97 protein-coding genes and 11 pseudogenes are annotated in these 110671 nt (G+C 71.7%); 56 read left to right on the forward strand and 52 right to left on the reverse strand.

Features of this window, described 5'->3' with window-relative positions; genetic code table 11:
- Nucleotides 1-76: 76 nt before the first annotated feature.
- A complete protein-coding gene (locus tag ACFYNS_RS00005; protein WP_388599675.1) occupies nt 77-292 on the reverse strand; it encodes a hypothetical protein in 216 nt (71 codons plus the stop codon).
- A gap of 655 nt (nt 293-947) precedes the next feature.
- Here ACFYNS_RS00005 and ACFYNS_RS00010 point away from each other — a divergent pair.
- Nucleotides 948-1133, forward strand: a complete 186-nt coding sequence (locus ACFYNS_RS00010) for a TMEM175 family protein (RefSeq protein WP_388600266.1) — start codon at nt 948-950, stop codon at nt 1131-1133.
- A gap of 258 nt (nt 1134-1391) precedes the next feature.
- On the opposite strand, the pseudogene ACFYNS_RS00015 reads toward ACFYNS_RS00010, so the two are convergent.
- Together ACFYNS_RS00015 and ACFYNS_RS00020 are read right to left on the reverse strand one after the other, a co-directional pair.
- Nucleotides 1392-1979, reverse strand: a pseudogene (locus ACFYNS_RS00015) (IS110 family transposase); the annotation flags it as partial.
- Between the two features lie 122 nt (nt 1980-2101).
- Nucleotides 2102-2623: pseudogene (locus ACFYNS_RS00020) on the reverse strand (transposase); the annotation flags it as partial.
- Here ACFYNS_RS00020 and ACFYNS_RS00025 point away from each other — a divergent pair.
- The 3 genes from ACFYNS_RS00025 to ACFYNS_RS00035 all read left to right on the forward strand — a co-directional run bounded on the left by ACFYNS_RS00025 (nt 2558) and on the right by ACFYNS_RS00035 (nt 4124).
- Entirely contained in the window at nt 2558-3037 is a 480-nt protein-coding gene (locus tag ACFYNS_RS00025; protein ID WP_388600298.1) for a hypothetical protein, read from the forward strand. The pseudogene ACFYNS_RS00020 and the gene ACFYNS_RS00025 overlap by 66 nt on opposite strands.
- Nucleotides 3034-3378, forward strand: a complete 345-nt coding sequence (locus ACFYNS_RS00030; protein WP_388599678.1) for a hypothetical protein — start codon at nt 3034-3036, stop codon at nt 3376-3378. Before ACFYNS_RS00025 ends, ACFYNS_RS00030 begins: the two co-directional genes overlap by 4 nt.
- A gap of 224 nt (nt 3379-3602) precedes the next feature.
- On the forward strand, nt 3603-4124 hold the full coding sequence (locus tag ACFYNS_RS00035) for a hypothetical protein (RefSeq protein ID WP_388600269.1): 522 nt from the start codon (nt 3603-3605) through the stop codon (nt 4122-4124).
- 151 nt (nt 4125-4275) lie between these two features.
- Here ACFYNS_RS00035 and ACFYNS_RS00040 read toward each other — a convergent pair whose 3' ends face one another.
- Together ACFYNS_RS00040 and ACFYNS_RS00045 are read right to left on the reverse strand one after the other, a co-directional pair.
- The gene (locus tag ACFYNS_RS00040) at nt 4276-5454 is read right to left on the reverse strand and encodes a hypothetical protein (protein WP_388599680.1); all 1179 of its coding nucleotides are present in this window, start codon (nt 5452-5454) and stop codon (nt 4276-4278) included.
- Entirely contained in the window at nt 5451-6056 is a 606-nt protein-coding gene (locus ACFYNS_RS00045; RefSeq protein ID WP_388599681.1) for a hypothetical protein, read from the reverse strand. Before ACFYNS_RS00045 ends, ACFYNS_RS00040 begins: the two co-directional genes overlap by 4 nt.
- Before the next feature lie 706 nt (nt 6057-6762).
- On the opposite strand from ACFYNS_RS00045, the pseudogene ACFYNS_RS00050 reads away from it, so the two are divergent.
- Nucleotides 6763-7152: pseudogene (locus ACFYNS_RS00050) on the forward strand (transposase); the annotation flags it as partial.
- 101 nt (nt 7153-7253) lie between these two features.
- Here the strand turns inward: ACFYNS_RS00050 and ACFYNS_RS00055 are convergent.
- The 3 genes from ACFYNS_RS00055 to ACFYNS_RS00065 form a co-directional block, all read right to left on the reverse strand.
- Entirely contained in the window at nt 7254-7682 is a 429-nt protein-coding gene (locus tag ACFYNS_RS00055) for a hypothetical protein (RefSeq protein WP_388599682.1), read from the reverse strand.
- A gap of 984 nt (nt 7683-8666) precedes the next feature.
- On the reverse strand, nt 8667-10022 hold the full coding sequence (locus ACFYNS_RS00060) for a hypothetical protein (RefSeq protein ID WP_360293022.1): 1356 nt from the start codon (nt 10020-10022) through the stop codon (nt 8667-8669).
- A 799-nt stretch (nt 10023-10821) separates the two neighbouring features.
- On the reverse strand, nt 10822-11787 hold the full coding sequence (locus ACFYNS_RS00065) for a DMT family transporter (protein ID WP_388599685.1): 966 nt from the start codon (nt 11785-11787) through the stop codon (nt 10822-10824).
- A 40-nt stretch (nt 11788-11827) separates the two neighbouring features.
- Between ACFYNS_RS00065 and ACFYNS_RS00070 the strand changes: the two genes are divergently transcribed.
- From ACFYNS_RS00070 to ACFYNS_RS00085, 4 genes and pseudogenes are all read left to right on the forward strand, one after another.
- On the forward strand, nt 11828-12352 hold the full coding sequence (locus ACFYNS_RS00070) for a MarR family winged helix-turn-helix transcriptional regulator (RefSeq protein ID WP_388599687.1): 525 nt from the start codon (nt 11828-11830) through the stop codon (nt 12350-12352).
- A 169-nt stretch (nt 12353-12521) separates the two neighbouring features.
- Nucleotides 12522-13265 (forward strand): annotated as a pseudogene (locus ACFYNS_RS00075) (transposase family protein).
- Nucleotides 13266-13484: 219 nt separating this feature from the next.
- Entirely contained in the window at nt 13485-14078 is a 594-nt protein-coding gene (locus ACFYNS_RS00080; RefSeq protein ID WP_360293074.1) for a YdeI/OmpD-associated family protein, read from the forward strand.
- 232 nt (nt 14079-14310) lie between these two features.
- A pseudogene (locus tag ACFYNS_RS00085) lies at nt 14311-14698 on the forward strand (IS1380 family transposase); the annotation flags it as partial.
- Nucleotides 14699-14783: 85 nt separating this feature from the next.
- On the opposite strand, the gene ACFYNS_RS00090 reads toward ACFYNS_RS00085, so the two are convergent.
- A complete protein-coding gene (locus tag ACFYNS_RS00090; protein WP_388599689.1) occupies nt 14784-17447 on the reverse strand; it encodes a helix-turn-helix domain-containing protein in 2664 nt (887 codons plus the stop codon).
- A 124-nt stretch (nt 17448-17571) separates the two neighbouring features.
- On the opposite strand from ACFYNS_RS00090, the gene ACFYNS_RS00095 reads away from it, so the two are divergent.
- Complete coding sequence (locus tag ACFYNS_RS00095; protein ID WP_388599692.1) at nt 17572-17763, forward strand: hypothetical protein; 192 nt, start codon at nt 17572-17574, stop codon at nt 17761-17763.
- A 206-nt stretch (nt 17764-17969) separates the two neighbouring features.
- Here ACFYNS_RS00095 and ACFYNS_RS00100 read toward each other — a convergent pair whose 3' ends face one another.
- Nucleotides 17970-18269: a hypothetical protein gene (locus tag ACFYNS_RS00100; RefSeq protein ID WP_360293036.1), complete on the reverse strand. Its 300-nt coding sequence runs from the start codon at nt 18267-18269 to the stop codon at nt 17970-17972.
- Between the two features lie 251 nt (nt 18270-18520).
- On the opposite strand from ACFYNS_RS00100, the gene ACFYNS_RS00105 reads away from it, so the two are divergent.
- From ACFYNS_RS00105 to ACFYNS_RS00115, 3 genes and pseudogenes are all read left to right on the forward strand, one after another.
- Complete coding sequence (locus ACFYNS_RS00105; RefSeq protein ID WP_360293039.1) at nt 18521-18970, forward strand: PaaI family thioesterase; 450 nt, start codon at nt 18521-18523, stop codon at nt 18968-18970.
- A gap of 486 nt (nt 18971-19456) precedes the next feature.
- Nucleotides 19457-20162, forward strand: a pseudogene (locus ACFYNS_RS00110) (IS630 family transposase); the annotation flags it as partial.
- A gap of 240 nt (nt 20163-20402) precedes the next feature.
- Complete coding sequence (locus tag ACFYNS_RS00115; protein ID WP_360293041.1) at nt 20403-21755, forward strand: hypothetical protein; 1353 nt, start codon at nt 20403-20405, stop codon at nt 21753-21755.
- Between the two features lie 115 nt (nt 21756-21870).
- On the opposite strand, the gene ACFYNS_RS00120 is transcribed toward ACFYNS_RS00115, so the two are convergent.
- The 6 genes and pseudogenes from ACFYNS_RS00120 to ACFYNS_RS00145 form a co-directional block, all read right to left on the reverse strand.
- Nucleotides 21871-22419 carry a hypothetical protein gene (locus ACFYNS_RS00120; protein ID WP_388600301.1) on the reverse strand — a complete coding sequence of 183 codons (549 nt, stop codon included), beginning with the start codon at nt 22417-22419 and terminating at the stop codon, nt 21871-21873.
- 475 nt (nt 22420-22894) lie between these two features.
- Nucleotides 22895-23353 (reverse strand): annotated as a pseudogene (locus tag ACFYNS_RS00125) (serine/threonine-protein kinase); the annotation flags it as partial.
- 50 nt (nt 23354-23403) lie between these two features.
- Nucleotides 23404-23658 (reverse strand): annotated as a pseudogene (locus ACFYNS_RS00130) (protein kinase); the annotation flags it as partial.
- A gap of 326 nt (nt 23659-23984) precedes the next feature.
- On the reverse strand, nt 23985-24542 hold the full coding sequence (tpg, locus tag ACFYNS_RS00135; RefSeq protein ID WP_360293044.1) for a telomere-protecting terminal protein Tpg: 558 nt from the start codon (nt 24540-24542) through the stop codon (nt 23985-23987).
- Between the two features lie 4 nt (nt 24543-24546).
- A complete protein-coding gene (tap, locus tag ACFYNS_RS00140) occupies nt 24547-26676 on the reverse strand; it encodes a telomere-associated protein Tap (protein WP_360293047.1) in 2130 nt (709 codons plus the stop codon).
- Nucleotides 26677-27285: 609 nt separating this feature from the next.
- Nucleotides 27286-28023, reverse strand: coding sequence for an SDR family oxidoreductase (locus tag ACFYNS_RS00145; protein WP_360293050.1), 738 nt, complete (start codon nt 28021-28023; stop codon nt 27286-27288).
- A gap of 221 nt (nt 28024-28244) precedes the next feature.
- Between ACFYNS_RS00145 and ACFYNS_RS00150 the strand changes: the two genes are divergently transcribed.
- On the forward strand, nt 28245-29078 hold the full coding sequence (locus ACFYNS_RS00150; protein WP_388599695.1) for a helix-turn-helix transcriptional regulator: 834 nt from the start codon (nt 28245-28247) through the stop codon (nt 29076-29078).
- Nucleotides 29079-29776: 698 nt separating this feature from the next.
- Here ACFYNS_RS00150 and ACFYNS_RS00155 read toward each other — a convergent pair.
- Nucleotides 29777-30430, reverse strand: coding sequence for a TetR family transcriptional regulator C-terminal domain-containing protein (locus ACFYNS_RS00155; RefSeq protein ID WP_360293056.1), 654 nt, complete (start codon nt 30428-30430; stop codon nt 29777-29779).
- A gap of 80 nt (nt 30431-30510) precedes the next feature.
- Here ACFYNS_RS00155 and ACFYNS_RS00160 point away from each other — a divergent pair, with 80 nt between their 5' ends.
- The 5 genes from ACFYNS_RS00160 (at nt 30511) to ACFYNS_RS00180 (ending at nt 36153) form a co-directional block, all read left to right on the forward strand.
- Nucleotides 30511-32082, forward strand: a complete 1572-nt coding sequence (locus tag ACFYNS_RS00160) for a serine hydrolase domain-containing protein (protein ID WP_360293059.1) — start codon at nt 30511-30513, stop codon at nt 32080-32082.
- A gap of 201 nt (nt 32083-32283) precedes the next feature.
- Entirely contained in the window at nt 32284-32904 is a 621-nt protein-coding gene (locus ACFYNS_RS00165; RefSeq protein ID WP_388599699.1) for a hypothetical protein, read from the forward strand.
- Between the two features lie 201 nt (nt 32905-33105).
- A complete protein-coding gene (locus tag ACFYNS_RS00170; protein WP_360293065.1) occupies nt 33106-33333 on the forward strand; it encodes a hypothetical protein in 228 nt (75 codons plus the stop codon).
- Nucleotides 33333-35618, forward strand: coding sequence for a heavy metal translocating P-type ATPase (locus tag ACFYNS_RS00175; protein ID WP_388599701.1), 2286 nt, complete (start codon nt 33333-33335; stop codon nt 35616-35618). The genes ACFYNS_RS00170 and ACFYNS_RS00175 overlap by 1 nt, the downstream gene beginning before the upstream one ends.
- Before the next feature lie 28 nt (nt 35619-35646).
- Complete coding sequence (locus ACFYNS_RS00180) at nt 35647-36153, forward strand: copper chaperone PCu(A)C (RefSeq protein ID WP_360293071.1); 507 nt, start codon at nt 35647-35649, stop codon at nt 36151-36153.
- Between the two features lie 99 nt (nt 36154-36252).
- Here the strand turns inward: ACFYNS_RS00180 and ACFYNS_RS00185 are convergent, their stop codons facing one another.
- Nucleotides 36253-36429, reverse strand: coding sequence for a hypothetical protein (locus ACFYNS_RS00185; protein ID WP_388599705.1), 177 nt, complete (start codon nt 36427-36429; stop codon nt 36253-36255).
- A gap of 249 nt (nt 36430-36678) precedes the next feature.
- On the opposite strand from ACFYNS_RS00185, the gene ACFYNS_RS00190 reads away from it, so the two are divergent.
- Nucleotides 36679-37386 (forward strand): hypothetical protein, encoded by a 708-nt coding sequence (locus ACFYNS_RS00190; RefSeq protein ID WP_388599707.1) that lies wholly within the window; start codon nt 36679-36681, stop codon nt 37384-37386.
- A 178-nt stretch (nt 37387-37564) separates the two neighbouring features.
- Nucleotides 37565-38182, forward strand: coding sequence for a sigma-70 family RNA polymerase sigma factor (locus ACFYNS_RS00195; RefSeq protein WP_388599709.1), 618 nt, complete (start codon nt 37565-37567; stop codon nt 38180-38182).
- A 384-nt stretch (nt 38183-38566) separates the two neighbouring features.
- Here the strand turns inward: ACFYNS_RS00195 and ACFYNS_RS00200 are convergent, their stop codons facing one another.
- The gene (locus ACFYNS_RS00200; RefSeq protein WP_388599711.1) at nt 38567-39661 is read right to left on the reverse strand and encodes a hypothetical protein; all 1095 of its coding nucleotides are present in this window, start codon (nt 39659-39661) and stop codon (nt 38567-38569) included.
- A gap of 396 nt (nt 39662-40057) precedes the next feature.
- On the opposite strand from ACFYNS_RS00200, the gene ACFYNS_RS00205 reads away from it, so the two are divergent.
- Both ACFYNS_RS00205 and ACFYNS_RS00210 read left to right on the forward strand, forming a co-directional pair.
- The gene (locus ACFYNS_RS00205; RefSeq protein WP_360296276.1) at nt 40058-40267 is read left to right on the forward strand and encodes a hypothetical protein; all 210 of its coding nucleotides are present in this window, start codon (nt 40058-40060) and stop codon (nt 40265-40267) included.
- A gap of 477 nt (nt 40268-40744) precedes the next feature.
- On the forward strand, nt 40745-41737 hold the full coding sequence (locus ACFYNS_RS00210; protein WP_388599713.1) for a PP2C family protein-serine/threonine phosphatase: 993 nt from the start codon (nt 40745-40747) through the stop codon (nt 41735-41737).
- Nucleotides 41738-41909: 172 nt separating this feature from the next.
- Here the strand turns inward: ACFYNS_RS00210 and ACFYNS_RS00215 are convergent, their stop codons facing one another.
- Entirely contained in the window at nt 41910-42113 is a 204-nt protein-coding gene (locus tag ACFYNS_RS00215) for a hypothetical protein (RefSeq protein WP_388599716.1), read from the reverse strand.
- Between the two features lie 291 nt (nt 42114-42404).
- On the opposite strand from ACFYNS_RS00215, the gene ACFYNS_RS00220 reads away from it, so the two are divergent.
- Nucleotides 42405-43919: a hypothetical protein gene (locus ACFYNS_RS00220; protein WP_388599718.1), complete on the forward strand. Its 1515-nt coding sequence runs from the start codon at nt 42405-42407 to the stop codon at nt 43917-43919.
- Between the two features lie 6 nt (nt 43920-43925).
- Here the strand turns inward: ACFYNS_RS00220 and ACFYNS_RS00225 are convergent, their stop codons facing one another.
- A complete protein-coding gene (locus tag ACFYNS_RS00225; RefSeq protein WP_388599720.1) occupies nt 43926-44579 on the reverse strand; it encodes an NUDIX hydrolase in 654 nt (217 codons plus the stop codon).
- Between the two features lie 241 nt (nt 44580-44820).
- Nucleotides 44821-45792: an SDR family NAD(P)-dependent oxidoreductase gene (locus tag ACFYNS_RS00230; RefSeq protein ID WP_360296291.1), complete on the reverse strand. Its 972-nt coding sequence runs from the start codon at nt 45790-45792 to the stop codon at nt 44821-44823.
- Nucleotides 45793-45854: 62 nt separating this feature from the next.
- On the opposite strand from ACFYNS_RS00230, the gene ACFYNS_RS00235 reads away from it, so the two are divergent.
- Complete coding sequence (locus tag ACFYNS_RS00235; RefSeq protein WP_388599723.1) at nt 45855-46427, forward strand: TetR/AcrR family transcriptional regulator; 573 nt, start codon at nt 45855-45857, stop codon at nt 46425-46427.
- A 376-nt stretch (nt 46428-46803) separates the two neighbouring features.
- Nucleotides 46804-47331 (forward strand): HPP family protein, encoded by a 528-nt coding sequence (locus ACFYNS_RS00240; protein ID WP_360296297.1) that lies wholly within the window; start codon nt 46804-46806, stop codon nt 47329-47331.
- 71 nt (nt 47332-47402) lie between these two features.
- On the opposite strand, the pseudogene ACFYNS_RS00245 reads toward ACFYNS_RS00240, so the two are convergent.
- The 3 genes and pseudogenes from ACFYNS_RS00245 to ACFYNS_RS00255 all read right to left on the reverse strand — a co-directional run.
- Nucleotides 47403-47851, reverse strand: a pseudogene (locus tag ACFYNS_RS00245) (DNA alkylation repair protein); the annotation flags it as partial.
- A 238-nt stretch (nt 47852-48089) separates the two neighbouring features.
- Nucleotides 48090-48653 carry a hypothetical protein gene (locus ACFYNS_RS00250; RefSeq protein WP_360296300.1) on the reverse strand — a complete coding sequence of 188 codons (564 nt, stop codon included), beginning with the start codon at nt 48651-48653 and terminating at the stop codon, nt 48090-48092.
- A gap of 600 nt (nt 48654-49253) precedes the next feature.
- Nucleotides 49254-49649, reverse strand: coding sequence for a metalloregulator ArsR/SmtB family transcription factor (locus tag ACFYNS_RS00255; protein WP_360296303.1), 396 nt, complete (start codon nt 49647-49649; stop codon nt 49254-49256).
- A 95-nt stretch (nt 49650-49744) separates the two neighbouring features.
- Here ACFYNS_RS00255 and ACFYNS_RS00260 point away from each other — a divergent pair, with 95 nt between their 5' ends.
- Nucleotides 49745-51727 carry a heavy metal translocating P-type ATPase gene (locus ACFYNS_RS00260; protein WP_388599728.1) on the forward strand — a complete coding sequence of 661 codons (1983 nt, stop codon included), beginning with the start codon at nt 49745-49747 and terminating at the stop codon, nt 51725-51727.
- A 182-nt stretch (nt 51728-51909) separates the two neighbouring features.
- Here ACFYNS_RS00260 and ACFYNS_RS00265 read toward each other — a convergent pair.
- A pseudogene (locus ACFYNS_RS00265) lies at nt 51910-52578 on the reverse strand (NAD(P)-dependent oxidoreductase); the annotation flags it as partial.
- Between ACFYNS_RS00265 and ACFYNS_RS00270 the strand changes: the two are divergent.
- A pseudogene (locus ACFYNS_RS00270) lies at nt 52577-52816 on the forward strand (winged helix-turn-helix transcriptional regulator); the annotation flags it as partial. The pseudogenes ACFYNS_RS00265 and ACFYNS_RS00270 sit on opposite strands and share 2 nt — an antisense overlap.
- A gap of 58 nt (nt 52817-52874) precedes the next feature.
- On the opposite strand, the gene ACFYNS_RS00275 reads toward ACFYNS_RS00270, so the two are convergent.
- Nucleotides 52875-53480 carry a TetR/AcrR family transcriptional regulator gene (locus ACFYNS_RS00275; protein WP_388599729.1) on the reverse strand — a complete coding sequence of 202 codons (606 nt, stop codon included), beginning with the start codon at nt 53478-53480 and terminating at the stop codon, nt 52875-52877.
- Nucleotides 53481-53526: 46 nt separating this feature from the next.
- Here ACFYNS_RS00275 and ACFYNS_RS00280 point away from each other — a divergent pair, with 46 nt between their 5' ends.
- The 4 genes from ACFYNS_RS00280 to ACFYNS_RS00295 all read left to right on the forward strand — a co-directional run bounded on the left by ACFYNS_RS00280 (nt 53527) and on the right by ACFYNS_RS00295 (nt 56304).
- The gene (locus ACFYNS_RS00280; protein ID WP_360296312.1) at nt 53527-53991 is read left to right on the forward strand and encodes an SRPBCC family protein; all 465 of its coding nucleotides are present in this window, start codon (nt 53527-53529) and stop codon (nt 53989-53991) included.
- A 138-nt stretch (nt 53992-54129) separates the two neighbouring features.
- On the forward strand, nt 54130-54597 hold the full coding sequence (locus ACFYNS_RS00285; protein ID WP_360296315.1) for a DUF6314 family protein: 468 nt from the start codon (nt 54130-54132) through the stop codon (nt 54595-54597).
- Nucleotides 54598-54685: 88 nt separating this feature from the next.
- On the forward strand, nt 54686-55774 hold the full coding sequence (locus ACFYNS_RS00290) for a DUF5937 family protein (RefSeq protein ID WP_360296318.1): 1089 nt from the start codon (nt 54686-54688) through the stop codon (nt 55772-55774).
- A 272-nt stretch (nt 55775-56046) separates the two neighbouring features.
- Nucleotides 56047-56304, forward strand: a complete 258-nt coding sequence (locus tag ACFYNS_RS00295; protein WP_388599733.1) for a hypothetical protein — start codon at nt 56047-56049, stop codon at nt 56302-56304.
- Nucleotides 56305-56368: 64 nt separating this feature from the next.
- Here ACFYNS_RS00295 and ACFYNS_RS00300 read toward each other — a convergent pair whose 3' ends face one another.
- Nucleotides 56369-57238 carry an aldo/keto reductase gene (locus ACFYNS_RS00300; RefSeq protein ID WP_388599735.1) on the reverse strand — a complete coding sequence of 290 codons (870 nt, stop codon included), beginning with the start codon at nt 57236-57238 and terminating at the stop codon, nt 56369-56371.
- Between the two features lie 330 nt (nt 57239-57568).
- Here ACFYNS_RS00300 and ACFYNS_RS00305 point away from each other — a divergent pair, with 330 nt between their 5' ends.
- Nucleotides 57569-58048, forward strand: a complete 480-nt coding sequence (locus ACFYNS_RS00305) for an SRPBCC family protein (protein ID WP_388599738.1) — start codon at nt 57569-57571, stop codon at nt 58046-58048.
- Between the two features lie 13 nt (nt 58049-58061).
- On the opposite strand, the gene ACFYNS_RS00310 is transcribed toward ACFYNS_RS00305, so the two are convergent.
- The gene (locus tag ACFYNS_RS00310) at nt 58062-58235 is read right to left on the reverse strand and encodes a hypothetical protein (RefSeq protein ID WP_360296327.1); all 174 of its coding nucleotides are present in this window, start codon (nt 58233-58235) and stop codon (nt 58062-58064) included.
- A 190-nt stretch (nt 58236-58425) separates the two neighbouring features.
- On the opposite strand from ACFYNS_RS00310, the gene ACFYNS_RS00315 reads away from it, so the two are divergent.
- Nucleotides 58426-58818, forward strand: coding sequence for a DUF2267 domain-containing protein (locus ACFYNS_RS00315; protein ID WP_360296329.1), 393 nt, complete (start codon nt 58426-58428; stop codon nt 58816-58818).
- A gap of 87 nt (nt 58819-58905) precedes the next feature.
- On the opposite strand, the gene ACFYNS_RS00320 is transcribed toward ACFYNS_RS00315, so the two are convergent.
- Nucleotides 58906-59574, reverse strand: coding sequence for a CGNR zinc finger domain-containing protein (locus ACFYNS_RS00320; RefSeq protein WP_388599742.1), 669 nt, complete (start codon nt 59572-59574; stop codon nt 58906-58908).
- A gap of 77 nt (nt 59575-59651) precedes the next feature.
- On the opposite strand from ACFYNS_RS00320, the gene ACFYNS_RS00325 reads away from it, so the two are divergent.
- Nucleotides 59652-60239 (forward strand): hypothetical protein, encoded by a 588-nt coding sequence (locus ACFYNS_RS00325; RefSeq protein ID WP_360296335.1) that lies wholly within the window; start codon nt 59652-59654, stop codon nt 60237-60239.
- Nucleotides 60240-60353: 114 nt separating this feature from the next.
- A complete protein-coding gene (locus tag ACFYNS_RS00330; RefSeq protein ID WP_388599745.1) occupies nt 60354-61049 on the forward strand; it encodes a rhomboid family intramembrane serine protease in 696 nt (231 codons plus the stop codon).
- A 216-nt stretch (nt 61050-61265) separates the two neighbouring features.
- Here the strand turns inward: ACFYNS_RS00330 and ACFYNS_RS00335 are convergent, their stop codons facing one another.
- On the reverse strand, nt 61266-61715 hold the full coding sequence (locus ACFYNS_RS00335; protein WP_388599747.1) for a YrdB family protein: 450 nt from the start codon (nt 61713-61715) through the stop codon (nt 61266-61268).
- Between the two features lie 176 nt (nt 61716-61891).
- Entirely contained in the window at nt 61892-62137 is a 246-nt protein-coding gene (locus tag ACFYNS_RS00340; protein ID WP_388599749.1) for a hypothetical protein, read from the reverse strand.
- A gap of 207 nt (nt 62138-62344) precedes the next feature.
- On the opposite strand from ACFYNS_RS00340, the gene ACFYNS_RS00345 reads away from it, so the two are divergent.
- The gene (locus ACFYNS_RS00345) at nt 62345-63898 is read left to right on the forward strand and encodes a phytoene desaturase family protein (RefSeq protein WP_388599752.1); all 1554 of its coding nucleotides are present in this window, start codon (nt 62345-62347) and stop codon (nt 63896-63898) included.
- A gap of 111 nt (nt 63899-64009) precedes the next feature.
- Here ACFYNS_RS00345 and ACFYNS_RS00350 read toward each other — a convergent pair whose 3' ends face one another.
- The 5 genes from ACFYNS_RS00350 to ACFYNS_RS00370 all read right to left on the reverse strand — a co-directional run bounded on the left by ACFYNS_RS00350 (nt 64010) and on the right by ACFYNS_RS00370 (nt 70835).
- Entirely contained in the window at nt 64010-64567 is a 558-nt protein-coding gene (locus ACFYNS_RS00350) for a DinB family protein (RefSeq protein ID WP_360298242.1), read from the reverse strand.
- Nucleotides 64568-64845: 278 nt separating this feature from the next.
- Nucleotides 64846-65349 carry a nucleoside deaminase gene (locus tag ACFYNS_RS00355; protein ID WP_360298239.1) on the reverse strand — a complete coding sequence of 168 codons (504 nt, stop codon included), beginning with the start codon at nt 65347-65349 and terminating at the stop codon, nt 64846-64848.
- Between the two features lie 782 nt (nt 65350-66131).
- Nucleotides 66132-66941, reverse strand: a complete 810-nt coding sequence (gene xdhC / locus ACFYNS_RS00360) for a xanthine dehydrogenase accessory protein XdhC (protein ID WP_360298236.1) — start codon at nt 66939-66941, stop codon at nt 66132-66134.
- A 1-nt stretch (nt 66942) separates the two neighbouring features.
- Complete coding sequence (gene xdhB / locus ACFYNS_RS00365; RefSeq protein WP_360298233.1) at nt 66943-69354, reverse strand: xanthine dehydrogenase molybdopterin binding subunit; 2412 nt, start codon at nt 69352-69354, stop codon at nt 66943-66945.
- The gene (locus ACFYNS_RS00370) at nt 69351-70835 is read right to left on the reverse strand and encodes an FAD binding domain-containing protein (RefSeq protein ID WP_360298231.1); all 1485 of its coding nucleotides are present in this window, start codon (nt 70833-70835) and stop codon (nt 69351-69353) included. Before ACFYNS_RS00370 ends, xdhB begins: the two co-directional genes overlap by 4 nt.
- A 490-nt stretch (nt 70836-71325) precedes the next feature.
- Between ACFYNS_RS00370 and ACFYNS_RS00375 the strand changes: the two genes are divergently transcribed.
- From ACFYNS_RS00375 to ACFYNS_RS00385, 3 genes are all read left to right on the forward strand, one after another.
- Nucleotides 71326-73212, forward strand: a complete 1887-nt coding sequence (locus tag ACFYNS_RS00375) for an NAD-binding protein (RefSeq protein ID WP_360298250.1) — start codon at nt 71326-71328, stop codon at nt 73210-73212.
- Nucleotides 73213-73316: 104 nt separating this feature from the next.
- On the forward strand, nt 73317-73994 hold the full coding sequence (locus tag ACFYNS_RS00380) for a 1,4-alpha-glucan branching protein (RefSeq protein WP_388599758.1): 678 nt from the start codon (nt 73317-73319) through the stop codon (nt 73992-73994).
- Between the two features lie 416 nt (nt 73995-74410).
- Nucleotides 74411-75421, forward strand: a complete 1011-nt coding sequence (locus ACFYNS_RS00385; protein ID WP_388599761.1) for a serine hydrolase — start codon at nt 74411-74413, stop codon at nt 75419-75421.
- 354 nt (nt 75422-75775) lie between these two features.
- Here ACFYNS_RS00385 and ACFYNS_RS00390 read toward each other — a convergent pair whose 3' ends face one another.
- A complete protein-coding gene (locus ACFYNS_RS00390; protein WP_388599764.1) occupies nt 75776-78052 on the reverse strand; it encodes an ABC transporter permease in 2277 nt (758 codons plus the stop codon).
- An 80-nt stretch (nt 78053-78132) separates the two neighbouring features.
- On the reverse strand, nt 78133-78837 hold the full coding sequence (locus tag ACFYNS_RS00395) for an ABC transporter ATP-binding protein (protein WP_360298222.1): 705 nt from the start codon (nt 78835-78837) through the stop codon (nt 78133-78135).
- 212 nt (nt 78838-79049) lie between these two features.
- Here ACFYNS_RS00395 and ACFYNS_RS00400 point away from each other — a divergent pair, with 212 nt between their 5' ends.
- Both ACFYNS_RS00400 and ACFYNS_RS00405 read left to right on the forward strand, forming a co-directional pair.
- Entirely contained in the window at nt 79050-80354 is a 1305-nt protein-coding gene (locus ACFYNS_RS00400) for a sensor histidine kinase (protein WP_388599768.1), read from the forward strand.
- Nucleotides 80351-81031: a response regulator transcription factor gene (locus tag ACFYNS_RS00405; protein WP_360298216.1), complete on the forward strand. Its 681-nt coding sequence runs from the start codon at nt 80351-80353 to the stop codon at nt 81029-81031. The genes ACFYNS_RS00400 and ACFYNS_RS00405 overlap by 4 nt, the downstream gene beginning before the upstream one ends.
- A 208-nt stretch (nt 81032-81239) precedes the next feature.
- Here the strand turns inward: ACFYNS_RS00405 and ACFYNS_RS00410 are convergent, their stop codons facing one another.
- From ACFYNS_RS00410 to ACFYNS_RS00420, 3 genes are read right to left on the reverse strand one after another with little or no spacing between them, the layout of a single operon-like run.
- Nucleotides 81240-83672: an ABC transporter permease gene (locus tag ACFYNS_RS00410; RefSeq protein ID WP_388599772.1), complete on the reverse strand. Its 2433-nt coding sequence runs from the start codon at nt 83670-83672 to the stop codon at nt 81240-81242.
- A gap of 13 nt (nt 83673-83685) precedes the next feature.
- Nucleotides 83686-84495 (reverse strand): ABC transporter ATP-binding protein, encoded by an 810-nt coding sequence (locus tag ACFYNS_RS00415; protein ID WP_388599775.1) that lies wholly within the window; start codon nt 84493-84495, stop codon nt 83686-83688.
- Entirely contained in the window at nt 84492-85016 is a 525-nt protein-coding gene (locus tag ACFYNS_RS00420) for a PadR family transcriptional regulator (protein WP_360301390.1), read from the reverse strand. The genes ACFYNS_RS00415 and ACFYNS_RS00420 overlap by 4 nt, the downstream gene beginning before the upstream one ends.
- Nucleotides 85017-85189: 173 nt before the next feature.
- Here ACFYNS_RS00420 and ACFYNS_RS00425 point away from each other — a divergent pair, with 173 nt between their 5' ends.
- The 6 genes from ACFYNS_RS00425 (at nt 85190) to ACFYNS_RS00450 (ending at nt 92717) form a co-directional block, all read left to right on the forward strand.
- Nucleotides 85190-86485: an ABC transporter substrate-binding protein gene (locus tag ACFYNS_RS00425; RefSeq protein ID WP_360301387.1), complete on the forward strand. Its 1296-nt coding sequence runs from the start codon at nt 85190-85192 to the stop codon at nt 86483-86485.
- A 196-nt stretch (nt 86486-86681) separates the two neighbouring features.
- Nucleotides 86682-88352 (forward strand): alpha-amylase family glycosyl hydrolase, encoded by a 1671-nt coding sequence (locus tag ACFYNS_RS00430; RefSeq protein ID WP_360301384.1) that lies wholly within the window; start codon nt 86682-86684, stop codon nt 88350-88352.
- Nucleotides 88349-89683 (forward strand): ABC transporter substrate-binding protein, encoded by a 1335-nt coding sequence (locus ACFYNS_RS00435; protein ID WP_360301381.1) that lies wholly within the window; start codon nt 88349-88351, stop codon nt 89681-89683. Before ACFYNS_RS00430 ends, ACFYNS_RS00435 begins: the two co-directional genes overlap by 4 nt.
- 7 nt (nt 89684-89690) lie before the next feature.
- Entirely contained in the window at nt 89691-91085 is a 1395-nt protein-coding gene (locus tag ACFYNS_RS00440; RefSeq protein ID WP_360301378.1) for an ABC transporter permease subunit, read from the forward strand.
- Nucleotides 91082-91972: a carbohydrate ABC transporter permease gene (locus tag ACFYNS_RS00445; protein ID WP_360301376.1), complete on the forward strand. Its 891-nt coding sequence runs from the start codon at nt 91082-91084 to the stop codon at nt 91970-91972. The genes ACFYNS_RS00440 and ACFYNS_RS00445 overlap by 4 nt, the downstream gene beginning before the upstream one ends.
- Before the next feature lie 199 nt (nt 91973-92171).
- Complete coding sequence (locus ACFYNS_RS00450) at nt 92172-92717, forward strand: GNAT family protein (RefSeq protein WP_360302569.1); 546 nt, start codon at nt 92172-92174, stop codon at nt 92715-92717.
- A 100-nt stretch (nt 92718-92817) separates the two neighbouring features.
- Here ACFYNS_RS00450 and ACFYNS_RS00455 read toward each other — a convergent pair whose 3' ends face one another.
- On the reverse strand, nt 92818-93921 hold the full coding sequence (locus ACFYNS_RS00455) for a chitinase (protein WP_388599780.1): 1104 nt from the start codon (nt 93919-93921) through the stop codon (nt 92818-92820).
- 299 nt (nt 93922-94220) lie between these two features.
- Here ACFYNS_RS00455 and ACFYNS_RS00460 point away from each other — a divergent pair, with 299 nt between their 5' ends.
- Nucleotides 94221-95252 carry a hypothetical protein gene (locus tag ACFYNS_RS00460; RefSeq protein ID WP_388599783.1) on the forward strand — a complete coding sequence of 344 codons (1032 nt, stop codon included), beginning with the start codon at nt 94221-94223 and terminating at the stop codon, nt 95250-95252.
- 105 nt (nt 95253-95357) lie between these two features.
- Nucleotides 95358-96869: a DHA2 family efflux MFS transporter permease subunit gene (locus tag ACFYNS_RS00465; RefSeq protein WP_388599786.1), complete on the forward strand. Its 1512-nt coding sequence runs from the start codon at nt 95358-95360 to the stop codon at nt 96867-96869.
- 103 nt (nt 96870-96972) lie between these two features.
- On the opposite strand, the gene ACFYNS_RS00470 is transcribed toward ACFYNS_RS00465, so the two are convergent.
- Both ACFYNS_RS00470 and ACFYNS_RS00475 read right to left on the reverse strand, forming a co-directional pair.
- Nucleotides 96973-97842, reverse strand: a complete 870-nt coding sequence (locus tag ACFYNS_RS00470; RefSeq protein ID WP_388599789.1) for a class I SAM-dependent methyltransferase — start codon at nt 97840-97842, stop codon at nt 96973-96975.
- Nucleotides 97843-97962: 120 nt separating this feature from the next.
- Entirely contained in the window at nt 97963-98550 is a 588-nt protein-coding gene (locus ACFYNS_RS00475; RefSeq protein WP_360302554.1) for an XRE family transcriptional regulator, read from the reverse strand.
- Between the two features lie 87 nt (nt 98551-98637).
- Between ACFYNS_RS00475 and ACFYNS_RS00480 the strand changes: the two genes are divergently transcribed.
- Nucleotides 98638-99645 (forward strand): NAD(P)/FAD-dependent oxidoreductase, encoded by a 1008-nt coding sequence (locus tag ACFYNS_RS00480; RefSeq protein ID WP_388599792.1) that lies wholly within the window; start codon nt 98638-98640, stop codon nt 99643-99645.
- Nucleotides 99646-99760: 115 nt separating this feature from the next.
- On the opposite strand, the gene ACFYNS_RS00485 is transcribed toward ACFYNS_RS00480, so the two are convergent.
- The gene (locus tag ACFYNS_RS00485; RefSeq protein WP_360302865.1) at nt 99761-102556 is read right to left on the reverse strand and encodes a SpoIIE family protein phosphatase; all 2796 of its coding nucleotides are present in this window, start codon (nt 102554-102556) and stop codon (nt 99761-99763) included.
- 161 nt (nt 102557-102717) lie between these two features.
- Between ACFYNS_RS00485 and ACFYNS_RS00490 the strand changes: the two genes are divergently transcribed.
- Both ACFYNS_RS00490 and ACFYNS_RS00495 read left to right on the forward strand, forming a co-directional pair.
- Nucleotides 102718-104142 carry an MFS transporter gene (locus tag ACFYNS_RS00490; protein ID WP_360302868.1) on the forward strand — a complete coding sequence of 475 codons (1425 nt, stop codon included), beginning with the start codon at nt 102718-102720 and terminating at the stop codon, nt 104140-104142.
- Nucleotides 104132-105610 (forward strand): aminotransferase class V-fold PLP-dependent enzyme, encoded by a 1479-nt coding sequence (locus ACFYNS_RS00495; protein ID WP_360302871.1) that lies wholly within the window; start codon nt 104132-104134, stop codon nt 105608-105610. Before ACFYNS_RS00490 ends, ACFYNS_RS00495 begins: the two co-directional genes overlap by 11 nt.
- A gap of 91 nt (nt 105611-105701) precedes the next feature.
- Here the strand turns inward: ACFYNS_RS00495 and ACFYNS_RS00500 are convergent, their stop codons facing one another.
- The 5 genes from ACFYNS_RS00500 to rpmG form a co-directional block, all read right to left on the reverse strand.
- Nucleotides 105702-106058: a nuclear transport factor 2 family protein gene (locus ACFYNS_RS00500; protein ID WP_074999421.1), complete on the reverse strand. Its 357-nt coding sequence runs from the start codon at nt 106056-106058 to the stop codon at nt 105702-105704.
- 262 nt (nt 106059-106320) lie between these two features.
- Entirely contained in the window at nt 106321-106557 is a 237-nt protein-coding gene (gene rpsR, locus ACFYNS_RS00505; RefSeq protein ID WP_360301575.1) for a 30S ribosomal protein S18, read from the reverse strand.
- 39 nt (nt 106558-106596) lie between these two features.
- Complete coding sequence (locus ACFYNS_RS00510; RefSeq protein ID WP_360301572.1) at nt 106597-107757, reverse strand: GTP-binding protein; 1161 nt, start codon at nt 107755-107757, stop codon at nt 106597-106599.
- Nucleotides 107757-108011, reverse strand: coding sequence for a type B 50S ribosomal protein L31 (locus ACFYNS_RS00515; RefSeq protein WP_360301569.1), 255 nt, complete (start codon nt 108009-108011; stop codon nt 107757-107759). Before ACFYNS_RS00515 ends, ACFYNS_RS00510 begins: the two co-directional genes overlap by 1 nt.
- A 45-nt stretch (nt 108012-108056) precedes the next feature.
- Nucleotides 108057-108221 carry a 50S ribosomal protein L33 gene (rpmG, locus tag ACFYNS_RS00520; RefSeq protein WP_360301566.1) on the reverse strand — a complete coding sequence of 55 codons (165 nt, stop codon included), beginning with the start codon at nt 108219-108221 and terminating at the stop codon, nt 108057-108059.
- 62 nt (nt 108222-108283) lie between these two features.
- Here rpmG and rpmB point away from each other — a divergent pair, with 62 nt between their 5' ends.
- Together rpmB and rpsN are read left to right on the forward strand one after the other, a co-directional pair.
- Nucleotides 108284-108520, forward strand: a complete 237-nt coding sequence (rpmB, locus tag ACFYNS_RS00525; RefSeq protein ID WP_360301563.1) for a 50S ribosomal protein L28 — start codon at nt 108284-108286, stop codon at nt 108518-108520.
- Complete coding sequence (gene rpsN, locus ACFYNS_RS00530) at nt 108520-108825, forward strand: 30S ribosomal protein S14 (protein WP_360301560.1); 306 nt, start codon at nt 108520-108522, stop codon at nt 108823-108825. The genes rpmB and rpsN overlap by 1 nt, the downstream gene beginning before the upstream one ends.
- 206 nt (nt 108826-109031) lie before the next feature.
- Here rpsN and ACFYNS_RS00535 read toward each other — a convergent pair whose 3' ends face one another.
- Complete coding sequence (locus ACFYNS_RS00535; protein WP_388599799.1) at nt 109032-109430, reverse strand: VOC family protein; 399 nt, start codon at nt 109428-109430, stop codon at nt 109032-109034.
- Nucleotides 109431-109533: 103 nt separating this feature from the next.
- Here ACFYNS_RS00535 and ACFYNS_RS00540 point away from each other — a divergent pair, with 103 nt between their 5' ends.
- Entirely contained in the window at nt 109534-110523 is a 990-nt protein-coding gene (locus ACFYNS_RS00540) for a helix-turn-helix transcriptional regulator (protein ID WP_388599802.1), read from the forward strand.
- Nucleotides 110524-110671: the final 148 nt, after the last annotated feature.

The raw sequence follows: 110671 nt of genomic DNA on the forward strand, positions 1-110671 counted from the left end.
GCGCAGAGCACGCTGCTCGACCGGCCGCATCGGCCGTGCCGTCACCGCTGTCCACACTCTCCTGACCTGCAGCTATTCAGGATGAAAGAGGTTCACTCAGCGGGTAGGCCAGGACCAGCCAGGCCGCCGCAGCCATGCCCAACAGCGTCCGCCCGAGCTGCATCCGGGCGATGACCGCGTCGTGTGTGCGTTCGTCGAGCTCGGGGCGCACGCTCCCCAGGCCGACGCGGAGAGCCGCGTGCACCGCGGCGATGGGTCCTGCGCTGCCGCGGCGCAGTCCGGTCCTGCTCACCTGGTGCTCCCCCGAGTCCTACGCCGTACAACACCGCGGAACGCCGCACACCCCAACGGACCGCGCCTCGGGGTCGAACAACAGCGCATGCACGGGACGGATCAAGGTGATCCATCGGATCCCTGAGACTCGAACGTGAGCCCGATCGGGACTGTACCTGACGTCCCGTCGGCCGCTCGGCTCCGTCCGACGTGTTCTCGCCGTTGCCCAGCGCTTCAGCGACTCGGCGGCCCAAGGTCCTGTGAGAGTGCCCCCAGACCTCGGGAGGTTGTGTCGACGCCGACTGGACGGTCATCAAGGTCGTGAGGACGAAGTGACCTGACTCGCCTGCTCCGACGTGAAGGGGACGACCGCTGCCTTGAGTCGGCTCGGTCACGGCAGCGGGCCCGTACTCATCGGACCGGGTGAGTCCGGCTACGCCCCGCACTCCGGTCGGCACCTGTCGATGCGGGGGTTCCTCCTTCGGAGACGGCTGGCGGCCTCGGGTGGCGCGGCTTCGTCGGCGACGGATTCGTCACGCTGCCCGTGTGGTGTCAAAGCCCTGGACGGTTCAGCTCAGTAGGGTGCTCCGGGTGAATGAGGAGAACCCCGTTGCCGGGACCGGGAACGGCGCCCAGCGGCTGCTGAGGCTCTCCGATGGTGGTTCGCCATCGCGCTGACGCTGCTCGTCCTCGCCATCTCGGTCCCCGACGACCTGGATGCCCGGGCGTACGAGAAGGTGCTGCAGGAGACCATGACCCAGCTGTGGGCGTACTTCCTCAGCTTTGTGATCATCGCTGTGTTCTGGCGGAGCACCAGCGGATCTTCCGCACCACGCAGTGGGTGGGTCCGGTGGAAATGAATCTCACTCTGCTCGGACTGGCGCTGGTGGCGCTGTTGCCGTTTCCGACCTCTCTTCTGTCGGACTACAGCGGACACTCCTCGGCCGTCGCCTTGTATTCGGCGAACGTGGCAGCCACAGAGGCGGTGCTGATAGTGCTGTGGCACGTCGTGTGGAGCCGGGGGGTGCCCCTATTGGTTTCGTCAACCTGTTGGGGCGGGTTGGTGTTCGTAGAAAGTTCCGTCGCGGAGCATCGCGAAGAGCACGTCGGCTCGTCGGGAGCTTGAGCACGGCCGGATGCTGCACTCGCGGACCCAGGACGCGTTCCAGCGACGGATGGATCTGCGTCAGCAGGCCGCGCAGGCGGTTGCTGATGCGGGTGGCCTCCCCGGCGAGGTCGTCGTCGAAGCCGACGATCATCTCCAGCTCGGCGATCGTCTCGTCCTCGAGATCGATCGAGGGGAGGGTGTGAGGCATGACGCGGGCCGCGTCGGCGATGACGAGCGCGTCGCGGGCATCAGTCTTGGCCTCACCGGGATAGAGATCGGCGATGCGCCGCATCGTGAGTCCGGGCAGATAGGCGACCGGGCAGCCCATGTCCCTCGCGACCGCCAGCGGCAGGGCGCCGATCGAGGCCGGCTGGTCGACCACGACGAGCACGCTCCCGTGCTTGGCCTGCATTTTCCCGAAGACCTCGCGGAGCTTCGGTTCGCTGTTGGGCAGCCGTTTGTCGAAGGCTTTCTTCCCGGCCGGGGTGACGGCGGTGGCGTGGTGTTCGCCCTTGCCGACGTCCAGGCCGAGGAAGACGGCGATGTCGCTGACGTCGATCACGTGCGTCCTTCGGTCGTTCCGGCCCGGCCGTCCCATGGCACCGATCGCCACATCCACATTACGGAGAGCCTCCCGACCTGCGGAAAGGCCGGTGGTCATGCCCCTAATCAGCGGTCTGTCGATGCCTCCGGAGCCGGTGACACCTCCTCATGTTGTTGTCAAGCGGCAGCCGTGACGGAAGGCGGAGCGTGGTAGCACTGTCGGTCACGGATCATTGCGAAGAGAACGTTGACGCGACGGCGGGCGAGCGCGAGGACGGCGTGCTTGTGTGTCTTGTTCTCGGCTCTCTTGCGGTCGTAGAAGAGCCGGGACTCCGGGCAGATGCGGATGCTGATCATCGCGGAGCGGTAGAAGACTCGCTGCAGGCCCCGGTGATAGCGGAGGGGACGATGCAGATTGCCGTTCACGTTGCCGGAATCCCGGGGGACCGGGGCGACGCCGGCGAAGGTGGCGAGCCGGTCCGCACTGGCGAAACGGGTCAGGTCGCCGCCCGTCGCGGCGACGAACTCGGCGCCCAGCAGCGGGCCGATGCCCGGCATGCTGGAGATCACCGGGGCGAGTTCGTGCTCGTGAAACCGGGTCTCGATGAGCTTGTCCAGTTCGTGAATCTTCTCGTGGAGACTGATCACCTCCAACGCCAGATCACAGACCACACGGGCAATCGCGGCCTCGCCGGGCAACTGAAGGAATGGTTCGACACTCTGTTCCCCCAGACCTCGGTCCGCAGGACCAGGCGGCCGCAGCAGCCTTCGGCCGACAGCACCAGCTCCGCCGCCATCGACAGCGGTGGGGACACCGTGGAACTCGCCGAGGAGGTCCCCGAGTCCGCGCTCGCCCGTATGACCCGCCTGCGCGCGGAACTGGCCTCTCTGGTGGCCAGCAGCACGTTGAACGCCGTCGCCGTCGCCGGGGAGATCAACCAACTCCTGGAGACGGTCGAGGGCGCCGTGCGTGCCCGTGAGGCCTCCGGCGCGCCGGAGGAGCCCGCCGAGGTGCAGAAGCTGTACATGCGGGAATTCGCCGAGATCAAGGCGGATACCGGGAAGATCGGGCCGCTACTTGACAAGGCCGCCTTGGCGGTGATGTCGCTATGAACGGGGACTGCTGCGCGGAGCCGGTGGCCGGGCCGGTCGTCGACGCGCGGGTGCTGCGGCACGCGTGGACGGCGCTGGGCCCGCTGCGGTGCGGTGACTGGCCTGCCCCGTACAGCCTGCAGTCCCCGCACCGGGAGGAGACGCTCGCGGTGCTGGATGAGGTGCTGGCCGGGGTGTATCTGGCGGTCGACGCCGAGGGCCGGCTGCGGTGGCTGGGCAAGGCCCACCGCGACGGTGGCATCGGCGCTCGGCTGCGGGATCACCTCCGGCACCTGGAGCGGGCCCGCGTCTTCACCGGGGTGTTCGTCGTGGAGGCCGACCCGTTCAGCCCCGGCACCTGAACCGCACCGAACCCCGATGACCAGCACCCCTTACCCAACCTCAACCACGAAACGGACAACTACTCACGTTCCGCACTCTCAGGCGGCCAGCCGACTCTCGCCGCTGCGAGTCGAGTCGAACCCGGCCATCGCGCAGACAGGAGCAGCTGCAGCGACTGAACGATCCGGTGATGGAATGCGCTGGCCTGTCGGAGTGAAAGCCGGGAGACTCAAGTGCTGTGGACATGGGGATCTCAGGTTTCAGGCCGTCCTTCCTGACCGGGGTTGAGACGATTCAGCGGGCGCACGGATCACGCCTGGCGGCGCTCGCTGGCAGGCGCCTGACAGGGTTCGCCCTGGTGCGCTTTGCTGAGGACGGAGACTGGTTCGCTGAATGCCCGGTGGTGCTGGATTTCAACGGCATCCAGGCGGAGATTTGTCATACGAAGTTCGACGAACTCTCGATCGGCTGGGACACGATCGACATCCGCGCGACTGTCGCCGGGTGGGAGTGGTTCGAGTTCACGCCGCAGTGGTCTTACGGCGATGAACGCCTTGAGCCGCTCATCGGCCAGGAACTGTGCGAGGTCGCCCTCCTCGAGTGGCGGCCACCGGGCCGTGGCCCGGTGGCCGGGTCGGTGACGTTGGAGTTCGTCTTCGCTGAGGACTGTCTGCGGATCGCCAACGGCCTCGATGAGAACCGCATCGAGACCGGTGCGACCCAGCCGCCCCCGCCCGGATGCATCCGGCACAGGCCAGGCCACTGAGCACCCCCGCTCCTCCGTCGGTGTCCGGCTGATCTCCTTGACAGGCAGCTGACGCACATACTGGCCAGCCTGTTCCTCCGCCTGCCGATGAACAGGCAAGGAGCCAAGACGGCTCCATGCCTCTCCGCCGCTCGCGCAATCGTCGCGCGACTCAGCCCTTCGTCTCCTTCAGCGTGCAGCCGTGGTGCGCCGCGGAACGTTTCGCGAAAGCTTTGAGCGCGGTGCGTTGGTAGGCGGCCTCGGCGTGGGAGGGTTTGTCGGAAGGCTCCGACTCCGGGTCTCGGCGGACGACGGTGAAGAGGGCCGGTCCGTCGTCGCCCGGGCAGGAGGCAGTCCGCCAGTAACCGCTGCGGGACAGTTCGCCCGCCGGCCCCTCTCCGGGAAGCGGTCCGGTCCCGAGATGGGATCCCCGTTCGAATGCGAGCCGCTCTTTTGCGTACGCGCTGTAGTAAGCGTTGAGTCGGTAGCGGGTGAAGTGCAGGAGTTCCTCGCCGCCCTCTTTGGTGCGGTGGGTTCGCCCGTCCCCGAGCTCGCACGACTCCAGCGGCGCGTTGCTGCGGCGGCTCTCCCAGCCGTGGGTGACCGCGCCCCGACGGCCGGGGAGTCCGGCGCAAGTGCCGGTGGTGGCCTTGAGAGGAGTGCTTTCGACATCGTTCACGGGGAGCCCGACCGTGCTCAACGGCTTGCCCAGTTGGGCGCCGCAGCCCCACTGCTGGGACGCCTTGCCGGCGGTGGCGGTCGCGATGCGGGCGTGCCTGAGGCGGGTCTCGGGGTTGTCGTAGCTGACGTCCTCTTCCTTGGCCTCCACCGTCACCAGCAGGTCGGGGCGCCCGTTGGTGCACTTGAGCAGGATGGAGGTGGCGCCCTCGGCTCGACGGGCGGACTCGTAGTCGGCTTCCGTGGTGTTGAAGACCCCCTTCCAGCCCCGGCCCAGCGGCACCGGAGGATGACCGCCGTTCACCTTCCCGGCGTGCCCGTCGCTCCACACGGGTGAATCAGGGAAAGAGCCGCCGTGGATGCGCACTTCGATGGAAGCCTCGTGGGTCGGCTTGCCCTGGTTGTACTCGACATCGCGGGCTACCCCGCACCGTACGTCCAAAGACTGCTCCGAGCCGTTCAGACTCCCTTTGTCGACATCGATGTCCAACCGCGTGAGCGGGCCGACGCCCAGGAGGTCCCACGCCTGGTCGTGTACGAGCACACCGTCGCACGCCTCCGAGAGGACCGACTCCGCCTTCCAGCGCTCGTAGTGCACGGCCGAGTACACTCCGCCGACAGCCAGGGCCAGCAAGGTCAGGGCGGTGACCAGAGGCAGAATGCGTGGCTTCATCGGCTTCCATCCCCCAGGTCAGGACCCCCGCAGCCGCGGCGGCCGGAGACCCAGTCGGCCACGCGTACCGCCGTACGGGAGACAAGGCGGCGATCGGCATCCGAGGGGTCGGCCATGTAGGGCGGCTCGGACGAGTCCGTACGGAAGGGAAGACTCACCGAGACATACGTCTTGTGCGCAGTGCGCCCCCGGATCGCCGCCCCCTGCGGGCAGGGCACGGTCAAGGTGGCGACTACCTGACCACCGTTGTCGGCGTCCTGAGTGGTTGTCCCTTTGGTGCCTGACGGCAGCGGCACCCCGAAGTCCGGTGCGTCCTCGCCGGCATCGGCTTCGTTCAGCCAGAACGGCACGCCCTCGGCACGGACGTGGACCTGCGCGTTCGGATACCATTTCTCCGGACTGTCTCCCCATGTGAGGGTGCAGTCCAGCAGAGCCCGGCTCTCCCGTCGCGGCTTCAGCAGCGTGCCGTACACCTCCAACTCCCCCGCCGAGTCCCCGGGGAGGAACCGCTCCAGCTTCTTCTCGGGCAACAGGCCCGCGCAGGCCCGAGCCAACTGCTCCCGGTTCTCGACCCGCTGCCTCTCGCGACTGTTGTGAACCATCACCGCGACGACAGCGCACACGGCGACACCGACCACGAGTGCCACCCCCAGAGCGCCTCCACGCCGTCCCCAGCGCCAGCGCTGCCGTATCCAGTGCACAGCCAGCTCCCCCCGTTCTTGGCCGCCCCCGCCTGCAGCCCGGGACGCTACCAAACAGGCGTCCAGCACTGATCACATGCCCCGCCCATGAGGTGGCGACCGGCCCACTGCCCACCTCCCAGCTCCGCCCGCACCGGCTCATCGCGGTCATCAGAACCCAATCGACCCAGCCGCACTTCACCGACAGATGAGCCTGCGACAGGCAGGCGGCTACCCGGCACAGGACCCTTCGTTTCCTGCACCAGCAGCCGGACCCGCCAGCACACCTTGCGCAGCCCGGTGGGGCCCGTGTTGGCCCCCCGCTCCACATCGACGTCGATGTCCACGCGGCGCAGCCACTTCGAGAGGGAGGCCGCGCAACTCGTCGGTGCCCGAGGAAAGCGATCGTCTCGTCAAGCACAAACTCACCCGCTGTACTACGAAAAGGGCATAGCTGTGACGACGGGCTCTCTCAGAGGCCCTCTGGGCGCCGTCGCGTCCTCTGTATCCGGGTCGGTCGCCGAGGGGGGTCCAGCGCTGGTCGCTCCGAATTGCGCAGGAGCCGATGGGCGAACTGCTCAGCGCGCGAGCTGGGCGCGACCCGGGGCGGGCGCGGCCCTCTGGGCGCGGCACCCCGCTGGCTCTCACGCTCACTGGTGGCAACCGGCACGATGTGGCCCAGTTGCTGCCCCTGCTCGACGCGGTACCGCACGTCAGGGGGACCAGAGGCAGACCCCCTCACCGGCCGCGGCAGCTGTTCGCCGATCGTGGATACGACTACGACAAGTACCACAGGATCCTGTGGCGGCGAGGGATCAAGCCGGTCAGCGCCCGACGCGGAGTACAACACGGATCCGGGCTCGACACCGTCCGCTGGGTGATGGAGCGCACCGATGCCTGGATTCACGGCTTCCGCTGCCTGCGGATCCGCTGGGACATCCCCGACGACATCCACGAATCGTTCCTCAAGCTGGCCTGCTGTGTGATCACCTACCGACGCGTCCACGCATTGTGTTAGCTCCTCTACTGATCTTTTCGTAAGTTCGGTGGTTGTGCTGGGTGGATGGTCAGACTGGTGTGGGCGAGGAGTTGCCACCATCCAGGCGTCCGACATCGGCCTCAGCCCTCGCCGTGCCGTGACGTTTCGCCCCGGACCGGGAGGCGCCGCCGCCCTAGATATACATGCAGGCCGATGGCTACTCCCGCGACGACGGTCCCCGCTGTCAGCGCTGCGAGGGCCGAGTCCGTCCGATCGCTCCGGGCGGCGTCGCAGAGGCGTGTGTGCGAAGCGACCGACTCTTCAGCATCGGCGGGGCCACCCTGGGCATCGCGGTAGTCGTCCACGTGACGGGTAGTGGGGGACAGCAGGGAGCCGCACTCCTCATGCACACTGGCCGTCGGATCGGCGGGGTCTTCGTTTGCGTAGACATCGGTCAGGGCGAAGGCGAGCGAGACGAGGAGCAGCGCTGCCGAGAGGCTCCACAGCACGGCCCCTACGGCCAATCTCTCCCGCTGCTGGGGCGTCTTTCCTGCCCTGGTCCGCGTCATCGCCCCTCTTCTCCGTGCTTCGCGCGTTCTCACTGGCCTCGTCTGTGTAGGCGGTCCCCGTGGCTGCGTCCCGGCGTCGCATGGGTGAGGGTAGCCGGGGCCGGCTGTTGGTGATACCGGTGCTGTGCTCTCCGGCTGGCGGGGCCGAATGTCTCTCGCTGTACGCGTGCGTTGGCGGCTGAGGTGTTGCTTGCGATCGGCCCGTCGTCCGGGTGATCGGGGATACCACGCTCACGTCACAGAAAGTGAGATGGGGGCTACGTTCAACTCGTTCCGCAAAGGTGGCGGTCTGCGGGCGTGCTGCGGGCCTTCCGCCGCGCTCCCCCGTAGAGGGCGGCACGGGTCTCGGGAAACGTCAGCAGAGCTGTGTTCAGGTGCTCATACCTTGGGCCACGATCGCGGTGCTTTTCGAGCCCGCGGTCGAGGGAGACAGGGAAGCAGGGGTTCCTCACGCCAGTGGGCTGCGGCACTGCGGACACGAATGTCGCTTCGCCACGCTCCGTCGCGATGGCCTCCCGCAGCACCGAGGCCACGTCCCGGCGCAGGGACGCACCAAGGCGACCAAGACCGGCAGGCACTGGGGATCCCCCACCGCGGACGTCACCGAACCGGCGTCATCGTGACGGTGAAGATGACGCTGGAACACGAAAGCCCTCCATTGGATGAAGCAGACCTCGGGCCCTGGCTCCCCGCCGGGGCGTGCAGCACAGTGCCCTTCATCCTGCACCAGGGCTCGGACCCCGGCCTCGCAGCCTGATGTTCTGGCCAACTGGGCTCCATACAAGAGGCATTGGTCATCTCTCCCCGCGGTCCGGCACTCCCCTCGCACGCCGTGACTCTCGGTGCAGGGCAGTCCGTGCGGAGCATCGCGCGTGGATGTGTCCCGCCGCTCCCCGGTCCGTCCTCTGTCCCAGGGGTGAGGTCCCTATGGCGGGGCAAGGCCCTCCTGGTGCCGGGAGCGAGCTGGGCGGTTGCTGCCGGGAGTCAGCTGTGTAGAGCATCGACCACACTCAGGTAGTGCGCGTGCTGGGCACGGGTCAGACGCTGCCCGGACCATCCATGGCAGAAGGCACAACCGGGCCCGTTCCACTCCCAGAATCTGTCCAGTTCGACGAGCTGGGCCAGCGTCATCCGCTCCGTGTCCGGGGCGAGCGGACGGGAGTGCCGGCAGTCTCCGCCCACGGCGTGGGAGCGGCCCTGGTAGCGGCCGTTGAGGTTGGAGCCGTACACCCACACACCGGCCAGTGGCCCCAGTGCGGCAGGATCCTGACGGAACGGATGCACAGTGAAGCAGCGACCGGGAAAGGTGAGCGCGCCGACCCACGCGTCGCGCAGGCCGAAGTGGACGTCCGCGACCTGCGCGACCAGCTCACGCAGGTCGGTGTCGCTGGTGGCCCGTCCAGCCGCCTTCAGGGAGATCGCACGGTCACTGCGACTCCAACCGGATGACGCGCAGCGCTGCTCGAGTTCGGACAGACTTCTTCCTGCTGACAGCCCGTCGCCGCGCTCTGCCACCGTCTCCGGCCATGGGTCGGGCTGGTGGCGCGTCTCGGCCTGTTCGGGAGTCCGGGGGTTGGCAGGGAGAGCCGGGTCGGGCCGAGGCCTGGTGACGGGTCGGCCATCGAGGTGTGCCTGGTAGGCGGCAGAGAGGTCCTCCAGATCGCTTCTACGCTGCCGCAGCAGGTCGACGGGCTCCCGCAGGCTGGTATCCAGCAGTTGCACGCCGCGCTGGAAGGTGTGAAAGCCGATCGACTCCCACAGGGCCGCGATCTTCCTCTTCGCCTCAGAACGGTAGGCATCCGTCACCTCTTCCCTGTTCTCGGGCCACTCGGCCATCCCGGGCTCGGCCGCCACCGCGCAGCAGCCACCAGACAGTCGGCGGACAGCCTCGGCCGCGAAGGCCGGGCCCAGCCCGAAGCCACGCCAGGGCTTGGACAGGAACACCCGGTCCAGGATGAGCAGATCTCCCACCGGGCACTCGATGGCCTCCTCGAAGGCGGTCGAGTACTCGCCGTTGTCCAGGACGGCGGAGGCGATGCTCTCCAGGTCCCCCGACTCAGCATCCGTGACCGTCCAGCGGTCCGCCCCGGTGTAGTCGCGCAGCCGCCACAGTCGCAGATAGCCGACCTCACTGCCATCCTCGATGAGCCGCTCGCATGCCTCGGTGCAGCCACCGCCGCACTCCTCTTCCTCGTCGTGGAAGGCGCGGATGGAGACGTACCAGTGTTCGAGTGTGTCCTCGTCCTCGTAAGGGACGGCAGGGTGTCCATGGGTGTAGATCAGACGCAAGTCTGCCGGATCACTGAGCAGTTCGGATGCCGGGCGGGGTGCAGGGCTCATAGTCCAGGAGGCTAATCGCCAGCACTGACAACCAGCCCACGCCCGGTCGCGCCCTCCAACAAGCCCCGAGCCGACAGAGGTTCGACAAAGGCGACACGGGCCGGTACGGGCTCATGCCATCAGAGGATTCGGACCGCTGGCACCGTGATCGATATCCGAACAGCCATTCATCAGCCCCGACGTCGCACCTCTCCAGCGACGCGCAAAGCCGAACATCCCAGTGACAGCTTCCCGGATCTCACAGGCCCAGCGGAACCCAGACCAGCCGACTGTCGGCGCGCTGCAGGCAGCTTCGACCTCTTCGGGCGAGGGCAGGTCGGGCATTGCGGCGAGCGCTCTCACGCGCCGACTCCGGCGAATCCCTCTTCACCCGCCATCCGCTCGCTTCCCACCGCTGAGACCGTCCCCCTCCCCCAGAGCAACAGCAGCAGGCTCGCATGTACGAGGTGACAGTCTGCGCCTTCAGGTGCGGCACAGCGAGAACCCTCCACCCTCCGGCTTCTGCTCAGGCGCCGCCTGATCGCGCTCATGGGCACAGGCACAACCCGACCGCCGACGACCCGGGCGCCCCCGCGCGCATGCCGACACGCCCGGGAAGACCCGCGGTACAGGAAAGCCGGAGAACCTCCGGCAGTGCCCCCACTCCCCTGAGGCGGAGGCGACGGCTGGAGCAGCCGGCCTGCCCGCACCCGGCAGCAGTGAACGGTGAGCCCAACACCGCCGCCCGACGGGCCCCGGACGGGCACCCGGCGGAACGGAGGACACGACGATCCGTGACAGCGGCGCAGCCGCTGTCTGCTCACTCCTCCTGGCCGGCCCTCAGGGCCGCCGACGCATTCGGGATTGCGGGCGGAGGACTCGTGGCTGGGTGCTTGCCCGCCGCGGGAGGGAGACGAGCCCGGCCACCACCGCGTCGCCCGGCACGCGCGGGCCGCCCCAGGACGACTCCGGCCAGCACGAGTGCCAGTCCGCACCACTGCCGGACCGTCAGCACCTCCCCCGCCACCACTGTGCCGAGCAGCACGCCCGTGACGGGGTTGAGCAGACCGACCAGACCCACGGTCCCCGCGGGCAGGTGCCGTAGCCCGGTGAACCAGGCGGTGAAGGCCAGCGCGGTGGCGACCAGAGCGACATAGCCGAAGGCGAGGAGCGCCGGTGCCGAGAGTGCGGGCAACGGGCCCTCCACCACGGCGGCAGCCGGCAGCAGGAACAGTCCTCCGGCGATGAGCTGCCAGGCGGTCGAGGCGAGCACGTCAGTACCGGTGTTCCACCGTTTGGCCAGGATGTAGCCGGTGGAGGACACGAGCATGGCCGCGGCCGAGGCGAGGAGACCGGACGCGCTTGCTCCAGCCGTTCCCGTGAGCAGCATGAGGCAGACACCGCCGAGGCCGATCGCGGCACCGGCAAGGTGTGCGAGGCCGGGCCGCTCGGAGAGGAGGGGCCATGCGAGGAGCATCATCGCCAGCGGGGAGAGCGCCATGACAGTCGAGGCGATACTCGTCGGCAACAGCTGGGAGGCGGCGTAGACCAGTACGAAGAACACGCTCACGTTGAGCAGTCCGAGCACCGCCGACCGCCCCCAGCACGCACCGCGCGGCCGCTGCCTGCACAGGCCCAGCAGAACGAGACCGGCCGGCAGCGCACGCAAAGCCGCCCCGTAGAGGGGGGTGTCGGGCGGCAGGAATTCACGGGTGACCCAGTAGTTGGTGCCCCAGGCCACCGGAGCGACAGCGGTCAGCGCCACCCACCGTATATTGCCTTCCATGGAAGGCAATATAGCTTCTAGGGAAGGTATTGTGGTGGGCATGGACGAACCGCAAGCACCGGACCGCGTGGCCCGTATCCAGGAGGACTGGCGCCGCGAGCGGCCCGACCTCGACGTCTCTCCCCAGGGTGTGATCGGTCGGCTGCACCGCCTGGCCGGCCACCTCACCGAGGAACTGTGCCTGGTCTACGGACGCCACGGACTCAGCGAGGGAGAGTTCGACGTCCTGTGCGCACTGCGCCGCGCCGGTGAGCCCTACGAACGCGCACCCGGCGCACTCGCCGCCCACACCATGGTCACCACCGGTGCGATGACCAAGCGGATCGACCGCCTGGAACAGGCCGGACTCGTCACCCGCCGCCGCTGCGACGACGACCAGCGCGGCCGGATCGTGGCCCTCACCCCGCCCGGACGCGAACTGATCGACCAGGCCTTCAGCGACCACATCCGCAACGAGCACCGCCTGCTGGACCTGCTGACACCCACCGAGGCCTCGGCACTCCAAGGACTGCTCGCCACCTGGCTGACACGCCTGGAGGACCCGCCCCCACCCGACAACGGATGACCCACCCACCAGAAACCAGGAAGCCGAACCCGAGCAGGGAAGGCCTGCCCCCTCCAGCCAGAGCCCCCAACGCCCCTGGTCCGAACCGGTCCGAACCGGTCCGGTCCTCATACCGTCCTGTCCGCAACCCACAGCAGGACACCCCGATCACGGTCGGTTTGCGGTGGGACTGGACGTGTCCAGCCGGACCCTGCGTTTCCTCGCCACTCACCTGCGCGAACACCGCCGCCGGATCAGCAGCCGCCGGCGCCGGCTCTCGCCCGGCGATCAGGCCCTCCTGGCCCTGGCCTCGCATCTGCGGTACGGAACGACCTACGCCCAGCTCACGGCCGGTTTCCGGACCGGCACCCGTACCGCCTACCACTACATCCGCGAAGCCGTCGACGCGCCGGTCGCACTCGCACCATCCCTCCCCGGGGCCGTTCGCACCACTCGGGCAAGGCGATGTCCTCCCCCGACGGAACACTCGCCGACTGCGACCGGGTGGGTGACAGCGGGGCCGACTTCTCCCAGAAGCACCGCCGCCACGGCGTGAACGTGCAACTCGTTGCCGACCCCGCGGGCAAGCTGCTGTGGATCTCGCCCGCCCTGCCCGGCCGCACCCACGACCTGGCAGCGGCCCGCACCCACCGCATCATCCGGATCCGCGAACGCCAGGGCGTGCCCGTACTCGCCGACCGCGCCTGCATCGGGGCCGGCTCCTGGGTGACCACGCCGATCAGGCGCCTTCCGCACCAGGACCTCTCCGCGACCCAGCGGACGATCAACCAGGCCCTGTCAGCGGCACGAGCACCAGCCGAACGAAGTGTCACGAGACTGAAAACCCGGCGCGTCTTCCCGCAGAGCCCGCTGCAGCCCCAACCACATGACGGTCATCGCCGCTGCCGTCCTCACCCTGGAGCGTCAACCCTGAAAACACTCGCTCGACCACTGCTACATCGCAGTCGTGGGTTCTGGGCGTTGCGGAACGCTCGACCACGCGACGGACACCATCGAGACCGAGCAGCAACGTCGTGTCGTTGAGCAAAGCTGAGCTCCTGCCTGATCGTTCTGCGTAGAGAGCAGAGCGGATCAGCCAGGTCGACGGGCACCCTGCTTTCGGGGACATACCCGTGTCATGGCGATCGGCCGGATGTGGTTCGCTGCTGAGATGACTCAGGACTTGGAGATCCTCGCATTCGACTCCGCCGAAACGTTCGAGGCGTGGCTCGGCGAGAACCACGCCGTCTCGCCCGGCATCTGGCTCAAGCTTCGCAAGAAGGGCCCCGCAGTCGTCGCGCTGGACTACGCCCAGGCACTCGACGTGGCACTCTGCTATGGCTGGATCGACGGCCAGAAGGCCAAGTTCGACGATCAGTGGTGGCTCCAGCGGTTCACCCCGCGAAAGCCGCACAGCAAGTGGTCCAAGGTCAACCGGGACAAAGTGACCGCCCTGATCGAGCAGGGCCGGATGCATCCGCCGGGACAGGCCGAGGTCGACCGCGCCAAAGCGGACGGCCGCTGGGAGGCGGCCTACGACAGCGCGAGAACCGCAGCAGTGCCGGAGGACCTCGCGGCGGCCCTGACCGCCGCCCCGGCCGCGGCGGCGTTCTTCGAGACGCTGGACCGGCAGAACCGCTTCGCGATCCTCTACCGCATCCAGGACGCCAAGAAGGCCGAGACCAGGGCGCGCAGGATCGAGAAGTACGTAGCGGTGCTGGCGAGGGGCGAGAAGCTGCACCCGTAGTCACGAGACGTCGGCTGCGTGGTGCCTGAGCTCCCCGGCACGCCTGCGGCCCCCGGCAGCAGCCACCCCTCACCGAGCGGGACAGAACGCCAGAACCCCTCACCTCGTGGCTTCACGAACTGGGCTGTCCCGCAGATGATCAGAGCCGCAGAAGACACCTCTGACCAGCGAGAATGTGGACGGTCAAGGCCGCTGTTCCCGCCCCTGTCGGAGGCAGACGGTGCTGGATCCCGCGCTCGCGCTCGACGGTGACTGTCTCGCCGATGTCGCCATGCCGCGGTCAGCGCCCGGGGTGTTCGGGCCGGTGGCCTCGGGTCCGACGGCCTCTCAGCTCATCGACGCCCTCGCCGCCGGTGGAGACCGTGCGCTGGTCCGCGCTCCGCCAGGCCAGCGCTCTCATCCGCCGACAAGTCCGGCGACTGGCCGGTGACGCGGCTCCGGACGTCGACGGGCAGGTGTCCGCGGGCCTGGACGATGTCCTGGTGATCTCCCACTCGGACAGACAGAACGCGGACGCCACCTGGAAAAGGACCTTCGGACACCATCCGCTGACGGGATTCGTCGATCACGGCACCGACGGGTCCGCCGAGCCGGTGGCCGCAGTGCTGCGGATCGGAAGTGAGCGCCCACAACTCATCGTCCACGATCGAGTCCCCCACACGCCTGCGAAAAACCGTGTCACCAGCCGTAAAGAAAATGACATCCCTATGGCGCGTCTGGCGGTGTGTGGGGGAGGTTCGTGTGCGGTTGCCATGGGGGTGTCGGTGTGCCGTCCGGGTCCAGGCCGTACCGCCATCGCCTGCCGAGTTCCTCCCTGTTCTGGGCAATGGTGATGCCGACGTCGGCGGCCTGTCGGAGAAGGGTTTCGGCGCTGTCCCGGTCCCCGGCCTCCTCTCGCATCACCGCCAGCCTGAGCAGGGCATAGGCGTCGCCGTGGTCGGCGGCTTGTTGAGCCAGGGCTTCGGCGTCCTCCCGGTCCCCGGCTTTCTCCCGCATCTCCACCAGCCGGGACCAGACGTAGGTGTTCCAGGGGGCGGCCTGCCGGAGAAGAGCTTCGGCGCCGTCCCGGTCCCCGGCCTCCTCTCGCATCACCGCCAGCCCGTGTAGCGCGCTGAGGTGACCGTGGTCGGCGGCCTGCCGGAGAAGAGCTTCGGCGCCGTCCCGGTCCCCGGCCTTCTCCCGCATTTCCGCCAACCGATACCACACGTAGGTGTTGCAGGGGGCGGTGGCCTGTTGGCCCAGGGCTTCGGCGCCGTCCGGGTCCCCGGCTTTCTCCCGCATCTCCGCCAACCGGGACCAGGCGATGGTGCTGCCGAGGCTGATGGCCTGCAGAAGAAGGGGCTCGGCGCCGGCCAGGTCCCCGGCCTCTTCACGTATCTCCGCCAGCCGGTACAGGGCGTCGGTGTTGCCAGGGGCGGCGGTTTGTCGGGCCAGGGCTTCGGCGCCGTCCCGGTCCCCGGCTTGTCCCCGACCCACCGCAAGCCGGCCCAAGGCGTAGGTGTCGCCGTGGTCGGCGGCTTGTTGAGCCAGGGCTTCGGCGCCGCCCCGGTCCCCGGCTTTCTCCCGCATCGCTGCGAGCCGGTACAGGCTTTCAGCTCCCCCGAGGTCGGCGGCCTGTCGAAGAAGAGCTTCGGCGCCGTCCCGGTCCCCGGCCTCCTCTCGCATCACCGCCACCCGATACAGGGCGTAGGTGTCGCCGCGGTCGGCGGCCTCTTGGGCCACGGCTTCGGCGCCGGCACGGTCCCCGGCCTGCTCCCGCCTCAACGCCAGCCGCCACAGGCTTTCGGTGCTGCCGTGGTCGGCGGCCTGTCGGAGAAGGGCTTCGGCGCCGTCCCAGTCCCCGGTCTGCGCCCGACTCGCCGCAAGGCGAGACAGGGCACCGGTGCTGCCGTGGTCGGCGGCACGGCGACGGAGGTGGTGCGCCCATTCCAGCCGATGGCGTTCGTCAGCAGCCACGGCGAGTTGGTGCAGGTCGTCGGGACGGGTGAGGTGGGTGTGGGCGGCGTGCCAGAAAGATGCGGGCGGGCATAGGTGGCGGCGGTTGGTGCGGCCGTGTTGTTCGAGGTAGTCGGCGAGCCGGAATTGTGGCCCCGCTGCCTGCGCCGCCACAATTCCGGCGGCAGGGGTGGCGGGCGGACGCCGTGGAGTTCGGGGATTGGTGCGGCGTAGTGGGGCCTGTTTGCCGTGGACAGGCTGGGCGAGTTCGGCGTAGGCCCGTTCTGCCCAGTCGTCGGTGAGTTGGTCGTAGTCGCTCTGGCCGAGGTAGTCGGTCACGGCGTCGGTGAGGAACGCCTGCGGGAGGTGCAGGCCGACGCCGAGGCGGCGGGCGTCCATCGCCGCCTCCAGCACAGCCCGGGCGGATGGGTGTGCGTGCTCAAAGCGGTTGAGCAGTTCGGGAGCGCCTGCCAGGTCCTGGGTGAGGCGCCCGTCTGTGCGGGCGCGGATGAGGGCGTCGGCCAGCAGCCGGTCACCTCCCTCGGCCAGGACGGCGGCGGCTGCCAGGGCCGGGGCGTCGAAGGCGTCGGGGACGACCAGGGTTCTCCCGGCAAGCAACTCCCGTGTCCGGCTGTGGGGATCGGCTCCGTCCGGTGCGGGCAGGGCCGTGTACTGAGCGGCGTACTCGGGCCAGAGCGTGCCCAGCACGAGGACGGGACCGCGCTCGGGGCTGACCATCAGGTGGTGCAGGGCTGCGGCGATCTGCTCGCCCACCATCCGGTCGCCGAGGTAGTGCTGGGTCTCGTTCAGCCACACCACCGTGCGGGGCCGGACGTGGTGCAGTTGCTCCAGCGCGGCCTGCGCTCGGTCCGGGTGGAAGGGGTGCCACAGCTGCCACCCCTGACCGGCGAGGGGCTGAACGGCCTCCCAGCACGACCGCGTCTTGCCCGTGGACGAGGTGCCCACCAGTACCACGATCCGGCTGCGGCCGGCTCCGGCGTCGCGGACCGCTTCGACCAGCACCCGGTCATGGGCGCGGGACACGTATCGAGGCAGTGCCCATTCCACGCTCGCTTCAGACCTTGCCGCCGTCGTGCCAGGCCCTGCTGGATGAACCTCCAGGTCGTGCGGCTCCCACTGGCCGATCGGGCGACCCGGCCCGTCGTCGGCAACCGCGCCGGCCTCCTGCGCTGCGGTCCGCTGCAAGCCCAGCAGATCTGGGACCGGCAGCCTCAGTGCGCGGGCCAGTGCCGCCACCGTCTCCGCGGATGGCACGGGCTTCCTGAAGGAGAGCGCCTCCGAGACGGTGGTCCGCCCGAGACCTGCCCGCTGGGCGAGCTGCTGCTGGTTCAGGCGGCCTTGGGCCAGCCCGTCGGCCAGCCGCCGGCGCAGTTCGGTGACTGCCGGGCCACGGCCGGTCCGCTCCTCATCCATACGCCTGCCCCCCTGGACCCCGGTGTGTTCGACGGTGTTCATTCTCAGCCCGGCGAACCACGGCGCACAGCAGTTCCACGACCTTGGATCACGTCAAAACACCACCGAACAGCGGGAGTCCGTCGTGGCCATCGTCCTTCTGAGTATCGTGCTTGTGACCGTCGCGGCACTGCTGGCCGCCGCCGGCGCGGGCAAGCTCGCCCGCATGGACGGCGCCACCTACCCCGCCGCACTCACACGGGCCGCCACCGCCTTCGCCGCGGTCCTCACCCTCGCCGCCACCGCGACCGCAGCCCTCGCCACACTTCGCACCTGAACGACTTCGCACCTGAACGCCTCATCCCGAGAAGCGCAACCGCAGCAAGATCAACCTCGCCGGTGACTCCTTTACCACGACTACTCACGCCCCAGTTTCGGAAGTACCGGGCCGTCTCCGGGGGCTCTTCCGCACTGCACTTCCAGCCTTCATTCGGGGCCGGATTTCTGAAACTTCCCCAGTTCAGGGCTGCTAGCCGGTAGCGGTCAGGAGGCCGGAGGCAGTTTCCGGTCCGCCAGCTGGCCGACCGGCTCCGTGCGGGCTGAGTCCCAGCCTGGGTGGGGCGGGAGGCTCCGCAGCAGGCCCCGGATCCGCTTTGCCTCCGACACGGTCACAGTGCCCAGGTCGAGCCGACCGCGCAGGGTGGGGACCTTCGCGCTGTGCACGGTGACAACCGCGCGGACCGGGCCGCCGAGCGCCCGCGCCGCTTGACCGGCTTGCCACTGCACGGTCTGCAGGGCCTGGGTCTGGTCATACCGGCCGTACCGCAGGGTGCTGCCCTGCACGGACAGCCGGGACCTGGCCGAGGTCCAGGTTCTCGTATCGACGTACAGGGCGTCGGCGGCTGTGAGAACAAGGTGGTCCGGTTCCCAGGTGGGACTTTTTCCCCGCGCGTGCGGGGAGCAGGATCCTCTCCAACCGCTCGCAGGACGCCGCCCCGGAACGCCGACATCACAGCGGCCCTTGTCCGTCGGCGAGGACGCGCCCTGGCCGAGACCGGCGAGAGCCTCGCCGCATCGACTCTAGGGTGCGCAACATGGCTGAACGGGAAGAAAAGAAGGGTGTGTTCTGGGACGTGCAGGCCGGGCGGCTCCCACCGCCGCCCGCTGCCGTGACCCTGGGCTGGGAGCTGATCGACGTCGACACCGACGCCGGCACCATCGAGGTCGGCTTCACTGCGGAAGAGCAGTTCCTGAACCCGGCAGGTGTGGTGCAGGGCGGGTTCCTGGCCGCCATGCTTGACGACACGCTGGGCCCCGCGCTGGTCGCGACGCTGCCGGAAGGGCAGTTCGCGCCGACGTTGGACCTGCATGTGCAGTACCTGCGGCCGGCGTTGCCGGGACGCCTCGTCGGGCGTGGGCGGATCGTGCAGCGTGGGTCCCGGGTGTGTTTTCTTGCGGGCGAGCTGCTCGGCCCGGACGGCAAGCCGGTCGCGGTGGCGACGGCGACGGCACACATCACGTCAGTGCCGGGTCAGGCCGGTTGACGGGCGCAGGCGTGCGTCCTCGTCGGCGGCTCGTACGACGACGGGGAGCCATGCCGCCGGCTGGATGACCTCAGCAGGGGCACCTTCCAGCCGAAGGCGCGAACGGCTCCGCGGCGTACTCGAGCCTGAACCCGGCCTCCGAAGAGGTCCGCGAACTCGCCTTCGGTACGCTCCCGTCCGCCTGTCACGACCAGCATCAGCAGGTCCCGCAGATACGCGTGCGTTTCCCTCCGGCCGTATGGCGGACCGAATGGGGGAGGATGTCGACGGATCGCCGATCGTCCCGGTCGCTCAAGGTCTCCTTCAGGATGCGGTCCGCCCCCCATGACCACGACGCCGCGGACCGAGTCCGGTACGTCGTCGCGGAGCGGCCATGCCGCTTCGATGAGTTCGAACCGGTCCGGCACCTGCCGCGCGACCAGTCCCCGACCCACAGGCGGTGCAGCAGTCGCCGCAGTGACGGTGCGTGGGTATCGGTGGCAGCGGCGAGGCGGTCGGCCCAGGGCGTTCACCCTGCCCGAGCGGCGCGAGATCAAGAAGATCGTCAAAAACCCAGGCAGGCGGAGCACGGTCTGCCGTTCTCGGCCGGCCTGGCCAAGCCGGCCGACTTCCTGGTCGCCGAGGGGGTGGTCGACGACATCCGCCACGAGGGCCTTCGGGGCCCGCTCCGAGAGGAGGGCATGTCGTTTCACCTGGAAGACCTCCCACGATCTCGATCACGCCGCCGAGAAGGCCCGCGTCGAGCACCTTCACGGCCAGGTCATCCGAGGAAGACGATCCCGAAGTCGTCCTATGTCTGACGAGTTCGGTCCGCTCAACCTCCAGCCCCACTCCGGCCGGCAGTGGGCCGAGCGCGGCGGACGGCACAAAGACCCCGACAGCGGGCCCGGGCCCCGGCGACGGGCGGCCTACACCCGGCCGCACGGGGTCTGACGCCAGTTCGCCGCCTACGACTTGGCCGGGGAGCAGCTCTACGGCCACGTCAAGCCGAAGAAGAACCGGACGAGGTTCCTGGAGTTCTGCCGCTACCTGCGCAGCCTCCAACCGCCGCAGACCCGGATCGCGCTCGTGCACGACAACTTCTCCCCGCACCTGACCTCCAAGAAGGACAGTCGGGTCGGCGAATGGGGCCGCGGTCAACAACGTCGAGCTCGCCTACACGCCGCTCCGGGCGGCGTCGCGGACGCGTGTGTGCGTGATCGACTCCCCAGCATCGTCGGCAGGCCCATCATGGGCATCGCGGTAGTCGTCGATGTGCCGTGTAGTGGCCAACTGCGGCAACGTCCCCTGCGTTCACGGGCCATATTCACGTGCGCGCGTGCGAATCCGCATCCTACGATCATCTGGTATGACTGGTGGAGGGGCGGGAATGCTTGCGGACATCGAGGACGGGGCAGCAACACGGCTCGCGAAAGGTGCGCCGCTTCACAGCGTGCTTGATGTAGCCGACCCCGGTGACTGGCTCGCGCTCGATGCAGAGGTGCGTGAGGTGGCCTGGTACCGCCGACAGTTCCTGCCGGGGTGGGTGCGCTCCGCCCCGCTGCCCGCCGACCTTGCTCAGCTCGACACGTCGCGCCTCGCGCTCGCCCTGTGCCACCGCGACGGACGGATCCGTCAGAAGGCGGTGCGCCGGTCGGTCCGATACCCCGGTCTGCTGCCGTTGGTCGTGGTCCGCTGCGCCGATTGGGCCGACCCCGTGCGCGAGCAGGCCCGGCAGGTGCTGCGCGAGGCTCTGAACGTGGAGTCGGCCCTCGACCTCGCGCCGATCGTCCTTCGCGTCGGCCGCCGCGAGAGGGGTGCCTTCGGAGTCGATGAGCTCGGCCGGATCCTGCGTCAGGCATCCCCCGGGCAGCTCGCTGTGCTCTTCGCTCACCCCGACCGCACCGTCCGGCGGTTCGCGTACCGGCTGGCCATCGAGGGCCGGCTGCTCGGTTCCGCCGAGCTGGCCCGCGCCGCCGCCCGGGACCAGGACAGCGTCGTCCAGGACCTGTGTGCCACAGCGGCACTCACGGCTCTGGGGGATGAGGATGCCTACGAGGAGGTGCTGCCTCCGCTGCTGTCCGCACGCAACCCGCGCACCCGTTCGGCCGGCGTGACCGCGCTGAGACGGGCGGGACGGCCACAGCAGGCCGAGCCGTTTCTCGGCGATTGTTCCGCGCTCGTGCGCGCTTGCGCCCGGTATGTCGTACGCCAGCAGGGAGGTGACCCGGCGGCCTGGTACCGGGAGCGGTGCACGGCCTCGGACGACCCCGAGTTGCGGCCCGGTACGGCCATCGGGCTGGCCGAGTGCGGGAACCGCACGGACGCCGGGCTGCTGCGGCCGCTGCTCGTGCACCCGGCGGCCGGCGTGCGGGCACGAGCAGTGGCGGGGCTGCGGGTACTGGACTGCGTGGACGCGGAGCAGTTGCGGCCGCTCCTCGACGACCCTGCCGCCGGCGTCGTCCGCGAGGCCGCTTCCGCCCTGGAGCCCTCGGCCAAGGAACTGCCGGCCGGCTGGCTGTTGGAGCGCACCGGCTCCGAGGCGCCGCGGCACGTCCGCGTCGGCGCGTTCCGGCTGCTCGACGCGTGCGGCGGCATCGTGGCGCTGCGGGCGGCAGTCGGTCTGCTCGAGGACCCGGATATGAAGCTGCGCACCTGGGCCGCGCAATCAGTGCAGCGCTGGCGTCCGTCGCCGGACGGGCGACGCGGCGACGCGGAGGTGGGTGAACTGCTCGACCGGAGCCGCCACCTCTTCAGCGACCACGTGCTGCGCCGGCGCAAGTGGGAAGCCGGGGTGGAGAGCTGAGACCGCACCGCGGTCCGGGACTCTGCTCAGCACTCGCGACCCCGGTGCCCGAACCCGAGACTGGAGGTGCGCCGTGTGCGGGCGGCGCTCGGTCCGGCTGCACCGGCAGGGCCTCTCATGTGGCCGTCGCCCGGTTTCGGCGGGTTCTGAGGTCGCGGTAGCAGTAGGCCGCGACGCTCAAGAAGAGAGCCGTCAGGTAGTCAGGCATCGAATCGACATGCATGACGCGCGCGTCCAGAGACGCCCCCAGGACAATGGCGACAACATTGAGCGATGCGAACACGTACCCCACGCTCCGGGCCGCCCTGCCGGACTGTGGTGTCAGCGCTGCAGTGAACAAAGGCAGACTCAGTACGAGAAGGCGAAGAAACCAGATCCGGGCGGCTACGGAGGCCGTTTCGCCTTCGAGGTCCACATTCCAGAGGGCGCGGGCGCATGACAGGCTGACGAGCACGAATACGGCTGTCGCGAGCCCGAACCGCTCCCCCTGGGCGCGGCGCCCGGCCGTGAAAACGGCGGCGCCGGCCATGACAGCGATCAGGGGAAGAACGCTTCGCAGTGCCAGGTCCATGCCTTCGAAGGTGACCGTGACCGCTTGCAGGGCGAGGCCGGTCCCGCCCGCCGCGATCAGTTGGCGCCCGGCTGGGTTTCGCAACCGCAGCATCAGCGCGCCGGCGGCGAGCGTGATCGGCCTCGAGACCGCTCAACAGCATGTGCGCCGTGAATCCGTAGACGGGCATGGAACCCGCGTTGACGGCTTGCTGCGCCGCGATGGGGATGGCCGGAGCGGTCAGAACGCACAGCAGGGTCAGTGTTGTCGCAATGGTCGCGGTGGACCGGCGGGGCCGCTTCGGTGTCGTGCGGCCCCCGTTTGTCGGTGGGTAATCCGGGTCCATCCGGGCAGGCGCCGACGCTGGGTCCGGCGCCGGGGTCACCCCGCTCGCCCCGGGGACAGAGGGCACGGGCAGGAGGGGAGCCGTGGCGGGTGTCGTAAAGGGGAGCGTTCCGTGCTCTGCCGAGGGCCTGAGCTCCCCTGCGCCGTCGAGTTGCCGTAGTGCCTGGGAGAGGTCGGCCGCGCTCGGACAGCGCTGTCCGGGATCCTTGTGCAGCAGGGCCAGTACGAGGGCGTCCCAGACGGATGGGATGTCCGCTGCTACCGAACTGGGTCTGGGCGGTTCCTGCGTCAGGTGAGCCGAGAGGTAGCCCACGGTGTCGGGGGCCCGAAAGGGCAGCCGGCCTGTGATCAGCTCGAAGAGCAGGCAGCCGACGGCGTAAAGGTCGCTGCGCGGCTCCGGAAAACCTCGTGCCTGCTCAGGGGCCATGTACGCAGGTGTGCCCACGATGAAGCCGGTCTGTGTGAGCCGGTCCGCGGTCGCATAAGGGTCGGCCGCTCTGGCCACGCCGAAATCGAGGACCTTCGCCACGCCGGAAGGCGTGATGAGGATGTTGGACGGCTTGATGTCCCGGTGCATGATTCCGGCGTCGTGCGCGTGTGCGAGCGCGTCACATATCTGAGCACCCCAAGCGCCTGCGTCCAGGCGAGTGACGGCGCCTTGGCGCAGCATCGCATCCAGGCCCTCGCCTCGAACCAGCTCCATTGCGAGGAACGGGGACCTGTCGTTTTTCCCGTGCCGGTCTCGCCGAGGTCGTGGATGGTGACGATGTTGGGGTGCTGGAGCCGGGCGGTGATCTGTGCCTCGCGTAGAAACCGGGCGCGTGCCTCACCTCCTCGACTTCGTCCACCAGCAAGCAGCGAGATGATCTTGACCGCGACACTCCGGTCCAAGGTTTCGTCCCGCGCCTCCCAAACCTGCCCCATACCGCCCTCGCCGAGCTGCCGCACCAGCCGGTAACGGCCGCCGAGGAGCTGATCCTTCACGCCGCATGCCTCCCCCGCCTCCATATGCCACTTCGTACCACCGGAATCCCGCTGCGCTCACACTGCCCTCACAAGCACCCCCCGCCCGATGCAGGGCGTGTTGAGCGATCGTTGTCGGCACAACCGAGCCAGGGCGAGCAGGGGACGGCCAACGATCCCGACTTCACCCAAGCAGGGCTCCGGTGCTCCGCTGATCGCCAGAAATCCGCGGCGGTACGCGGGTGACGACGCCGGCGGGCCTGGCGACGGCGCCCCTCGGCCCAGCGCCTCTGGTGACAACAGCCTGCCTATGTGACAACTACCGTGCTTCGGCTCAAGCGGGCCATGCGACGGTCATGCCGTTCCGTTCTTCAGAAGTCCAGGTCCAGATAGTCGATGTCGTTGATGGCGACGTCTGAGATTCCCATGGCGCGACTTCCGCCGTCCTGGAAATACACTTCTTTGAATCCTTCGGCGATGATGCCGCGCAGCTGCTGGTCGCCGGCCCCGGTCTCACGGGCGTCGAACAGGCGCTGCGCGTAGGACGGGGGGAGGTGGACGGTCAGGCGGCGGAAGCGGCCGTCGTCGGTGGAGCCGATGGGTGCGGTGTAGCCGAACCGGGCGCGGGTCTCGACCGTGACGCCGCGGGTGGTGGCGGCCTGCTTGCGGCGCCGCTTGCGCACCAGCGGCTGCCAGCGGGCCCGCACCGCGTCGTCGATCTTCGCGGCGACGTCGGCGCGGGCGTGTTTGCGGGCGCCGCGCCGGTAGCGGTTGACGGAGTCGGCGGTGACGCCGATCTCGGCCGCGACGGCCTTCGCGCTGCCGAACTGCTTGAGCAGGAAGCGGATCTGGGCCTTGAGGGTCTTGGGCGGGTCTTTGGTGAACGCCTCGCGGTCGGCCCGCTCGATGGCGTCGTCGATCTCCCCCACGGCGCTACTCCCCTTCGTCCAGGACGGCGTCGCCGCCCTTGATGTGGCGGGCCGGGTTCAGCCCCTTCTCCATCAGGTCCACCGCCCACAGCATCGGCTGGACGCCCTCCGGCTTCGCCAGGCCGGGCGTGGGCCCGAGGCGGAAGCCGCCGGGCTGCGGCTTGCCCGAGGCGGCGTAGGGCAGGAAGTCCAGCGGACTCGCGCCGGGTGAGGGGTAGACGACGCAGTCGGAGAGCACGGCGAGGGGGAACAGCCCGGTCATCTTCGCCATGTTGGTCAGCTTGCGGTGCATGTTCACCCGGGCCTTGGAGATCACGGCCGCGCGGATGTCGGGGCGCCAGGTCGGGCGCTCGAGGGCGGGCCACCGCTCGCCTTCCTTGTAGTGGCGCCCCTGGGGACGCTCGCGCAGCTTGCCGACCCCGCCCTTGATCGTCGCTTTGATCGCGGTCAGCACGGCGGCCAGGGCCGGGTCGAGCTGCTTGTGCTGCGCCATCGCTGCGAGGAACTCGGTGTCGGCCAGGTCCTTGGTGACGCCGAGGTCGGCGAGGGTGTCGACGTAGGCGTTCTTGAGCCGGTCGTGCCAGGGGTCCAGGTATGCGCCGGTCTCCCTGCGCAGGTACGCCTCGACGGGGGCGACGTTGTAGCCCAGCTCCTGGGCGTAGGCGACGGTGTGCGTCTGGTACCAGGCCGGACCCGTCGGCCGGGAGCCGTCCGGGGTGAACGGCGAGGGCAGGCGCGGGTCCAGCTCGATGTGGGAGAGGTCGACCAGCCAGGAGCCGGGGATCTTCGGGTTGAACTTCACGTTGTGGAAGTGGTCCGGGGCGGACAGGCCGACGACCAGGCGGGCCGCGGCCGCCAGGAACGCCGTGTTCAGGTCCAGGCCGACCGCGTGGGGCAGCATGCACTCCTCATCGGACAGCATGTCCACCGGCCGCACCCATTGATACGCCTCCTCGTTGAGGAAGCCGTCGGTCCAGCCGGACCGGACGACGACCGGGTGCTCCGCGGTGGCCTCCGGCGGGGCGGGGTCCACCGGCTCCGTCCCCAGCGAGCCCGGGTTGTGGCCCGAGATCCAGTTGCCGGTCTCCGCGTCGCGCTCCGGCTTCGTCGGCGGGCGAAGCGCTGTCATCAGCTCCAGGCCCGAGACGGCCGTGGAACCGCGCGGGGTGATGACGCGCTGGGCGTACAGGCCCAGGGTCCGGGCGATGTCGGCCGGCTCCATCTCGCTCACGCCGGGCCAGGAGCGCTCATCGAGGGCGTCCCAGGGCAGGATCGCCAGCTGCACGCACTGCCGCTCGCGCCCCTGGGCTCCGCGGTAGATCCGCGGCCAGGGGCCGAACCCGCGCTGGGTGAGCTGCCACTTGGCCTTCGCCACCTGTTTGACGACCGGGTGGTCGTCGGGCAGGCGCAGGGAGCGGCGCTGCTCATGTCCTTCCAGGCGCTCGGGCAGCCCGAGCTTCACGGCGGCCGCGGCGGTGAGGACGATCAGCGGGTCGGAGTCCTTGCCGTAGCGGTTGAGCTTCGGCGCGCCGAGGCCGGACTCGCGCAGTGTCCACTCCACCAGCTCCACCACCGTGGTCGCCGGGCAGTCCAGCACGATCCCCTCGGCACCGTAGGCGGAGCCGTCGCCGTCCAGCACCGCGAGCGGTCCGTGCGGGAAGCGCGGGTCGGCAGCAGGCGCGGCGGCCTTCTTCTCCGGGCGCCGGGACGCTGTCTCCGGGCGCGCTGTCGCACGGTGGGGGCGGCGGGGCGGGGCCGGGTCGGCCGGAGTCCGAACCGGCGCGGCGGCCTCCGCCTGCTCAGGGGCGGCGGCCGGCCCGGCGAACGTCCCGGACGCCTCCGGCTGCGGCACGACGACCGGGGCAGGAGTGGCGGGGGTGCTGTCGGCGGGGTACTTCGCCGCCCAGCCCTTCAGCAGTCGCTGGTAGGCCTCCAGCCGCGGAGACTTCGGCTCGGAGCGGCCGTTCTCGTAGTTCTTCACCGTCTGCGTCGAGGTCTTCAACGCAGCTGCGAGCCGGACCTGGGTGATACCGGCGGCCTCCCGCAGCCGGGCACGCTCCGCCGGGGGCGGGAGCTGCGGCTCCTCCTCCAACAACGCGTCGACCGACGCGAACAGCTCTTCCTCGGACGGCATGCCGATCTCCCTCCATCGGCCGCCACCCTAGCAATCTTTATCTAAATATTTACCCTGTCCATTAACCTGAATCGGGTGACTTCCCGGCCTGGGGAGTGGAACGCGGGTGCAGACGGTTGCCGCTCTGCGGCACCGGCCCGGACCACGGGCCCTCGAACGGTGAGGAGCGAGGGCCTCTACGCTCGAAGGGGGATCGCGTCGGCGGCAGATGCGTACTCGGAAGCCCAGTCCTGCCCGGCAGCCGCCCTCGACCGGCCCCGGTCCTCCTCCACGCCGCCGTCAGACGCACAGAGACGCTCCTCCCCCGGAGCAGCCCGTGGAGGACTGAGCGCCGCCCGGCCTGTCCATGTGGAAGGCCCAGCGGGTGGGCGACGACGGCGAAACGGCCGGCGGGCCGGGCGGAGGCGGAGGCGAGGGCGACGACGGCTATCCCGGCCACCATGGGGATCACGTACAAGCCCGGGTCGCGGCGATGCCTGCCCCGGGCCGGTTGGAGGGACATGAGGGAGTAGACGATCGATCCGGTCAGGGCCGTGCCGAGCAGGAGTGGGATGGCGAAGGGGCCGCCCAGTACGGGGAGGTATGTGACGGCGGAGGAGGAGTGGGCGGTCAGCCTTGGGCGGTGGGCCGGACGACGATCTCGTTCACGTCGACCGCCGCGGGCTGTTCGATCGCGAAGGCCACGGCGGTGGCGATTGCCGCGGGCGGGATCGCGAGCTTGTCGCGCATCTGTGTGATCTCGGCTCTGATCCGGCTGTTGGCCGACGCCTCGGCGAACGGAGTCGCCGTCGCGCCGGGCGAGACAGTGGTGACCCGCAGGGAGTCGCCGGCCTCCTGGCGCAGCCCCTCGCAGAGGGCGCGGACCGCGAACTTGGTACTGGCGTAGACCGCCATGCTCGGCACGATGCGGAACGCGGCCGTGGAGGCGGTGGTGATGAAGTGGCCGGTGCCCTGTGCGCGGAAGACCGGCAGCGCGGCGCCGATCCCGTGCAGCACGCCCTTCACATTGACGTCGACCATCTCGTCCCACTCGTCGGTGCGCAGGTCGTCCAGCGGCGAGAGGGTGCCGACTCCGGCGTTGCCGACCAGGACGTCGAGTCGGCCGAACCGCTCATCGGCGAGAGCGACCAGGGCCCGCATGTCGTCCAGGCGGGTCACGTCTGTGCTGATGTGCGCTGCCGTGCCGCCCGACTGCTCGATCCGCGCCACCAGTTCGGCCAGGCGCTCGGAGCGGCGTGCGCCGAGGACGAGACGCGCGCCGCGTTCGGCGAGCAGCAGGGCGGTCGCCTCGCCGATGCCGCTGCTTGCTCCGGTGATCGCCACCACTTTGCCTTTGATTCCGGACATGACCTCGTCCTCTCCTTCTTCGGCACCCGAGTCCGGGCGCCGAGGGCAACAGGAACTGACGAGTAATCAGCAAAACGTTGCCGACGGGGCGGACGGTGCCGGTGTGACGGTGTGGGGCCGTCGGTGATGCCGCCGCGGCCCGTGCTCGCACACCAGCCTCCGTCAGGAATAGCCTGGTATCCAGAATGTACTTATCCTGGAACCTGAGGTGCCACGCTGCCATGTCCACGCAACCGGACCGACACCGTCAGCTGAGCGCGTTCCTGCGCAGCCGGAGAGAGCGCCTCACCCCTGACGCGGTCGGCCTGCCCCGCACCGGTCGCCGCCGGACTCCGGGGCTGCGCCGAGAAGAGCTCGCGCTGCTGGCCGGGATCAGCGCCACCTGGTACACGTACCTGGAGCAGGGGCGGGACATCCGCGCCTCCGAACAGGTCCTGACCGCGCTCGCCTCGGCGCTGCGGCTGGATCGGCACGAACGCGACCACCTTCTCCGGCTCGCCGGTCATACACCGGTGGCCGAGGCCGGAGCACACGATCTGCTGACGGCAGAGGTGAGTGCCGTCCCCTTGCTGCTGCAGCCGAACCCGGCGTACATCATCGGCGGCAACTACGACGTTCTCAGCCACAACCGGGCGGCGGACGAGCTGTTCCCGCATCTCGTCACGGAGGCGGACCGGCCCGCGAACTTCGTCCGCTGGGTGTTTCTCGAACCTGCGGCCCGGCAGGTGCTGGTCGACTGGGAACCCGAGGCGCGCGGCCTGCTCGGCCGGCTCCGGGCCCTGGCGGCGAACCATCCCGGCGACCCGCGCTACACCCGGCTGATCGAGGAACTGAACGAGGACAGCCCGGAGATGCGGGAATGGTGGCCCCAGTACGAGGTACGGGCCCGGCGCGGCGGCCGCAAACGCCTACGGCACCCGAGGCAGGGGACGGTCGAGTACGTCTACACCGCCTTCCATCTGGCCGAACAGCCCGAACAGACCCTGGTGATCTATCTCCCGGGGGGCGAACCGACCGGAGAGGGCACGACCGTGCCCGGTGGCGACGGTGTCTGATCGTGCGGCGGAGGCTGAGGGCGATCGCCTGCACAGCAAACGGATTTCCGGGCCGGACAGTGCCCGATGAAGCGGGAGCGTATTGCTGCGGGCGATGCGTGGAGGTTCATTCCACGGTGCCAGGTGTGCGACAGCTCCCTGCTGCCGGCTTCGGACCGGGCGCGGGGGTGCGGTGCGTTCTTCTGCCGATGGCACGTGGCCCGACGGTCCGTCGGCCGCCCCTCCAGCACCCGGCCTCCAACCGGCCGCGTGGATTCCGTCGGCCGAGCGCCGCGTCGGAAGCCGTCGCCCCGTGGGTCTCGGTGCAGTCACCCGCCCGGTCGGACCCCGGTACGAGGAGCTCCCGCATCGGCCGGTCGGGCTCTGCTGAGGCCGCGGCGGCCGACGGCCCCTCCGCACCTCGTACGGGCGATCTGCGGAAGCTCCACAAGCCCGGTTGCGGGCACCTGCAGCCGCCGGGCCCGCAGGGGAGTTCACCGGGCCCCGGTCGGGCGGCGCGGCCGTCGGGGCGGGTGCAACCTCCGCGCACCGGACTGCCCGAGTCTTCGCGGCCCTGGCCGCGGCGACCGAGGCGGCTCACAGGTCCCGGAGCACGCCGTGCGGTTGAGGAAGTGCCTGCCGTTCCGCCTGCGGTCACCGGCGGGAGGGCGGGGGCGAAGCGGGGAAACCAATGTCCTGGCGGAGGAGCGCAGGAGGCGTCATGCCTCGTCCCGCGCGGCGTACTGGCGGCACTCCCCGGTGAAGACGGTGGACAGTTCGGCGTCGATCACGGATGCCGCCAGCTCGGCCGCGGTGGTGCCGTTCACACCTGCCGGGTCGTGGTAGATCTGCGTCGCGAGTCCCTGGGTGACGGCGGTCAGCCGGACGGCGGCGGGCCAGGGGTCCAGTCCGGCCTCGACCTCGCCGCATTCCTTGCCGTTGCGGACAGCCGCGGCGATGTCGGCACGCAGTCGCCGGGCGGTCTCCGCGTCGATCTCCGCGAGGGCCGGGACGTCCAGCGCTCGGCCGGCGAACGCTGTGCTGACGCGGAACTCTGTGCGGCGCTCCTCGTCCAGGGGAAGGAGCTCGGTCATCGCCTGCGCCAGGACGGCCGCGACCGGGCGCCGGTGCTCGATGCCGTCCCGGATCCGCTGCCCGGCCCGCTCGCGGAGGGCCGTGCCGACCTCCTGGAAGGCGTGGAGCAGCATGTCGTCCTTGGTGCGGAAGTAGTGCTGGACGAGTCCGACGGACATGCCGGCCGCTGCCGCGGTGCGGGCGACGGTGACCGCGTCGAGCCCTTGGTCGGAGATCAGCGTCCGGACGGCGACGGCGATCCGGCGCCGGCGTTCTCCGTGATCGGCGGTTCTTGACACTTGATAACCGTATCACCGTACGACTATAACCGTACTGCTATACGGTTATCTTCTCTCCGGGATCAACGACGAGGAACCCCATGCGCTCCTTTCTCCGGCGCGTCCTCACGAGGGCGACGCCGCTGCTGCTCGGCCTGCTGCCGTGTGTGGCGGCCGCTCCTCCCGCCGCTGCGGCCGCTCCGGCGGACCGCTACGCCGCGATCGACGCCTATGTGCGCGACCGCATGGAAGCCACCCGCACGCCCGGACTCTCCTACGCCGTCGTGGGCCCCGGCGGGCCGGTGCATCAACGTTCCTGGGGAGAGGACGGGAGAGGTGAGCGCGTCACGGCCGAGACTCCGTTCCTCTGGGGATCCGTCGCCAAACCCGTCACCGCGACCGCCGTGATGACCCTCGTCCAGGACGGACGTCTCGACCTGGACGATCCGGTCGTCGACCACCTCCCTGCGTTCCGGTTCGGCGGGACCGCGCACGCCGGAAGAGTGACGGTCCGCCACCTGCTCGAACAGACCTCCGGCATGCCCGAATCGGCGACCTTCGAAGTGGCCGACTGCTACGACGCCGACTGCCCTGCCCCGGCGGGGCGCCTCGCCGCCCTCGACCGGATCGAGCCGACCGGACCGCCCGGCGCCGGCTACGCGTACACCAGCGCCAACTACGTGGTGCTGACAGCCGTGGTCGAGGCCGTCACCCACCGCCCCTTCGCCGAGTACGTCAGGCAGGCCGTCCTCACCCCGGCGGGCATGGACACCGCCATCACCGACAAGGCGTCGGCCCGCGAGCAGCGCCTGCCTCCCGGACACCAGATGCTGTGGGGCAGGCCGGCAGCCGTCGCCGACGAGATGGACGACCACGGAGCCGGCTACGGCTACCTGGGCGGAACCCTCACCGACCTCGCCGACTTCGCCTCACTGCAACTCCGCGGCGGGAAGACCGCCGACGGCGACCGCGTCCTGACCCCCGCGTCGACCCGGCTGATGCGCACCGAGGGCACACTCACCTCCGAAGGCGGAGACTCCCCCACCCGCACCGGATACGGCCTCGGCTGGCGGGTGGGCGGGCTCAAGGCCCCGCTCCGGAACGCCGTCTGGCACACCGGAGCAACCCCCGGCTACTCGGCCATGCTCTTCCTCATCCCGGAACGGAACATCGCCCTCGTCCTCCAGCAGAACCTCTACGGCCTCCTCCAGGACAAGGCCGTCATGCAGGTCGGCTTCGGAGCAGCACGGATTCTGGCCGACGGACGGCAGCCCACGGGCGACCCCGCCGCGTCCCTCTACCACTGGGCGGTCTGGAGCAGCACCGCTCTTGCGGCGCTGCTGCTCCTCTCCACCGGGCGCGCGGTTCTGCTCCTCAAGCGCGGGACCCGCGAGCCGGCCTCCGGGCACCGTGTCCTGGCCCGCACCGCCGGCTGGTGCACGCTCGGCGCGGTGCCGCTGCTCCTCCTGGTGGCGCTCGCCCACTACGGTGACGTACTCGGAGTGCTGCAGTGGATACCCGATGCCGTGACTGCGCTCTGCGTCGCGGCAGTGGCGGGCGGCACGACCGTTGTGCTCCGCCTCGCCCACGCGATCCGTACCATGCGCCGGCCCCTCGGTCCCCGCAGTCTTTCGGGAGACCGGCACGAACCTGCCGAAGGAGGCACCGGCTGAACCGCTCGCGGTTCGCCGCGCCGGGAACCGGCGGCCCGCATGCACCGCTCCCCCAGCCGCCCCGCCCCGGAGAGCGGAAGGGCGTGCGGCGCGTCGCCCGTCGCACGGTTCCTCACCGGGTGCAGTGGTGTGCCGGAGTCCCTTCGGGTATCCGGTCATGCACCGCAACGGACACACGAGAAGCACCAGAAGGGGACGGCGATGTCCGAACAGGCCGGGGGAACACGCAGAGGTGCTGGGCGCTGCTATGCGGCCGGGATCGTCTCCATCGTGTTGCTGGCGGCGGCACTGACCGGGTTCCTCGTGGGGGTGTTCGGCCCTGAGAACGCGGGGGACGTCACCTGGGGCCTGCTGTTCGCCCCCGCCCTTCTGCTGTCGGCCGCGGGGGCGGCCGCCGGGGCATGGTGGTGGGTTCGGCGCCAGGCGGCGGGGTTCGGGCTGAGCGCGGGCCGGTACCTGAAGGTGAGTCGCGGGATCCGGCGGGGGCAGGTACCGGAGGACCCCGTCGTGCTGCCGGCTGCGATCGACATCGTCAGGCGGCAGCGGCGCATGCTGAGCGCCCAGCAGCGCCGGTGGGCGTGGTGGCTGATGGGCGGCGCCGCGCTGCTGTTGCTGGTGAGCGCGGTGGCACAGGTCCTCGACCACCGCTACGGGCTCGCCTGCCTCAATCTCCTGGTCATGGGCGTGGGTCTGATCAATCCCTTCCTCATGCGCCGGCAGCGGCGGCGCGTGAACGCCGTCGAGCAGGCACTAGGCCTCACTCAGCAGCCGCAGGCCCCGTCCTCGGCCGTCGAGGTACCTCCGCGTCGCCCGGGACCGTGAAGGGAGCGGCACCGGGCCGGCCGCGTGGGGAGGCGATGCTGTCGTCCTGATGCCGTGAGGACCGGGAGGAATCACCAAGCACCGGCGATGTGTTGCGCTTCACATGCGTTGTGCGGGAACTGACTCCGGTGGCGGGCCGACATCTGGACCGTACTGCCGTGTTCCCTCGCGTGCCTCACCTCTCCAGCCGGAGTCTCCGCCATGAACGACTCGGTGACGCCCCCTCCCGGGCGACGCCTCCTCTCCACTCCGTACGCGGCACTGGCAGGCTTCCTGCTGCTGCTCGCCGCTGTCTTCGCCCTGTCGTACCAGGCGGGATCGCTCGCCGGGCCGGTGGCCCCGGACATGCGCGGGGTGCCGCACGACGACGCTCCCGGAGGGGGCGGCACGGGCGGTATGGACGGCATGGATCACGGGGGTGGCCACTGATGACCGCAGAGGCCGCACCGCCGGCGCTGGTCACCACGGATCTGAGGGTCGAGGGGATGACCTGCGCGGCCTGCGTGCGCCGCGTGGAGAAGAAACTCGGCGCCCTGGAGGGCGTCACCGCTGCCGTCAACCTCGCCACCGGCCGCGCCCGCGTCGAGCATCCCGCTCATCTCGGCACCGCCTCGCTGGTGGAGGTCGTCGAGAAGGCCGGCTACGCGGCGAGCGTCCCCGCTCCGCCCGCCGCCGCGGAGAGCGAGGAGGTGGAGGAGGAACAGCCCCAAGAGCGCTTTGCGCGGCGCCTGGTGGTGACGGCGCTGCTGGCGGCGCCGGTCCTCGTGCTGTCGATGGCGCCGTCCCTGCAGTTCCGCAACTGGCAGTGGCTGTGCTTCGTGTCGGCCGCGCCGGTCGCGCTCTGGAGTGCCTGGCCCTTCCATCGGCGGGCGCTGCGGGGGCTGCGGCACGGGGCGGCCACGATGGACACGCTCGTCTCACTCGGTGTACTGGCCTCCTTCTCCTGGTCCGCCTACGCACTCTTCCTGGGCGGCGCCGGTGATCCCGACATGCGCATGCCCTTCACCCTGCTGCCCAGCGCCTCCCACGGAGTCGCCCACATCTACCTGGAAGCAACGGTGGGCGTCCCGCTCTTCGTCCTGGCCGGCCGCCGCCTGGAGGCACGCGCCCGGCGGGGCACCTCGGCGGCCCTGCGCTCACTCGCGGAACTGGGCGTGAAGGAGGTGACCATGCGGGAGGGCAGCGCCGAGCGGCTCATCCGTGCCGAACACCTCGGTGTGGGCCAGGTGTTCGTCGTCCGTCCCGGAGAGCGGGTGGCCACCGACGGGATCGTCACCGACGGCACCTCGGCGGTCGACCTCTCCCTGGTGACCGGGGAGACGCAGCCGGTGGAGGTCTCGGCCGGCTCGTCCGTCACCGGCGGGGCCGTCAACGCGGGCGGGCGGCTTCTCGTACGGGCCGGCGCGGTGGGCGGCGACACCCAGCTCGCCCGCATCACCGCCCTGGTCGCCGAGGCCCAGGCCGGAAAGGCCCGCGCGCAGCGGCTGGCCGACACGGTGGCCGGGGTCTTCGTCCCGGCCGTGCTGACCGTCGCCGTCACCGTGCTCGGCTTCTGGCTCGGCGCGGGGGCCGACGTGCAGCCCGCCGTCACGGCGTGTGTGGCCGTCCTCGTCGTCGCCTGCCCCTGCGCGCTCGGGCTCGCCACCCCGACCGCCCTGATGGCCGCGACCGGACGCGGCGCGCAGCTCGGCGTCCTGGTCAGCGGCGCGCAAGCACTCGAAGCGCTGCGCCGGGTCGACACCGTCGTCCTGGACAAGACCGGCACCCTCACCTCCGGCCGGCTGGACGTCACCGCTGTGACCGCACGCGAGCACGGCCTGACGGCAGAGGAAGCCCTCCGCCTCGCGGCGAACGTCGAGAGCGGGTCGGAACACCCGCTCGGGCGGGCCGTCGTCGCGCACGCCCGGCGCAGTCTGGGCGAGGACGCGGTACGACCGCAGGCGCTCACCGGCTTCCTGGCCACGCCGGGGAACGGCGTGCAAGGCACCGTCGGGGGCAGGATGGTCGCGGTCCGCGCCCCCGAAGGGGAGCTGCCCGGCGCGCTGGGCAGCGCGCTCTTCAAGGCACTGGAGGCCGGGCACACCCCCGTGGTCGTCCACGTCGACGGACAGACGGAGGCCGTCATCGCGCTCGGGGACGTGGTGCGCCTCGGCAGCTACCACGCGGTGGACCGGCTCCGGCGCCTGGGAGTGCGGCCCGTCCTGGTCACCGGCGACCAGGAAGCCCCAGCCCGGGCCGTCGCCGCGGCCCTCGGCATCGAGGAGGTGCACGCTCGCCGAACCCCCGAGCAGAAGGCCGCACTCGTCCGCTCCCTGCGCAAGGAAGGCCGCCGTGTCGCCGTGGTCGGCGACGGGGTCAACGACGCCGCGGCACTCGCCGGATCCGACCTCGGCATCGCGATGGGCACGGGCACCGACGTCGCCATCGGCGCCGCGGACGTGACACTCGTCCGGGACGACATCGAGGCGCTTCCGGACGCGGTACGGCTCGCGCGGCGCACCCTCGCCACCATCCGGGGCAACCTCCTCTGGGCCTTCGGCTACAACGCCGTCACCATCCCCCTCGCCATGACCGGCCTGCTCAGCCCGATGCCGGCCGCCGCGGCGATGTCCCTCAGCTCCGTACTCGTCGTCCTCAACAGCCTGCGGCTGCGCCACTGGCAACCCGCCCCGCCCCCCGCACGCCGCCCCCGCTCCCCCAGCAGTGCCCTGTGAACCCCTTCTTCCCGGAGTCGACCAGCCTGTGAATGCCACCCTCATCGCGCGACTACGAGGGCCTGTCGCCGTCGCCGCCACACCGGTGCTCGCCTGCGGGCTCTCCCTCGCGGGCCTGGGCGCCTGGACCGCCGGGGGCAACGCGGGCAGCCCCGCGCGTCTCGCCGTCACCGGGGGGCACGTCTACCAGCGCCTCGGCAACACCCCCGAGACCGCGGCGTTCTTCACGATCACCAACACCGGCGGCTCGCCCGACCGGCTGCTGGCGGTCAGTTCCCCGCACACGAAGGTCCCGCCGGCCCTGAGCCGGCACCGGATGACACGCTCGGGGGCCGCGTACCGGTGGCCGGTGGAGGGCGTGGCGATTCCCGCGGAGGACGAGCTGACCATGGATCCGCACGGCACCGACGTCACGGTCCGCCCCGAAGGGGACTGGCGACTGGGGCAGCGCATCCCCTTCACCCTGCACTTCGAGCGCGGCGGACCTCTCACCGTCCTGGCGACCGTCGTAAGCGCCGGTGACAGGACGAGCTGACGGGACGCGCCCCCGGGAGAGGCCGGACTTCGCTCCGTGCGATCCGGCGAGAGGGTCCGCCGGGGCGAGGGGATGCTTCCGCCGGCACCGCTCAGGGTGTCACCAGTGGTCCGGCTCGATACTCAGCTCGCCCTCGGCTGCCTCGGGGAACGCCGTCCCGCGGGCGAGGAATCCCTGCTCCCCCGACGTGGGCGGCGCGTTGCGCCGCGTGCTGAAGGGCGTCTGCGGCGGCCCACCGCTCGCGTCGCCGTCAGGTGCGCCTCGTCGGTCTGACATCGTGCCCGACGCCGATGGCGCGAGGTATACAGGCGAACGGCTGGAAGGGGGCAGGACCGAGCAGTCACGGGGGCGTGGACGGAGAATCTCCCTCCTCAGGGCGCACCGCCTGCCAGAGGGCGTACCGCAGTGCGGGCCCCAACTGCCGCCCCTGCACGGGTGCTTCGTCGGAAGCGGAGGGGTCGGCCGGACGCTGAGCGCCGAGCCCGCTTCGGGTCGCCCCGCGTCCGGGTGGGAGCATGAGGCGTGATGACTGTGGGGTGGTGCTCGAAGGCGCTGCGGGCGGGGTTCTTCTCGGCCCTCTGCGTGCTCGTCGCCGCTCTGGGTCACGTCCTGATGTCCGGAAGCGACGTCCCCGCCTGGGCGCTCGGCTCCGGGCTCGCCGTGACCGCGGCCGGCGCGTGGCGGCTGGCCGATCGGGAGCGCGGGCTGAAACTGGTCGTCACGGTCGCCGTCGTCGTCCAGGCCGTGCTGCACTCGGCCTTCTCCCTGGCACAGTCCCTCCCGACCTCTCCCTCGGGGCCGGGACCCGGCGGCACGAAAGCCGCGGCCCTCGGCTCCCCGCACGGGGGAACAGGCCGGATGTGCGGGGAGCAAGCCGTCCCGCACGTCGGCTCCCCCGCTGCCGGCCCGGAGCACCTGCACTCCGCTCCCATGGGGCACATGGACCATTCCATGAGCGGCACCTGGTCGTTCGGGATGCTGGCCGCGCACCTGCTGGCTGCTGTGCTGTGCGGCCTGTGGCTGGGATACGGCGAGCGAGCCGCCTTCCGCCTCCTGCGCGCCGTCGCCGGTTGGCTCACCGCCCCCCTGCGGCTGCTGCTGGCCCTCCCCCGGACCGCGGACCGTCCACGGCTCCGGTCGGCCCGCTCAGGCGCCGAGCGGACGGCACACCTCCTCCTTCTCGCCTTTTCGATCATTTCCAGAGGTCCTCCTGCGGTGACCGCTGCCGCCTGACGGCAGCCGGCATCCCGGGGCGGCTCCGCTGCGTCCCGGGCACCGGCCGTGCGCGTGTTTCCGCACGGCCGATCCACCCACCGACGAACCGGGCCCGGCCCGGCTCTGAGCCGTGCGCGCCCTGCCACGTCCGCGCGCCGCCGACGGCCGGGTTCTGGATGACCGAGAAGGACAACAGGTGATCGCTCCTGCTTTGCCATCGACGACGCAACACCGCGATCCAGGAAGAACGGAGGTCGACGCGTCGATCACCGCATGGGCGCTGGCAGCCCGCAACGGTGATTCCCACGCCGTCGAGTTGTTCGTCCGTGCGCTTCACCGCGACGTGTTGCGCTACGTCAGCCACCTGTGCGGAGACCCGCAGGCCGTGGACGATCTCGCGCAGGACACCTTTCTGCGTGCCCTCGGCAGCCTGCACCGCTTCGAGGGACGCTCCTCGGCCCGGTCGTGGCTGCTGTCCATCGCACGGCGTGCGGTGATCGACAGCTACCGGCATGCTGCCGCCCGACCCAGGGCAGCGGATGTCACCGACTGGCAGACAGCCGTCGAGCATGCGCAACCTCAGGGCCTGCCGGGGTTCGAGGAGGGGGTCGCGCTCCTCGAACTGCTCGCGTCGCTACCGGACGAACGCCGGGAGGCGTTCGTCCTGACCCAACTGCTGGGGCTTCCCTACGCGGAAGCAGCGCGGGTCAGCGGCTGTCCGGTGGGCACGGTCCGCTCACGGGTCGCGCGTGCCCGGACAGCCCTCACGGAGCTGATCGCCGTGGCGGACGTACCCGCCGCGGTAGCGGCCTGAGCAGGGCCGGCGCACGCCGGTAGGGGTTCGGTTCCGGTCCCGGGCAGCGTTCCGGGGCCGGAACTGCCCTGTACAGCCCGGCTGCGCCGCCCTCTGCTGCCCGGGCGGGGGATGGCGCCGGGGTCGGACATGGCCTCGTCACCATCCCCCGCCGGGTTGGCAGCGCGGTGCCCTCTCGCGTGCGCACCTGGAACCGGGGCACGGTTCCCGACCAGGGGGAGAGCCGTTCACCGGGTCGGTCTGCTGCGCCTCCTGGAGGCGGATGACGGAGGATCACTCACAATGATCGAGTCATGACGTGCTGTCAGTGGGGCATGGTCCACTGGTGAGTGCGAGCGGGGATTCGGGAAGCGCCATGGGGAGGGGCAGCAAGGGTGGCGTCGGCTAGGACCGCGTCGCCCGCCTGCACCCGTCCCCGGAGGACTCCCCCCGTTCGACCGGCGCACTGCGGTCGTACGGGTCGATGTCCGCGCCGTCCCCGTCCGCCGCGCGGTCCGTGCCGAAGGGCGGTTCGAGATAGCCCGTGGGGGTGCCACAACCGCCGTTGGTGATGTCGTTCTTGTACGAGACGATCGAGAACGTGCCCGGCTCGGTCCGCACCTTGTCCGGATCGTCCCAGCTCAGGACCAGTTCGCGCCGGACGATGGTGCGGACGATCTCGTCGTCACCGCCCGCTTCCGCGCGGGTGACCGGATAGACGAAGGTGACGTCGGCGGTCACCTGGAGCGCGCCGCGCTCGCCCTGCTCATAGGTGAGCCGGCCCCGGGTCTTCACGACGTCGCCGACCAGGTGGACGCGGGAGGGCTGGAAGCGGCTGAAGAGGAGAAGGGGGTCGTTCTTCTCGCTCGGGCTCCGGAAGGCGGTGCCCAGGAAGTCCTGGACGTCCTTCTGGTGCGGGTTGATCAGTGCGATGGCCTTGTCGGGATGCTCGCCCCGCAGCACCCCGCGGTCCAGGCTGGAGGCGACGAGGAAGTCCCGGCTGCTGTCGAGGGCGCGTTCGACCTCGGACGCGGTCATCCCGCCGACCGCTTCGGCTTCCGGCACGGAGATACCGGCCGCTCCGCTCGCCCAGCGCGCCGCCGGTGCCCCGCGGAACGGCTCGTCCCGGGTGGGACGTTGGGATCCCTGCGTCGGGGGCGCCTTGCCCGGGCGGACAGTCTCGGCCGCCTGCGGGGAGGAGTCGGTACCGGGGAAGAGACCCGTCACCCACCCGGGCGCGAGCGCCACCACGAGCAGGACCAGGGAGACCAGCAGCCCGGCTGCGTACCAGCCGGTGCGGCGCTTGGGCCGGGCGGGCGTGTAGGTGCGCCAGCCCTCCGGGGTGCGTCCGGGTTCCTCGCACAGCCGCCTCGTCACGGCGCGGGCTCGCGCGGACGGCTCCTTGGGGGCGTCGGCGGCACCCGTCACCGACTCGTGCAGAAACCGCTCCCACTCCTCGTCGGACTTGGAGGAGCCGTCCGGCTCCGTGCCCCCACCCATCCCGAACCCCCTGGCGCTCATGTGTGACCACGCGCCACTCCCCCGGGCGCGTCCGCATCATGACACAGAGCGCTGACAGCACAGCCGACCGGGCAGCCGGGACAGGCCCACGGGCACAGAGGGGGCACGCCGTTGACCGGATCGGTCAGCGGAAGCGTACTCGGCACCCGGGCCGCCCGGCGCCACGGTGTGCGGCCTCGGTCCGCTGCCCCGCGAGGAGCTGTCGCCCGATGACAACGACAGAGCGACGCATCCGCTTTGTCGTGTTGTGTGCACGCCTATCGGAGTGCTGTGAGCTGAGGCGGCTGATCGATGATGTTGGCGTGCGGAGCACCAGGGCATACGCTGCGGGCGGAGCGCCGGGCGCTACCGGAAGCACCGCACCGAGGGGGAACCATGCCGTGGTGGGCACTGATCGCCATCGTCTGGATCGTGGCCGGGCCCGCCGCCCTGTACGCCATGACACGGCACAGGCGCCGGACGGACAAAGCCCTCGAAGAGGCCGACGAGCGGTACGAGGAACTCTCGCGCAAGTACACCGCGCTGTTGGAGGAGTCCGCGTCGGGTGAACTGCCCAACGGTCGGGAGCAGCACTCCGAAGCCTGAGTCCGGCCCCGTGGACCGGCAGCGGCACGGTCCCGCTCTTCTGCGCGACAGTCGGCCGCACGTTCTGCGTGCGCAGCCGCCCGCTCATCACGTCCGCAGCAGCGATCGGCGGGCGCACGGCAAGGTGCCCGCCGCAGCCATGGGCGGTCACGGCGTCGACGGGCACGAGCGCAACAGCGCCCGGTGCGCGCCGCGGCACTCCGCGCCCTTCGCCCGCGTGCACAGTCCCGGGTCGCTGATGGCGCTGCGGTGGCATCGCTGTGGAGTCAGCGGTCTCTCCGCGAAGCCGCCGCGTCGCTCCAAGTGGAGCGGAGGCTGGTGGTGTAGCCGTTGGACATGGACTATCGGGAATGTCGGGCATGGCTCCGTCGTGCTTCTCGTGCCCCCGGGGCGGTTCTGCTGCTGCCGGTGGCGCTCGTGGTGGGATTGACGATCTGCGACGCCGTGTTGCCCAGTTCCCGCCATTTCGGGCCTCTGGTGATCGTCGCTCCTGCCATCACCTCCGTGCTGGGCGGCCCCCTGGCCACCGCAGCCGTCGGGCTGTGCGCGGTCGTGACACAGCTGGCCCTCGGACTGGCGAACGCCGACTCCGATGTCGTCGGCTACAGCACGCGTGCCGCCGCCATCGCGCTGGTCTCGGCCGCCCTGGTCCTCTACAGCCGCAGCCGCCGACGCCGCGAGGAGCAGCTCGCGCAGGCCAGAACAGTGGCCGAGGCAGCCGGCGAGGTGCTGCTCAAGCCACCTCCGGCGCGGCTCGGCCGGCTGTCCCTGGCGACCGCGTACCGGTCGGCGCAGCAGGAGGCGCAGGTGGGCGGTGATTTCTACGCCGCGACCCGGATCGTGGGCGGTACCCGGCTCATCATCGGGGACGTGCGGGGCAAGGGCCTGGACGCGCTGGAGGACACCGCCCTCGTCCTCGGTGCCTTTCGGGCGTTCGCCCACCACCACCTGCCGCTGCCGGAACTCGCCCGCGAACTCGACACGGTGCTGAGCCTGCACAATCTCGACACCGACATGATCGAGGACTTCGCCACGGCTGTGCTCGTCGACCTCTTCGACGACGCCGACGAGCTGGCTCTGGTCTGCTGCGGACACCCGCCGCCCTACGTCCTCGGCCGAGGGGCGGTTCGGGCTCTGGAGGCGGCCCGACCGTACCCGCCTCTGGGGCTGGGCGAGCTCTCCCCCGAGTCACGGGCCGTGGAACGGCACGCCTACGCCTCCGGGGAGACGCTGATCCTCTACACCGACGGGGTCATCGAGGCGCGCAACGCCACCGGTGATTTCTATCCCCTCGCCGGCCGCCTGGCCGAGCTGACCACCGGCACCGCCGAGCAGACCACCGACGCCGTGGTGGCCGACCTGCTGGACCACACCGGTGGCCGGCTCCAGGACGATGTCGCTCTTCTCACTGTCCAGCGGGCGCCCTCGGCCGCTGCTGTGGCAGCCCGGCGGGGTTTTCTGCCCTTCTGAACCAGCTGTCGGGGTCCAAGCTTCCCAGCTGCACCCGTGGGAAGAGCGGGACGAAGTGTGGCGGCACCGCCCTCCGCAGCGCCGTGGGTGAGGGGCGCAAGGGGGCACAGCCCGGGCAGGCAGAAGATCACGGAAAAGGCCCGTCGCGGCCGGGCCGGAGTGCCAGGAGCGGTCAGTCACCGCCTCCGCCGTCGTTGCTTCCGCCGTCACCGCCTCCGCCGTCGTTGCTTCCGCCGTCGCCGTGCCCGTGTTCGCTTCCGGGGGAGTCGCCGCCCCCGGCCCAGGTGGGGCCGGAGCCGCGTCGCTCCCTGCCTCCACGGAGCGCCAGGAGGACGAGCACCAACAGAACGGCGAGACCGATCACCAGAACCTTCACGAAGCGCTCCCTCACTGGGCGTTCGGCGTCAGGGGCAGCGGCGTGCACGAGGGCCCGCACGCACGTGCCACCGCTTCTCACTGCCCCGCTCGACGGCCCGCATGCCTGTGAGGCGCTGTTGGGCGAGCACGCCCGGCGGCCGACATGGCACGGGCCGAGCAGTCGACCGGCCACCGCTTCACGAACACCTGTCGATCAATAGTGACCAAATGTCAAAATCGCGACCAGCTCGTGCGAGGCGGACAGAGATGGTTTGAGGGCGACCAGTCATGACGGAGAGGTGTACGAGCGATGCCGGATGAAGAGTTCAACAAGATCGTCAACAGTGATCTCGAGCCGGTCGCGGTGGTGGCCCAGTGCCTCGACAACCAGTGGGTCCCCCAGGAACTTCTCGGGTCCATGCTTGAGGGCGGCCGGTCACTGCGGGACGCCGAGGTGGCTCGTGCCCGCCTCCAGGCCGTACGCCACGAGTACCTGCGGGCGATGCTGAATGCCCAGCAGGTCATCGTCAACCGTGCGTTCTTCCTCAACAATCAGGCCGTCTACCAGGATTTCCAGAACGGCGGCGCTGCACGCGATGCGTTCGAGGAACTGCTGCGTGACGCGGTGATCGTTCCCTATCTGTACAGAGAGACCGGACTGGTGGCGGAGCAGAGTTTCACCGTTCGGACCGAGGGGGAACGGGCATGGCGGGAGGTCGTCGCCGACGCGGGAACGGGCAGCTGCCTCCGGCTGTCCTGGGACGAGGACGAGAACACCCGGCTCACCGACCTCAAACTCAAGGACTCGTTCCACGACCAGCTGCTGAGCATGGCCAGATTCCGGACAGAGAGCCTGATGCGTGACTTCAAGCTCGACGAGGAGGGCGCGAGGCGGCTGAAGGCCAGGCTGAGGGATGTCTCCCGGTGGGCGGTGGACAGGGAATCAGTGGTGCGCGAGGAGTTCTACCGGGAATTCGTGGTGGCCGAGGGCACCGACCCGGCAGAGGGTCGATACGACCGGTCGAAGCCGTTTGCAGGCGAGTTGAAGCAGCTTGCCGACCTGAAGTACAACACGTCCCTGTCGGACGCTGTGGGGCGCTATCCGCTGACGCCGGCGGATTCGCTGGACCGTACGGCCCTGCAGGAATTAGACCGCGCGCTCTCACGCGGCACGGCCGTGTCCGCGGACGAACTGGTCCGGATGCTCCAGCAGCAGGCGTTCGCTCTCGTCCAGAGTCCGTTGGACGTCGGGCTCACCGGGCTCGATCTGGATCATGTGCGGCACGCGAGGAGGACCGACGAGTGGACGCTCTACAAGGACAGCCTCCTGCGTCTCCTTCGGGATCCCGAGCGCCTGGCGGAAACACCCGAAGCGTTCAGGGACCGCAGCCAGGACGTGTACAACCGGTACGTGTCTCTTGCCGAGCGGCTCGGCGGCATCGTTGGTGCCCGGCGCACAGGAGTGGTGGACCGATGGCAGCCGATCATCAAAATGAGCGTTCATACGCTCGGTTCTGTCATCTCCGTCATCTTCGGCGAGGAACCGTGGATCGAGGTGGTCGGGAAAGTTGCCGACTCTGTCGCCGCAACGGCCTCCAAAGGTGTGGTCCGCTTCGCTGTGGTCGGCCGGGACCAGCGGCAGGCCAGGAAGCAGTTGGAGACGAGCGTGGATCTGATGCAGGTGAGGTTCGACCGGACGAGGGATGAGTGGGAGGGTCTGGTCCGCCGGATGCAGGAGGCAGGATTCTCCCGGCGTGAGCCGGTCCACCGCCCCGAAGAGGCCGCCACTTTGAACGCCCCGGATGAGAACGAGGGAACCGGCTGAGCCTTCTCATCGGAGAAGGTGCCGCAGGCGGGCCTGCGTGAGGGCGGCGAGGGTGAAGCCGTCGTTGATGGTGCCGTCGACGATTTTTCTGTCGACTTCCTCGGGCGTGAACGTGACCAGGCTGCGGATTCCCGCCGCGGTCTCCAGCGGACCGGTGGCGGTCAGCGAGGCGAAGAAGAGGTGTACCGGTTGAGCGTGCAGACCCGTGTCCGGATGGACGACGCCGAGGGGAGTGACTGACTCCACCTGCGCCGAGAGCTCCTCGTCGAGCTCCTTCAGGGCATTGCTTTCCGCGGTGAGCCCTTCGGTGCCGAAACCACGGGGAATCTCCAGAGTCCAACCACGAATGGCGTGCCGGTAGTTCTCCATCAACAGGACGCGGTCGTCCAGGACGGGCAGGATCGCGGCACCCGGTGAGTCCGCGGTGCTGAGGATCCGCAGGTAGGTGCCGAGACGTCCGTCGGGGAAGCGGACAGGGTCGCGCAGCAGGCGAATGTAGGGGTCCTGGTAGACCAGACCGAGGGTGCCGAGGTCCTCGGGGGCCTGGCTGGGGTCGACGATGTCGATCGCACCGGGCCCTTCCTCGTTGCGGAACAGGTCCGGTTGCTCCTGACGCAATCGGCGGTAGCCGTCCATGGGGTCCTCACGTGCATCAGTCATGCAGGAAGTATGGAACGGCGCCGTCGGCCCCGGTCGCTGTTCGGCGCGGAAGCTGGAGCAGTTGCCGGCCCTGTGGCGGTCTTCCCCGCTCCGCACGCCCGCGACGCGCCGAGCCGTCTGCGGCCTCGGTGCGGGCTGGCCAGACGGACCGTTCAGGCACCGGTGGAGGCTCTGAACCGTGCCGGGTCAGCCGGGGATCCGATCAGCGTCCGTCCCCGGCGTCCCCGACGGGCCGGCGACGTCAGACGGACAGCAGGTCGGCCGAGACGGTCCAGAGCCGTCGGGCCAGGTCGGGGTCGAGGGCCCACTCCTTGACCCCGTGGGGATGCTGCGCGAGGTCGGCGTCGTTCGGGACGGGGTACGCCTCCTGCGCGTCGTCGAGATAGTGGCCTCCGGAGTGGCCGAAGGCGGGCCAGACCGCCGCGACGATGCTGGTGGCGGCGCCCTGCTGGACCGTCTTGTACGTGAAGACTCCTGCTGCCTCTGCTGCGTCGAGCGACTGCCGCTGCTGCGGCGTGAAGTTGCGTTGCAGCCCGGTGGAGACGCCGCCGGGGTTCACGGCGTTGGCGACGATCCCGTCAGCGGCCCATCGGCGGGTGGCTTCGACGGCGAACAGGGAGTTCGCCGTCTTCGACTGCGCGTACGCGATCTGCGGGTCATAGCTGCGGTGTTCGAAGTGGAGGTCGTCGAAGTCGACCCCCGCACGCATGTGCGCGGTGGAGCTCACCGCGACGATCCGGGCCCCGCCGCGGTCGGACGCTCCCAGTGCCAGGGCGCCGTGCAGGCCGGCGGCGAGTGCGAAGTGACCGAGATGGTTCGTCACGAACTGCAACTCCCAGCCCTCTCGCGTCCGTTCGAGGCCACCGGTGACGACGCCCGCGTTGTTGATCAGAAGATGCAGCGGGCCACGCCACGCCTCGGCGAATCGCGCGACGGTCGCCGTGTCGGCGAGGTCGAGCGGAGCCACCCGGGGCCGGATTCTCCTGGTGGAGTCACGGATCGAATCGGCGGCGGCGGCGCCCGCGACGGTGTTCCGGACCGCGAGGGTGACCTCCGCACCGGCAGCGGTCAACGCGCGAGCCGTCTCGATCCCGATGCCGGAGGAACTTCCGGTCACGATCGCGCGGACGCCGGTCAGTTCGGAGCCTCGCAGCACGTCTTCCGCGGTGCTGGCAGCGGTGAAGGGGGTGGAAATGAGTTCGGACTCAGCCATGAGATCGACTATACAGTTTAGACGGTTCTTGTATAGCCCATATCTGCCCGTATGCTCGCCCCATGAGCAGCCCTGATGTCGGTCCTCCTTCTCCGGCAGCCGCCGGTAGCAGCCGACGGACCGCGGTCCTGGACGCCGCCCTGCCCACGTTCGCGCGCTTCGGCTACCGGAAGACCTCGATGGAGGAAGTGGCGCGGGCGGCACAGATCTCCCGGCCGGGGCTCTACTTCCTCTTCTCCTCCAAAGAGGAGCTGTTCCGGGCGGCCGTCATCCAGGTCCTGGAACGCGACCTCGCGGCCGCCGAACACGTCCTGGCCGATACCGGACGCCCCCTGCCCGAGCGTCTCGCCGAAGCCTTCGACCAGTGGGCGGGCCGCTACATCGGCCCCTCGGCACGCGACATCACAGAAGTCATCGAAGCCAATCCCGACCTGCTGGGCGAGATGACCGAGGCCGCGCCGCGGCGCTTCGAAGCGCTCGTCACGGACGCGGTCTCCCTGGAGACGGGGCGGGAGAAGGCAGGCGCCGTCGCCCGGACGCTGATCAGCGCCTCGATCGGCCTCAAGCATCAGGCCCGGTCACGGGAGTTCTTCCGCGAACGGCTGAGCGTCGCCATCGACCTGCTGGTCGGCTGAGGAGAGCCGGCAGTCGACGTACTCGTCTGTGAACTCCGGAGAGTCGGAGGCCGTCGGCGGAATCCGCGCCGGTTCGAGGTACTCGTGGTCGAGCACGGCCCGGTGCGCACCACCTGCCCCAGCGGACCGCCGGGACAGTGCACCCGACCGGGCCCTACCGGGCCGACCGATGTTTGGCCCCGGACCGGGCTCGGGATTGCTGGACGGTGACCGAACATTCCACCGACCCGGACGGCACGACGCGACGCCTGCCAGGACCCCCCGCGCTCTCGGTGGGGGAAGCCCGGACGGAAGCCAGACCGGACGAGAACTGCGGAACCGGGCCGCCGCGCCGGCTGCGTACCGGGAGCACGCCCGCTCCGGCCCCGGGAACGCGATGACCTCGTCGAAGGGGACCGACGCGAAGGGGCTGTGGCTCGCGGGGGTCAGGCTGCTGGTGCTGGCCGCGGTCGCCCTCACCGCGGTGGGTCTTGCGGGGTACGCCGCCGGTTGGGTGTGGCTGACGACAGCTCTGGGGCCGACGGCCTACCTGCTCCTGGCACACCCCGGGAGCGAGGCGTCCCAACTGCGCAGCGCACTGCTGGGGCACACAATCGCGATCGCCTGCGGGCTCGCCTGCCTGGCCGCATTCGGCCTGTGGAGCCATCCCTCGGTCGTCGAGGCGGGCCATGAGAGCCTTCCGCAGATCGGGGCGCAGGCCGTGGCGGTGGGGCTGACGCTGCTCGGGCAGACCCTGCTCCGGGTGGAGCATCCGCCTGCCGCTGCGACCGCTCTGCTCATCACCTCCGGCATCACCCGGCCCGGCTATCCGCTGTACGGCCTGCTGGCCGGACTGGCACTGCTGCTGGTCCTGGTGGCCGTGCTGGCTCGGGTGCCCGGTGCTCGGTCCGGAAGCAGTGCGTAGTCGGCGGACACGTAGGTCCAGCAAGGGAATCCTTCCCTCGCCGACGAGGCATGCGAACGGCTTCCTATGAGGGCGTCCTTCATGTCCGCCTCGATGACGTCGAGCAGCTCGGCGAGCTGAGGGCCCTCGGGGCGCTTCCCCACGCGCGGTGGACGGTCAGCGCCCAGCCGGCGCTCGCGACCGCCGGCCCGGATCGGCGAGCCAGGCCAGGCGCAGCGTCCCGCGCTGTGCGGGCTCTTCTTCACCACGTGGGTGACGAGCCAGTCGTGCATCTGGGAGGTGCGCGCCCGGCGGAGCATGGTGTTCGGCTCGTCCTGCCCGAAGGCCTTCGGGCAGCAGATCAGGAGGGCCAGCAGCCGGCGGCGGTGTCGCCGGTCGCCCAGAGGTCGCGCGCCGGCTCGTGCTGAGTCTTCAGCCGCTCGGCCGGCGCACTGAGGTTGCCGAGGTTCACACCGTGGTCGCCGCCGTGCCGCTCGTTCACCTCGCGGATGCGCACGCCGTCAACCAGCTCCCCGGCCAGGTGTTCCGGCCTGTGAGCTACGCGAACTCCTCGACATGCCCGTCGACAAAGCGTCCGTCGACGTCACCCGGAGCCTTCTCCGACGCCTCACCCGGCAAGGTTTCCTCATCCGGCCCGAAGGAGGCGCTAGAAACGGACCTGATGACGTTGCACATGACGCAGCCAGGGTGGTCACCGGCGACGGCGGAGTGAGGGCCGCGCCCAGGCCGCAGTGGCGCTCTCGCTGTCTGTTGTCCACTCAAGGCGCCGACGGCGATGGCGGCTGTCCGGGGCTGCCGGGGCCGGCTGCGGCCAGGGCCTCCGCCACCACCTGTCGCAGTGCACGTCTGGTGATCCAGCGGTTCTTCCCGCCGGCCAGGTACGCCGCGGCACGTCCCACCCATTCCGGGTCGCTGAGGAGATGCAGCTTTCCCTCAGTGGTGAGCTGCCGCAGCAGGTACTCCAATCGGAGTGCGTCCACCGCCCGATACGGGCGCGTGTGCTGGTCGAAGCGCAACTGGTGGTCCTCGTACGGGTGACGCAATGTCGTGTGCATCCAGCCGCCCTCACGCGTGGCGACCATTCCCCTCGGCGTGTAGAGCCCTCTGCTGTTCGTGTTCCAGTAGTGCTTGCCCCAGGTGATCCAGATGCCGTTCATGATCCTGGACCACGGGATCAATTGTCCCTCGGAGCCCGGCCTGTGCTGGTAGAGCCCGGCCGGACGGAACTCCACCCAGTGGGTATCAGACCGTGTGGCGTCCCCGACTCCCCAACGGCCGTCGACCGGTTCCAACGGCCCCAAAGATGTGCGGTCCTCCACCATGCGGTCAGTGAATCACGTGCTCCAGCAACGGTTGCTCCGCCTCCGCCAGTACCTGCCCTCCCGCCGCTGACCCGAGACATGCCCAGGCAGCCGGCCCCAGACGGCGCTCTTCCGCCGGTCGACCGGCGACGGGACCGGTGTCGGGTCCCCCTTTGTCGTGCGGATGGGGGAGCCGTCCACGCACGCGCGGCACCAGTCGAGTTCACCGGAACCCCTTCATTCTCACGACCGCGAGTTCGTGCGTAGCGGAAGTTCCGCAGGCGGTATTCCGCCGCGACACGACGGAGTCTCCGAGAACGGACCGATGGCACGTGGGAGGGCCGCGACGCGCGGCCCGGCGCTTGTGGCGGTCCGCGTCAACCATCGGCCCTGCCGGTCACTGCGGACAGGGCCAGGGAAGCGTGCACTTGCGGGGACGGTGAACAGGCTCCGGGACACGGATGTCAGACGTCCTGCGGTCCCTGCACCCCGGCAGAGCGGGGCGCTCCTCGCTCCCCTGTCGGCGACAGCGGGGGCATCCGCGACTCAGGGGTGCCGCCGGCGGGCAACGCGGAAGCTGTGACGATCAGGAGAGCCTGCGCGCGTGCAGGGCCCGGGGCCTCATCCGGGGCCGGGGCGGCTGCCCGCTGCCGCCTCGGCCACCGGGGCGTCCCGCAGGCCGAGCCGCAGGTGCTCGACGTGGAAGAGGGCCTGCTCCAGGAGCTCGGCGACATGGTTGTCGTACAGCGAGTAGACGATGGAGCGGCCGTGCCGTTCGCCGGTGACGAGTCCCAGATTGCGCAGCAGGCGCAGTTGGTGGGAGCAGGCCGAGGCTTCCATGCCGACGGCTTCGGCGAGTTCGCCGACCGGGCAGGAGCCCTCCTGGAGGCGGGCCAGGATGTACAGGCGGGACGGGGTGGCCAGGGCCTGCAGGGCGGCGGCGACCTCGGTGGCCCCGGCCGCGTCCAGGCGCTCGCGCGGGGTGTCGCTGTTCCTGCCGTCGCTTCCGTGGCCCATGCGGTCATCCTACTCGTGACACTTGAAGACCTGTTCAGTTGTTCCGGTATGGTGGGCGCGCTCTTCACTTCCTGTGTGCGAAGGGGCGTTCCGCCATGTCCTCAGTCCTGAACCAGCGTCCGTCGCCGACGCACGCGCCGGAGGCGCGATCCGCCCCTCCCCCGCGCCGCACGCGGCTCCTGTCGCTTCCGGAGGCCCGGTGGGCGGCCGCGGCACTCGCACTGTTCCTGCTCGCCCTGCCGCTGTATCTGCAGGGTGCTCCGGCCTGGCTGTGGGGGACGCTGTTCGCCGCCGCCTACCTGGCCGGCGGATGGGAGCCCGGCTGGGAGGGCCTGAAGGCGCTCAGGAACAGGACGCTCGATGTGGACCTGCTGATGGTGGTCGCCGCGCTCGGCGCCGCAGCGGTCGGCCAGGTCCTCGACGGCGCGCTGCTGATCGTCATCTTCGCCGCATCCGGCGCCCTGGAGGCGATCGCGACCGCCCGTACGGCCGACTCGGTACGCGGACTGCTCGATCTGGCACCCGCCACCGCGACCAGGATCCTGCCCGACGGCACGGCGGAGTCCGTGGCCGCCGGACGGCTGGAGATCGGCGACCTCGTCCTGGTCAGGCCCGGGGAGCGGGTCGGCGCCGACGGTCTGGTCGTCGACGGAGCCGGGGAAGTCGACCAGGCCACCATCACCGGAGAGCCGCTGCCGGTGGTCAAGCAGGCCGGTGACGAGGTGTTCGCCGGTACCGTCAACGGCACCGGCGCGCTGCACGTCCGCGTCGGGAGGGACCCGTCCGACGCGGTCGTCGCGCGCATCGTGCGGATGGTCGAGGAGGCCTCGCGGACCAAGGCGCCGACCCAACTGTTCGTCGAGAAGATCGAGCAGCGCTACTCGGTCGGCATGGTGCTGGCCACACTCGCCGTCTTCACCGTCCCGCTGGCGTTCGGTTCCGCGCTCGAACCCGCTCTCCTGCGGGCGATGACGTTCATGATCGTGGCATCGCCGTGCGCCGTGGTGCTCTCCACCATGCCGCCGCTGCTGTCGGCCCTCGCCAACGCGGGGCGCCACGGGGTGCTCGCGAAGTCGGCCGTCGTCCTGGAGCGCCTCGGCGGGATCGACACCGTCGCCCTGGACAAGACCGGCACCCTCACCGAGGGCTCGCCCCACGTCACCGACATCCGGCCCGTGCCCGGCAGCGGGACGGACGAGGAGACCCTGCTGCGGCTGGCGGCGGCGGCCGAGCACCGCAGCGAACACCCGCTGGGCCGCGCCGTCGTGGCCGCGGCCCGGGAACGCGGCCTGGACCTCGCGGAGGCGGCCGACTTCTCCTCCGTCCCGGGCCGGGGCGTCACCGCCACCGTCGGTTGCCGCACGGTCCGTGTCGGGTCGCCCGCGCACCTGCTGCCCCGTCAGGACGGTGCGGGCGCCGCGGAGATCGTCCGGGAACTGGAGGACGCGGGACGGACCGCGGTCGTGGTCGTGGTCGACGGTACGAGCGCAGGAGTGCTGGGTGTCGCCGACCGGCTGCGACCGGACGCCGCCGCCACCGTCGCCGCGCTCACCCGGCTGACGGGCCGCGCCCCGGCGCTGCTGACCGGGGACAACGCGCCCGCCGCCGCGCGCCTGGCAGCCGAGGTCGGCATCGCCGACGTGCGCGCCGGCCTGCTGCCCGAGGAGAAGGCCGCGGCGGTGCGGGAGTGGGAGGAGCAGGGCCGGGCCGTCCTCGTCGTCGGCGACGGTGTCAACGACGCCCCCGCTCTGGCCGCGGCCCACGCCGGCATCGCCATGGGCCGTGCGGGTTCAGATCTCGCCCTGGAGACCGCCGACGCCGTCGTCGTACGCGACGAACTCGGCACCCTCCCCGCCACCGTCCGTCTCTCCCGCGCGGCCCGCCGTCTGGCGCTGCAGAACCTGTGCATCGCCGGGGTGTTCATCGCCGGTCTGGTCGTCTGGGACCTGGCGGGGACGCTCCCGCTTCCGCTGGGTGTGGCCGGGCACGAAGGCTCGACCGTTCTGGTCGGCCTCAACGGACTGCGGCTGCTGACGGACGGCGCCTGGCACCGCGCCCGCGGCGCGGAGGCCGCCTGAGTGTCCCGGGCACTCTCCCGGTACGCCTTCGGGGACCCCGGCGGCTCGCCACGTCGGCGGGCGGGCTGATCCTCGCCGGCCTCGCTGCACCCGGGCCCGCCGGCTGCGCTGTGCTCGTGCTCGTCACCGCCGTTCGCCGTGGCCGGCCTCGCGGGCGGCTGCTCGCGACGACGGACGGCCGGTCAGCGCACCAGGAGGTCGATCACACCTGTCAGGTCCTCCGCACCGTCGCCATCGGCCAGCCGGCGGCGCATCAGCGCGAAGTAAGGACTGAGGAGTTCGGGGCTGACGCCCTGTTGTTCGGCGGTGTGCAGGAAGGTCGGCGTACCGGCCACCTGCACGGCGAGGGTGGAGACGACCCCCGTGGTGTAGTCGCCGCTGCGCAGCTGCTCAGCGGTCCGGTGGACCGAGGGGGCCATGGCGGTGAGCCATTCGGCGAGCAGCGGGGCGAGAGTTGCGGGGTCGATGTCCTCCTTGCGGATCAGCGCGAAGGCGTGCGCGGCCCCGGCGAGCATCCCGTACATGGCGCTGAGCAGCGCCACATCGTGCAGGGCTGCGAAGCCTGCGTCCCGGCCCACGTAGCGGGTGCCGAGCGGGACGCTCAGGGTTTCCTTGTGCTGTTCGAACAATTCCGCGGAGCCGCTGTAGAAGACGTAGCCGCCTGCTTCCGGGACGCCGGCCATCGGCGGGACGGCCATGATTCCGCCGTCCAGGTAGCGGGCACCGCGCTCGCGGGCCCACTCCGCGCGGGCACGGGCCTGTGCGGGCGTGCCGGTGGTCAGGTTGACGAGGTCCTTGCCGGTCAGGTCCGTACCGGTCAGCACGTCCCCGACCGAGGCGTCGTCCATGAGACGCTTCGGCGCACTGCGCCGGCTGCTTCCGGGCGTCACCGAGAAGGTGCTGGCCTCTCATCTGCGGGAGATGGAAGCGGACGGCGTCGTGCGCCGTGTGTCATACGACGAGGTGCCACCGCGTGTCGAGTACACGCTGACCAGGGACGGCAGGCGCCTGAACGAGGCGCTCCGGCCGCTGGCCGCCTGGGGGCGCGAGCGGGCGACCGGCCAGGAGCCGGAGAAGACGGCGGGGTAGCGCGGTTGCGGCGGAGGGGCGAAGGCTCCGGGTCCGGCCGTTCGTTCGGGGGTACCCGTCACTCGGTGTAGTACAGCCCGAGGAACTCCTCCAGCGCCGCGTCGACACCGGCCCGGTCTCCGGTGGCCAGCAGGTCGAGCAGCAGGCCGCGCACCGTGGCGAGCCCCAGCCTGGCGCGGTTCCGGGCCGTGGTGGAGTCCGCCCCAGCGGCTTCCTCCGCTGCCGCGAGCGGCTCCAGCCACTCCGCCACCAGCCCCTCCAGGAACGGGAGGGCTTCCGGCCGGCCCCGCAGGGCGTGTCCGCAGATCTCGAAGAAGAGCCGCTCCTGGCCGGCCAGTCGAGGGTCCGCCAACTGCTGCCACAGGCGCCGCGCGGCGTCGGCGGGCGAAAGACCGGGCTCCAGGCGGAGCCCGGTCAGCAGCGCGCGCTGGCGCCGCTCCGAGGCCCGGACGATCTCGATGAGCAACTGCTCCTTGGAGCCGAAGTGGTGGATCAGCATGCGGTGGCTGACGCCGATGGCACTGCCGAGGCGGCGCAGGCTGAGGTCCGCGAAGCCGTGTGCCGCGACGTGGTCGAGGGCCGCGTCCACCAGCCGGGCGCGCCGGTCCGGGTCCGTGACCGGTGTCGGCGGACTCTCCGGCCGGGTGTCGTCCGTATTCCCCACCTCAGGAGTGTACCAAGTGGTACATGCACGATGTACCGTTCGGTACATGAAGCCCGTCACTGTGTCGATCGACGTACCGCAGACACCCGAGCAGGTATACGAGTTCCTCGATGTCATGGCGCACCACGAGCGGTTCACCGACCACTACCTCACGGACTGGCGCCTCAGCGGCCCCCGTCGCGGCCCGGGGTCCCAGGCCACCGTCACCGCCGCGCTGGGCGGCACGAAGACCGAGGTCGCCATCGAGGTCGTCGAGGCCGAGGCGTCGCGGCACATCGCCGAGCGCAACGTCAGTGCGGCCGGGCGACGTGTCGCCCGCGGCACCTACACCATCGGACCGCGGCCCTCCGGCGGGAGCCGGATCTCCTTCTCCTACGCCTGGGAGCAGGCCCCTCTCCCCGACCGGATGCTGGCCCCTCTGGTCCGGGCCACCATGCGGCGCGCGAACCGCACGGCCATGCGGCGCCTGTCCACGGAGCTGGCTCACCACGCGCCGAGCGCCGGGGTCTGACGGCGGCCCGCTCCGCTTCTCCCCGTCCCGGCGGGCACGGGCGGTGCGCATCGGGTCCGGCAGCCCGCCGCCGGACCCGATGCCGCCCTGCTCGACGTCGCCGTCCGCGGCCGCCATCGGCTCTGCGAGACTGCCGCCATGCCCCCAGTGCCGCACCCGGTCGCAGTACCGCACCCGGTCGCCGAGACCCTCGCCTACCTGGCCGGCGAGTGGAGCGTGCGCCGGGAGGTGTGCGACCGTTCCAGCGGACGGCGCGGCCGGTTCGACGGGCGAGCGGAGTTCCGGGCCGACGCGGGCGGCGTGTGGCTGCACGTGGAGAGGGGTGTCCTGGAGTGGGACGGGGTCCGGCGCGAAGCAGGCCGGACGCTGCGGCTGCTGCCGGGCGCAGGCGGCACCGCCGAGGTGGCCTTCGCGGACGGCCGGTTCTTCCACGATCTCGATCTGCGCAGCGGGCGCTGGACGGCACAGCACCAGTGCGGGGCCGATCTGTACGAGGCAGACTTCACGGTGGTCTCCCCCGCCGAGTGGCGACTGCGCTGGCTCGTCCGCGGTCCGGCCAAAGACCAGTTGCTCGACTCCCGCTACCGCCGCCCCGCACACGGCTGACGTCGTCGGTCGCGGGGCCCGCCCCGTCGATTGACGCACACCGTCAACCGACGCGGCCACCGGCCCTCCGGTCGGCCATGATGAGCCGGTGACGTTGAGGATCGACATCGACGGCCTGCCGTCCGAGCGCGTGCGGTTCGCCGCCTCTCCACTGGCCGAACTGACAGCGATGCTGCATGTGCTGGCCGAACCCGGGCATCACCCCCTCCACGCCGACTGGGCCGCCGACACCTGGGCCGGGATGCCGCCGCATCTGGCCGAGCGGTTGCGTGAGGCGGAGTGCCTCTGGCGCTCCTCGCAGGCCGACTTCCTGATCCCCGCCCGGCCCCGGCCCACCCTCGCCGCGGAGTTGGACGCCGTGGACCGGATCGACGACGAGACGTATGTGACCGCAGCGCTCGTGACCACATGCGGCGGCAGCCGGCGCCACTTCGCCGCTCCGTCGCCTCTCGCCGACGCGACCACGCGCGAGCGGGCCTTGGGGCTGGCGCTGGCGCGCGGCGCCCGGCACGAGGCGTTCGCCGAACGGCTGCTGTCCGATCCGGCCGCTGTACGCTCCCGGGTGCGCCGCGCTCTCGAGGACTGCGCCGAAGCCTTCTTCGACGCCGCCTGGGAAGGTGTTGCCGTGCGGCTCGCCTCCGATCTGCGCCTGAAGAACAATTTGCTGCAACGGCACGGCACCGAGGCGGCACTCGCCTCGGTATCCGGCGCCGTCACCCTGGCGCCGGACGGCAGCTGCATCGTCGTGGACAAGCTGCAGGACAAGGCGACCACCGCCCGCGGCGCCGGGGTCACCTTCGTCCCCAGCGTCTTCGGCAGCCCGCACCTGGTGGTGGTGCACGCGACGGGCTGGCAGCCGGTGGTGCAGTATTCCGTGGCCGCCGATCCGGGCCCCGCGGAGACGGTCCCGCTGGAGACGGTGACACTCCGGCTGAAGGCGCTCGCCCATCCGGTACGGCTGCGGCTGCTGCGCACCCTGGCCCGGGGCCCGCACACCACCGGCGAACTGGCCCACAGCTGGGGCCTGTCGCTCCCGGAGACCTCCCGTCACCTGGCCGTGCTGCGCCGGGCGGGCCTGCTCACGACCGAGCGGCGGGGCCGCTATTCCCGGTACACCCTCAGTCTGCCCGACGTGACCGCGCTCGGCGACGATCTGCTGGCAGCCGTACTCCGCTGAGCGGTCCGCCGCCCCCTGCCCGGCGCGCAGACCGAAGGGGCGGGTCGGTCCACGCCGGCCCGGTGCCGGGCACGGGCTTCACGCGCGGACTCACCGCGGCCCGCTGGACGTCCCGGGCCGCCGGAGCGGCGTGGAGGGCCGCAACGTTTCGACGAATCCCGGGTTTTGGGATGCCACCTGCCCTGAGCTGATCCAGCGCCCGGGGCACACCGGCGCCGCACTGAAGGATGCTGTGGACTGTGCAGGCCCTGTGTGAGGACGATCCGGCACACATGGCGGACTACCGACTGCTGGGCCGGCTCGATGAGGGCGGGATAGGCGTGGTCTACCTGGCCAGGTCGCCCCGGGGACGCATGGTGGCGGTCAAGTTGGCCGAGGAGCGCAACGGCGGCAACGGACCCTACCCGTCGACCATCGCGGTGTACGTGGCGCTGACGCTGCTGCGCCTCCTCGTCGTCCCGACCGTCGTGGCGACCGCCCCGTACGTCTCCCGGCTGTCCGCCATGCAGCAGGCGCGCTGCGAAGCGTGACCCCCGCGGGCCGGTCCCGGTACGCAGCCGGCACCGGACTCCGGGTCCCTCGCGCTGGCCTGCTCTACGCGGACGCCGCCTCGCCCGCACGTTCGCCGAGCTCCGCCACTTCCGGCTCCGAGAGCCGCAGCCCGACGGCGCCCAGATCCTCCTCCCACCACGCAGGATGCGAGGTTCCGGGCAGCGGCACGGTCACCGGTGCGCGCCGCACCAGCCAGGCCAGGGCCACTTGGGCCGGGGAGGCCCCGTGCCGGGAGGCGATCCGGCCGAGCGCCGAGTCCCGGGCGGCGCGCAGCTCGTTGGCCGGCGGGAACCAGGGGAGGAAGGCGATGCCGTCGTCCGCGCAGACCTCGAGGACGTCGTCGTGGTCACGCGTGAGGAGGTCGTAGCGGTCCTGCACCGAGGCGATATCGGTGACCAGACGGGCCCGGGCGAGCTCGGCGACGCCGACGTTGCACAGGCCGATGGCGCGGACCTTCCCGGCGGCTCGCAGCTCCACCAGCGCACCGAGCGACTCCTCCAGCGGCACCGCGGGGTCGACCGCGTTGAGCTGATAGAGGTCGATCGTCTCCCGCCGCAGTCTGCGCAGGCTCCCCTCGCACGCCTGCCGCAGATGCTCGGGGCGCCCGTCGGCGCGCCAGGTGTTGCCACCGAGTGCGATGCGGCCGCCCTTGGTGGAGACCACCACGTCGTCCGGGCAGTCGGCGAGCGCCTCGGCGATGAGTGTCTCGCTGATCTCGGGCCCGTAGCAGTCGGCGGTGTCGACGAGCTGGACACCGGCCTCGACCGCGCGCCGCACGACCGCTGTCGCGGCGGCCGGATCAGGTGGGGGTCCGAACGTTCCGGGGCCGGTCAGCCAAGCGCCACCGAAGCCGATACGGCGCACCCTGAGCTCCGGCCCGATCTGCATGCTTCCGACAACTTTCCAGTCCATTCCGCAGGGCCTCGCTCGTTCCGGGGACACGCTCCGCCGGGTGCCGCACTGCGCCTCGGCCCGGCCAGCCCAGCGTGCCGCGCGGCAGAACGCGGAGCGCGTCCGGCGCACCGGGGGCGGGCAGAAACTCACCCCGGTCCTCGCCCGCGCGGCCGATCCGCGGACCACCTTCGCGGCGGCGGGCGCCCCGGCTGTCGTGACTTCCGCGTCCTCGGAACTCACGTGTGAGGCGTCGTCGGAACTCGCGTATGCGTCGGTCGCGCCCTGCAGACCACCGAGGCGCGTCTCCGCTCCGGCGCACTCTCCCGGCCACGGCACTAGACTCGGGGCATGGGCAGGACGGACCGTGCCGGCAGGGTGGTCGCCGCACCGCGGGCGACCGTCTACGGAGCGCTCCTCGACCGGGAGGCTGTGGAGGCGTGGCTTCCCCCCGACGGCATGCGCGGACGGATCGAGCGGTGGGATCCGCGGCCCGGCGGCGGGTTCCGGATGACGCTCACCTACCTGGATCCGGCTGCCGGCCGGGGCAAGACGTCTGCCGTGGAGGATGTCGTCGATGTCGCCTTCGCGGAGCTGGTGCCGTCCGAGCGCGTGGTGCAGCGGGCGGTCTTCAAGGCCGACGATCCGGCGTACGCGGGGACGATGACCATGACGTGGCAGTTGACCGCCGTCGGTGAGGACCGGACGGAGGTCACCGTCACCGCGACCGGCGTACCGCCGGGTATCGACCCCGCGGCGCACGAGGCGGGACTCGTCTCCTCGCTGGCCAACCTGGCCTCGTACGTGGAGGACGTCGGGCGGCGCGGCTGAAGAGTGCCGCGGCCTACTGCTCGTGTGCTCTGGTCTGCAGGCGCCAGGTTCTGCCCGCACACGGCAGCGGCGGGAAGGTGTGCCCCGCCACGTCGGTGCTCCAATGGTGTCCCTGACCGCAGTCGCACGCGTAGATCCCGCTCACCGGGACCTGCTGGCCGGGCTTGAAGTGCTCGTCCTCGTCCATAGGCCGGATACTGCGTCCTGGTGGTGCGGGAGCGCATCCCACCTCGCCGGTCCGCCGCCGCGCTCCCCCGTTCGCCGCGCCCGGAGGGGAGCCGTAAGCGGGACATCGGTGATCATGATGCATGGGCTCCCTCCCGCTGGGAAACCGGAGCGCTCGACAGCAGACGACGAGCGAGCAGAGGAGCCCTCAGATGCGTGACGACGAGTTCCTGGCACAGGTGCGCGACCGGGGCGGCTACGCGGATCAGAACGAGGCAAGGGAGGCCACGGAGGCCGTGCTGACCGTGCTGGCCCAGCGGATCGGGGCCGACGAGGCCCAGGACCTGGCCGACCAGATGCCCACCCCCCTGGACCGTCCCCTTCGCGGCAGCGGCGCCGACGCGGACACGAGCGGGGAGGTGTTCGCCCTCGACGAGTTCTACCGGCGCGTCGCGGACCGGTCCCGGACGCAGCCGGACACGGCGAAGCAGCATGCCGCGGCCGTGCTCTCCACGCTGCCGCAGGCGGTGTCCGCCGGCCAGATCCGGCACGTCCGCACGCAGTTGCCCGACGAGTTCGGACCGCTCTTCGACCACCAGGCGTGATGGCCTCCGGCCGGTGCACCGATCCGGGCGTGGCGCTACGGGCGACCCGGGCGGTTCCCTTCCGGGATCCCCGTCCGAGGTCCGGCTTCAGTCCCGGGTGCCGCCCTCCCGGCGGCGCCGGGCGTGGGCGTGGACCTTGGCCCGGTTGCCGCAGGAGGACATGCTGCACCAACGGCGGCGTCCGCGGGGATTGAGGAACAGCCAGCCGCAGTCGTGCCCCGGGCAGGCGTCGATCCTGGGACGGCCGGGACCGGTCAGCAGGGCCGCCGCAGAGTGGGCGGCGGCCAGCAGCGGCAGTGCGAGGCCGGCGTGGTCGGAGAGTTCCCATCGGGCCCGGGGCGTGTCGTCGCGCCCCGCGGCACCGCGGGTGCTCGGTGCTGCCGCCGGGACGAGGGAGGAGGCGGCGGCGGCCCGTTCGGCGTGGGCGGCGACAGTGGCGAAGGCGGTCGGCTCGGCGCTCTCGAGCAGGACCGCGTAGAGCGCCGTACGCAGCTCGTGGGCCTGTCCGAGGACCTCAGCGGCCTGTGCGGCGGTGTCCCGGCCGGATTCCGCACCCTGCCGCAGCCGCGTACACGTCGCCTGGGTGAGCAGTCCGGCATGCCTCGCCCACACCGCGAGGTGCGGATAATCCGGCAGCCACTCGCGGCGGGGGTGGGGCGGCGCACCCCACCCCGCCCAGGTGTTGCAGAAGTCCAGGGCCGGGTGTCCCCCGACTCGACTCGGCATGCGGTAGCCGGCGACCTCTTCCCAGTGCACCGCGCCACCGTACTTGACCGCCGACCGAACTAACCGCTTAATGGAAATCGACTGGTTAGTCTCTGGAGGGGGTCCTCGTGCGTCCACGTCTCGCTGTGCTCGCCCTACCGGCCGTCGTCTGCGCGGTGCTCGGAACAGCCGCTCCCGCGTCGGCGCGCGCCCCGCTGCCCTCGGCCCCGGCCGCCGGTCTGCCCGGCCCCGTCGAGGAGCACCTCGATCTCTCCGGCTTCGACCCCGAGCCGTGGCGGCCCTTCCGGTCGGGGGACACCACACTGCCCGGCGGCACCTACTGCTCCTTCGACCTGCACCTCCACCCCGTCGAGGACAAGGAGATGGTCCGCGTCGACTCGCGGTACCCCGACGGCTCGGTCCGCATCAACGAGTACAAGGGCAGGCTCGTCGTGGACTTCACCAACACCGAGACGGGGGCCACCGTCCGGCGCGACCTGTCCGGGCGGGGGGCGGAGGAGTTGCGGTCCGACGGCACCAGCAAGACCTTCGGCGGAGTCGGACCGTTCGGCGTGGGCTTCAAGCCCACCGACGCCTATCCGGCCGGGTACTACGTCGTGGACGGCATCCACGTGACGACACGGGACACCACCGGCCGCCGGCACATGCCCGTGGCCATCGGGCCCGAGGAGAACATCTGCCGGACCCTGGCCTGACCCTCGGCACGTTTTCAGGGTCCACCTGCGCCGGGCGGCACGGGACATATGTCACCGCTGTTCCACCACGGCGGTCACTGCCGGTCGGCACGGTGCGCACGGCACGCTTGACGCATGAACACGCACACGCTCGCCCTGTACGGCTGCGCGGCCGCCGTGGTCGTACCCGGCACGCGTCTGATCGCGGCCCGGTCGCACGGACAGCAGTCCGGTCCCGGCCGGCTGCTCGCGGACCTGTGGCGGCGGCCGGTGCCGCGGGCCGCCGCCGTGCTGACGGGCGTGATGGTGGCGATGGCCGTGGTGCAGAGCGCCGCCCCGGATGTCGTACCGCACCTGGAGCGCGCTCCTCACGGGCCGTGGTGGCGAGCGGCGACCGCGCTGCTGGTGCAGACGTCGGGTTGGCCACAGCTGGCCTTCAACCTGGCAGCGCTCGCCGTGGTCGCACCGGCGGCCGAGCGCGGCCTGGGGACCGGCAGGATGCCGGTGGTCTTCCTGCTGTCCGGCATCACTGCCCACGTGGTGAGCATGGCGGGCTGGAGTGTGCACGGCGGGGGTGACTCGGTGGGCGTCTGCGGCCTGGTCGGCGCGCTCGCAGCGGCCTACGCGCTCGACGGCCGGCAACGGCCGCTGCGGTACCTGTCGGTACTCGTGCCGGCTGCCGGTGCGGTGCTGTGCCTGCTGCAGAACAACCACGGCGTCGGCGTGCTGACCGGCGTGCTGCTCGGGGCCGCCGCCGCACTCGTGGGCAAAGACGACGACAAAGACGACAGCAGTGACGGCAGCGAGCGGACTGCGGTGGTGGGGGCGTGACGCCCGCACCTCCGTGACCCGGTCGACGGCCGCTCGCTCATCTGCCGGACGCCGGCCTCCCGCGGGCGGCATGCGCCGCAGTCACCGGCCCCGGATTCGCCCGTCGCGACGGTGGCGCATGCCCGAACCGGAGGGTGCACGGCCGCTGTTCGGGCCGGACGACGCGGCACCGGATCCCTGCGGGTGCGCATGCCGGTCCGGTCCCTGCTCCACACCTCAGCCATCGGCCGCCGGCGGGGCAGCCGCACCCACTCCCCCGGCGGGCGCGGCCTCCGGCCTGCGGAACGCCTCCGCGACCGCTGTGTTCGCCACGACGGCGACCGCCATGGCCGCGGCGGCGACCGGGTGCCGCACTCCGTACAGGGCGGCTGCTCCGCTGCCGAGCACCACCGCCTTCACCGCGAGCACAGCGGGCAGCCGCGGGCGCAGTCGCGCCTTCGGCGCGGCGAACAAGGCCCACAGCACCACCGCCACCAGTGGTGCGCCGATCCCCAGCAGCACTCGAAGGGCCGCATGACCACCGACGGTGAAACCCCACCAGCTCAGGCACCCGAGGGCGGCGAGTTCGAGGAGGAACGCCAGGACTTCATTGGCGGCGTACCAGCGCCGCCCGTCGGGCACGCCTCCGGGCCCACGGGGTATCGGGGAGTCGGTCGGTCCCGGCATGGAGTCCTCCCGGTGGGGCCGGACTACCGGCGCGCGGAGACGTGGCGTGGGACGCACGGAGGCACCGGCGTGCCGGGGTCCGCGCGCGATCGCGGTCAGCGTACTGCACTGCGGCCTGCCCGGTGTGTCCCCGCACGGTCGCACCGCCGGAGCCTGGTCGCCCTGCGGAGCGGCCGCTACCCGCGCTCGTCCGGGAGCTCGTTCCGGCGGAGCCGGGCGCGTGCCGTCAGCGTGGTGCACACCATGACGAGCGCGAGCACGCACTGGGACACGACGTAGCGAACAGGTTCGCCCGTGAGCACACCGCCGATACCCAGCGCGACTCCGACGACCGCCAGCACGGGGCAGGCCCGGACGAGGAACTTGTCGAGGGAGCGGAGCCACGGACGGCTCTCCAGAGGCGTCACTGATCTGTTCTCCATGGCTGCCGAGTACCCCGGGCAGCCGTCCTCAACAGCCCCCGTACACGCGTGGATACAGCACGGCCTCCCGGTCGCGCCCCGGCCGAGGCGCAATCGCCCCGGCACCGTCGGCACAGGGTGTCGGGTGCGACGGCCCGGCGCGGCCGTCGCCCGCGTGCGGCGCGCGGGATCTGCCCGGCCCCCGCTCCCCCGTGCTAGGAAGAGCGCATGCCCGCACACGAGCGATACGACGCCGTCATCGTCGGCGGCGGCCACAACGGTCTGGTCGCCGCCGCCTACCTGGCCCGGGCGGGCCGCAGCGTGCTGGTGCTGGAGCGGCTGGGCAGCACCGGCGGGGCCGCCGTCTCCTCGCGCCCCTTCGCCGGGTTGGAAGCCCGCCTGTCCCGCTACTCGTACCTGGTGAGCCTGCTTCCGCAGAAGATCGTCCGGGATCTGGGGCTGGAGCTGGCGCTCCGGAAGCGGGCGGTCTCCTCGTACACTCCGGTCCGGCGGGACGGCCGCGCCACGGGTCTGCTCGTGGACGACCGCGCCGACGCGACGCGGCAGTCGTTCCAGCGGCTCACCGGAGGCACCGCCGAGTACCGCGCGTGGGAGGACTTCTACGGCATGACCCGACGCGTCGCCGAGCGCGTCTTCCCCACCCTGACCGAGCCGCTGCCCGCCCGGGAGGAGCTACGCCGCCGGGTGGACGACGACACCGCGTGGCGCACGCTGTTCGAGGAGCCGCTCGGTGCCGCCGTCGAGGCGTACTTCGGCGACGACCTGGTGCGGGGCGTCGTCCTCACGGACGCGCTCATCGGTACCTTCGCGGAAGCTCACGACCCGTCCCTGAAGCAGAACCGGTGCTTCCTCTACCACGTGATCGGCAACGGCACCGGCGACTGGGACGTCCCCGTCGGCGGCATGGGGCAGGTCACGGACGCGCTGGCCGCAGCAGCGCGGTCGGCGGGCGCGGAGCTCGCCACCGGCCACCAGGTGACCGGCATCGAGACCGACGGCCACCGGCAGGCCGAGGTCGCGTACCGGACAGCTGAGGCGTACGGCACCGTCGCGGCCGGTCACGTCCTGGTGGGCGCCTCGCCCCACGAGCTGGCCGCGCTGCTGGGCGAGGACCCGCCGGCAGCCGCCGAGGGCGCCCAGCTCAAGGTCAACATGTTGCTGAAGCGGCTTCCGAAGCTCCGCGATCCCGCCGTCGATCCGCGGCAGGCTTTCGCCGGGACGTTCCACATCGCCGAGGGCTACGAGCAGTTGGCCACCGCGTACACCGAAGCCTCCGAGGGCCGGCTGCCCTCCGCTCCGCCGTCCGAGATCTACTGCCACTCCCTCACGGATCCCAGCATCCTGGGACCGGAGCTGGCCGAACGGGAATACCACACCCTCACCCTCTTCGGGCTGCACACCCCGGCCCGCCTCTTCGCCTCCGACAACGACGCGGTGCGCGAGAGGCTGCTGGCCTCGACCCTGGCCCAGCTCGACGGCCACCTGGCCGAGCCGCTCGCCGACTGCCTGGCCGAGGACACCGACGGCCGGCCCTGCATCGAGGCGAAGACGCCGCTCGACCTGGAACGCGACCTGCGGCTCCCCGGCGGCAACATCTTCCATCGCGACCTCGCCTTCCCGCACGCGCAGGAGGGCACCGGCCGCTGGGGAGTGGAGACGGGGCACGCCAATGTCCTGCTCTGCGGTGCGGGCGCCGTGCGCGGCGGCGGTGTCAGCGGCATCCCGGGCCACAACGCCGCCATGGCCGTACTGGGTTACTGACAGGGCGGTTGCCCCTGCGGCGCTCCGCGCGATCCGGGCGCCACTCCCGCGCGGTGGACCGGCGGCGCACCGCCGCGCCCTGAAGGGCGCGGGGCTGCTCCCGGTCCGCCGTCACTGGCCCACCCTGCCGTCGACGCGCTCGCGCAGGAAGTCGGCGTGTCCGCAGTGCCGCGCGTACTCCTCGATCCGGTGCACGAGCAGCTCCCGGATCGCGATGCCGTCCTCGCCCACCCGCTCGCCCAGGTCCGGGTAGCCGGCCAGGGCTGCGTCCGTCTCGGCCTGCTCGCGCTCCAGATCGCGGTACGCGGCGTCGGCGACGGACTGCTCGGGCACGGCACCCTCGAAGTCGGCGTCCCGTTCGCCGTACAGCTTCGGCAGCGGATCGCCGCGGCCGAGCCAGTTGCGCCAGTCGCGTTCCACCTCGGCGAGGTGGCGGAGCAGCCCGAGGAGCGACATCGTGGACGGCGGCACCGACCGGCGGGCCAGCTGTTCCGCGTCCAGACCCTCGCACTTCAGCAGCAGGGTCGTGCGGTAGTTCGTCAGGCAGTCCTGCAGCGCCCCGAGTTCCCCCTCCGGAGCCGGTCCGTCGTTGCGGGGATCGTCCTCGGGATCGGCCCACATGTCCGGGTAGACGGTCGCCTTGGTCCAGCGTGCGTTTCGCTCACTCATGCGTGGCATGGTCGTGCGTGCCGTCCGAACCCGCCACCGGGTTTCCGCCGCGGGAGGGTGGCGGACGGCGGCCGCTCCCGCGGCGGTGCCCCGGGCAGCGGAACCCCGCCCGTCCGGTCGGGCGCGGTCGCCGTCCGGAAGTCCGGGAGTCCGGAAGCAGGCCGGGGCCGGTGGTTCGGGCCGCCGTGCCGGCCGCCTCCGCGGCGGGACGCGGCGCACCGTGCCGCGGTGCGCGTGCGCCCGCGCAGGAGACGTCCGGCCCGCTGACGGGCTGCGGGTCAGTAGGCGATGCGGTCGGCCTTGCCGATCCAGGCGTCGAACGGCTGGGTGCGGTGGGGCAGGTCGAGGTGCTCCACGGCCATCGGCCACGATTCCTGCGGCCGCTTCTCGAACAGGTCGTAGAACTTGCGGTCGTCGAAACCCGCCACGGCGGCGTCGTGGCGGTCGGCGGAGAAGATGAGCCGGTCGACGCGCGCCCACAGCGCGGAGGACAGGCACATCGGGCAGGGCTCGCAGGACGTGACCAGGGTGCAGCCTTCCAGGCTGAAGGTGTCGAGTTCCTTGCAGGCCGCGCGGATGGCGCTGACCTCCGCGTGCGCGGTGGGGTCGAGGCTGGAGGTGACCTGGTTGTTGCCGAGGGCGACGATGTCGCCGTCCTTGGCTATCAGGGCACCGAAGGGGCCGCCGCCGTTGTGGACGCTGGTGGTGGCGAGCTGTACGGCCCGCTCCATCCAGGCGCGCTCGAGTTCACGGTTGCCGGTCTCTGCGATGCGGGTGGTCATGGGTGTTCCTTCGGGTGTGGGTGGGCGGGTGGGGGTGCCCCGGGTTCGGTGGGCGGACGGCCGGGAAGGGCGGCGGCCCCGGGCTGTGCGGAGTCGGGGCCGTGGGGGTGCCGGTGGGTCCGGGCCGGTTCAGGACGACGTGCGGACGGCGGGAATTCCGCCCTGCCGCGTCGGACTCGAGACCGTGCGGATACACGTACCGGCACTTCCCCCGCGCACTACCTTTTCTCTCTTTCGAACGCCGGGGAAAACGGAGACGAGAATTGGAGAATCGCGAACGGATCAGCGGCGTCGGCTTGCTTTCCGAGCGCGTCGTCCTCGGGCCGTATCAGCCGGCCCTCTTCTCCGGAAAGGCGGAAGGCAGCGGAGTCACTGTGGTGACCGAAGCAATACCCATGCCGGTGGGGCACGCTGGATTCTGCACGCCATGCAACCGTCCCTCGCTCCGTCGCATCTTCTGCGAGAATTAGACAGCCCGCCGGTCAAGATCGGCCAGGGAGCGAAGGACCAAACAATGGGCGGCGTCGGCCCGGCGATTCGTAGGGTCCTACAAGAGCCGGTCGCACGCCGTGACCCCGCCGTTGCTTCCGGCAGCAGGCGGCGCTGGAGCCGAGCCGCACCCGCGCCGGCCCGCACGGCCGGGACGGCTTGCGCCGCGGCAGCCGGGCGGAGTCGTGACGGGCCTCCACGGGCGTGCGGGGGTGCCACCGCGCGGACCCCGGCCCTGGCGGTTCGTACGAGCGCATCGGGCCGGGGCCGCCCCTGTCGGCCCGGGCGGAGAGTCAGCTCTCCTGGGTCTCGAAGGTGCGCAGCACATCGGCCGCGACGCTCACGGCGATGGTCGCGGGAGTCTTGCCGGTGATGTCGGCCAGCCCGATCGGAGTCTTGATCCGGTCGATGGCCGCGTCGTCGTGGCCGCCCTCGGTGGCCAGGCGCTTGCGGAACCGTGTCCACTTGGCCGCCGACCCGATCAGCCCGATGGGACCCAGATGTCTCGCCCGCAGCGCCGCGTCGCACAGCGCGGCGTCCTCGGCGTGATCATGAGTCATGATCAGCACGTGGGTGCCGTGCGGCAACTCCGCCAGCACCTCCTCGGGCAGCAGCGGCGTGTGGTGCACGTGCACCTGCGCCACCGCGTCGGACAGCACGGCCAACCGCTCCTCGGCGAGGATCTCGGCGCGGCTGTCGACCAGATGCAGGTCCAGGTCCTGACGCGCCAGGATGCGGGCCAGTTCCAGCCCGACGTGCCCCACGCCGAAGACCGCCACCGCCCGCACCACCGGAAGCGGTTCCAGCAGCACCGAGACCGTGCCGCCGCAGCACTGCACGCCGTGCTCGTTGGTCACCTTGTCGTTCAGCGCGAATTCCATCAGCTCCGGCTCCGGCTCGGACGCGGCGATCAGCTCGCGGGCCCGGTCGATCGCTACGGCTTCCACGTTGCCGCCACCGATCGAACCCCACGCCCCGCTCCGCCCCACGACGAGTTTGGCGCCGGCGTCGCGCGGCGCATGGCCGCGCGCGGCCGCGACGGTCACCAGCACACCGGGCTCCCGGCGTGCCCGCAACCGCGCGACCGCGGCGATCCACGTCATGTCAGGCACCGCTCAGCGCTTCCGCGCCGGTGCGCGCCGGTTCGGCTGCTGCTGCGGGCAGCTCGCCGTGCCGGGAGGCAGCGCCCCGGCGGGCTTCCTGGATCGCCCAGTAGACCGCCTCCGGCGTCGCGGGCGAAGCCAGCTCCACGCTGACCCCGTTCGGCCCGAACGCGGCAGCGGCCTGCCGCAGGGCTTCCCGGACCGAGAACGCCAGCATCAGCGGGGGCTCCCCCACCGCCTTGGACCCGTAGACGGCGCCCTCCTCGGTGGCGTTCTCCAGCAGCCTGACGTTGAACTCCTCGGGCATCTCCGAGAAGCTCGGCAGCTTGTAGGTGCTCGCGGCCTGGGTCAGCAGCCGGCCGCGGTTCGGCCCGTCGCTCACGTCCCAGCGCAGGTCCTCGAGGGTCAGCCAGCCGGCGCCCTGCACGAACCCGCCCTCGACCTGGCCGATGTCGATCAGCGGCGAGAGGCTGTCGCCGACATCGTGCACGATGTCCACCCGCCGCACCCGGTATGCGCCGGTGAAGCCGTCGACCTCCACCTCGGTGGCCGCCGCACCGATGGCGAAGTACTTGAACGGCGAGCCCCGGAACGACTTCGCGTCCCAGTGCAGCCCCTCGGTCCGGTAGAAGCCGGACGCCGACAGCTGGACCCGCTGGAAGTAGGCGGTGCGCACCAGATCGTCCCAGGCAAGCTCCGCGTCGCTGCCCAGGGCGCGCGCGACGCCCTCGACGATGCGCACGTCCGAGGCGTTGGCGCCGAGCTGGGAGGCGGCCACCTGCAGCAGCCGCTCGCGCAGCTGCTCGCAGGCGTTCTTGACCGCGCCGCCGTTCAGGTCGGCGCCGGAACTCGCGGCGGTGGCCGAGGTGTTGGGCACCTTGTCGGTACGCGTGGGCGCCAGCCGCACCTTGTGCAGCGGGATGCCCAGCGTGGTCGCGGCCACCTGCAGCATCTTGGTGTGCAGGCCCTGGCCCATCTCGGTGCCGCCGTGGTTGATCAGGACCGAGCCGTCCTTGTAGACCAGCACCAGCGCGCCGCCCTGGTTGAAGGCGGTGAGGTTGAAGGAGATACCGAACTTCACGCCGGTGACCGCGAGGGCCCGCTTGGTATGCGGGTGCGCGGCGTTGAAGGCCGCGATCTCGCGCCTGCGGTCGGCGAGGCCGGCGTCGTCCTGCACCTGCCGCCAGACGGCGGAGATCCGTTCGGGCTGGGTGACCGGCTGTCCGTACGGCGTCGTCTGGCCCTGGCCCGGCTGGTAGAAATTGCGCTCCCGCAGCTCCATGGGGTCGATTCCGAGCAGTGGCGCGCACCGGCCGAGGATGTCCTCCATCACCAGCATGCCCTGCGGTCCGCCGAAGCCGCGGAAGGCGGTGTTGGAGACGGTGTGGGTCCTGGCGATGCGGCCGGCGACCCGCGCGTTGGGGATCCAGCAGGTGTTGTCGATGTGGCACAGCGCGCGGGCCAGCACCGGCTCCGACAGGTCCAGGCTCCAGCCGCCGTCCGCGGTCAACGTGGCGTCCAGGGCCTGGATGCGGCCGTCCACGTCGAAGCCGATCCTCCAGCGGGCATGGAAGCCGTGCCGCTTGCCTGACATGGTCAGGTCCTGGGTCCGGTTGAAGCGGAACCGCACCGGCCGGCCGGTCAGCTTGGCGCCGAGCGCGGCGACGGCCGCGAAACCGTGCGGCTGCATCTCCTTGCCGCCGAAGCCGCCGCCCATCCGCAGGCACTGCACCGTCACCTCGTGGCTGGCCACGCCCAGTACGTGCGCGACGATCTCCTGGGTCTCCGAGGGGTGCTGGGTGCTGCTCTGGACGAACACCTGCCCGTTCTCGTCGATCTGGGCCAGTGCGGCGTGCGTCTCCAGGTAGAAGTGCTCCTGGCCGGCGAACTGGAACTCGCCGCTGAAGACGTGCGCGGAGTCGGCGAAGCCCGCCTCGATGTCGCCCTGCACCATCACGGGCCGGGCGCCGTGGTAGCTGTCGGCCGCGATCGCGTCCTGCAGCGTGATGAGGGAGGGCTGTTCGTCGAGTTCGACCTCCACCGCCGCCGCGCCGAGCCGCGCCGCCTCCAGGGTCTCGCCCAGCACCCAGGCGACGGCGTGACCGTGGAACATGACCTCGTCGGGGAAGAGCGGCTCGTCGTGCTTCATCCCGGCGTCGTTGACGCCGGGCACATCGGCGCCGGTCAGCACTCGCACCACGCCGGGCACCTCGAGCGCGGGCCCGGTGCGCAGCGCGGTCACCCGGCCGTGGGCCTTCATCACCTGGACCGGGTAGGCGTGCAGGACGTCCTTGGTGCGGTGCACCAGGTCGTCGGTGTAGAGCGCGGTGCCGGTGACGTGCAGACCGGCGGCCTCGTGCGGCATGGGGACGCCGACGACGGGCTTCTCGGGGCGCTGGGACAGCTGGCTCATGACGGCACCGCCTCGGTGGTTTGCGCGTACAGCTTCAGCAGGCTCTGGCCGAGCATCGCCGAGCGGTAGTCGGCGCTGGCCCGGTGGTCGTTCATCGGCGTGCCCTGGACCCGTAGGATCTCGGCCGCGGCCTCGACGGTCCCGGCCGTCCACGGCTCGCCCTCCAGGGCCTCTTCGACGGCGAGGGCCCGGACCGGGGTGGCGGCCACGCCGCCCAGGCCGATGCGTGCCTTGCGCACGACTCCGTCCTCGACGTCGAGCGCGAAGGCGACCGCCACGCTGGAGATGTCATCGAAGCGCCGCTTGGCGATCTTGTGGAAGCCCACGAGCGGCGACAGCGGGAGCGGGAGGCGCACGGCGCGGATCAGTTCGCCGGGACGGCGCACGCTCTGCCGGTAGCCGGTGAAGTAGTCCGCCAGCGGCACCTCGCGCTCGCCGTCGGCGTCCGCGAGCACCAGCGACGCCTCCAGCGCGAGCAGCACGGGCGGACTGTCCCCGATGGGCGAGCCGGTGCCCAGGTTGCCGCCGAGCGTGGCGCCGTTGCGGATGAGCCGGGAGGCGAACTGCGGGAACAGTTCTGCCAGCAGCGGCACCGCGCCGTCCAGGCGGCGTTCGATCTCGGTGAGCGTCAGGGCTGCCCCGATCTCGACGGTGTCGGATCCGAGATGCAGCTCCCGCAGTTCCGGAAGCCGGTCGACGGCGACGACGCAGTCGGCGCGGCGGGAGCGGATGTTGACCTCCACCCCCCAGTCGGTGGAGCCGGCGACGACCACCGCGTCGGGCCGCTCGCGCAGCAACTGCAGTGTTTCGGCCAGGGTGTTCCTGCGCAGCAGTACCGCATCGCCCTGGGCGTACTCGGTGGCGACCGGCGCGGGCGCCGGCTGCTCGCGCCGCTGGGCCAGCGGGTCCTCGGCGGTGGGCGTGCCGACGGCGAACGCGGCATCGCGGATCGGACGGTATCCGGTGCAGCGGCACAGGTTGCCGCTCAGCGCGTGCAGGTCGAAGCCGTTGGGGCCGTGTTCGGCGTCGGCCGTGCCGTGCCCGGCCTCGCCGCTCTCGGCCGGTTCGGTGTGCGCGCAGCGGTCCGGCCGGTAGTACTCGGCGGCCATGCTGCAGACGAATCCCGGTGTGCAGTAGCCGCATTGGGAGCCGCCGCGGACCGCCATCTCCTCCTGCACCGGGTGCAGGGCGGGCGGCGTGCCGGGCGCACCGGCGGTGGCGAGGCCTTCCGAGGTGACGATCTCCTGGCCGTCGAGCGAAGCTGCCGGGACCAGGCAGGCGTTGACCGCCACCCAGTCGGTGGGCTTGTCCACCCCGGTCCGGGCCACCAGGACCGAGCAGGCGCCGCATTCGCCCTCGGCGCAGCCCTCCTTGGTGCCGGTGAGGCCGCGCTCGCGGAGGAAGTCCAGCACCGTGGCGTGGGGAGATGCCGGTGCGATGGGGGTTTCTTTCCCGTTGACCGTGATCCGTGCCGCTACCATGACGTGCCTCCGTTCCGGGCCGGGGCAGGTCGGTTCATCTTGTTCGCCAATTTCAGGCAGCTTTCTGTGTTTCGGATACGCAGCAGAAGAGGAGCGAGCGCATGACGGCACGCGTCGGCGGCGTGCCGGAGAATGGTGGAGAAAGATGCGAAACCGTGCCACGGAGGGCACGTCGGAGCGGCTTTTGTCAGCAGCCGTGCGCGACCCGGCCCGGCACCCAGACGGTGCGGCGGGCGAGGCGGCTCAGATCGGAGTAGATACGCATACTCGGGCCGCCTCCTTTCGGTGTCATGAATCCACTTCGAGCGTAAATTAGTGGCTGCGCCCACCGGGGTCAAGAGGTGGCGGGGCCGCCACCGTCCTCCGGGGCCCGGCACCGCGGTCGCTCTCGGCCGCTCCGACGCGATGTGCGCCAGGAGCTGTGACAGGGCACGCTACGCAGGTGCCCACACTGCCCGATCAGTTCGACCCCGACCGCTTCGCCGGACACATGATCGTCTGCGGCGACGACGCACTGGCGCATCGTCTGGCGACCGAGCTCCGCGACGTCTACCGAGCCCGCGTCACACTCGTCCTTCCCGGCGGCGCGCCTGCCGGGGGCCCGGGCCTCTCCGCTCCCCGCCAGGGCCGGGCCGCCGCGCTGCTGGGACGGGTCTCGGCGGCCGTCACCGGCGGGCCGCCCGCGCCCGGGGCGGATCCGCACCGGCTGGAGGCCGAGGCGCTCACCCAGGAGGTACTGGAGTCGGCAGGTGTGGCCGGGGCCGCCGCCCTGGCCCTCGTCCACGACGACGACGAGACGAACATCCACGCCGCCCTGGCGGCCCGCAGGCTCAATCCAGGGCTGCGGCTGGTGATCCGGCTCTACAACCGCAGGCTCGGCCAGCACCTGGAGCAGCTCCTCGACCAGGCTGCTCAGGTGGCTCTGCCGGACCTGGACGCCGCCACCGCCGACGCGTCCACCACTGTGCTCTCCGACGCCGACACCGCCGCTCCGGCGCTGGCGGCCACGGCGATCGCGGGCACCAGCAAGATCGTCCATGCCGATGGGCTGCTGCTGCGGGCGGCGGAGCGCACTCCGTCCGGCCGCGGGGGCACCGACCCGGGGCTGTGCACGCTCGCGCTGCTCTCGGCGACGGTCAACGACCCGGGAGGCGAGGAGGGCTCGGACAGCAGCGGGACGGCCGGTCCCCGGCTGCTCCCCGACCCGCAGGCGGTCTCGGCCGCCACCGGTCGCGGCACGATCGTCCTCGAGGCGGTGGCCCGGAACCGGCCCGCACCGCCGTCCGGACGCCCGGCCGGCCGGGGCCGGCCGCTCTCGGAGTTCTTCTCCCGCAGGCTGCGCTGGTCCGTCGCCGTCACCGGGCTGGCCGTGTGCGCCCTGGCGCTCGTCTCCTGGGTGATCACCGGCGGTCATCTGCTCCACGCCGCCTACGTCACGTTGCTCGACCTGTTCGCCATCAACGACCCCGCGCTCGGCGAGAGCGCCGGGCGGCAGGTGCTGCAGCTGCTGACCGGGCTCGTGGGCCTGGCGCTGCTGCCGCTCCTGGTCGCGGGCGCGCTGGAGGCGCTGGGGGCGTTCCGCAGTGCCTCCGCCCTGCGCCGCCCGCCGCGCGGGCTGTCGGGTCATGTCGTGCTGCTCGGGCTCGGCAAGGTCGGTACCCGGGTGCTGGCCCAGTTGCGCGATCTCGACATCCCGGTCGTCTGCGTGGAGGAGAGCCTGGAGGCGCGCGGAGTGGCCCTGGCCCGGCGCCTGCGGGTGCCGACCGTGATCGGCGACGTCACCCAGGAGGGCGTCCTGGAGGCCGCCAAGACCCATCGGGCCCACTCGCTGCTCGCTCTGACCAGCTCCGACACCACCAACCTGGAGGCAGCCCTGTACGCCCGTACGGTCAAGGCGGACCTGCGGGTGGCGCTGCGGCTGTACGACGACGACTTCGCGGCCGCCGTGTTCCGGACCCTGCGTGCCACCCATCCGCACGCACTGACCCGCAGCCGCAGCGTCTCGCACCTGGCCGCGCCCGCCTTCGCCGGTGCGATGATGGGCCGTCAGATCCTCGGTGCGATACCGGTGGAGCGCAGGGTGCTGGTCTTCGCGGCGCTCACGGTCGCCGGCCATCCGCAACTGGAGGGCCATACCGTCGAAGCGGCCTTCCGGCCCGGCGCCTGGCGGGTCCTCGCCCTGGACACCACGGAACCGGCCGAGCGGCGCCCCGATCTCGGCGTCCCTCGCCCGGCCGACGGGGAGCAGCGCCCGACCGGCCTGGTCTGGGACCTCCGGCCGGACTACGTCCTGCGCCCCGAGGACCGGGTCGTGGTGGCCGCGACCCGGCAGGGCCTGGCCGAACTCCAGCCGCAGCCGCCCACCGCCGTGCACTGAACGGCACCGAGCCGTCCGGTACCGGGTGACCGGTGCGGGCCGCGTCCCGGTCCGGTGGCGGGGCTGGCAGGATACGGGCCGGATCCGAACGGAAGGCACCGGTCATGGCGATCATCCATCACACCACGCTGAGCCCGACCAAGCTGGAGCTGCTCACCCGGTGGCTCCCGTCCCGGCCGTGGTTCCGCGCGGGTGTGGGCGCGGGCGGGGAGCAGCCCGCTCTCGTCAAGGCGGGGGGCTTCCGGCTGGAGGATCCCTCCGGCGAGGTGGGCATCGAGTTCCTGGCGGTCACGGACAGCGCCGCGAGTGATCCCGTCACCTATCAGACCCCGATGACCTACCGGGCAGCACCGCTCGCCGGTGCGGAGGACGCGCTCATCGGCACGCTGGAGCACGGCGTGCTGGGCAAGCGCTGGGTCTACGACGCGGCCTGTGATCCGGTGGCGGTGGCACAGCTGTACGCGCTGCTCACCGGGCGGGCCGAGGCCCAGGCGCAGAGCGAGAGCGACACCCCGGACCGCACCGTCGGGGTGCGTGCGGCCACCGGCGTGCCCCTCGAGGACGCCGGTACGGGTGCGGTGATCCACGGGACGCGCTCCACCGACGTCGATCTCGTCCTCCCCGTCGGGGGGCTGCTGTGGCTCCGGTTCCTGCGCGTACCGACAGCCCACGACGTGCCGGAGACGACCGAATCCGCTGCTCACGTCACCGTCGGGTGGACGGCTTCCGACGGCCGGCCGCGGCACGGGCTGTGGTGCGCGTTGATGGACTCCCGCGAGTGATCCTTCCCGGCGACCGGCCCGCGGGCTCGCCGCCGACGAGGCGAGACCGTCACTCCGTGTGCACCGTGCGGCACTGCGACGTGACACCGGCCGATGCGGCGGCCGTGAAGATTCTCTCTCCTGGCGCCCGGACCCGCCCCGGACCGCCGAACTCCCCGTAGCCTCTTCGGTCGGGCGGGGATGCGGGGTCGTCTCCCCGCATCCCTCCGGTGACAGTCCGTGCGCGGACATCGCACGACAGCACCTCAGCCGCTGAGGTAGCGCGCGGAAGCCCGTCCCGGCCCGGAGCCCCCGCACCCCGGACAGCGAGCCGTCGGCACGGACACACGTCCGGCGCTCCGGCCGAGGGGCCGGCCCCGTCCCACCGAGCACGCCAGGTCCCGACCCGGACCACGCACCGAAACGGGAAGAACGGCATGAGGAAGAGCGGAATATCGACTGCGCTGCGTCCTGCACGCCCGGCCCCGGCCTCCGTGGGCGCTGCGGGAGGCCGGACGCCGCGCGCCGCGTACGAGCCGGGCCGCACCGGCGAGCGGCGCCGCGCGGGTCGGACCCTCGGCCTGGTGGCGGCTGTCCTGCTCTGCGGAACGGCCGCCGGAGCACCTGCCGCGGCGGACAGCACGGGAGCATCCGTCGCAGCCGACAGCGCCGCGAAGACCACGGCCCGCGCGCGGGTGGGCAACTCCCACATGGTGTGCAGATCGCACGACGGTGCTCTGGCGCACAAGCTCTCCCGGGCAGTCGCCGCAGCTCTGCGCCCGCACCACAGCACGACGGCGGTCGCGCTGTACGACCGCTCGTCCGGCACCTCGTGCGCGTTCCGCGCGAGCACCGGGTACGACTCGGCGAGCGTCGTGAAGGCCACCTTGCTCGGTGCGCTGCTGCGGCATGCCGAGGAAGACCACCGCGGGCTCACACCGAAGGAGAAGAAGCGCGCCACTGCCATGATCACCACCTCGGACAACGACGCCACGAGCGCGCTGTGGAACCAGGTCGGGCGCGCCGGAGTACAGCATTTCCTGGACCTGGCCGGTATGCGGGACACCGAGCCGGGCCCCCGGGGCAGCTGGGGACTCACCCAGGTCACGGCCCGGGATGAGGTGAAGCTGCTCGAGTTGCTCACCTCGGGCAACCGGGTGCTGGGCGCCGGATCCCGTGCGTACGCGCTCGGCCTGATGGGCGAGGTCGTTCCCGGCCAGCGTTGGGGTACCCCCGCCGGTGCGCCGAAGGACGCCACGGTGCAGGTGAAGAACGGGTGGCTGCCGCGTGCCACCCATGGTTGGCGCATCAACAGTGTCGGCGCCTTCACCGACGGCGGCCACGACTACGGAATCGCCGTGCTGTCCCAGGACAACAGGACGATGGCCGATGGTGTCGACACCGTCGAGGCCGCGTCCCGCGCGATCCACCGGCAGCTGGCCCGCTGAGATCCCCCCGCCGCAGGCCCGGCAGTCGAGCCCGCCGGTGGATGTTCCGCATCTGTTCGCTGGGGGATCCCCTCACGACGGCCTCCGAGGAGCTCCGCGGTCATCAATTTCGTACCGAGGGGCTGAACGCCCGTACAAGAGTCCCGATGACCGTCAGCACTGCACCACCCTGTCGGGCAGGACTGGGGCATCCCAGGGGCTGGCCACGGGCCGGCAGCCACCCGACGGTGCGCCCGGCCCGAACGCCCCGGTCTCCGGGAGACCGGGGCGTTCGGGAGTTCCGGCGGGTGCGTGTCCGTACTCGACGGCGGGGGACTCGCTCATGACCGTGCCGGGCGGTTGTCCGCGGTGGGCCTACTCCGTGCGCAAGGCGGCAGCCGTCCGCATCCGGGCCGCCCACCGGGCCGGCAACAGCGCCCCGAGGATGGCGATGGCCAGCCCACCCAGACACAAGAGCACCAGCTCCGGCGCCTGATACACGGCGAGCACCGTATCCGGCAGACGCAGCCCCGCGCTGTCGCCCATCGCGGGCAGCACCCAGCCGTGCAGGGCCACGCCCAGGGGCACCCCGAGGGCGCCGCCGGCCAGGCCGGTCACGACGACCGAGGTGAGGACCATGCCGGTGGTCTGGCGCGGAGTCATGCCGAGCGCCTTGTGGATGCCCAGCTCGCGGACCCGCTCACGGGTGTCGAGGAGCACACCGCTCAGTACACCGAGCGCGGCGACCGCGACGAGCATCAGGGTCAGCAGCGCGGACAGGGAGTTGAGGGTGACGACCATCTCGCTTCGGCCCTCGGAGCCGCCCACGTCGGCGGTCAGACCCAACGGGCGCAGATCCTTGTTCAGAGCGTCCGTGTAACTGCTCGCGTCCGTACCGGACGTGACCGCGATGTGGTGGGCCGTGGGCGCGAGGCCCGGTTCGGCGGTCTTGAGCGTCGCGGCGTCCGTGAGCACCTGCATGCCGTCGTGGCGAGGGTCGAGGATCTCGCCCACGATCCGCACCGTGACGGGCGCCCGGCGGCCGTCGAGGGTGATGACGTCGCCCACCTGCCGTCCGGTCGCGGTGAGGAATCCGGTCGGTACGACGGCCTCCCCGGGCTTGTGGAGCCAGCGTCCGCCGACCATCGCGTACCCGGCCCACGAGGCATCACCGGTGAACGCGGTGACACGGGTCGAGCCGGACACACCGGCCACTGTCGCCGACGTGGTGGCCGTGCCGAAGTATGCCCGGGTGCCGGGCTGTTCCTCGATCACCTTGCTCGGATCGGCCTGCCGCGTCTCCGTACCCGGGAGAGGGGGGTGGAGGACGCCGATGGTGACATCCGCGGCGTCGTGGTCCCGGGCCGCCATCACCTCTCCGAGAGAGGAGCCCAGGCCCACCGTGAAGGTGACGGCGATGGCGCCGAACACGATCGCCGTGCCCATGGCCAGAGTGCGGGCGGGCCGGGCGAAGGGCCGCGTCAGGCCGAGCGCGACCGGACGGGGCACGGGCAGCCGTGCCGCCAGGCGTGCCGCCCGCCGGCCGCGGCCTGCTTGCCGGCCGCGGTCCGTGGCGAGCGCGTCGACGGTACGCAGTCGGCCCGCCCGCCAGGCGCCGGCGCAGGCGGTCGCGGTCACCAGACCGAGCACCCCGGCGATCACGGCCGCGTCCACCCACGGCTCCACCCCCAGTCCGCTGGTGCCGTAGGCGTCTTCGGCGTCGGACAGGATCGGGACGGCAAGCAGATGGCCCGTCACCACGCCGAGCGCCGTGCCCATGAGCGTCGGCAGCAGGGCCTGGCCCAGGTAGGCGCGTACGACCTGGGCGGGAGTGAAACCGATCGCCTTGAGGATGCCGATCCGGCGGATGCCGGAGCCGACCGTGGTCGCGACCACATTGCCCACGATGAGCACCGACATGACCAGACCGAGCACCCCGAACGCCACCAGGAAGGGGACGTAGAGCGCGGTGTCCCGTTCGGCGTGCTTCTTCACGGTGAGCCACGACTGGGACCCGGCGACCGCCTTGGCGGGCAGCTGTGCGGTCACCGCCTTGCGGCCGGCCGCGACCTGGCCGGCGGTGTCCGCCGCGGCGAAGCGGTACAGCATCTGGCGGCCGTTCGGCTGCCCGTGCGGGGTGAGGGTGGTGAGCTGGGCCGGGGTGACCCAGGCTTCGGCGGTGCCGGTCGCGGAGCGGGCCGTGCCGACCACCTCGAGGGCCGGACTGCCCGGCAGGTCGGGGAAGGTGACCTGCCGGCCGACGACCGAGGGGCTCCAGCCGCCGGTCGGCAGCACGATCTCGCCCCGGCCGGTGGCCCATCGGCCCGCGGTCAGGGCGAGGCGGTCGACGGTTCCGCCCGGCTCGGCTCGTCCGACCACGGTCATCGGCACCTCAGGGAAGCCGTCGGAGAAGCGCGGGGTGAGCGTAGCCGTACGGAAAGGACCCGCCACGGCGCTCACCCCGGCGGCGTCGCCAGTGGCGCGCAGCTCGGCGTCGCCGGTGCCCGGCGCGTACTGCACGGACAGATGCGCACCGTCCTGCCGCGCGAAGGCGGCGTCGAACGGCCCGCTGGAGGCGGCAAGCAGCGATCCGGCGAGCACGGAAGAGGCCACGGCCATCAGCGCGGCGAGCGCGATCACCACGGTCTGCACGCGCCGCCGCCCCACCCCGGAGCGGACGACACGGCTCAGGGCGCCCGCGCGACCACGCGCCGACCTTCGGCGTCCGGCGCTCAACGGACCGCCTCCGCACAGGAGTCGGCGGCTATCCTGCCGTCGGCGAGGTGGATCGTGCGGGTCGTGCACGCCTGGGCCAGGGCCACATCGTGGGTGACCAGGACAACGGTCTGGCCGTCGGCATGCAGAGCGCGCAGCAGCTCGCTGACGTCCTCGCCGGACGCCGAGTCCAGGGCCCCGGTCGGCTCGTCGGCCAGCAGCAGCGGCGGCCGGTTCATCAACGCCCGTGCCACCGCGACGCGCTGCTGCTCACCACCCGAGAGCCGGCCGGGATGGGCGCGGGCATGCCGGTCGATGCCCAGACTCTCCAGGAGCTCCGCCGCCCGCCGGTACGCCGGGCCGCGCGCCATGCCGGCCAACTGGGCGGGCAGCACCACATTGTCGGTGACGGTCAGATCGTCGAGCAGATGGAAGAACTGGAACACCATCCCGATCTTTGCCCGCCGGAAGCGGGCCGCCGCCGCTTCACCGAGCCCGTCGACCCGTACGCCGTCCACGGCGACCGTCCCCGCGTCCGGCCGGTCCAGGCCCGCGATCAGATTGAGCAGTGTGGACTTGCCGCTGCCCGACGGCCCGAGAATCGCGACGGCCTCACCGGCCCGCACGGTCAGGGAGGCGCCTCGCAGGGCGGGCAGTCCCTCGGAAGCCGCGTCGTAGCGGCGGCTCACGTCGCGCAGTTCGACCACTGGCGTGGTGGGCATGGGGTTCTCCTCGAGTCGGTACGTTCCGCCCGGCTGGGCCCGACCGACGCTAGGAGCGAGGAGAGCCGCGCCGCGTCGGCAGCCGGACCCATGTCGGCGGAACGCGAGGACGACATCCCGGCGGGGGTCCTCCTTGGGGAGTAGTCGTGCGGCGTACGCGAGTGATCTGCGGGAACGATGCGAGCGCAGGGCTGCTCGGCGAAAATGGCCCGATGAACACAGCGCGCGTGGCAGCCAGGCTGAGCGACGGCATCGCCCTGCTACGGCGACCGACAGGTCCGCCGCCCTGCCCCGCCCGGCGCAACCTGGTCTTCGACGCGCTGCTCGCCCTGGCCATCGGCGTCGTCGTACTCCACTGGGCCGTGCACAACGGCGCGGAACAGCTGCGCAACTCGCCCGAGGGCATCGCCACACTCGTGCTCGGCTCGGAGATCGGCATCGAGATCACCGTGGTGGCGCTGACAGTTCTCGCCTGGGCACCCTTGGTCCTCCGCCGTCGATACCCCCTGGCGGTGCTGTGGATCGTGACGGCCGCGGCAGTGATGACGCCGGCCGGCGCGCAGCGGATCACCTTCTACGCGATCGTCATCGCCGCCTACACGGCCGCCGTCTACAGCCCCTACCGGGCAGCTGCCCTGCTCAGCCTGCCGGTGACCGTGTTCACCATCGGCACGGACGAGCACACCCGCATCATGGGCGCGATGACCTCGCCGCCCATCGTCCCCACCCAGTACGTCCCGCTGCTCATCCTCATCCCGCTGATCTTCGCCGCCAACGGCATGCGCACCTGGAAGCTGCGTACCGCCGAAAGTCAGGACCGGGTGTCGGTTCTGGAACGCGAACGCGCCGAGGAGCTGCGCCGCGCCACCGAGCAGGAGCGAGCCCGCATCGCTCGCGAGCTGCACGACGTCGTCACGCACAACGTGAGCATGATGACCATCCAGGCGGGCGCCGCCCGCAAGGTCATGGACCTCGCCCCGGACGAGGCCCGCGAGGCCCTCCGCGCCGTCGAGGCGGCCGGCCGCTCGGCACTGACCGAATTGCGCCACACCATGGGCCTGCTCACCATGAACGACCCACAGGATCCCGACCAGCCGACCGCCCCCGACCTCACCCCACAGCCGGGCCTGGACCAGCTGGATTCCCTCGTCGACCGCATGCGCCACACCGGAGTGCCCGTCATCCTCACCACGTCCGGCACCCCGCGCGACATACCCTCCGGCATCGGGCTGACCGCCTATCGCGTCGTCCAGGAAGCCCTGACCAACACCGTCAAGCACGCCCATGGAGCGCAGGCGAAGGTGAGCGTCGACTACGCCGACGACCACCTGAAGGTCGAGATCGCCGACACCGGCGGCGCCCCCTCCGCCACTGCGGCCACCGGCAACGGCCGCGGCCTGCTCGGCCTGCGCGAGCGCCTGTCCGTCTACGACGGCGCCCTGCACACCGGGCGCCGCCTGACCGGCGGCTACCGCGTCAGGGCTCACATCCCCCTGCCTCCCGTGGAGACCGTGTGAGTGCGCCTCTGCGTGTGGTGGTCGCCGACGACCAGGCGCTCGTACGCACCGGTTTCCGGTTGATCCTCATGGCCGACGGCATCGACGTGGTCGCCGAGGCCGCAGACGGCGAGGAAGCGGTCGAGGCGGTGGCCCGCACCCGGCCCGACGTCGTCCTGATGGACATCCGCATGCCCGAGCTGGACGGCCTGGAGGCCGCCCGCCACATCCTCACCGGCGCCCCCGACGAGCCCCGCGTGATCATGCTGACCACCTTCGACCTCGACGACCTGGTCTACGCCGCGCTCGCCGCCGGAGCCAGCGGCTTCCTGCTCAAGGACGTCACCCCTGAGCACCTGGTCGCCGCCGTCCGCTTGGTCCGCACCGGCGACGCCCTGCTCGCACCGGCCATCACCCGCCGTCTCGTCGAGCGCTACGCCCACACCGCCGCCGCGCCCGCCCCCGACAGCCCCCCGCACCGGGACCTGGAAGCGCTCACCCCACGCGAACTGGAAGTCCTGCGCATGCTGGCCCAGGGCCTGAGCAACGCCGAACTCGCCGAGCGTCTCTTCCTGTCCGAGACGACCGTGAAGACCCATGTCGGCCGCATCCTCGCCAAGCTCCAGCTCCGTGACCGCGTCCAGGCCGTGGTCACGGCCTACGAAACCGGACTGGTCAGCCCCAAGACGGCCGGGTAGGCGCCTTGCCGAGGATCCGGCCTGCCCCGATGCGGGGCACGCGGACCTTCTCGGACACCGTTTCGCACTGCGGCGAGTCGCCAACGCTGCCCCGCCGTCACCACGATCGACTCGGGCTTGCGGCCCTGTCCTCGTCCGCGCATCCTGGACCGGCCAACGCTGGGACACCCGGCCGGCTCGCCGACCAGCCGGAGCGGGTCCCGGGCGGTCAGAGGGAGTCGCCGAGGGTGTCCGCGAGGCGCTGCCGTACCGCGCGCGAGGCCGGGAGCAGGGAGACGGCGACCGCGCCCGTCACCACCGCCGCCACCAGGAGGAGGAGCACCGCGAGCGGGGGGTGTTGGGCGATTCCGGCGCCGATGCCGCTGGAGCGGCCCTGCAGGTCGATCAGCCATCCCGATACGAGGACGCCCGCCGCCGTGCCGACCAGGGCCGCGGCCAGGGCGGTGAAGCTGGTCCCGGCCACGATCACGGCGATGATCTGGCGTGGCGTCAGCCCGATGGCTCTGAGGGCGAGCAGGTCCCGGCGCCGGTCGCGTACTCCAGCGGCGATCGTCGTCGACAGTTCGGCCAGGCCGATCAGTGCCAGCACGGTCACCAGCCCGCCCAGCACTCCGTGCACGGGCAGCAGTTCGTGCACCGGGTTGGGGATCTCCCGCACGTCCACCCGGCCCTCGGCCGCCGAGGAGAGTTCGGCGGCGACGGCGGCGGGGTCGGCGTCCTGGTCCAGGACGAGGTGGTAGAAGCCGGGGTGCGGAGCGGCGCCGCCCGCGCGCAGCGTGTCGAGGGTGGTCGAGATGACCCGGCCGTCCTCCTGCGGTTCGATGCTGCGCCCGACGAGGTGCAGCACCTGCGGACGGCCGCCGACCGTCACCCGCACCCAGTCGCCGACCCGCACGTCCAGCAGGTCGAGCAGGCCCTGTCCGGCGACCGCCTCGTGGGACCTGTGCGGGGCACGCCCGTCGGCGATGGTGAGCGGGTAGGGGTCCCGGTCCATGCCGAGGCCCCGTAGCGTGATCGTGCTGGTCTGGCCGGGCACCAGTGCCTTGGCCTCGGCCCCCGGGTAGGCCGCGGTGACCTCCGGCCGCTCGGCGACCATCCGCGCCGCGGCGTCGTCGTCGAGGTTGTCGCCGCGCACGGTGAGCGCGGCGGGGATGCCCACCTTCTCCGGGTTGTGCTCCAGCCGGTCCAGGGTGGTCCAGGCGCCCAGCACGATGGTGATCAACAGCAGGGGGACGGCCAGCCGCGCGACCGCGGCGCAGGACCGCGCACGGGAGTGGAAGGCGCCCCGCCAGCCGAGGACGAGCGCGGGCGGCAGCCGCAGGCCGAGGGCGCGCCGTACGGTGCCGGGCATCCGGCGGACGGCGGGGGTGGCGGGCCGGGCGACCGGTACCGGCGAGACCCGGCCGACCCGCCAGGCGGCGAGTGCGGTCGTACCGGTGATCAGGAGCAGCGCGCCGAGCGGGATCGCGAGCGGCACCCAGGCGTGTGCGGGAAGCGCCTGCCACAGGCGCATGGCTTCGCCGAGCCGTCCGGGCATCCGCGGCCCGAGGACTTCGGTGAGCAGGGCGCCGCAGGCGACGCCGAGCAGACCGAGCGCTGCGTGTTCGAGGAAGAAGGTGCGGATGAGCTGGCCGGGGGTGAAGCCGATGGCCTTGAGGATCGCGATGTCCCGCAGGTGGCCCCGGATGCTGGTGCTGATGGCTCCGGCGACGGCGAGCGAGGCGGCGAGCAGCGCGCTGAGGCCGAAGAGGCCGAGGAGGAGCCCCAGGAGCCGGCCGCCGCCCTCGGCTTCCTCCCGCGCCTGCTGCCAGGTGGAGACGGTGACGATCCGGTCGTCGCCGAGTTGGGTGACCGCCCGCTGGACGGCGAAGTCGGTGTCCTCCGGGTCGTCGAGCCGCAGTCCGATGGTCTGCCCGAGCTGGTCGTCCTCCTGCTCGATGTGCGGCAGGGTGTTCGGCAGCACCCAGCCGATGCCGGGGGCGCGGCCCGGGCTGTACCGCTCCTCGGCGGATTCCGCGACGCCGGTGACGCGCAGGGCGTGGGCGGCACCCCGGGAGTCGTAGACGCGCAGCACGTCACCGGGTTCGGCCCACAGGGCCCGGGCGAGCGAGTTCTCCAGCACGATGCCCCCGGCCGGGTGCGCGGGGGCGCGCTCGGCGGGAGCCGCACGTAGCGCGGGTGTGCTGCGGGGCGCCGCCCGCGGGGACCGGGCCCCGGCGTGCGGTGTGGCGGTACCGGTCCGGGTCTTGGGACCGGTACCGGTCGCGTCGCTCTCCTTGAGCCAGCGGCCCTGGGTGATCAGGGGGCGGGCCACCTTCGGCGGTGCGGGGCCGGCGCCACGGAGCTGGATCCTCGCCCTGGTGCCGCCGAGTTCCGCGGTGGCGGACGCGGTGCGGAAGGCCCGGGAGGCGGACTCCACGCCTTCGAGTCCGGCCAGTGCGCCCGCGTCGGCCTCGGTCGTGGTCTGGATCCAGATGTGCGCGCCGTTGGACTCGGTGAACACCCGCTGCCAGGGGCTGGCCCCGTACGCGAGGAACGCGCCCGACAGCAGCAGCGACATGGTGACCCCGGCCGTGGCGAGGAGGAGGAACAGCGCCTCGCCGCGGCGCGCCCGCAGATCGGCGCGCACCCAGCGCGCCATGGCCCGCACCGGATCAGCCCTTCAACTTGAGCGTGCCGGACACGCCACCCGCCGGCCGGCCGGCCGGGGATCCGCCGCCCAGCGCCGCGTCGTCGACGATCCGGCCGTCGAAGAGGCTGATCACCCGGTCCGCTGCGCTGGCCACCCGGGCGTCGTGGGTGACCAGCACGATGGTCTGGCCGCGCTGGTGGTAGCGGGACAGCAGCCGCAGCACCTCCCGGGTGCCTTTGCTGTCCAGGCTGCCGGCGGGTTCGTCGGCCAGCAGCAGGCTGGAGCGGTTGACCAGCGCGCGGGCGAGTGCGACACGCTGCTGCTCCCCGCCGGAGAGCTCGCCGGGGGTGCTGTTCTCCCTGCCTTCCAGGCCGAGGTCGTCGAGCAGTTCGGCGCGCTTGGCCCGGGCCTGGCGCGGGGTGCTCCCGGCCAGCAGCGCGGGCAGTTCGACGTTGTCGGCCACGGTCAGGTGGGAGATGAGGTTGAAGAACTGGAAGACGATGCCGATGCGGCGTCTGCGCAGCACGGCCCAGCGCGCCTCGCTGTAGGTGTCGACCCGCTCGCCCTCCAGCCAGATGCGTCCGCGGTCGGGCCGGTGCAGTCCGCCCAGCAGGTGGAGCAGGGTGGACTTGCCGGCCCCGGACGGGCCGGTGATCGCGACGAACTCGCCGCGTTCGATCCGCAGGTCCACGCCCCGTACGGCTTTGACGGGGGCGCCGGCCTCGGTTCGGTGCATCTTGACCAGGTCCTCGGCCAGCACGACCGGGGTGGCGGCCTCGGCCGGTATGCCTTCGCCGTCGGCGGCCCGCGCCCCCCGAACCTCGCGGCTCATTCGTGCTCCTCCAGCTGTTCCAGCTCCTCCTGGCAGCGCTCGAGCCAGTCGAGATCCGCCTGAAGGTGCAGCATCGCCCCTTCGATGAGCAGCTGTGCGACCCGGTTGTCCCGGTCCTCGGCCGCGGCGAGTCTGGAGAGATCACGCATGGCGTTGAGGTAGTGGCGGCGCTGCTTGTTGATGAGGGTGACCTGGTCGGCCATCCCCGTGCCGGGGGCGGCGGCGAGCTTCATGAAGAACTCGTCCCGTACCCGGGGTTCCTCGGTCGGCTCGTCGAGCCACGCGGCCACCGCTTCCCGTCCCGCGTCCGTGAGCTGGTAGGTGCGCTTGTTCGGCCGGCTCGACTGTGCGATGTCCTCGCCTTCGATGAGTCCGGCCTTTTCAAGTCTGCCGAGGGTGACGTAGACCTGCCCGATGTTGGGCTGAGGGTACGCGGCGCCCAGGAGCTTCTCAAGAGCCTGCTTGAGTTCGTATCCGTGGGCCGGGCCCCTGGCGAGCAGCGCCAGCAGGGTCAGACGCACGCTCGCCCTCCTCCCTGCTCGCCGTTACCTTCTCGTCAGCCGTCCGCTCCCTGATTGTGAGCCGGATCGCCCCCGTATCCGTCCGTGACGTCTAGTATCGCGCATGCCTAACAGGTATACAGAGGCGGACGCCGACGAGGGCAGGTCGGCGCCGGTGCGCCAGGGAGGAACCTATGCGGTGGAGGCGAGCCGCGGGTAGGGGGCTCCTGGCCGCGGTGCTGGTCCTCGCGGGGTACACGGGGGCGGGCGGCCGGGCCGGTGATCCGGCGGTCGGCGCCTCCGGTGCGGGCTCCGCGGCGGGCCGCGGGCCGCTGACGCTGGTGACGGGCGGGGACCTGACCGGCTATCTGCGCGGGGTCCTGGACGACTGGAACCGCGAGCATCCGGCCGAGAAGGTGACCCTGGTCGAGTTGCCGGAGGGCGCGGACGAGGTCCGCGCGCAGATGGCGACGAGCCTGCGCTCGGGCAGCGACCGGTTCGACGTGCTCAACATCGATGTCGCCTGGACTTCCGAGTTCGCCGCCGCGGGCTGGATCGCCCCGCTCGACTCCGGCCGCTTCCCGCTCAAGCGGTTCCTGCCGCCCGTGGTGGACACCGCCACCTTCGGCGGGCGGCTGCACGCGCTGCCCTATGTGACCAACGCGGGCCTGCTCTACTACCGCAAGGACATCCTGGACCGGGAGGGCGAGGCGCCCCCGCGCACCTGGGCGGAGCTGGAGCGGCTCGCGAAGACGGTCGCACCGAAGTACGGACTGGACGGCTACGCGGGGCAGTTCCTCCCCTACGAGGGGCTCACGGTCAACGCGGTCGAGGCCGTGCGGTCGGCGGGCGGCTCCTTCCTCGCGGACGAGGGGCAGCGGGTCACGGTGGGCTCTCCCGCCGCCCGGGTCGGTATCGGCTTCCTGGCCCGGGGCGTGCGGGAGGGGTGGATTCCCAAGGAGGCGCTCGCCTACAAGGAGGAGGAGTCCCGTCGCGCCTTCCAGGAGGGGAAGCTGCTCTTCCTGCGCAACTGGCCGTATGTGCACAAGACGGCCGGCGCCGCCGACTCGAAGGTCGCGGGGAAGTTCGGGGTGGTGCCGCTGCCCGGGCCCGACGGGCCGGCGGCCGGGGTGCTGGGCGGCTCGAACCTCGCCGTCAACGCGCACTCGCGGCACAAGGAGTCGGCCGCGGCGCTGCTGAGCTATCTGACCAGTGAAAAGGTCCAGCGGCGGGTGCTCACCGAGGGGGCGCTGCCGCCGGTGTGGGCCGACCTCTACACCGATCCGGCACTGGTGCGCCGGTATCCGTATCTGCCGACGCTCCGCAAGAGCGTGCTCGCGGCCCAGCCGCGGCCCAAGAGCCCCCGGTACGAGCAGGTGAATCTGGCGGTGCAGGCCGTCGTGCACGACGCGATGGCGCAGCGGGTGTCGCCGAAGCAGGCGGTGGCCCGGCTGGAGCGGGAGCTCGAGGCGATCGTCCGCCGCGGCTGAACATCCGCACCGCAGTTCCCTCCCTCCTCTCCTGGCTACTTACGCGTTCAGTAGCAACAGACCCAGGAATCGTTGGGCATACCTGGGCAATCCCCGCATGTTACCGCGGAGTTTCCCGTCAACTCATTGACACCTGTTCGACATGGCTACATAACATGCATGCATAACGTGCGATCAACGAGAACAGGCGCCACGCATGCACATAGCCACGGCCACCACGTCCCAGCGCTGGTGGCGCGATGCGGTGATCTACCAGGTCTACGTCCGCAGCTTCCTCGACAGCACCGGGGACGGCGTCGGAGACCTGGCCGGGGTCCGGGCCGGACTCCCGTACCTCAAGAAGCTGGGCGTGGACGGGGTCTGGCTCAGCCCCTTCTATCCCTCGCCGCACCACGACCACGGCTACGACGTCGCCGACTACCGCGACGTGGACCCGCTCTTCGGCGACCTGCAGGAGTTCGACCTCCTGGTGGCGGACGCCCACCGGCTCGGGGTGCGCATCGTCCTCGACATCGTCCCCAACCACTGCTCCAGCCGGCACCCCTGGTTCCGCGCCGCGCTCGCGGACCGCCCCGGCGGAGACGACCGCGCCCGCTTCCACTTCGCCGACGGGCGCGGACCGGACGGCGCGCTGCCGCCCAACAACTGGCGCGCCATGTTCGGCGGCCCCGCCTGGTCCCGGGTGACCGAACCGGACGGCCGCCCCGGCCAGTGGTACCTGCACCTGTTCACGCCCGACCAGCCCGACCTCAACTGGCGCGATCCGCGGGTCGGCAGCGAGTTCACCGACGTGCTGCGCTTCTGGCTGGACCGCGGCGTCGACGGCTTCCGCATCGATGTCGCCGCGGGCCTCTTCAAACACCCCGCGCTCCCCGACTCCCCCGACCCCGAGGCCGACGAGCGCGCCCGCGACTCGGTCAACCCCCTGGCCTGGAACCAGCCCGAGGTGCACCAGGTGTGGCGCGACTGGCGGGCGGTGTGCGACGAGTACGCCGCACGCGACGGGGCCGACCGGCTGCTGGTCGGCGAGGTGTCGGTGCCGACCGCCCGCGAGCACGCCGAATACGTCCGCGCGGACGAACTGCACCAGGCGTTCTTCTTCGACCTGCTCAGCGCCGAGTGGGACGTGGACGCCTTCCGGAAGGCCATCTCCGAGGCGCTCACCGACATCGCGGGCACCGGCTCCACCGTCACCTGGGTGCTCAACAACCACGACCAGGTCAGGACGGTCACCCGGTACGCCGGGGAGAGCACCACCGTCGGTCCCGCCCGCGCCCGGGCCGCCGCGCTGCTGATGCTGGCGCTGCCCGGCGCCGCGTACATCTACCAGGGCGAGGAGCTGGGCCTGCCCGAGGTGGTCGACCTGCCCGACGAGGTGCTCACCGACCCCATCTATCTCAGGACCGGCAGCCGCCGGCACATCCGGGACGGCTGCCGGGTGCCGCTGCCGTGGTCCGGACACGCCTCACCGTTCGGCTTCACCACCACCGACAGCACCGCCCGGCCGTGGCTGCCGCAGCCCGAGTGGTTCGCCGAGCACGCCACCGAACGGGCGCTCGCCGACACCCGCTCCTTCTGGCACCTCTACCGCGACGGGCTGCAGCTGCGCCGCAGTCTGCCGCAGCTCGGCGAGGGGAGCCTGCGCTGGCTGGAGACCGAACCCCAGGTCCTGGCCTTCGTGCGCGGCGACGGCCTGGTCTGCGCGGTCAACTTCGGCCTCGCCCCGGTACCGGCGCCCGTCACCGGAACTCCGCTGCTCGCCAGCGGGGACTGCCCCCCGGGAATTCTTCCCGGCTCCACCACCGCCTGGTGGATCAGCGATCTGCCCGACCACTCCGCCCACTCCCCGAAGGGAAACACACCATGAGCAGCACCCGCACCAGACGACGGACAGCGACGGCCACCGCCGCGGCGCTCGGCCTCGCCCTCACCGCGACCGCCTGCGGCGGCAGCGACGGCGGCTCCGGCTCGGGCTCGCAGGAACTGAAGGGCCAGACGGTCACGGTCGCCGGGGTGTGGACCGGCACCGAGCAGAAGAACTTCAAGAAGGTGCTGGACGCCTTCTCCGAGAAGACCGGCGCCACCACCAAGTTCATCTCCACCGGCGACAACGTCTCCACCGTCGTCGGCAGCAAGATCGAGGGCGGGAACGCACCCGACGTGGTGATGGTGCCGCAGCCCGGCGTGCTCAAGCAGTTCGCCGGCAAGGGCTGGCTGCAGCCGCTGTCCGCCAAGGTCCGGGACACGGCCGAGAGCAACTTCGCACCGGTGTGGCAGGACTACGGCACCATCGGCGACAAGTACTACGGCCTCTACTTCAAGGCTTCCAACAAGTCGACGGTCTGGTACAGCCCCGACGCCCTCTCGCAGGCCGGAGTCCAGCCCCCGAAGAGCTGGGACGCGATGCTCAAGGCCGGGCGGACGGTCTCCGACTCCGGGCTGCCCGCGTTCTCCGTCGCCGGCGAGGACGGCTGGACCCTCACCGACTGGTTCGAGAACATCTACCTCTCCCAGGCCGGGCCCGAGAACTACGACAAGCTCGCGGCGCACAAGATCTCCTGGACCGACCCGAGCGTGGTCAAGGCCCTGACCACCCTCTCCGAACTGTTCAAGGACAAGAAGCTGGTCGCCGGCGGCGGCAAGGGCGCGCTGCGCACCACTTTCCCCGAGTCCGTCGAGCAGGTCTTCGGCGACGACCCCAAGGCCGGGATGGTCTACGAGGGCGACTTCGTGGGCGCCACCATCTCCGGGGACCTGAAGAAGAAGGTCGGCGAGGACGCGAAGTTCTTCCCCTTCCCCGCGGTGGCGGACGGGAAGCCGCCGGTGGTCGGCGGCGGTGACGCGGCCACGGTCCTCAAGTCCGGCAAGCACCGCAAGGCCGGGATGAAGCTCGTCGAGTTCCTCGCGACGCCCGAGGCCGCCGAGATCTGGGCCGGGGCCGGGGGCTTCCTCTCCCCCAACAAGAGCGTGAAGCCGGAGGCGTACCAGGACGACGTCACCCGCAAGACCGCCGACTCGCTGATCAAGGCCGGGAACGCGGTCCGGTTCGACATGTCCGACCAGGCCCCGGCCGCCTTCGGCGGCACCGCCGGCACCGGCGAGTGGAAGCTGCTGCAGGACTTCCTGCGCGACCCGTCCGACCCCAAGGGCACGGCCCGCAAGCTCGAGGCCGCCGCGGCCAAGGCGTACAAGGACTGAGGCCCGGATGCCAGCCACTCCCGTGCAGGCCCCCGACCGCCCGGCACCGCAGCCGGGCGGGCCGGGGCCGGCCGCCGGCGAACCCAAGGACAGCCCGCGCCGCCGGGCCGCGCGCCGCCGGCGTCTGATCGCCCTGCTCTTCCTGCTCCCCGCGCTGCTGCTGCTCGGGGCCCTCGTCGCGTACCCGATCCTCTTCACGGCCGGACGCAGCCTCTTCGACGCCTCGGGCACGCGCTTCGTCGGCGTGGAGAACTACACGGAGATGTTCCGTGACCCGGCCACGCTGAAGGCGATACGCAACACCACCATCTGGGTCGTCATCGCGCCGCTGGTGTTGACCGGGCTCGGTCTGATCCTCGCCGTGCTGACGGAGAAGATCCGCTGGGCCACCGCGTTCAAGCTGGTGCTGTTCATGCCGATGGCGATCTCCTTCCTCGCCGCGGGCATCATCTTCCGTGTCGTCTACGAGCAGGACCCCGACCGGGGTGTGCTCAACGCGGTCGCCGTCGGTGTGCACGACGCCTTCGACGAGAGCGCCGGCTACCCGAACGCGCGTCCCAAGGACGCCACCGTATTGGCCAAGGGCAAGGGCGGCGCGTACACGACGAAGGACAAGGCGTCGCCGGGCAACACGGTCAACCTCGGCCTGGTCGGCGTCCCGCCCAAGGACCTGCCCGAGGACGCCGAGCCCGCGCGTGCCGCGTCGAAGGCCACCGCCGGCGGTTCCGAGCTGCGCGGCGTGGTCTGGGTGGACTTCACCCTCGGCGGCGGTGGCAAGCCGGGACAGGTGGACCCGAAGGAGAAGGGCCTGCCGCAGCTGGCGCTGGAGGCGGTCGACGCGGACGGGAAGGTCGTGGCCGAGACGACCACCGCGGCCGACGGCTCCTACCGCTTCGAGGACCTTTCGGCCGGCGACTACGCCGTCCGGCTGCCCGCGAAGAACTTCGCCGAGCCCTACGGGGGCGTGGAGTGGCTCGGTCCCACTCTCATCACCCCGGCGATCATCGGCGCCTACCTGTGGATCTGGACGGGCTTCGCGCTGGTGCTGATCGGTGCGGGGCTCTCCGCCCTGCCGCGGGACGTGATCGAGGCCGCCAGGATCGACGGCGCGGGCGAGTGGCAGATCTTCCGCAGGATCACCGTGCCGCTGCTGGCCCCCGTGCTCGGGGTGGTCTTCGTGACGCAGGTGATCAATGTGATGAAGGTCTTCGACCTCGTCTACATCATCGCCCCCGGTCCGGTGCAGCAGGACGCCAACGTCCTGGCGCTGCAGATGTGGCTGGTCTCCTTCGGCGGCGGCAACAACCAGGGCCTGGGAAGTGCGCTCGGCGTCCTGCTGCTGCTGCTGGTGGTACCTGCCATGATCCTCAACATCCGACGCTTCCGCAGGAGCAATTCATGACCGCCCTCCCCACCTCGGCTCCCACCAGGCCCGGGCGAGCGCGGCCGGTCACCTGGCTGCTGCGGCAACTGAGCCGCGGCCTGGTCCAGTTCCTCCTCGTGGTCGTCGGACTGCTGTGGCTCACCCCGGCCTTCGGGCTCTTCGTCGGCTCCCTGCGGCCGGACGAGGACAACGCGGCCGGCGGCTGGTGGAACGCTCTCACCGACCCCGGCAGCCTGTCCTTCGAGGGCTACAGCGCGTTGCTGGAGAACTCGGGCATCGTCGACTCCTTCTGGAACACCGTCATGATCTCGGTGCCCGCCACGGTCACCGTCGTGGTGGTCGCGGCGCTGGCCGGATACGCCTTCGCCTGGCTGGAGTTCCCCGGCCGGGACGCGATCTTCCTGGTCGTGGTGGGCATGCTCGTGGTGCCCGTCCAGGTCGGCCTGCTGCCGGTGGCCAAGATGTTCGGCGCGGTGGGGCTCTTCGGCACGATCCCGGGCGTGGTCCTCTTCCACGTCGCCTACGGGCTGCCGTTCGCCGTCTTCCTGCTGCGGAACTACTTCGCCGAGATCCCCCGCGAGATGCTGGAGGCCGCCCGGATGGACGGCGGCAGCGAGTGGCGGATCTTCATCCGCCTGGTGCTTCCGCTGGGGCGCCCGGCGATCGCGTCCCTGGCGATCTTCCAGTTCCTGTGGGTGTGGAACGACATGCTGGTGTCGCTGATCTTCGCCGACAGCCAGTCGCAGCCGCTGACGGTGGCCCTGCAGTCGGAGATGCGGCAGTTCGGCAGCAACATCGGCGTGCTGGCGCCCGGCGCCTTCCTGTCCCTCGTCGTGCCGGTGGCGGTCTTCTTCGCCTTCCAGCGGCACTTCGTCCAGGGGGTCATGGCGGGCTCGGTGAAGTGACCCGCAGCTGAGCTGCACCGCGTCGGCCGGCCGGAGGGTCCGGCCGGCCGACCGGTTGCCGCCCCCGCGCAGCCCGGCCAGTGCCCGCCACTGGTCGGGCCGGCCGTCTTCGCAGAGCCGCGGAGCGCCCCGCATGCCGCCCGCAGGGCCCGGAACTATTCGTTTGCCCGTGCGCTGTCCGCTCGGATAGGAAGCTCGTGTGCTGAGAGGACGAACGATCGGGCTCAGGGCCCGGCACGAGGAAGACATCCCGGTGCTGCGGGCCGAGCTCTACGACGACGTGGTCAACGCCGCGCGGGCGGAGGGCGGGCCCTGGCGGCCGCTCACACCCGGCACCAAGGACCCGCGGCTCGTGGTGGACGACACCGCGCAGGGGTGGGTCCAGTTCTCCGTGGTCGAGCTGGAGGGCGGCACCCTCATCGGCACCGCGACGCTGTGGGACATCGACAGCCACCACCGCTCCGCGCACATCGGCCTGGGGCTGCTGCCGTCCGCGCGCGGCAAGGGCTACGGCACCGACGTGGTCGCGGCGCTGTGCCACTACGGCTTCGTCGTGCGCAGCCTGCGGCGACTGCAGGTCGAGACGCTGTCGGACAACACCGCGATGCTGCGCTCGGCCGAGCGCAACGGCTTCGTCCGCGAGGGCGTGCTGCGCTCGTCGGCCTGGGTGCTGGGGGAGTTCCTGGACGAGGTGGTGCTCGGGCTCCTCGTCGAGGACTGGAAGGCGGAACCGGAGAGCCGGTAGGGGCAACCGGATCCCTGCCGACTGGTCGGGGCGGCCGCCGGACCGGGGCCGCCCTCCGACGGCCCGGGTCCGCCGAAGCCGCCGGAGCCCCGGTCACCCGTCAACGGCCCTGGAGCGCCTTGACGTTGTCGCCGAAGGTCCAGTTCTTCGAACCGTCCCAGTTCAGGGACCAGGTCATCAGCCCCTTGAGCCGGCCGTCGTAGTGGTTCCACGCCTGGGCGACCTGGGAGGGCGACATGTGGCCGCCGCCCGCGCCCGGCTGCGCTGGGAGGCCGGGGACCTGCTTGTCGTGGGGCACGCGGATCGTGGTGCCCTGGATCACCAGACCCTTGTCGAGGCAGTCGGTCTGCGCTGTGAAGCCCTGGACGGTACCCGCGGAGTAGGAGTCGCCGCTGCAGCCGTACATGCTGCCGTTGTAGTACTGCATGTTCAGCCACCACAGCCGGCCGTTGTCGGCGTACTTCTTGACGATCGGGAGGTAGGCGCCCCAGATCGAGCCGTAGACCACGCTGCCGCCGGTGACATACGCCGTCTCGGGCGCCATCGTCAGGCCGAACTGCGCCGGCATCCGGGCCAGGACGCCGTCGATGATGTGGACGAGGTTGGCCTGCGAGGTCGAGAGCCGGTTGATGTCGCCGCTGCCGGTGAGACCGGTTTCGATGTCGATGTCGATGCCGTCGAAGTTGTACTCCTTCAGGATCGGCACGATGGTCTCGACGAACCGGTCGGCGACGGCGCGCGAGCTGAGGTCGATGCCCGCCGTGGCGCCGCCGACGGACATCAGCAGCGTCTGGCCCTGCTCCTTGGCCCGGCACATCTCGGCCGGGGTGGCGACCTTGACGGTGGAGTCCATGCCGTCCTCCCACAGCACGGTGCCGTCCGAACGGATGACGGGGAAGGCCGCGTTGAGGACGTTGTAGCCGTGGGAGCGGATCCGGGGGTCGGTGACGGGAGTCCAGCCGAAGGGCGGATGGACGCCGTTGGCGGCGCCGTCCCAGTTCTCCCAGTAGCCCTGGAGGACCTTTCCGGACGGCTTGCCCTGCACCGGGCAGGTCTCGGCGGCCCGGCCGTCCGGTGTCGCGGGGTGCGGGCGTTCGGCCGCGTGCGGGGCCGCGGCGGTGAGGAGCTGGACGACACAGGCGAGCACCACGCCGATACCGAGCAGGTACCGGGGGCGTCGTCTTCGGGCGGGTGCTGGGTGCATGGCGTGTTCCCTCCGCCTGGTGTGGGGTTCCCCAAAGAGTTCTGCGGTCCAGACCATTCGTCAATAGGTCTGGGCCGCAACCCTCGGAGTGCGGACCGATTCCCCCTCCCGCCCGGAGAACCGTTCGCCGCTCACCTGCATCGAACACACCAGGCGCTGATCCCGGCCCTCGGGCAGCGGATGCGGACAGAGCAGGCGAAGTGACGGTGGACGTGAGGAACGGGACAGCGGACGAAGGACAGACGGCGAGCCGTGGCCAGAGGCGAGGGGACGGCGCGGGACACGCTCCGCGACGCGGCGTGCTGCGGACGGCGTCCGCCGTCCTGCGCCGCGACGGACGCCGGCTGTTCGGCCTGGCGGCGCGGGCGGCCGGAGGAGCCGCGCTGGGCGGTCTGCTGGTGACGGCCCTCGGCTTCCTGATCGCCTGGCCCGCGTTCACCGAGATGCGCCGGGGGGCGATCGCAGCCCACCGCATGGAGGACTCCTACGCTCCGTCCGGACTCCTGGTCCAGGATCTGTGGCTGATCGCCCTGGCCGGACTGCCGCTCCTGGTGCTGCTGCTGCACCTGGGCTGCGCGGCCCTGCAGACCGCCGCCTCTCGGGCGGTGGCCGACCGGGAGGACAACCACCGCCCGGAAGGCGCCTGCGGACGCACCGGCTCCCCCGCCACGGACGTCTTCGCGCACCCGGCCGGCGGGCGGGAGCGCGGACGGTTCGGCGCGGTGCTGGGGTCGTATCTGCTGCGCGCCGCGGGCGTGTGGGCACCGCTGGTGACCGGAATCCTGGTGTCCGAGTACTTCACCACCACCCTGTTCAGGGAGTACACGGCGCTCGTCCCCAAGTGGGAATACCCCACCCGGTTCGCGCTGCTGCATGACGGCGCACCCCTGCTGGGCCTGACGATCACGCTGGTACTCCGGCTCGGCTGGGCCCTGGCTCCGGCGGCCGCGGCCGCGGAGCACCTGGGCCCGCTGGGCTCGCTGCGCCGGTCCTGGTCGCTGGTGTGGGGCGGGGCCACCGCCTGGCTGCGCACCCTGGCCGCCGCACTGCCCCTGGGAGCGCTCACCGTCGGCGCGTACTTCCTGCTGCACGCCGCCGCCCGGCCGCTGCGCTCGGGGGCTTCCTCCCTCTTCCTGGCATGGGGTACGGACAACACCTACACCGCCTACTGCGTCGGGATCCTCGCCCCCATCGCCGCCGCACTGCTGCTGACCGGGGCGCTGACCCTGCCGCCGGCCCTTGTCGTCCTGGCCGCGCTCCGCCACCGGCTCGCCCGGGCACGGGAGCGGCGGGCGCCGGGCACCGCGACCCCCGGCGCCGACCGGGCGTGAGACCGGGGCCCGGTACGTCGGCAGTGGACCCGCCGAAGGCCGTGCGCCGTCGCCCGGCCCCTTCTGCGGATGCGGAACGCACCGCCGAATGGTTGTCTGAGGCTTATGTCCGATGCGCGGGTGCAGGCGAGTGGAGACCGGGCACCCGACCCGGTGGATCCGCACCGGTGGTGGGCCCTGATCGTCATCGGGATCGCCCAGCTCATGGTCGTGCTCGACGCGACGATCGTGAACGTCGCGCTGCCCTCCGCGCAGCGCGAGCTGCACATGTCGGACAACAACCGCCAGTGGGTCATCACGGCCTACACGCTGGCCTTCGGCGGGCTGCTCCTGCTCGGCGGGCGGGTGGCCGACCTGGTGGGGCGCAAGCGCACCTTCGTCATCGGGCTGATCGGCTTCGCCGTCGCGTCCGGACTCGGCGGCGCCGCGGGCAGCTCCGGAATGCTCTTCGGCGCCCGCGCGCTGCAGGGCGTCTTCGCCGCGCTGCTGGCCCCCTCCGCGCTCTCGCTGCTGTCGACGACGTTCACCGACCCCGGGGAGCGGAGCCGGGCGTTCGGCGTGTACGGCGCCATCGCCGGCGCCGGGGCCGCCATCGGGCTGCTGATGGGGGGAGTGCTCACCGAGTATCTGGACTGGCGCTGGTGCCTGTACGTGAACATCCTGTTCGCCGGGGCCGCGGTGCTGGGCGCGCTGACGCTGCTGCACGACCGCCCCGGGCACGCGGAGGCCCGGCTCGACCTTCCCGGTGCGGTGCTGGGCTGCGGGGGCCTGCTCGCACTCGTCTACGGAGTCAGCGAGGCCGAACCCCGCGGCTGGGGCAGCGCGATGGTGCTGGGGCTGCTGTGCGGCAGCGCGCTGCTGCTGGCCGCCTTCGTACTGTGGCAGGGCCGGGCGCGCACTCCGCTGCTGCCGCTGCACATCGTCAAGGACCGCAACCGTGCGGGCAGCTTCCTCACCATGGGCATGGCCACCCTGGGGATGTTCGGGGTGTTCCTGTTCCTGACCTACTACATGCAGGGCATCCTCGGCTACTCGCCGCTGCGCACCGGGCTGGCCTACCTGCCGATCAGCGGCGCGATCATCCTCGGCTCCACCCAGATCTCGGCCCGGCTGCTGCCGCTGGTCCCGCCGCGGCTGCTGATGGCGCCGGGCATGCTGCTGGCGGCGGCCGGCATGGCGGTGCTGACCCAACTGGACACCGACTCCTCGTACGTGAGCCATCTGCTCCCCGCCGAACTGCTCCTGGGCCTGGGTCTGGGCTGCACGTTCATGCCGGTCATCTCCACGGCGACGCAAGGTGTGGCCGCCTACGACTCCGGGGTCACCTCGGCCACCGTGAACACCGCGCAGCAGGTGGGCGGGTCCATCGGCACCGCGCTGCTCAACACCGTGGCGACCAGCGTCACCAACCACTACGTCCGTGACCATCTGCACGATCCGCGGATGCGCCGGACGGTGGTCCGGGAGGGCGTGGTGCACGGCTTCACCACCGCGACCTGGGTGGCGGTGGGCGTGATGCTGCTCGGCGCGGTGCTCGCCGCGGTGCTCGTGAACATGAGGCCCATCAGGTCCGAGCCCGCCGCGCCCTCGGCACCCGGCCCGGCCGCGGGGAGCTGAGCGCTCGCACGGCCGGGACGGGCGGCACCCCGGCGTACTCGGCGGCAGACGGAGGAACGGTGGGAGACCGCCGGGGTCGGACGGCGCGGCCCGGCGTGTCGGTTCAGTCGCCGCGCCGCGCTGCCCAGACGGTGCGTACGGTGCGCACCGCGAGGTCGCGGCGGCGCGTGATGCTGTGCGGGCCACCGGTGTCCAGCAGCCGGTCGAGTGCGGCGAGGTCCTCGGCGGGGAGCGCGCCGGCGAGGCTGCCGCGCATGCGTCGCAGGCTGCTCAGCGCATAGGCGGCAACGGCCTCGTCGCGGGAGCCGACGACGTTCACCTCGAGGGTGCGCTGCCCGTCGAGGGCGAATCCGGCGGCGGTCAGCTTCGGCCCCCAGTCGGCGCCGCGGTGTGGCATGTGCGCGGCGTGGTACCGGTCGTTCGCCGCGTGGCAGCGCTCTTCGAGGCCGGGCCGGTCCTCGGGCGCGTCGGGCGGCAGGAAGCGGGGGAAGCCCGCCGGCTCGACCACGGCGAACAGCCCGCCGGGCGGCAGGGCGTCGTGGATCCGGCGCAGTGCGCGCTCGGGGTGTGCCATGTGGTGCATCGAGGCGGAGGCCCACACCAGGTCCGGGGTGCCCAGATCGGGCCAGTCGGCATCGTCCAGGTCGGCGCGCACCGGGTGCACGCGCTCCGGCACGCCCTGGGCGCGGGCCTTCTCCCGGAGGCGTCGCAGGTGCTCGGAGGAGGAGTCGACGGCCGTGACGTGGGCGTCGGGGAAGCGGTCGAGGAGGGCGAAGGTGCCGGCTCCCGTGCCGCAGCCGAGGTCCGCGATCCGGCGCGGGGGCGCTTCGACGGGCAGCCATGCGGTGATGGTCGCGAGGTGTTCGGCGAGGACCTCCGCGTCCAGGTCGAGGAGCTCGGCCTGGTCGTGGTCCTGGGGCTGGTGGGGGTCGGGGGCGCCCCGACGGGGCGGGGAGGAGTGGATGTGCGGCATGGCGCCACGCTAAGGCGGCCTTGCGAGTGCGGCACGCCCCCTTTCCGAATGCGCAAGACGACGGCCCCGTGGGCTGCCGGACGCGCAAGGCCCCCTGCGAGGCGGCGGCGCCCGCCAGTGCTATGCGTCGCGCTCGCCCCTGTCCCGCTGGTGGCCCCGGCGGGCGTCCCGGTCGAAGATTCCGAGGATCTCGCAGGGGCCGCCGTCGGCACCGATGGCGTGCGGCAGCATCGTGGGGAACTCCGCGGCCTGGTTGGTCTCGACCCGCAGGCGGCGGTTTCCCAGCAGCAGGACCGCGGTGCCGGAGAGGACGACCAGCCATTCACGGCCGGGGTGCGCGCGCATCCGTGCGGGGTTGTCGGGCGGCGGGTCGGTCATGCGCTGGCGCACGACGGTCACGCCCGGGTCACTCTTGAGCGGCCACTGCAGCATCCCGTGCGCGCTGTCGACAATCGGGCTGGTGACGACGTCGTCCGAGGCGGTCTCCACCAGCTGGTCCAAAGTGGTGTCCAGGGCGCGGGCGAGGGTGACGAGGGTGTCCAGCGCCAGCCGGCGACGGCCGTTCTCGATGCGGCTGAGCGTGGACTGGCTCAGCCGGGCTCGGGTGGCCAGTTCTTCCAGGGACCAGCCCTGCGCCACCCGCATCGCCCTGATGCGTTTGCGTACCAGGCTGTCCAGCTCGCCATCAATTTGCGTCATAGGCAACATCGTATGCCAAGAGTGCAACAGCTGAGTAGCGTCGTGTACAGCGGGCCCGGAGCGGCCGGGCCCCGTATCGGAAGGAGGGCACGCGCGATGCCTGGAACGACTGCCGGGACCGGCCCGCTCTCGAGGGAGACCGTCGACACGGTGGTGATCGGCGGCGGCGCCGCGGGCCTCAACGGCGCCCTGATGCTCGCCCGCTCCCGCCGCTCGGTCGTCGTGGTGGACAGCGGCACGCCCCGCAACACGCCGGCCGAGGGGGTGCACGGCCTGCTGGGCCTGGACGGCGTACCGCCCGCCGAGCTCTACGCGCGGGGCCGGGAGGAGGTGCGCCGCTACGGTGGCGTGCTCGTTCCCGGCGAGGTGCTCTCCGCCGAACCGGCCGAACCGGCCGGTTCGGGCGACCCGCGCTTCACCGTCACCCTGGCCGACGGCCGCACGCTGACGGCGCGCCGGCTGCTGGTGGCCACCGGGCTGCGGGACGTGCTGCCCGACGTCCCCGGGCTCGCGGAGCACTGGGGACGGAGCGTGGTGCACTGCCCGTACTGCCACGGCTGGGAGGTGCGCGACGAACCGGTCGGGGTCCTCGCCGCCGGTCCGGCCTCCCTCCACCACGCGCTGCTCTTCCGCCAGTTGACCGAGGATCTGGTCTACTTCACCCGTGGCACCGGGCTGGACGCGGACACCCGCGCGCGGTTCGACGCACGCGGCATCCGTGTCGTCGACACCCCGGTCGAGCAGGTCGTGCAGGACAGCGACGGCGGCATCGCCGGGGTGCGGCTGACGGACGGCCAGGTGGAGGCCCGCCGGGTGCTCGCGGTCGCGACCTCGATGCGGGCCCGCGCCGAGGGCCTGGCCGGTCTGGGCCTGCCGATGGAGGACCTGCCCGAGGAGATGGGCCGCCGGTTCACCACGGACGCGGCCGGAGCCACCGGAGTGCCGGGGGTGTGGGTGGCGGGCAACGCCGCCGATCCGACCGCCCAGGTGGGTGCCTCCGCCGCAGCGGGCGCGCTGGCAGGCGCCCGGATCAACGCCGACCTGGCGACCGCCGACACGGACGCCGCCCTCGCCGCGGCCGGAACCGGCACCGCCGCGGCCTGACGGCGCGTGCGGCGGCGCCGACGGCCGGTCACGGCCCCACTCCCCCACGGGCCGGCGGGCGCGCCGCGCCGGCGGCCGAACCGTCGTTCTACAGCGGGAAGCCGAAGCCGGCGCGTCACCAGCCCCCGTCGTCGAACTGGTCGAGCAGCGCGTCGGCCGGCAGTTGCTCGGCGAGGCGCGTGGAGCCGCCGCCGCGCAGCTGCTGCTCGGTCCAGATGACCTTGCCGCCGGGGATGTAGCGGGTGCCCCAGCGCTGGGCGAACTGGGCGACGAGGAAGAGACCGCGGCCGCCCTCGTCGGTGGTCGAGGCACGGCGCAGGTGCGGGGAGGTCCCGCTGCCGTCGGAGACCTCGCAGATGAGGCTGTCCTCGTCGTGCAGGAGGCGGACCTGGATCGGCTCCTTCCCGTAGCGGATGGCGTTGGTGATCAGTTCGCTGAGGATCAGTTCGGTCGTGTGCCCGATCTCCTCCAGGCCCCACTCGCGCAGCCGCGCCGCGCACTCGGCGCGTACCGGGGCGACGGCCGCCGGGTCGGGATCGACCTGCCACTTGGCGACCTGGTCCGGGGCGAGCCTGCGGATGCGGGCCACCAGCAGCGCGACGTCGTCGGACGGGTGGGCCGGCATCACGGAACCGGCCACCGCGCGGGCCGTCTCGTCCGGGCCGGCGCCCGCGGTTTCCTCCAGCACGGAGCGGAGGATCTCCAGACCGGTGTCGATGTCCCGGTCCCGGCTCTCGACCAGGCCGTCGGTGTACAGGACGAGCTGGGCGCCCTCGGGCAGGTGCAGTTCCGTGGTCTCGAAGGGGTGGCCGCCCAGACCGAGCGGCGGGGAGGCGGGCACGTCCGCGTAGCCGACCGTGCCGTCCGGGTACACCACCGCGGGGCAGTGGTGTCCGGCGCGGGCGAGGGTGCAGGAGCCCGTCACCGGGTCGTACACGGCGTACAGGCAGGTCGCTCCGGCCACCCCCTCGAACTGCCGCCCACTGGGGTCGGCGTCGCTCTCCTCGTCGTCGATGCGGGCCACCAGTTCGTCCAGGTGGGCGAGCAGTTCGTCGGGGGGAAGGTCGAGGGTGGAGAAGTTGTGCACGGCGGTGCGCAACCGCCCCATCGTCGCGGCCGCGTGCAGTCCGTGCCCCACCACGTCGCCGACGACCAGTGCGACCCGGGTACCGGAGAGGGGGATGACGTCGAACCAGTCGCCGCCCACGCCCGCCTCCGCGGGCACATAGCGCCAGGCCGCCTCCAGGGCCGCCTGCTTGGGCAGTCCGCGCGGCAGCAGGCTGCGCTGCAGGGTCACGGCCATCGCGTGCTCACGGGTGTAGCGGCGCGCGTTGTCGATGGCCACGGCGGCCCGGGTCGCCAGCTCCTCGGAGAAGGAGACATCGTCCTCGTCGAAGGCCGGCGAGTCGCCACTGCGCCAGAAGTGCGCGATGCCCAGAATCACTCCCCTGGCCCGCAGCGGGACGGTGATCAGCGAGTGCACGCCGAACTCCAGCGTCCGCCGCGCGCGCTCCGGATCGTGCCGCAGCCACTCCTCCGCGTGGTGCAGATCCGCCTCCAGCACCGCCTGCTCCGCGTCGAGCGCGCGGGCCTGCGGCGAACCGGGCCGGAAGACGATGGCCTCCCCGACCTCGTACAGCGGGAGTCCCTCGGGCCGTTCGCCGACCGCCACCCGGCGCACCCGGCGCTGCGCCTGCGGGGCCGGTTCCTGGCCGCGCACCACCTCATCCAGCAGGTCGACGGCTGCCAGGTCGGCGAACCCGGGCACCGCCACCTGGGCCAGCTCCCGCGCCGTGCGGGCCACATCCAGCGTGGTGCCGATCCGCACCCCCGACTCGTACAGCAGCTTCAGCCGTTCCCGCGCCACCTGGGCACGGCCCGACACGGCCGACAGCTCGGTGGTGTCACGCAGCGTCACCACACTGCCGAGTGCTCCCCCGTGCCGGGACGTGGGACGTATGTTCACCGCCAGCAGCCGGTCCCCGGACAGCAGCACCTCGTCGGTGACGGGCTCACCCGACACCAGCAGCCGTGCGATGCCCTCGGCCAGGTCCAGTTCGCCCACGTGCCGCCGCTCGGTGCCGGGGGGCAGGTCCAGCAGGCGGCGGGCCTCGTCGTTGGCCAGCATGAGGCGCCCGTCGGCGTCGAGGATGAGCACGCCCTCCCGCACCGCGTGCAGAACGGCGTCGTGGTGCTCGTACATCCGGGTCATCTCCGCGGGCCCGAGGCCGTGCGTCTGGCGCAGCAGTCTCCTGGAGACCAGGGCCGTCCCGCCGATGACGGCCACGAGGGCGACGCCGCCGGCGCCGAGGATGATCGGCAGTTGCTGGTCCGTCATGCCCGCGACGTTGCGCACCGCCAGCCCGGCCGACGACAGGCCGACGATGGTGCCGTCGGAGTCCCGGACGGGCACGACGGCTTGCACGACGTTGGTGTCCCCGCCGGTGAGGGGGCCGGTGACCCGCTCCACCGTGGTGCGGCCGCGGAGCGAGGGTTCGATCGTGCCGACGAATTTCTTCCCGATCAGCGACGGATTGGGCTGGGTGTAGCGGATCCCCTTCCGGCTCATGAGCACGATGAAGTCGACACCGGCGTCCTTGCGGGCCGCCTCGGTGCGCGGCTGGAGCTCCCTGGCCGGATGCGGGCCCTGCATCGCCTCCGCCACCCCCGGGGCGTGCGCGAACGCCTGGGCCACCGCGACCGACTTCTCGCGGGCCCGGCTCGTGGCGTCCCGCTGGGCCTGCACGACCTGGGCCGCCACCGCCGCCGCGACCAGCAGCAGCACCAGGACGACCTGCAGCACGAACACCTGACCGGCCGCGCTGCGCAGGCGGAGCAGCGAGCGGCCCTTGTCCGCGGAGCGGGTGGGCCGCGCCGGCCGGTTCCCGGGGCGGCGGAGAGGCAGCTTCATGACTCATTCCTAACACCGCGCTCCGTCCACCAGTGCCCCTGTGTCCCGCTGGTGTCACGTCGGCCGCGTCCGCGAAGCGCCGCGGGCGCCTTCCGCGGTGACCGGACAGCGTGCTGCACGCCTCTTGTCGGGGCCTCGGCCGCTCCCCCATGATCGGCGCCATGGCAGTCACGGGGGCGGGCGGCGCGGCGGCTTTGCCCCTGCCGCGCCGGGTGCGCGTCGGGTACGGCCTGGGGTCGCTGTGCACGGGCACCTTCGCCACCGTGCCGGGGCTGATCCTGCTGTACTACCTCACCAATGTGCTCGCCGTTCCGGCCGCCGTGGCAGGTGCCGCGGTCTTTCTGCCCAAGGCCTGGGACGTCCTGGTCAATCCGGTCGTGGGCGCCGCCTCGGACCGCAGCACGCTGCGCGGCGGGCCGCGCCGTCCCTTCCTGCTCATCGGCGCCTGTACGCTGCCGCCCGCCTTCGCGCTGCTCTTCGCCGCGCCGCCGCTGCGCGGAGCGGCGGCCGCGGGGTACGTGGCGCTGCTGTTCCTGCTGGCCGCCACCGCCTACGCGGTCTTCCAGGTGCCGTATGTGACGATGCCGGCCGAGATGACCGAGGACCCGGCCGAACGCGGGCGGGTGCTGGGCTGGCGGGTGGGCTTCCTCGGCGCGGCGATCCTGCTGTCGGGGGCGCTGGCTCCGGCGCTCGCGCACCGCGGCGGAGGCGGCCCCGGCAGCTACCGGACGATGGGCGCGGTCGTGGCGGCGCTGCTGGCGCTCGGTATGTTCGGCGCCTGGTTCTGCACCGCCCGGGCTCCGGCGGTGGCCCGCAGCCGGGCCGAGCCCTCGCTGCGCGCCCAGTTGGCCGCGGCACGCTCGCACCGGCCCTTCGGCTTCCTGGCGGGCATGTGGACGCTGCAGGCGCTGGCCGTCGGGGTGCTGCTCGCCGGAGTCCAGTACTTCGCCACCTACACGATCGGCTCGGCCGCGGCGGTCACCTCGCTGTTCGGCTGCCTGATCGGTCCGCTGGTCCTGGTGATGCCGCTGTGGAACCGGCTTGCTGACCGGTGGGGGGTGAAGCGAGCCCAGTGGTGCGCCTCGCTGCTCTTCCTCACCGGGGCGCTGCTGCTGGGCCTCACCCCGGTGGCCGGTACGGCGTTCGGCCACGGGGCCGCGGCGGTGGTGGGCATCGCCTACGGGGGCCTGCAACTGCTGCCGTTGACGATGCTCGCGCAGACGCTCGCCGCCGATGCCGTGCGCACCGGCAGACGGCGGGCCGCGACCTTCACCGGGCTCTGGACGGCAGCCGAGACCCTGGCGTTCGCCCTGGGAGCGGGGGTGTTCGCGCTGCTGCTGGCGGTCACCGGATTCCGCTCCTCGGACGCCGACCGGTTCGTCACCCAGCCCGCCGCCGCGCTGACGGCCATCACGCTGGGCATGAGTGTGCTGCCCGCCGTGTCCGCCGCGGCGAGTCTGGTGCTGCTGCACCGCTACCGGGAGGACGACGCGGCGGCGCAGCCGCCGTCCACCGCGGCGCCCGGACCCGCCCCGTCCGCATCCGCATCCGCATCCGCGCAGAAGGAGCCCGGCCGTGCCGACTGACCCCACCCGCCTGCCGTCCGACGGCCGGTCCGCGCAGCAGGTGCTCGCCGAGCTGCGGACGCTGCGCGAGACCGACGCGCCCACCCGCGGCGGACGCACCTTCGCCTACGTCTACGACGCGGGGCGCGCTGAAGTGGACGGGCTCGCGGCCGCCGCCTACAAGGAGTTCGCGACCGTCAACGGGCTCGACCCGACCGTCTTCCCCAGTGTGGCGCGGCTGGAGAACGACGTGGTCCGCGCGGCCGCGGCGCTGCTGGGCGCACCGGGCACCCAGGGGACGTTCACCAGCGGCGGTACCGAGAGCATCCTGCTCGCCGTGAAGACGGCCAGGGACCACGCCCGTGCGGTGCGCGGGATCACCGCGCCCCAACTGGTCCTGCCCGCCACCGCGCACGCCGCGTTCCACAAGGCCGCGCACTATCTGGGGCTGGAGGCGGTCACGGTTCCGGTCGACCCGGCCACCTTCCGCGCGGACGCGGGCGCGATGTCCGCCGCGCTCACCGACCGCACGGCGCTGGTGGTGGCCTCCGCGCCGTCGTACGCGCACGGGGTGCTGGATCCGGTGGCCGAGATCGCCGCGTCGGCCGCCGCACGCGGCGTGCTGTGCCATGTCGACGCCTGCCTCGGCGGATGGCTGCTGCCGTGGCTGCGCGGCACCGGGCACCAGGTGCCCGCGTTCGACCTCACGGTTCCCGGCGTCACCTCGCTCTCCGTCGACCTGCACAAGTACGCGTACACCGACAAGGGGGCCTCCGTCGTCCTCTACGCGGATGCGGAGCTGCGCCGCCATCAGTACTTCGCGCACGCGGCCTGGCCGGGGTACCCGGTGGTGAACCCGACCGCGCAGGGCACGAAGTCCGCCGGTCTGCTGGCCCAGGCGTGGGCGGTGCTCCAGCACGTGGGCGAGAGGGGGTACACCGCGCTGGCGGCCCGGGTCGCGGACGCCTCGGAACGGCTGCTGGCGGGGCTGCGCGGGATCGACGGGGTACGCGTGCTGGGCGAACCGGTCGCCGGGGTGGTGGCGTTCACCGTGCTCGGCGGGGCGAGCGGCGCCGAGCCGGATCCGGGCCTCGTGCTGCAGGCGGCCGACGAGATGCGCGCTGCCGGCTGGTATCTGCAACCGCAGCTCTCCTACGCGGGCATGCCGCCCAACCTGCACCTCACCCTGACCCCGGCCACCGTCGACCGGGTGGAGGGCCTGCTGGGGGATCTGGCCGTCGCGCTTCGCACAGCCCGGGAGCTGCCGCGCGCCGCGGTCGACCCGGGGCTCGCCGAGCTCGCCGCCGGGCTGGATCCGGACCTGCTCGGGCCGCAGGAGGTCGAGTCCGTGCTCGCCTATGCCGGGCTGGACGGCGAGGGGCGGCTTCCGGCCAGGACGGCACCCGTCCTGATGCTCCTGGACGCGCTGCCCGCGCCGCTCAAGGAGAGGCTGCTGAAGGAGTTTTTCGGCACCGTCTTCAGGGTGTGAGGGCCGACCCGCGCGCGGCGGGCCGGGAGGGGCGGCACTCCGCGGGCCCGGCTGTCCTCCCCCGCGGCTCGGGAACCGGGGGCTCGGCGCGTCAGGCGCCGACCACGTGCCAGTGCTCGGTGATCCGGCCGTCCGCGACGCGGTAGGTGTCGGCGAACGGCACCGGGCGCTCGCCGCCTTCGAGCGTGGACCGCACCGCGACGTAGCCGCCGGCCGCGATCGCCTGGTGCGGGCGGAAGGCCGCGGCGGGCCGGGCGTTCCACAGCGCGGTCAGCTTCGCGGCGACTCCCGTCCTGCCGGGGTCGCCCTCGGGGTCGTGGTCGACGAAGTCCGGTGCCAGGAACCGCCGGACGGCGGAGATGTCGCGGTCGCCCGAGAGCACGGTCGAGAAGAAGTCGAGGACCAGTTCGGCATCGCGCCGCGCGCTCTCGGTGTCAGCAATGATCACATCACAAACGTAGCAGGGGGTGAGCTGTCGGACGGGGCCACGACCGCCGCCGCGGCGGCCGCGCCTCGACAGCAGCTGGGCGGCGGCGCCCGCGGTCCGGGGGTGCCCCGGGCCGCGGGGCCACCGCCTGGGCCGGGAGCCGCGGTGACGGGTGTCCCGGTGCACCGGGCTGCTGGCACGGCCGGGAACGCGCGCGGCCGGCTTCGCCTCGGGTGGTCCCGTCGGCCCCGGGAGTCCCCACCGGCGTGTCGGGGGTGGCCCGTCAGCGTGTCGGGTACGGGAGGAGCGCCATCTCGCGGGCGTTCCCGACCGCACGCGCCATCTGCCGCTGCTGCTGGGCGGTGAGGCGGGTGACGCGGCGGGAGCGGATCTTGCCGCGGTCGGAGAGGAACTGCCGCAGCAGATCGGTGTCCTTGTGGTCGATGCGGGTGAGGCCCGCCGTCTCCAGCGGGTTCGGTCGGGGGGTACGGGCCTTGCGGGCGCCGGGGCGCTGAGCCATGGGGGTTCCTTCGCTTGGGAGGGGGAGTGCCTGCTGCCGTCAGGAAGCGGGGTCGAGGAGGGCGTCGAAGGCGGGCGGCAGGTGCTTCCACGCCTCGCGCCCCGCGGCGAACTCCGCGTCGGTCAGCAGGCAGGACTCCAGGACCTGGGCCAATCCGTCCCGGTCCAGGCCGGGAGCGGTGAAGACGAGGTGCTGGCAGCGGTCGCCGTGGTCGGGGTGCCAGTCCAGGGCGGCGGCGGCGCGGCGCACCGGGGGCACCATCTCCCAGGCGGCGTCGGGGAGGGCGGCCAGCCAGGGGCCGACCTCCTCGACGCACAGCGCCCCGCCCGCCGCGTCCCAGGAGAGGAGAGTGTCGGGCCGGTCGGCGAGCCAGAAGCGGCCGCGGCTGCGCGCGGCGGCGCAGGTGAGTTCCTCCAGTGCCCGGTAGAGCCGTTCGGGGTGGAAGGGGCGGTCCCGGTGCCATACGCAGGTGGCGACGCCCGCCTCGTCGGCCGCCTGCGGCAGCAGCGCGCACGCGGGGTGCTGCGCGGCCGCGGCGGCCTCGACGTCGAAGCCCGTCAGGGCTGCCGCCACCAGTTCACCCGAGGCGGCGTCCACCTGGCGTGCCGTGGGATGCAGTTGGGCCAGCACTGCCCGGTCCTCCTCGTCGGCGGGCCTGTCCTCCTCCTCCACGAGGGCCAGCACGGCGGCGTATTCGAGCTGCCTGGCCCAGGTGTCGGCGACGGTGCGCCGGTCCGACGGTGCCGCGGCGAGACCGGCCTCGGCGAGGTCGTCGCCGTTGGCGAGGAAGGGCAGCACGAGTGCCGGGTCGACGGCCGTGATGACGCCGGTGAGTTCCAGCACGCCGTGGGTGTGCGCGGCGACGACCTCTGCCATGGCCCGGGGTTCCACCGAGTCCCACAGCTCGACGACGGCGCAGCGGGTGGTGCCGTCGTCGGCCAGCCGGGTCAGTTCCGGGATCAGGTCCTCGCGCAGTGCGCAGCACGCGCAGTCGTTCACCAGTGGGGCCTCGGAGGCGCTGTGCAGACCGTCGCGGTCGCGCACCGTGCGCAGCACCGTGCCCTGCGGCCCGGCGGCGAGGTCGTGGTGCAGAGCGACGCTGCCGGGCATCGAGCCGAGCAGCCGCCGCACGACCTCGGTGCGGGCTTCGGCGTGCAGTCCGCCGACCAGGACGACGGGGAGGGTACGGTCGGCGGCCATCAGCGGGCTCCCCGGCGGCCGTAGCGGCGTTCGAACCGCTCGACCCGTCCCGCGGTGTCCAGGACGCGTGCGGTGCCGGTGTGGAAGGGGTGGCTCGCGGAGGAGATCTCGACGTCGACGACGGGGTAGGTGTTGCCGTCCTCCCATGCGACGGTCGCGTCACCGGTCATGGTGGAGCGGGTGAGGAAGGCGAAGCCGGCGCTCTTGTCGCGGAAGACGACGGGCCGGTAGGCGGGGTGGATTCCGGGCTTCACAGCGGTGTCCTTCTTCTGGGTCGGGTGCCAGGTGTGCGTGAGGGGTCAGCGGGCTTCGCGGAAGTCGGCGTGCCGGCGGGCGACGGGGTCGTACTTGCGCAGCGTCAGGCGGCCGGGGTTGTTCCGGCGGTTCTTGCGGGTCACGTAGGTGTAGCCGGTTCCGGCGGTGGAGGTGAGCTTGATGATCGGGCGGAGTTCGTCACGTGCCATGCGAGCAGTATATGGAAATGGTTACCATTACCAAGTTGGCTTCACCGAGAGAAAGGTCTCCCGTGTCCGCCCACTGCCAGTTGACCGGCGCACAGCCGGTGTTCGGCACGTCCGTCTCCCACTCGCATCGGCGCACCAACCGGCGCTTCGACCCCAACATCCAGCGCAAGCGCTACTGGCTCGCCGGTGAGAACCGTCACGTACGGCTCACGCTGAGCACGAAGGGGATCCGGACGGTCGACGCCATCGGCATCGAGGCCGCCGTCGCGCGGATCCGCGCACGAGGGGGGAAGGTCTGATGGCCAAGCAGAGCAAGATCGCGAAGAATGAGAAGCGCAAGGCGGTCGTCGCGCGGTACGCACGGCGCCGGGCCGGGCTGAAGGAGATCCTCCGCGACCCGGCCGCCACGCCCGCCGAGTGCGAGGCCGCGCTCCGGGAACTGCGGCGGCAGCCGCGGGACGCCAGTGCGACGCGGGTACGCAACCGGGACAGCGTCGACGGCCGCCCGCGCGGCCATCTGCGGACCTTCGGACTCTCTCGCGTCCGCATGCGCGCGATGGCGCACGCGGGCGAACTTCCGGGAGTCACCAAGTCCTCCTGGTGACCGCCCGCCTGAGGGGCGTCCCGCCGCGCCTCCCCGCATCCGGGGCGCCCCTCACCCCGCGCAGCGGCGACAGAGCGGACCCGCACGACCCTGCACGGGGGCCCGTGCGGGAGTGGCACCCGACAGTGCCCACGGATACCCGCGGCGTGCGCAGCGCCGCCGACCCGCGGCGTGCGCAGGCCGGCGGCGCGGGGCCGGGCTCCGAGTCAGCGGGCGAACTTCGCCACGGCGGCCGGCCTGACCGGCGTGAAGAAGTTGACGAGGTTGCCGTCGGGGTCGCGGAAGAGCAGCGCCCGATTGCCCCAGGGCATGGTGGTGGGCCCGGCGACGAACTCCTCCACGAGGCCGGTCAGGTTGCTGTGCACCCGGTCCACGTCCTCGACGAGGAACTCGATGATCACGCTGCGGTTCGCCGCGGGCTGAGCGGAGTCCGGTGCGAACATCGGGACGGTACGGGTACTGCCGATCGCGAGGGTGGCCCTGGGGGTGACGAGTTCGGCGAAGTCCTCGGTCGCCCAGGCCGCCGACACCCCGGTGGCCCTCTCGTAGAAGGCGACGAGGCGTGCGATGTCGCCGGTGATGATGCGGATCGAAACGAAGTCCACGGTGTTCTCCCTAGTCGGTGAAGTGCCGGTGAAGCGGCTTCGCTGCACACGCTAGGACAGATAGCGGACGGAATCGGTCCGGTATGCGCGCTAGGCTGCCGCCATGTCTCGACCCACCGGGCGCGTGCTGACCCTCCTGGAACTTCTGCAGTCGGGCGGCATCCGGCCGGCGGCCGAACTCGCCGACCGGCTCGGCGTCGACGGCCGGACCGTGCGACGGTACGTGGGCCAGCTGATCGACCTGGACGTGCCCGTGGAGACGGTGCGGGGCCGCTACGGCGGATACCGGCTCGCCCCGGGGCACCGGTTGCCTCCGCTGATGCTCAGCGACGACGAGGCCCTCGCCGTGCTGCTCGGCCTGGTCGCCGGGTCCCGTGCGGGACTGACGACGGCTGCGGGTACGGCCGGCGAGACCGCGGCGGCCAAGGTCCGCAGGGTGCTGCCCAGGCATGTGGCCCGCAGACTCGACACGGTCCTTGAGTCCCTCGCCTTCACCTCCGCACCCGGCGAGTTCACCACCCCGGACGCCGAGGTCCTGCTGACCGTCGCCGACGCGGTACGCCACCGCCGGCCGCTCTCGATCGGATACCGCGACCGCCACGGCCGGCGCAGCGAACGCACCCTGCACCCCTACGGCATCGTCGCCCACGTGGGCCGGTGGTACGTCACGGGCCGGGATCCGGGGATCGAAGAGGACCGGACCCTCCGCCTCGACCGCATCGAGAGCGCCCGGTCCCTGCCCGGCACGTTCGGGATCCCGGCCGGAACCGACCCGGCGCAGCGCGTACTGGACGGCTTCGCAACGGCCGAGTACCGGTACGAGGTGGCCCTGCGGATCCATGGGACCGTGGAGCAGATCCGCGCAGGTCTGCCCGCCTCGGTCGCGCGCCTGACGGAGCCCGCGCCCGCGAAGGACACGGACGCTCCGGCCGAGCGGTGGTTGCGGGCCGAGCTGCGGGTGGCGGATCTCGACTGGTTGCCCGCCGTCCTCGCCTCGCTGGACCGGCCGTTCGTCATCGAGCGCCCCGCGGAGCTGCGCGACCTCGTCACGGCGCTCGCCGATCGCCTCACGTCCTGCGCCCGCAGCGCCTGATCCCGGGAGGCCCGACCGCGGCCGGCCGGTCGGCCGGTACCCCGGTCCCGCGAAGGGGGCGCGGTGGAACGGTGACCGTGCTGTCCGCGGACGCTTGCTCCGGGAACGGATCGCGCACCGCCGGGAGTTGCGGATTGCGGATTGCGGA

Origin of the sequence: Streptomyces sp. NPDC006925 (genome assembly GCF_042869575.1) — a bacterium.
Classification (GTDB): domain Bacteria; phylum Actinomycetota; class Actinomycetes; order Streptomycetales; family Streptomycetaceae; genus Streptomyces.

What these genes read in the sequence shown, in the direction of transcription:
- ACFYNS_RS00150 (WP_388599695.1), top strand. Translation starts at nt 28,245, where the DNA reads ATGTCCACGCAACCGGACCGACACCGTCAGCTGAGCGCGTTCCTGCGC.
- ACFYNS_RS00055 (WP_388599682.1), bottom strand. Translation starts at nt 7,682, where the DNA reads ATGACGCGGACCAGGGCAGGAAAGACGCCCCAGCAGCGGGAGAGATTG.
- ACFYNS_RS00255 (WP_360296303.1), bottom strand. Translation starts at nt 49,649, where the DNA reads ATGGGCCACGGAAGCGACGGCAGGAACAGCGACACCCCGCGCGAGCGC.
- ACFYNS_RS00240 (WP_360296297.1), top strand. Translation starts at nt 46,804, where the DNA reads ATGACCTCGTCGAAGGGGACCGACGCGAAGGGGCTGTGGCTCGCGGGG.
- ACFYNS_RS00510 (WP_360301572.1), bottom strand. Translation starts at nt 107,757, where the DNA reads ATGGCCGCCGACCGTACCCTCCCCGTCGTCCTGGTCGGCGGACTGCAC.
- ACFYNS_RS00350 (WP_360298242.1), bottom strand. Translation starts at nt 64,567, where the DNA reads ATGAGTGAGCGAAACGCACGCTGGACCAAGGCGACCGTCTACCCGGAC.
- ACFYNS_RS00315 (WP_360296329.1), top strand. Translation starts at nt 58,426, where the DNA reads ATGCGTGACGACGAGTTCCTGGCACAGGTGCGCGACCGGGGCGGCTAC.
- rpmG (WP_360301566.1), bottom strand. Translation starts at nt 108,221, where the DNA reads ATGGCACGTGACGAACTCCGCCCGATCATCAAGCTCACCTCCACCGCC.
- ACFYNS_RS00465 (WP_388599786.1), top strand. Translation starts at nt 95,358, where the DNA reads ATGTCCGATGCGCGGGTGCAGGCGAGTGGAGACCGGGCACCCGACCCG.
- ACFYNS_RS00305 (WP_388599738.1), top strand. Translation starts at nt 57,569, where the DNA reads ATGGGCAGGACGGACCGTGCCGGCAGGGTGGTCGCCGCACCGCGGGCG.
- ACFYNS_RS00280 (WP_360296312.1), top strand. Translation starts at nt 53,527, where the DNA reads ATGAAGCCCGTCACTGTGTCGATCGACGTACCGCAGACACCCGAGCAG.
- ACFYNS_RS00355 (WP_360298239.1), bottom strand. Translation starts at nt 65,349, where the DNA reads ATGACCACCCGCATCGCAGAGACCGGCAACCGTGAACTCGAGCGCGCC.
- ACFYNS_RS00395 (WP_360298222.1), bottom strand. Translation starts at nt 78,837, where the DNA reads ATGCCCACCACGCCAGTGGTCGAACTGCGCGACGTGAGCCGCCGCTAC.
- ACFYNS_RS00425 (WP_360301387.1), top strand. Translation starts at nt 85,190, where the DNA reads ATGCGGTGGAGGCGAGCCGCGGGTAGGGGGCTCCTGGCCGCGGTGCTG.
- ACFYNS_RS00145 (WP_360293050.1), bottom strand. Translation starts at nt 28,023, where the DNA reads ATGTCCGGAATCAAAGGCAAAGTGGTGGCGATCACCGGAGCAAGCAGC.
- ACFYNS_RS00185 (WP_388599705.1), bottom strand. Translation starts at nt 36,429, where the DNA reads ATGTCAGACCGACGAGGCGCACCTGACGGCGACGCGAGCGGTGGGCCG.
- ACFYNS_RS00410 (WP_388599772.1), bottom strand. Translation starts at nt 83,672, where the DNA reads ATGGCGCGCTGGGTGCGCGCCGATCTGCGGGCGCGCCGCGGCGAGGCG.
- ACFYNS_RS00285 (WP_360296315.1), top strand. Translation starts at nt 54,130, where the DNA reads ATGCCCCCAGTGCCGCACCCGGTCGCAGTACCGCACCCGGTCGCCGAG.
- ACFYNS_RS00310 (WP_360296327.1), bottom strand. Translation starts at nt 58,235, where the DNA reads ATGGACGAGGACGAGCACTTCAAGCCCGGCCAGCAGGTCCCGGTGAGC.
- ACFYNS_RS00490 (WP_360302868.1), top strand. Translation starts at nt 102,718, where the DNA reads ATGGCAGTCACGGGGGCGGGCGGCGCGGCGGCTTTGCCCCTGCCGCGC.
- tap (WP_360293047.1), bottom strand. Translation starts at nt 26,676, where the DNA reads ATGCCGTCCGAGGAAGAGCTGTTCGCGTCGGTCGACGCGTTGTTGGAG.
- ACFYNS_RS00485 (WP_360302865.1), bottom strand. Translation starts at nt 102,556, where the DNA reads ATGAAGCTGCCTCTCCGCCGCCCCGGGAACCGGCCGGCGCGGCCCACC.
- ACFYNS_RS00175 (WP_388599701.1), top strand. Translation starts at nt 33,333, where the DNA reads ATGACCGCAGAGGCCGCACCGCCGGCGCTGGTCACCACGGATCTGAGG.
- ACFYNS_RS00080 (WP_360293074.1), top strand. Translation starts at nt 13,485, where the DNA reads ATGTGGTTCGCTGCTGAGATGACTCAGGACTTGGAGATCCTCGCATTC.
- ACFYNS_RS00430 (WP_360301384.1), top strand. Translation starts at nt 86,682, where the DNA reads ATGCACATAGCCACGGCCACCACGTCCCAGCGCTGGTGGCGCGATGCG.
- ACFYNS_RS00190 (WP_388599707.1), top strand. Translation starts at nt 36,679, where the DNA reads ATGACTGTGGGGTGGTGCTCGAAGGCGCTGCGGGCGGGGTTCTTCTCG.
- ACFYNS_RS00335 (WP_388599747.1), bottom strand. Translation starts at nt 61,715, where the DNA reads ATGCCGGGACCGACCGACTCCCCGATACCCCGTGGGCCCGGAGGCGTG.
- ACFYNS_RS00200 (WP_388599711.1), bottom strand. Translation starts at nt 39,661, where the DNA reads ATGGGTGGGGGCACGGAGCCGGACGGCTCCTCCAAGTCCGACGAGGAG.
- ACFYNS_RS00415 (WP_388599775.1), bottom strand. Translation starts at nt 84,495, where the DNA reads ATGAGCCGCGAGGTTCGGGGGGCGCGGGCCGCCGACGGCGAAGGCATA.
- ACFYNS_RS00120 (WP_388600301.1), bottom strand. Translation starts at nt 22,419, where the DNA reads ATGCTGCGGTTGCGAAACCCAGCCGGGCGCCAACTGATCGCGGCGGGC.
- xdhC (WP_360298236.1), bottom strand. Translation starts at nt 66,941, where the DNA reads ATGACGTGGATCGCCGCGGTCGCGCGGTTGCGGGCACGCCGGGAGCCC.
- ACFYNS_RS00105 (WP_360293039.1), top strand. Translation starts at nt 18,521, where the DNA reads ATGGCTGAACGGGAAGAAAAGAAGGGTGTGTTCTGGGACGTGCAGGCC.
- ACFYNS_RS00400 (WP_388599768.1), top strand. Translation starts at nt 79,050, where the DNA reads ATGAACACAGCGCGCGTGGCAGCCAGGCTGAGCGACGGCATCGCCCTG.
- ACFYNS_RS00220 (WP_388599718.1), top strand. Translation starts at nt 42,405, where the DNA reads ATGCCGGATGAAGAGTTCAACAAGATCGTCAACAGTGATCTCGAGCCG.
- ACFYNS_RS00060 (WP_360293022.1), bottom strand. Translation starts at nt 10,022, where the DNA reads ATGAGCCCTGCACCCCGCCCGGCATCCGAACTGCTCAGTGATCCGGCA.
- ACFYNS_RS00480 (WP_388599792.1), top strand. Translation starts at nt 98,638, where the DNA reads ATGCCTGGAACGACTGCCGGGACCGGCCCGCTCTCGAGGGAGACCGTC.
- ACFYNS_RS00375 (WP_360298250.1), top strand. Translation starts at nt 71,326, where the DNA reads ATGATCGTCTGCGGCGACGACGCACTGGCGCATCGTCTGGCGACCGAG.
- xdhB (WP_360298233.1), bottom strand. Translation starts at nt 69,354, where the DNA reads ATGAGCCAGCTGTCCCAGCGCCCCGAGAAGCCCGTCGTCGGCGTCCCC.
- ACFYNS_RS00470 (WP_388599789.1), bottom strand. Translation starts at nt 97,842, where the DNA reads ATGCCGCACATCCACTCCTCCCCGCCCCGTCGGGGCGCCCCCGACCCC.
- ACFYNS_RS00065 (WP_388599685.1), bottom strand. Translation starts at nt 11,787, where the DNA reads ATGGAAGGCAATATACGGTGGGTGGCGCTGACCGCTGTCGCTCCGGTG.
- ACFYNS_RS00330 (WP_388599745.1), top strand. Translation starts at nt 60,354, where the DNA reads ATGAACACGCACACGCTCGCCCTGTACGGCTGCGCGGCCGCCGTGGTC.
- ACFYNS_RS00260 (WP_388599728.1), top strand. Translation starts at nt 49,745, where the DNA reads ATGTCCTCAGTCCTGAACCAGCGTCCGTCGCCGACGCACGCGCCGGAG.
- ACFYNS_RS00070 (WP_388599687.1), top strand. Translation starts at nt 11,828, where the DNA reads ATGGACGAACCGCAAGCACCGGACCGCGTGGCCCGTATCCAGGAGGAC.
- ACFYNS_RS00030 (WP_388599678.1), top strand. Translation starts at nt 3,034, where the DNA reads ATGAACGGGGACTGCTGCGCGGAGCCGGTGGCCGGGCCGGTCGTCGAC.
- ACFYNS_RS00160 (WP_360293059.1), top strand. Translation starts at nt 30,511, where the DNA reads ATGCGCTCCTTTCTCCGGCGCGTCCTCACGAGGGCGACGCCGCTGCTG.
- ACFYNS_RS00250 (WP_360296300.1), bottom strand. Translation starts at nt 48,653, where the DNA reads ATGGTGGAGGACCGCACATCTTTGGGGCCGTTGGAACCGGTCGACGGC.
- ACFYNS_RS00045 (WP_388599681.1), bottom strand. Translation starts at nt 6,056, where the DNA reads ATGGTTCACAACAGTCGCGAGAGGCAGCGGGTCGAGAACCGGGAGCAG.
- ACFYNS_RS00440 (WP_360301378.1), top strand. Translation starts at nt 89,691, where the DNA reads ATGCCAGCCACTCCCGTGCAGGCCCCCGACCGCCCGGCACCGCAGCCG.
- ACFYNS_RS00380 (WP_388599758.1), top strand. Translation starts at nt 73,317, where the DNA reads ATGGCGATCATCCATCACACCACGCTGAGCCCGACCAAGCTGGAGCTG.
- ACFYNS_RS00295 (WP_388599733.1), top strand. Translation starts at nt 56,047, where the DNA reads ATGGCGGACTACCGACTGCTGGGCCGGCTCGATGAGGGCGGGATAGGC.
- ACFYNS_RS00225 (WP_388599720.1), bottom strand. Translation starts at nt 44,579, where the DNA reads ATGACTGATGCACGTGAGGACCCCATGGACGGCTACCGCCGATTGCGT.
- ACFYNS_RS00035 (WP_388600269.1), top strand. Translation starts at nt 3,603, where the DNA reads ATGGGGATCTCAGGTTTCAGGCCGTCCTTCCTGACCGGGGTTGAGACG.
- ACFYNS_RS00205 (WP_360296276.1), top strand. Translation starts at nt 40,058, where the DNA reads ATGCCGTGGTGGGCACTGATCGCCATCGTCTGGATCGTGGCCGGGCCC.
- ACFYNS_RS00540 (WP_388599802.1), top strand. Translation starts at nt 109,534, where the DNA reads ATGTCTCGACCCACCGGGCGCGTGCTGACCCTCCTGGAACTTCTGCAG.
- ACFYNS_RS00090 (WP_388599689.1), bottom strand. Translation starts at nt 17,447, where the DNA reads ATGGATGAGGAGCGGACCGGCCGTGGCCCGGCAGTCACCGAACTGCGC.
- ACFYNS_RS00435 (WP_360301381.1), top strand. Translation starts at nt 88,349, where the DNA reads ATGAGCAGCACCCGCACCAGACGACGGACAGCGACGGCCACCGCCGCG.
- ACFYNS_RS00230 (WP_360296291.1), bottom strand. Translation starts at nt 45,792, where the DNA reads ATGGCTGAGTCCGAACTCATTTCCACCCCCTTCACCGCTGCCAGCACC.
- ACFYNS_RS00235 (WP_388599723.1), top strand. Translation starts at nt 45,855, where the DNA reads ATGAGCAGCCCTGATGTCGGTCCTCCTTCTCCGGCAGCCGCCGGTAGC.
- ACFYNS_RS00370 (WP_360298231.1), bottom strand. Translation starts at nt 70,835, where the DNA reads ATGGTAGCGGCACGGATCACGGTCAACGGGAAAGAAACCCCCATCGCA.
- rpsN (WP_360301560.1), top strand. Translation starts at nt 108,520, where the DNA reads ATGGCCAAGCAGAGCAAGATCGCGAAGAATGAGAAGCGCAAGGCGGTC.
- ACFYNS_RS00455 (WP_388599780.1), bottom strand. Translation starts at nt 93,921, where the DNA reads ATGCACCCAGCACCCGCCCGAAGACGACGCCCCCGGTACCTGCTCGGT.
- rpsR (WP_360301575.1), bottom strand. Translation starts at nt 106,557, where the DNA reads ATGGCTCAGCGCCCCGGCGCCCGCAAGGCCCGTACCCCCCGACCGAAC.
- ACFYNS_RS00445 (WP_360301376.1), top strand. Translation starts at nt 91,082, where the DNA reads ATGACCGCCCTCCCCACCTCGGCTCCCACCAGGCCCGGGCGAGCGCGG.
- ACFYNS_RS00040 (WP_388599680.1), bottom strand. Translation starts at nt 5,454, where the DNA reads ATGAAGCCACGCATTCTGCCTCTGGTCACCGCCCTGACCTTGCTGGCC.
- ACFYNS_RS00340 (WP_388599749.1), bottom strand. Translation starts at nt 62,137, where the DNA reads ATGGAGAACAGATCAGTGACGCCTCTGGAGAGCCGTCCGTGGCTCCGC.
- ACFYNS_RS00475 (WP_360302554.1), bottom strand. Translation starts at nt 98,550, where the DNA reads ATGTTGCCTATGACGCAAATTGATGGCGAGCTGGACAGCCTGGTACGC.
- ACFYNS_RS00300 (WP_388599735.1), bottom strand. Translation starts at nt 57,238, where the DNA reads ATGGACTGGAAAGTTGTCGGAAGCATGCAGATCGGGCCGGAGCTCAGG.
- ACFYNS_RS00345 (WP_388599752.1), top strand. Translation starts at nt 62,345, where the DNA reads ATGCCCGCACACGAGCGATACGACGCCGTCATCGTCGGCGGCGGCCAC.
- ACFYNS_RS00385 (WP_388599761.1), top strand. Translation starts at nt 74,411, where the DNA reads ATGAGGAAGAGCGGAATATCGACTGCGCTGCGTCCTGCACGCCCGGCC.
- ACFYNS_RS00165 (WP_388599699.1), top strand. Translation starts at nt 32,284, where the DNA reads ATGTCCGAACAGGCCGGGGGAACACGCAGAGGTGCTGGGCGCTGCTAT.
- ACFYNS_RS00170 (WP_360293065.1), top strand. Translation starts at nt 33,106, where the DNA reads ATGAACGACTCGGTGACGCCCCCTCCCGGGCGACGCCTCCTCTCCACT.